Source organism: Phenylobacterium sp. (assembly GCF_022402485.1).
Lineage (GTDB): Bacteria > Pseudomonadota > Alphaproteobacteria > Caulobacterales > Caulobacteraceae > Phenylobacterium.
This window is the reverse complement of the sequence record NZ_JAKRSA010000030.1, coordinates 1-110,154: the sequence shown is the minus strand read 5'-3', so window position 1 is coordinate 110,154 and position 110,154 is coordinate 1. Positions and strand designations below refer to the sequence as shown.

The 110,154-nt window shown below is 66.4% G+C and carries 116 protein-coding genes, 1 tRNA gene, 1 pseudogene and 1 riboswitch; of the genes and pseudogenes, 61 read left to right on the top strand and 57 right to left on the bottom strand.

Going from position 1 to position 110,154, the window contains the following annotated elements; translation table 11 throughout:
- Positions 1 to 127: 127 nt before the first annotated feature.
- Positions 128 to 361, bottom strand: coding sequence for a hypothetical protein (locus MH112_RS13320; protein WP_296568547.1), 234 nt, complete (start codon positions 359 to 361; stop codon positions 128 to 130).
- Positions 362 to 629: 268 nt separating this feature from the next.
- Here MH112_RS13320 and MH112_RS13315 point away from each other — a divergent pair, with 268 nt between their 5' ends.
- Together MH112_RS13315 and MH112_RS13310 are read left to right on the top strand one after the other, a co-directional pair.
- Positions 630 to 806 carry a hypothetical protein gene (locus MH112_RS13315; RefSeq protein WP_296568544.1) on the top strand — a complete coding sequence of 59 codons (177 nt, stop codon included), beginning with the start codon at positions 630 to 632 and terminating at the stop codon, positions 804 to 806.
- The gene (locus MH112_RS13310) at positions 803 to 2,047 is read left to right on the top strand and encodes an aromatic ring-hydroxylating dioxygenase subunit alpha (RefSeq protein ID WP_296568543.1); all 1,245 of its coding nucleotides are present in this window, start codon (positions 803 to 805) and stop codon (positions 2,045 to 2,047) included. Before MH112_RS13315 ends, MH112_RS13310 begins: the two co-directional genes overlap by 4 nt.
- 125 nt (positions 2,048 to 2,172) lie before the next feature.
- Here MH112_RS13310 and MH112_RS13305 read toward each other — a convergent pair.
- Positions 2,173 to 2,257: transfer RNA gene (locus MH112_RS13305), tRNA-Leu, on the bottom strand.
- Between the two features lie 183 nt (positions 2,258 to 2,440).
- Here MH112_RS13305 and MH112_RS13300 point away from each other — a divergent pair.
- Positions 2,441 to 2,779, top strand: a complete 339-nt coding sequence (locus MH112_RS13300; RefSeq protein ID WP_296568541.1) for a FeoA family protein — start codon at positions 2,441 to 2,443, stop codon at positions 2,777 to 2,779.
- Entirely contained in the window at positions 2,776 to 4,656 is a 1,881-nt protein-coding gene (locus MH112_RS13295; protein ID WP_296568539.1) for a ferrous iron transporter B, read from the top strand. Before MH112_RS13300 ends, MH112_RS13295 begins: the two co-directional genes overlap by 4 nt.
- 59 nt (positions 4,657 to 4,715) lie before the next feature.
- Here MH112_RS13295 and MH112_RS13290 read toward each other — a convergent pair whose 3' ends face one another.
- The 6 genes from MH112_RS13290 to hppD are packed head-to-tail and all read right to left on the bottom strand — an operon-like array spanning position 4,716 to position 9,778.
- A complete protein-coding gene (locus MH112_RS13290; protein WP_296568537.1) occupies positions 4,716 to 5,210 on the bottom strand; it encodes a MarR family winged helix-turn-helix transcriptional regulator in 495 nt (164 codons plus the stop codon).
- Positions 5,207 to 6,214: a fumarylacetoacetate hydrolase family protein gene (locus MH112_RS13285; protein WP_296568535.1), complete on the bottom strand. Its 1,008-nt coding sequence runs from the start codon at positions 6,212 to 6,214 to the stop codon at positions 5,207 to 5,209. Before MH112_RS13285 ends, MH112_RS13290 begins: the two co-directional genes overlap by 4 nt.
- A 21-nt stretch (positions 6,215 to 6,235) precedes the next feature.
- Positions 6,236 to 6,511 carry a hypothetical protein gene (locus MH112_RS13280; protein ID WP_296568533.1) on the bottom strand — a complete coding sequence of 92 codons (276 nt, stop codon included), beginning with the start codon at positions 6,509 to 6,511 and terminating at the stop codon, positions 6,236 to 6,238.
- Positions 6,508 to 7,641, bottom strand: a complete 1,134-nt coding sequence (locus MH112_RS13275) for a homogentisate 1,2-dioxygenase (RefSeq protein ID WP_296568531.1) — start codon at positions 7,639 to 7,641, stop codon at positions 6,508 to 6,510. The genes MH112_RS13280 and MH112_RS13275 overlap by 4 nt, the downstream gene beginning before the upstream one ends.
- Positions 7,641 to 8,681, bottom strand: coding sequence for an isoaspartyl peptidase/L-asparaginase (locus MH112_RS13270; protein ID WP_365787309.1), 1,041 nt, complete (start codon positions 8,679 to 8,681; stop codon positions 7,641 to 7,643). The genes MH112_RS13275 and MH112_RS13270 overlap by 1 nt, the downstream gene beginning before the upstream one ends.
- The gene (hppD, locus tag MH112_RS13265; protein ID WP_296568529.1) at positions 8,681 to 9,778 is read right to left on the bottom strand and encodes a 4-hydroxyphenylpyruvate dioxygenase; all 1,098 of its coding nucleotides are present in this window, start codon (positions 9,776 to 9,778) and stop codon (positions 8,681 to 8,683) included. Before hppD ends, MH112_RS13270 begins: the two co-directional genes overlap by 1 nt.
- 141 nt (positions 9,779 to 9,919) lie before the next feature.
- On the opposite strand from hppD, the gene MH112_RS13260 reads away from it, so the two are divergent.
- The 5 genes from MH112_RS13260 (at position 9,920) to MH112_RS13240 (ending at position 14,333) form a co-directional block, all read left to right on the top strand.
- Positions 9,920 to 10,435, top strand: coding sequence for a disulfide bond formation protein B (locus MH112_RS13260; protein WP_296568527.1), 516 nt, complete (start codon positions 9,920 to 9,922; stop codon positions 10,433 to 10,435).
- Positions 10,432 to 10,995 carry a demethoxyubiquinone hydroxylase family protein gene (locus MH112_RS13255; protein WP_296568525.1) on the top strand — a complete coding sequence of 188 codons (564 nt, stop codon included), beginning with the start codon at positions 10,432 to 10,434 and terminating at the stop codon, positions 10,993 to 10,995. Before MH112_RS13260 ends, MH112_RS13255 begins: the two co-directional genes overlap by 4 nt.
- A 115-nt stretch (positions 10,996 to 11,110) precedes the next feature.
- Positions 11,111 to 12,478 (top strand): HWE histidine kinase domain-containing protein, encoded by a 1,368-nt coding sequence (locus MH112_RS13250; RefSeq protein WP_296568523.1) that lies wholly within the window; start codon positions 11,111 to 11,113, stop codon positions 12,476 to 12,478.
- Between the two features lie 149 nt (positions 12,479 to 12,627).
- A complete protein-coding gene (locus MH112_RS13245) occupies positions 12,628 to 13,848 on the top strand; it encodes an MFS transporter (RefSeq protein WP_296568521.1) in 1,221 nt (406 codons plus the stop codon).
- A gap of 101 nt (positions 13,849 to 13,949) precedes the next feature.
- Entirely contained in the window at positions 13,950 to 14,333 is a 384-nt protein-coding gene (locus MH112_RS13240) for a response regulator (protein ID WP_296568519.1), read from the top strand.
- On the opposite strand, the gene MH112_RS13235 is transcribed toward MH112_RS13240, so the two are convergent.
- Entirely contained in the window at positions 14,334 to 14,780 is a 447-nt protein-coding gene (locus MH112_RS13235; protein WP_296568517.1) for a helix-turn-helix domain-containing protein, read from the bottom strand.
- 105 nt (positions 14,781 to 14,885) lie between these two features.
- On the opposite strand from MH112_RS13235, the gene MH112_RS13230 reads away from it, so the two are divergent.
- Positions 14,886 to 15,761, top strand: a complete 876-nt coding sequence (locus MH112_RS13230; RefSeq protein ID WP_296568516.1) for an SDR family oxidoreductase — start codon at positions 14,886 to 14,888, stop codon at positions 15,759 to 15,761.
- Between the two features lie 44 nt (positions 15,762 to 15,805).
- Here the strand turns inward: MH112_RS13230 and MH112_RS13225 are convergent, their stop codons facing one another.
- A complete protein-coding gene (locus tag MH112_RS13225; protein ID WP_296568515.1) occupies positions 15,806 to 16,366 on the bottom strand; it encodes an HNH endonuclease in 561 nt (186 codons plus the stop codon).
- Between the two features lie 472 nt (positions 16,367 to 16,838).
- Between MH112_RS13225 and MH112_RS13220 the strand changes: the two genes are divergently transcribed.
- From MH112_RS13220 to MH112_RS13210, 3 genes are all read left to right on the top strand, one after another.
- Positions 16,839 to 17,462, top strand: a complete 624-nt coding sequence (locus MH112_RS13220) for a TetR/AcrR family transcriptional regulator (protein ID WP_296568514.1) — start codon at positions 16,839 to 16,841, stop codon at positions 17,460 to 17,462.
- 79 nt (positions 17,463 to 17,541) lie between these two features.
- Entirely contained in the window at positions 17,542 to 18,393 is an 852-nt protein-coding gene (gene gluQRS / locus MH112_RS13215; protein ID WP_296568513.1) for a tRNA glutamyl-Q(34) synthetase GluQRS, read from the top strand.
- On the top strand, positions 18,390 to 19,304 hold the full coding sequence (locus tag MH112_RS13210; protein WP_296568511.1) for a DMT family transporter: 915 nt from the start codon (positions 18,390 to 18,392) through the stop codon (positions 19,302 to 19,304). The genes gluQRS and MH112_RS13210 overlap by 4 nt, the downstream gene beginning before the upstream one ends.
- Here MH112_RS13210 and MH112_RS13205 read toward each other — a convergent pair.
- From MH112_RS13205 to bioF, 3 genes are read right to left on the bottom strand one after another with little or no spacing between them, the layout of a single operon-like run.
- A complete protein-coding gene (locus MH112_RS13205) occupies positions 19,301 to 20,722 on the bottom strand; it encodes a protein adenylyltransferase SelO (protein WP_296568510.1) in 1,422 nt (473 codons plus the stop codon). The two genes, MH112_RS13210 and MH112_RS13205, sit on opposite strands and share 4 nt — an antisense overlap.
- A gap of 31 nt (positions 20,723 to 20,753) precedes the next feature.
- Entirely contained in the window at positions 20,754 to 21,416 is a 663-nt protein-coding gene (gene bioD / locus MH112_RS13200) for a dethiobiotin synthase (RefSeq protein WP_296568508.1), read from the bottom strand.
- Positions 21,413 to 22,564 (bottom strand): 8-amino-7-oxononanoate synthase, encoded by a 1,152-nt coding sequence (gene bioF, locus MH112_RS13195; RefSeq protein WP_296568587.1) that lies wholly within the window; start codon positions 22,562 to 22,564, stop codon positions 21,413 to 21,415. Before bioF ends, bioD begins: the two co-directional genes overlap by 4 nt.
- A gap of 67 nt (positions 22,565 to 22,631) precedes the next feature.
- Here bioF and MH112_RS13190 point away from each other — a divergent pair, with 67 nt between their 5' ends.
- Complete coding sequence (locus tag MH112_RS13190; protein ID WP_296568506.1) at positions 22,632 to 23,900, top strand: adenosylmethionine--8-amino-7-oxononanoate transaminase; 1,269 nt, start codon at positions 22,632 to 22,634, stop codon at positions 23,898 to 23,900.
- Positions 23,901 to 23,910: 10 nt separating this feature from the next.
- Positions 23,911 to 24,318, top strand: a complete 408-nt coding sequence (locus MH112_RS13185) for a globin (protein WP_296568504.1) — start codon at positions 23,911 to 23,913, stop codon at positions 24,316 to 24,318.
- A 10-nt stretch (positions 24,319 to 24,328) separates the two neighbouring features.
- Here the strand turns inward: MH112_RS13185 and MH112_RS13180 are convergent, their stop codons facing one another.
- Entirely contained in the window at positions 24,329 to 25,264 is a 936-nt protein-coding gene (locus MH112_RS13180; protein WP_296568502.1) for an alpha/beta hydrolase, read from the bottom strand.
- Between the two features lie 100 nt (positions 25,265 to 25,364).
- A complete protein-coding gene (locus tag MH112_RS13175; RefSeq protein ID WP_296568501.1) occupies positions 25,365 to 26,801 on the bottom strand; it encodes an aldehyde dehydrogenase family protein in 1,437 nt (478 codons plus the stop codon).
- A 363-nt stretch (positions 26,802 to 27,164) separates the two neighbouring features.
- Between MH112_RS13175 and MH112_RS13170 the strand changes: the two genes are divergently transcribed.
- The 5 genes from MH112_RS13170 to MH112_RS13150 all read left to right on the top strand — a co-directional run bounded on the left by MH112_RS13170 (position 27,165) and on the right by MH112_RS13150 (position 30,551).
- Positions 27,165 to 27,899 carry an SDR family oxidoreductase gene (locus MH112_RS13170; protein ID WP_296568499.1) on the top strand — a complete coding sequence of 245 codons (735 nt, stop codon included), beginning with the start codon at positions 27,165 to 27,167 and terminating at the stop codon, positions 27,897 to 27,899.
- Between the two features lie 26 nt (positions 27,900 to 27,925).
- Positions 27,926 to 28,336: a dihydroneopterin aldolase gene (folB, locus tag MH112_RS13165; RefSeq protein ID WP_296568497.1), complete on the top strand. Its 411-nt coding sequence runs from the start codon at positions 27,926 to 27,928 to the stop codon at positions 28,334 to 28,336.
- A 4-nt stretch (positions 28,337 to 28,340) separates the two neighbouring features.
- A complete protein-coding gene (locus MH112_RS13160; RefSeq protein ID WP_296568495.1) occupies positions 28,341 to 28,844 on the top strand; it encodes a hypothetical protein in 504 nt (167 codons plus the stop codon).
- Between the two features lie 58 nt (positions 28,845 to 28,902).
- Positions 28,903 to 29,301, top strand: coding sequence for a hypothetical protein (locus MH112_RS13155; protein WP_296568493.1), 399 nt, complete (start codon positions 28,903 to 28,905; stop codon positions 29,299 to 29,301).
- Between the two features lie 125 nt (positions 29,302 to 29,426).
- Positions 29,427 to 30,551, top strand: a complete 1,125-nt coding sequence (locus MH112_RS13150; RefSeq protein ID WP_296568491.1) for a tetratricopeptide repeat protein — start codon at positions 29,427 to 29,429, stop codon at positions 30,549 to 30,551.
- A gap of 74 nt (positions 30,552 to 30,625) precedes the next feature.
- Here the strand turns inward: MH112_RS13150 and MH112_RS13145 are convergent, their stop codons facing one another.
- Positions 30,626 to 31,513 carry a branched-chain amino acid aminotransferase gene (locus MH112_RS13145; RefSeq protein ID WP_296568489.1) on the bottom strand — a complete coding sequence of 296 codons (888 nt, stop codon included), beginning with the start codon at positions 31,511 to 31,513 and terminating at the stop codon, positions 30,626 to 30,628.
- 142 nt (positions 31,514 to 31,655) lie between these two features.
- On the opposite strand from MH112_RS13145, the gene MH112_RS13140 reads away from it, so the two are divergent.
- Positions 31,656 to 32,366, top strand: coding sequence for a response regulator (locus MH112_RS13140; protein WP_296568487.1), 711 nt, complete (start codon positions 31,656 to 31,658; stop codon positions 32,364 to 32,366).
- Positions 32,366 to 33,712, top strand: coding sequence for an ATP-binding protein (locus MH112_RS13135; protein WP_296568485.1), 1,347 nt, complete (start codon positions 32,366 to 32,368; stop codon positions 33,710 to 33,712). Before MH112_RS13140 ends, MH112_RS13135 begins: the two co-directional genes overlap by 1 nt.
- Positions 33,713 to 33,752: 40 nt before the next feature.
- On the opposite strand, the gene MH112_RS13130 is transcribed toward MH112_RS13135, so the two are convergent.
- Together MH112_RS13130 and MH112_RS13125 are read right to left on the bottom strand one after the other, a co-directional pair.
- Positions 33,753 to 35,585 carry a DUF885 family protein gene (locus MH112_RS13130; protein ID WP_296568483.1) on the bottom strand — a complete coding sequence of 611 codons (1,833 nt, stop codon included), beginning with the start codon at positions 35,583 to 35,585 and terminating at the stop codon, positions 33,753 to 33,755.
- A 125-nt stretch (positions 35,586 to 35,710) separates the two neighbouring features.
- Positions 35,711 to 37,201: a sodium:alanine symporter family protein gene (locus MH112_RS13125; RefSeq protein ID WP_296568481.1), complete on the bottom strand. Its 1,491-nt coding sequence runs from the start codon at positions 37,199 to 37,201 to the stop codon at positions 35,711 to 35,713.
- A 190-nt stretch (positions 37,202 to 37,391) separates the two neighbouring features.
- On the opposite strand from MH112_RS13125, the gene MH112_RS13120 reads away from it, so the two are divergent.
- The 3 genes from MH112_RS13120 to MH112_RS13110 all read left to right on the top strand — a co-directional run bounded on the left by MH112_RS13120 (position 37,392) and on the right by MH112_RS13110 (position 40,266).
- Positions 37,392 to 38,696 (top strand): M20/M25/M40 family metallo-hydrolase, encoded by a 1,305-nt coding sequence (locus tag MH112_RS13120; protein WP_296568479.1) that lies wholly within the window; start codon positions 37,392 to 37,394, stop codon positions 38,694 to 38,696.
- Positions 38,697 to 38,790: 94 nt separating this feature from the next.
- Positions 38,791 to 39,474: a hemolysin III family protein gene (locus tag MH112_RS13115; RefSeq protein ID WP_296568477.1), complete on the top strand. Its 684-nt coding sequence runs from the start codon at positions 38,791 to 38,793 to the stop codon at positions 39,472 to 39,474.
- Positions 39,475 to 39,627: 153 nt separating this feature from the next.
- A complete protein-coding gene (locus MH112_RS13110; RefSeq protein ID WP_296568475.1) occupies positions 39,628 to 40,266 on the top strand; it encodes an exopolysaccharide biosynthesis protein in 639 nt (212 codons plus the stop codon).
- Between the two features lie 37 nt (positions 40,267 to 40,303).
- Here MH112_RS13110 and proC read toward each other — a convergent pair whose 3' ends face one another.
- From proC to MH112_RS13095, 3 genes are all read right to left on the bottom strand, one after another.
- Positions 40,304 to 41,098 (bottom strand): pyrroline-5-carboxylate reductase, encoded by a 795-nt coding sequence (gene proC, locus MH112_RS13105; RefSeq protein WP_296568473.1) that lies wholly within the window; start codon positions 41,096 to 41,098, stop codon positions 40,304 to 40,306.
- A gap of 64 nt (positions 41,099 to 41,162) precedes the next feature.
- Complete coding sequence (locus MH112_RS13100; protein WP_296568471.1) at positions 41,163 to 41,666, bottom strand: YbjN domain-containing protein; 504 nt, start codon at positions 41,664 to 41,666, stop codon at positions 41,163 to 41,165.
- Positions 41,667 to 41,813: 147 nt separating this feature from the next.
- Positions 41,814 to 42,044 carry an accessory factor UbiK family protein gene (locus MH112_RS13095; protein WP_296568470.1) on the bottom strand — a complete coding sequence of 77 codons (231 nt, stop codon included), beginning with the start codon at positions 42,042 to 42,044 and terminating at the stop codon, positions 41,814 to 41,816.
- 115 nt (positions 42,045 to 42,159) lie between these two features.
- Here MH112_RS13095 and lgt point away from each other — a divergent pair.
- From lgt to MH112_RS13045, 10 genes and pseudogenes are all read left to right on the top strand, one after another.
- A pseudogene (gene lgt / locus MH112_RS13090) lies at positions 42,160 to 42,960 on the top strand (prolipoprotein diacylglyceryl transferase); the annotation flags it as partial.
- A gap of 97 nt (positions 42,961 to 43,057) precedes the next feature.
- Complete coding sequence (locus MH112_RS13085) at positions 43,058 to 44,119, top strand: SAM-dependent methyltransferase (RefSeq protein ID WP_296568468.1); 1,062 nt, start codon at positions 43,058 to 43,060, stop codon at positions 44,117 to 44,119.
- A 2-nt stretch (positions 44,120 to 44,121) separates the two neighbouring features.
- Positions 44,122 to 44,901 (top strand): peptidoglycan editing factor PgeF, encoded by a 780-nt coding sequence (gene pgeF / locus MH112_RS13080; RefSeq protein WP_296568465.1) that lies wholly within the window; start codon positions 44,122 to 44,124, stop codon positions 44,899 to 44,901.
- Positions 44,902 to 44,974: 73 nt separating this feature from the next.
- The gene (locus tag MH112_RS13075) at positions 44,975 to 45,910 is read left to right on the top strand and encodes a ribose-phosphate pyrophosphokinase (RefSeq protein WP_296568464.1); all 936 of its coding nucleotides are present in this window, start codon (positions 44,975 to 44,977) and stop codon (positions 45,908 to 45,910) included.
- Between the two features lie 135 nt (positions 45,911 to 46,045).
- Complete coding sequence (locus MH112_RS13070) at positions 46,046 to 47,077, top strand: hypothetical protein (RefSeq protein WP_296568461.1); 1,032 nt, start codon at positions 46,046 to 46,048, stop codon at positions 47,075 to 47,077.
- Between the two features lie 123 nt (positions 47,078 to 47,200).
- A complete protein-coding gene (locus MH112_RS13065) occupies positions 47,201 to 47,800 on the top strand; it encodes a 50S ribosomal protein L25/general stress protein Ctc (protein ID WP_296568460.1) in 600 nt (199 codons plus the stop codon).
- Between the two features lie 39 nt (positions 47,801 to 47,839).
- The gene (pth, locus tag MH112_RS13060; RefSeq protein ID WP_296568459.1) at positions 47,840 to 48,466 is read left to right on the top strand and encodes an aminoacyl-tRNA hydrolase; all 627 of its coding nucleotides are present in this window, start codon (positions 47,840 to 47,842) and stop codon (positions 48,464 to 48,466) included.
- A 71-nt stretch (positions 48,467 to 48,537) separates the two neighbouring features.
- Positions 48,538 to 49,635, top strand: coding sequence for a redox-regulated ATPase YchF (gene ychF, locus MH112_RS13055; protein ID WP_296568457.1), 1,098 nt, complete (start codon positions 48,538 to 48,540; stop codon positions 49,633 to 49,635).
- Between the two features lie 67 nt (positions 49,636 to 49,702).
- Positions 49,703 to 50,374: a dienelactone hydrolase family protein gene (locus MH112_RS13050; RefSeq protein WP_296568455.1), complete on the top strand. Its 672-nt coding sequence runs from the start codon at positions 49,703 to 49,705 to the stop codon at positions 50,372 to 50,374.
- Positions 50,371 to 51,063 (top strand): dienelactone hydrolase family protein, encoded by a 693-nt coding sequence (locus MH112_RS13045; RefSeq protein WP_296568454.1) that lies wholly within the window; start codon positions 50,371 to 50,373, stop codon positions 51,061 to 51,063. The genes MH112_RS13050 and MH112_RS13045 overlap by 4 nt, the downstream gene beginning before the upstream one ends.
- Before the next feature lie 7 nt (positions 51,064 to 51,070).
- Here the strand turns inward: MH112_RS13045 and MH112_RS13040 are convergent, their stop codons facing one another.
- Positions 51,071 to 51,598, bottom strand: coding sequence for an adenine phosphoribosyltransferase (locus MH112_RS13040; protein WP_296568452.1), 528 nt, complete (start codon positions 51,596 to 51,598; stop codon positions 51,071 to 51,073).
- A 78-nt stretch (positions 51,599 to 51,676) separates the two neighbouring features.
- Between MH112_RS13040 and MH112_RS13035 the strand changes: the two genes are divergently transcribed.
- Positions 51,677 to 52,453, top strand: coding sequence for an aspartyl protease family protein (locus MH112_RS13035; protein ID WP_296568450.1), 777 nt, complete (start codon positions 51,677 to 51,679; stop codon positions 52,451 to 52,453).
- Between the two features lie 56 nt (positions 52,454 to 52,509).
- Here the strand turns inward: MH112_RS13035 and MH112_RS13030 are convergent, their stop codons facing one another.
- The 3 genes from MH112_RS13030 to petA are packed head-to-tail and all read right to left on the bottom strand — an operon-like array spanning position 52,510 to position 55,238.
- Positions 52,510 to 53,352 (bottom strand): cytochrome c1, encoded by an 843-nt coding sequence (locus MH112_RS13030; protein ID WP_296568447.1) that lies wholly within the window; start codon positions 53,350 to 53,352, stop codon positions 52,510 to 52,512.
- Positions 53,353 to 53,358: 6 nt separating this feature from the next.
- Positions 53,359 to 54,678 carry a cytochrome b/b6 gene (locus tag MH112_RS13025; RefSeq protein WP_296568445.1) on the bottom strand — a complete coding sequence of 440 codons (1,320 nt, stop codon included), beginning with the start codon at positions 54,676 to 54,678 and terminating at the stop codon, positions 53,359 to 53,361.
- A 5-nt stretch (positions 54,679 to 54,683) separates the two neighbouring features.
- Entirely contained in the window at positions 54,684 to 55,238 is a 555-nt protein-coding gene (gene petA / locus MH112_RS13020) for a ubiquinol-cytochrome c reductase iron-sulfur subunit (RefSeq protein ID WP_296568443.1), read from the bottom strand.
- Between the two features lie 239 nt (positions 55,239 to 55,477).
- Here petA and MH112_RS13015 point away from each other — a divergent pair, with 239 nt between their 5' ends.
- The 3 genes from MH112_RS13015 to MH112_RS13005 are packed head-to-tail and all read left to right on the top strand — an operon-like array spanning position 55,478 to position 57,470.
- Positions 55,478 to 55,948 carry a tRNA (cytidine(34)-2'-O)-methyltransferase gene (locus tag MH112_RS13015; RefSeq protein ID WP_296568441.1) on the top strand — a complete coding sequence of 157 codons (471 nt, stop codon included), beginning with the start codon at positions 55,478 to 55,480 and terminating at the stop codon, positions 55,946 to 55,948.
- Complete coding sequence (gene hemF, locus MH112_RS13010; protein ID WP_296568439.1) at positions 55,945 to 56,820, top strand: oxygen-dependent coproporphyrinogen oxidase; 876 nt, start codon at positions 55,945 to 55,947, stop codon at positions 56,818 to 56,820. Before MH112_RS13015 ends, hemF begins: the two co-directional genes overlap by 4 nt.
- Before the next feature lie 53 nt (positions 56,821 to 56,873).
- On the top strand, positions 56,874 to 57,470 hold the full coding sequence (locus tag MH112_RS13005; protein ID WP_296568437.1) for a hypothetical protein: 597 nt from the start codon (positions 56,874 to 56,876) through the stop codon (positions 57,468 to 57,470).
- An 11-nt stretch (positions 57,471 to 57,481) separates the two neighbouring features.
- Here MH112_RS13005 and MH112_RS13000 read toward each other — a convergent pair whose 3' ends face one another.
- The 6 genes from MH112_RS13000 to MH112_RS12975 are packed head-to-tail and all read right to left on the bottom strand — an operon-like array spanning position 57,482 to position 61,511.
- Positions 57,482 to 58,198: a type 1 glutamine amidotransferase gene (locus tag MH112_RS13000; RefSeq protein WP_296568435.1), complete on the bottom strand. Its 717-nt coding sequence runs from the start codon at positions 58,196 to 58,198 to the stop codon at positions 57,482 to 57,484.
- Positions 58,199 to 58,202: 4 nt separating this feature from the next.
- The gene (locus tag MH112_RS12995; RefSeq protein ID WP_296568433.1) at positions 58,203 to 59,453 is read right to left on the bottom strand and encodes a CCA tRNA nucleotidyltransferase; all 1,251 of its coding nucleotides are present in this window, start codon (positions 59,451 to 59,453) and stop codon (positions 58,203 to 58,205) included.
- Positions 59,450 to 59,728 carry a hypothetical protein gene (locus tag MH112_RS12990; RefSeq protein ID WP_296568430.1) on the bottom strand — a complete coding sequence of 93 codons (279 nt, stop codon included), beginning with the start codon at positions 59,726 to 59,728 and terminating at the stop codon, positions 59,450 to 59,452. Before MH112_RS12990 ends, MH112_RS12995 begins: the two co-directional genes overlap by 4 nt.
- Complete coding sequence (locus MH112_RS12985) at positions 59,721 to 60,365, bottom strand: CoA pyrophosphatase (protein ID WP_296568428.1); 645 nt, start codon at positions 60,363 to 60,365, stop codon at positions 59,721 to 59,723. The genes MH112_RS12990 and MH112_RS12985 overlap by 8 nt, the downstream gene beginning before the upstream one ends.
- The gene (locus tag MH112_RS12980; protein ID WP_296568427.1) at positions 60,362 to 60,940 is read right to left on the bottom strand and encodes a DUF1285 domain-containing protein; all 579 of its coding nucleotides are present in this window, start codon (positions 60,938 to 60,940) and stop codon (positions 60,362 to 60,364) included. Before MH112_RS12980 ends, MH112_RS12985 begins: the two co-directional genes overlap by 4 nt.
- A gap of 31 nt (positions 60,941 to 60,971) precedes the next feature.
- Positions 60,972 to 61,511: an N-acetyltransferase gene (locus MH112_RS12975; protein WP_296568426.1), complete on the bottom strand. Its 540-nt coding sequence runs from the start codon at positions 61,509 to 61,511 to the stop codon at positions 60,972 to 60,974.
- Between the two features lie 243 nt (positions 61,512 to 61,754).
- Between MH112_RS12975 and MH112_RS12970 the strand changes: the two genes are divergently transcribed.
- Positions 61,755 to 63,011 carry an MFS transporter gene (locus MH112_RS12970; RefSeq protein WP_296568425.1) on the top strand — a complete coding sequence of 419 codons (1,257 nt, stop codon included), beginning with the start codon at positions 61,755 to 61,757 and terminating at the stop codon, positions 63,009 to 63,011.
- A gap of 35 nt (positions 63,012 to 63,046) precedes the next feature.
- On the top strand, positions 63,047 to 63,979 hold the full coding sequence (locus tag MH112_RS12965) for an SDR family NAD(P)-dependent oxidoreductase (protein WP_296568424.1): 933 nt from the start codon (positions 63,047 to 63,049) through the stop codon (positions 63,977 to 63,979).
- Positions 63,980 to 64,066: 87 nt separating this feature from the next.
- Here the strand turns inward: MH112_RS12965 and MH112_RS12960 are convergent, their stop codons facing one another.
- The 4 genes from MH112_RS12960 to MH112_RS12945 form a co-directional block, all read right to left on the bottom strand.
- Positions 64,067 to 64,996, bottom strand: coding sequence for an HNH endonuclease (locus MH112_RS12960; protein WP_296568423.1), 930 nt, complete (start codon positions 64,994 to 64,996; stop codon positions 64,067 to 64,069).
- A 73-nt stretch (positions 64,997 to 65,069) separates the two neighbouring features.
- Entirely contained in the window at positions 65,070 to 65,927 is an 858-nt protein-coding gene (locus tag MH112_RS12955) for an NAD(P)-dependent oxidoreductase (protein ID WP_296568420.1), read from the bottom strand.
- Positions 65,924 to 66,874: an oxidoreductase gene (locus tag MH112_RS12950; protein WP_296568418.1), complete on the bottom strand. Its 951-nt coding sequence runs from the start codon at positions 66,872 to 66,874 to the stop codon at positions 65,924 to 65,926. Before MH112_RS12950 ends, MH112_RS12955 begins: the two co-directional genes overlap by 4 nt.
- Positions 66,871 to 67,656 carry an enoyl-CoA hydratase-related protein gene (locus tag MH112_RS12945; protein ID WP_296568417.1) on the bottom strand — a complete coding sequence of 262 codons (786 nt, stop codon included), beginning with the start codon at positions 67,654 to 67,656 and terminating at the stop codon, positions 66,871 to 66,873. Before MH112_RS12945 ends, MH112_RS12950 begins: the two co-directional genes overlap by 4 nt.
- A 288-nt stretch (positions 67,657 to 67,944) precedes the next feature.
- Here MH112_RS12945 and MH112_RS12940 point away from each other — a divergent pair, with 288 nt between their 5' ends.
- Positions 67,945 to 69,276, top strand: a complete 1,332-nt coding sequence (locus tag MH112_RS12940) for a hypothetical protein (RefSeq protein WP_296568415.1) — start codon at positions 67,945 to 67,947, stop codon at positions 69,274 to 69,276.
- Positions 69,277 to 69,361: 85 nt separating this feature from the next.
- On the opposite strand, the gene MH112_RS12935 is transcribed toward MH112_RS12940, so the two are convergent.
- From MH112_RS12935 to MH112_RS12925, 3 genes are all read right to left on the bottom strand, one after another.
- The gene (locus MH112_RS12935) at positions 69,362 to 70,906 is read right to left on the bottom strand and encodes an acetolactate synthase large subunit (RefSeq protein ID WP_296568413.1); all 1,545 of its coding nucleotides are present in this window, start codon (positions 70,904 to 70,906) and stop codon (positions 69,362 to 69,364) included.
- Positions 70,906 to 72,678 (bottom strand): feruloyl-CoA synthase, encoded by a 1,773-nt coding sequence (locus tag MH112_RS12930; protein WP_296568412.1) that lies wholly within the window; start codon positions 72,676 to 72,678, stop codon positions 70,906 to 70,908. Before MH112_RS12930 ends, MH112_RS12935 begins: the two co-directional genes overlap by 1 nt.
- Before the next feature lie 122 nt (positions 72,679 to 72,800).
- Positions 72,801 to 73,790 carry a glycosyltransferase family 9 protein gene (locus tag MH112_RS12925; protein ID WP_296568410.1) on the bottom strand — a complete coding sequence of 330 codons (990 nt, stop codon included), beginning with the start codon at positions 73,788 to 73,790 and terminating at the stop codon, positions 72,801 to 72,803.
- 61 nt (positions 73,791 to 73,851) lie between these two features.
- Here MH112_RS12925 and MH112_RS12920 point away from each other — a divergent pair, with 61 nt between their 5' ends.
- The 4 genes from MH112_RS12920 to MH112_RS12905 all read left to right on the top strand — a co-directional run bounded on the left by MH112_RS12920 (position 73,852) and on the right by MH112_RS12905 (position 77,156).
- Positions 73,852 to 74,676 carry a folate-binding protein gene (locus MH112_RS12920; protein ID WP_296568408.1) on the top strand — a complete coding sequence of 275 codons (825 nt, stop codon included), beginning with the start codon at positions 73,852 to 73,854 and terminating at the stop codon, positions 74,674 to 74,676.
- Positions 74,677 to 74,721: 45 nt separating this feature from the next.
- Positions 74,722 to 75,312 (top strand): DNA-3-methyladenine glycosylase I, encoded by a 591-nt coding sequence (locus tag MH112_RS12915; protein ID WP_296568405.1) that lies wholly within the window; start codon positions 74,722 to 74,724, stop codon positions 75,310 to 75,312.
- The gene (locus tag MH112_RS12910) at positions 75,312 to 75,938 is read left to right on the top strand and encodes a ribonuclease HII (protein WP_296568402.1); all 627 of its coding nucleotides are present in this window, start codon (positions 75,312 to 75,314) and stop codon (positions 75,936 to 75,938) included. The genes MH112_RS12915 and MH112_RS12910 overlap by 1 nt, the downstream gene beginning before the upstream one ends.
- A gap of 129 nt (positions 75,939 to 76,067) precedes the next feature.
- Positions 76,068 to 77,156, top strand: a complete 1,089-nt coding sequence (locus MH112_RS12905; RefSeq protein WP_296568401.1) for a site-specific DNA-methyltransferase — start codon at positions 76,068 to 76,070, stop codon at positions 77,154 to 77,156.
- A gap of 8 nt (positions 77,157 to 77,164) precedes the next feature.
- On the opposite strand, the gene mutY is transcribed toward MH112_RS12905, so the two are convergent.
- A complete protein-coding gene (mutY, locus tag MH112_RS12900; RefSeq protein WP_296568399.1) occupies positions 77,165 to 78,211 on the bottom strand; it encodes an A/G-specific adenine glycosylase in 1,047 nt (348 codons plus the stop codon).
- Between the two features lie 80 nt (positions 78,212 to 78,291).
- Here mutY and MH112_RS12895 point away from each other — a divergent pair, with 80 nt between their 5' ends.
- The 8 genes from MH112_RS12895 to MH112_RS12860 all read left to right on the top strand — a co-directional run bounded on the left by MH112_RS12895 (position 78,292) and on the right by MH112_RS12860 (position 85,868).
- On the top strand, positions 78,292 to 78,852 hold the full coding sequence (locus MH112_RS12895) for a DciA family protein (protein ID WP_296568396.1): 561 nt from the start codon (positions 78,292 to 78,294) through the stop codon (positions 78,850 to 78,852).
- A 109-nt stretch (positions 78,853 to 78,961) separates the two neighbouring features.
- Positions 78,962 to 79,573, top strand: a complete 612-nt coding sequence (locus MH112_RS12890; protein WP_296568394.1) for a DsbA family protein — start codon at positions 78,962 to 78,964, stop codon at positions 79,571 to 79,573.
- A gap of 23 nt (positions 79,574 to 79,596) precedes the next feature.
- Positions 79,597 to 83,040, top strand: coding sequence for a chromosome segregation protein SMC (gene smc / locus MH112_RS12885; protein WP_296568393.1), 3,444 nt, complete (start codon positions 79,597 to 79,599; stop codon positions 83,038 to 83,040).
- 168 nt (positions 83,041 to 83,208) lie between these two features.
- Entirely contained in the window at positions 83,209 to 83,607 is a 399-nt protein-coding gene (locus MH112_RS12880; RefSeq protein ID WP_296568367.1) for an AtpZ/AtpI family protein, read from the top strand.
- 3 nt (positions 83,608 to 83,610) lie between these two features.
- Complete coding sequence (locus MH112_RS12875) at positions 83,611 to 84,363, top strand: F0F1 ATP synthase subunit A (RefSeq protein ID WP_296568364.1); 753 nt, start codon at positions 83,611 to 83,613, stop codon at positions 84,361 to 84,363.
- Positions 84,364 to 84,420: 57 nt separating this feature from the next.
- Positions 84,421 to 84,648 (top strand): F0F1 ATP synthase subunit C, encoded by a 228-nt coding sequence (locus MH112_RS12870; protein WP_293321260.1) that lies wholly within the window; start codon positions 84,421 to 84,423, stop codon positions 84,646 to 84,648.
- Between the two features lie 117 nt (positions 84,649 to 84,765).
- The gene (locus tag MH112_RS12865; RefSeq protein WP_296568361.1) at positions 84,766 to 85,365 is read left to right on the top strand and encodes a hypothetical protein; all 600 of its coding nucleotides are present in this window, start codon (positions 84,766 to 84,768) and stop codon (positions 85,363 to 85,365) included.
- An 11-nt stretch (positions 85,366 to 85,376) separates the two neighbouring features.
- On the top strand, positions 85,377 to 85,868 hold the full coding sequence (locus MH112_RS12860) for an ATP F0F1 synthase subunit B (protein ID WP_296568360.1): 492 nt from the start codon (positions 85,377 to 85,379) through the stop codon (positions 85,866 to 85,868).
- 4 nt (positions 85,869 to 85,872) lie between these two features.
- On the opposite strand, the gene MH112_RS12855 is transcribed toward MH112_RS12860, so the two are convergent.
- From MH112_RS12855 to MH112_RS12825, 7 genes are all read right to left on the bottom strand, one after another.
- Complete coding sequence (locus MH112_RS12855) at positions 85,873 to 86,280, bottom strand: hypothetical protein (RefSeq protein ID WP_296568357.1); 408 nt, start codon at positions 86,278 to 86,280, stop codon at positions 85,873 to 85,875.
- Between the two features lie 130 nt (positions 86,281 to 86,410).
- Positions 86,411 to 87,991 (bottom strand): aminomethyl-transferring glycine dehydrogenase subunit GcvPB, encoded by a 1,581-nt coding sequence (gcvPB, locus tag MH112_RS12850; protein ID WP_296568355.1) that lies wholly within the window; start codon positions 87,989 to 87,991, stop codon positions 86,411 to 86,413.
- Entirely contained in the window at positions 87,988 to 89,334 is a 1,347-nt protein-coding gene (gene gcvPA, locus MH112_RS12845) for an aminomethyl-transferring glycine dehydrogenase subunit GcvPA (RefSeq protein WP_296568354.1), read from the bottom strand. The genes gcvPB and gcvPA overlap by 4 nt, the downstream gene beginning before the upstream one ends.
- A gap of 4 nt (positions 89,335 to 89,338) precedes the next feature.
- Positions 89,339 to 89,704, bottom strand: a complete 366-nt coding sequence (gene gcvH, locus MH112_RS12840) for a glycine cleavage system protein GcvH (RefSeq protein ID WP_296568352.1) — start codon at positions 89,702 to 89,704, stop codon at positions 89,339 to 89,341.
- A gap of 16 nt (positions 89,705 to 89,720) precedes the next feature.
- On the bottom strand, positions 89,721 to 90,830 hold the full coding sequence (gene gcvT / locus MH112_RS12835; protein ID WP_296568350.1) for a glycine cleavage system aminomethyltransferase GcvT: 1,110 nt from the start codon (positions 90,828 to 90,830) through the stop codon (positions 89,721 to 89,723).
- 169 nt (positions 90,831 to 90,999) lie between these two features.
- Positions 91,000 to 91,093: riboswitch (glycine riboswitch) on the bottom strand.
- A gap of 48 nt (positions 91,094 to 91,141) precedes the next feature.
- A complete protein-coding gene (gene argS / locus MH112_RS12830) occupies positions 91,142 to 92,941 on the bottom strand; it encodes an arginine--tRNA ligase (protein WP_296568348.1) in 1,800 nt (599 codons plus the stop codon).
- The gene (locus tag MH112_RS12825; protein WP_296568346.1) at positions 92,938 to 93,621 is read right to left on the bottom strand and encodes a Tat pathway signal sequence domain protein; all 684 of its coding nucleotides are present in this window, start codon (positions 93,619 to 93,621) and stop codon (positions 92,938 to 92,940) included. Before MH112_RS12825 ends, argS begins: the two co-directional genes overlap by 4 nt.
- A 118-nt stretch (positions 93,622 to 93,739) precedes the next feature.
- Here MH112_RS12825 and ispH point away from each other — a divergent pair, with 118 nt between their 5' ends.
- The 3 genes from ispH to rnhA all read left to right on the top strand — a co-directional run bounded on the left by ispH (position 93,740) and on the right by rnhA (position 96,191).
- Positions 93,740 to 94,696, top strand: coding sequence for a 4-hydroxy-3-methylbut-2-enyl diphosphate reductase (gene ispH / locus MH112_RS12820; protein ID WP_296568344.1), 957 nt, complete (start codon positions 93,740 to 93,742; stop codon positions 94,694 to 94,696).
- Between the two features lie 83 nt (positions 94,697 to 94,779).
- A complete protein-coding gene (gene thrB, locus MH112_RS12815; protein ID WP_296568342.1) occupies positions 94,780 to 95,745 on the top strand; it encodes a homoserine kinase in 966 nt (321 codons plus the stop codon).
- Complete coding sequence (gene rnhA / locus MH112_RS12810; RefSeq protein ID WP_296568340.1) at positions 95,742 to 96,191, top strand: ribonuclease HI; 450 nt, start codon at positions 95,742 to 95,744, stop codon at positions 96,189 to 96,191. The genes thrB and rnhA overlap by 4 nt, the downstream gene beginning before the upstream one ends.
- Positions 96,192 to 96,207: 16 nt before the next feature.
- On the opposite strand, the gene MH112_RS12805 is transcribed toward rnhA, so the two are convergent.
- Positions 96,208 to 97,155 carry a calcium/sodium antiporter gene (locus MH112_RS12805; protein WP_296568338.1) on the bottom strand — a complete coding sequence of 316 codons (948 nt, stop codon included), beginning with the start codon at positions 97,153 to 97,155 and terminating at the stop codon, positions 96,208 to 96,210.
- A gap of 244 nt (positions 97,156 to 97,399) precedes the next feature.
- The gene (locus tag MH112_RS12800) at positions 97,400 to 97,852 is read right to left on the bottom strand and encodes a TIGR02301 family protein (RefSeq protein ID WP_296568336.1); all 453 of its coding nucleotides are present in this window, start codon (positions 97,850 to 97,852) and stop codon (positions 97,400 to 97,402) included.
- 120 nt (positions 97,853 to 97,972) lie between these two features.
- Between MH112_RS12800 and MH112_RS12795 the strand changes: the two genes are divergently transcribed.
- A complete protein-coding gene (locus tag MH112_RS12795; RefSeq protein ID WP_296568333.1) occupies positions 97,973 to 98,467 on the top strand; it encodes a YbjN domain-containing protein in 495 nt (164 codons plus the stop codon).
- Positions 98,468 to 98,497: 30 nt separating this feature from the next.
- Here the strand turns inward: MH112_RS12795 and MH112_RS12790 are convergent, their stop codons facing one another.
- From MH112_RS12790 to MH112_RS12780, 3 genes are all read right to left on the bottom strand, one after another.
- Entirely contained in the window at positions 98,498 to 99,475 is a 978-nt protein-coding gene (locus MH112_RS12790; RefSeq protein ID WP_296568331.1) for a nitronate monooxygenase family protein, read from the bottom strand.
- Between the two features lie 211 nt (positions 99,476 to 99,686).
- Positions 99,687 to 100,466 (bottom strand): SDR family oxidoreductase, encoded by a 780-nt coding sequence (locus MH112_RS12785; protein ID WP_296568329.1) that lies wholly within the window; start codon positions 100,464 to 100,466, stop codon positions 99,687 to 99,689.
- A gap of 173 nt (positions 100,467 to 100,639) precedes the next feature.
- Positions 100,640 to 101,170, bottom strand: a complete 531-nt coding sequence (locus tag MH112_RS12780) for a hypothetical protein (protein WP_296568327.1) — start codon at positions 101,168 to 101,170, stop codon at positions 100,640 to 100,642.
- Positions 101,171 to 101,682: 512 nt separating this feature from the next.
- Between MH112_RS12780 and MH112_RS12775 the strand changes: the two genes are divergently transcribed.
- Both MH112_RS12775 and MH112_RS12770 read left to right on the top strand, forming a co-directional pair.
- Positions 101,683 to 102,153, top strand: coding sequence for a DUF4145 domain-containing protein (locus MH112_RS12775; RefSeq protein WP_296568326.1), 471 nt, complete (start codon positions 101,683 to 101,685; stop codon positions 102,151 to 102,153).
- 140 nt (positions 102,154 to 102,293) lie between these two features.
- Positions 102,294 to 103,028 (top strand): hypothetical protein, encoded by a 735-nt coding sequence (locus tag MH112_RS12770; RefSeq protein WP_296568324.1) that lies wholly within the window; start codon positions 102,294 to 102,296, stop codon positions 103,026 to 103,028.
- Positions 103,029 to 103,261: 233 nt separating this feature from the next.
- Here the strand turns inward: MH112_RS12770 and MH112_RS12765 are convergent, their stop codons facing one another.
- Genes MH112_RS12765 through MH112_RS12750 form a run of 4 tightly spaced genes read right to left on the bottom strand, consistent with a single transcriptional unit; the run spans position 103,262 to position 107,284 of the window.
- Positions 103,262 to 104,059, bottom strand: coding sequence for a 3-hydroxybutyrate dehydrogenase (locus tag MH112_RS12765; protein WP_296568322.1), 798 nt, complete (start codon positions 104,057 to 104,059; stop codon positions 103,262 to 103,264).
- A 22-nt stretch (positions 104,060 to 104,081) separates the two neighbouring features.
- Positions 104,082 to 104,867, bottom strand: coding sequence for a peroxide stress protein YaaA (gene yaaA / locus MH112_RS12760; RefSeq protein ID WP_296568320.1), 786 nt, complete (start codon positions 104,865 to 104,867; stop codon positions 104,082 to 104,084).
- Between the two features lie 51 nt (positions 104,868 to 104,918).
- Positions 104,919 to 106,328, bottom strand: coding sequence for an FAD-binding oxidoreductase (locus MH112_RS12755; RefSeq protein ID WP_296568318.1), 1,410 nt, complete (start codon positions 106,326 to 106,328; stop codon positions 104,919 to 104,921).
- A gap of 23 nt (positions 106,329 to 106,351) precedes the next feature.
- Positions 106,352 to 107,284, bottom strand: coding sequence for an L-threonylcarbamoyladenylate synthase (locus tag MH112_RS12750; protein WP_296568316.1), 933 nt, complete (start codon positions 107,282 to 107,284; stop codon positions 106,352 to 106,354).
- 131 nt (positions 107,285 to 107,415) lie between these two features.
- Here MH112_RS12750 and MH112_RS12745 point away from each other — a divergent pair, with 131 nt between their 5' ends.
- Positions 107,416 to 109,164, top strand: coding sequence for an acyl-CoA dehydrogenase (locus MH112_RS12745; protein WP_296568314.1), 1,749 nt, complete (start codon positions 107,416 to 107,418; stop codon positions 109,162 to 109,164).
- On the opposite strand, the gene MH112_RS12740 is transcribed toward MH112_RS12745, so the two are convergent.
- Complete coding sequence (locus MH112_RS12740) at positions 109,161 to 109,793, bottom strand: DUF3299 domain-containing protein (RefSeq protein ID WP_296568312.1); 633 nt, start codon at positions 109,791 to 109,793, stop codon at positions 109,161 to 109,163. The genes MH112_RS12745 and MH112_RS12740 overlap by 4 nt on opposite strands.
- Positions 109,777 to 110,154: MerC domain-containing protein (locus MH112_RS12735; RefSeq protein ID WP_296568310.1), on the bottom strand; the 378-nt coding region annotated here is incomplete at its 5' end. The genes MH112_RS12740 and MH112_RS12735, both read right to left, overlap by 17 nt.

Genomic DNA, 110,154 nt, shown 5'->3' with positions numbered 1-110,154 from the left:
TCAGGCGCTTGAGCGGTTGCCGCGCTCGATAGCGACAGCGCCAGAAAAGCCCCGATGAAACTCCGCCACATCTCAGACCTCATGTTCCGCGCTGGTAGGCGTCGGGCGAAGCCTACATCAAAGCGCCTCAGCGGCGCAGCACCGTCGCGGCAAACAGGTTTTCAAAGGCCCCGTCGGCATCTTCCCACGCCTCTAGCAGCCGCTCCCGGTTGCGGCCCCTCGGGACGGGCTTACCCCTGTCGGGCCATAGGCGCTTTTCCAGCTTGCGGGCGCGGTCCTGAAGGCGGTCAACCTCAGTTTCCGATTGCCATTGATAGGTGAGCCGATGGGCTTGGCGGGAGGCGAATACACCACCGGCCATAGGCATCACCCCGCCGTGTCCAGCTCGCCACCCCAGACGTGGCTGCACCAGACACTTCACGCTGGCCCAACGCAGCGGACGCTGTCGACCACAGATTTGAATGCACAAGATTGGCAACCCGGTCGCTCTCGCACCGCAATTCGCTCACATCTATCTGTTTTATAACGCTTTATTCCCAGTCAACTGGCGGCGTGCCCCCAGAGATGCCCCCAAGGGGGCGTCGTTCGAAACCATTGTTATTCTGAACTGATCGGTCCATAATGGGGGCATGGCCCGCTCCATCGCGTTCGATCGCCCGAAGGCTCTGAATAAAGCGATGGTCCTGGTCTGGGGCCAGGGTGTCCAGGCGACCTCGCCGCCCATGCCGGCCGCCACGTTCGCCTTGGTGCGAAATGCCGTCGCCAACCCGACGGGTTCAGACCTCACAAGAGAGATCACCGCATGAAACACGAACTCCAGGTCGAGATCCTGAAAGAGCTGATGCAGCAGCTCGACGAGGGCCGGAACATCGACGCCGGCGTGCAGTACCGCGTGCCCACCGCAGCCTATGTCTGCCCCGACCAGGCGGCCACGGAGTGGAACACCTTCTTCCGCAACCACCCCCAGCTCATCGGCCTGTCACAGGACCTGCCGGAGCCGGGCACGTTCATGACCCTCGACGATTTCGGCACGCCGCTGCTGGCGACCCGCGACAAGAACGGCGTCTTCCGCGCCTTCCTCAATGCCTGCAGCCACCGCGCCGTGAAGGTGGCCGCCGAGCCGCGCGGCAAGCAGTCGATCTTCATGTGCCCCTTCCACAACTGGAGCTACGCCAACACCGGCGACCTCATCGCCATCCCCAACGAGGATCACTTCGGCGCCATCGACAAGTCGTGCCACGGCCTCATCGCCCTGCCGGCGGTTGAGCGCGACGGCCTGCTCTGGGTGCATCCCCAGGCCGACGGCCATCTGGATGTGGACGACCTGCTGGGTGCCGAGCTCGCGGCCGAGCTGGCCTCCTTTGGCCTGGAGCGGCACGGCTTTGCGGGCGCCACCCCGATCCCCGGCGACCTCAACTGGAAGTTCGCCAACGATACATTCGGCGAGACCTACCACTTCGGAAAGCTGCACAAGGACACGCTGGGCCGGGTGTTCTACGGCAACAATCTCCACTTCAAGGCGTTCGGCCGCCACCACCGGTTTGTCACCGCCAGCCGCGGCATTGACCGCCTGCGCGCCCTGCCAGAGTCGGAGTGGCGGGTCGAAGGCAGCACGTTTGTGCTCTACTACCTGTTCCCCAATATCCAGCTGATCTGCAGCCGCGAGAGCGCCACCCTGATCCGCATCTATCCCGACCCGGCCAACCCGGGGCGCTCGATGACGAAGGTCAGCTTCTACTTCTCCCCCGAGACGGCCGCTGAGGCTGCAGCCCGCGACGCCGCAGGTGTCGACCCCCGCGCCGTCTATGATCCCTCAAACGAACGCAGGGGGCCGAGCCTGCAGAGCGCGTTCGAGGTCTTCAAGAGCACCATCGAGCAGGAAGACTATGTGATGGGCGCGCTCCAGCAGCGCACGGCCGAGACCGGTCAGCTCAAGGAGGTCATCCTCGGCCGCAACGAGCCGGCCCTGCACCACTTCCATCAGAACTATCGCGAGGCCCTGAACCAGCCGCCGCTGGAGCCGGTTCGCGCGGTCGAAAGCGCCTGATCTGAGGGTCTTCGGTCTGACATCGGGGTAGGGATCAAGCGCCTGCGCCTGCGCCTTACCCTGGTGTCGAGACTTCAACCGCCGCAGCTTGCCGGCGGACGGGTCCACCCGCACGAACAGGCCGATGGTGCCCCCGGTCGGACTCGAACCGACACACCTCGCGGTACCGCATTTTGAGTGCGGCGCGTCTACCAATTCCACCACAGGGGCCTGCGGGAGGCGCAATCTAGCCAGACGCGGCGGCGCGTCAACGGCGGGTCTGATCTTGGTCAGGCTGGGGGCGCATCTGGGGGGCTTGCCTCGGGGGCGGGGCAGTCGTAACTGATAATCGTTTGCAATATTGTGCTGTGGGCGCTTATCCTTTCGCCCCCTGCGCCCCTCTGGATCCCGCCCATGGATGTCCCTGCCCCCCTTGCCCCTCCTCACGCCAGCCTCGCGCCAGGGCCTGCGCCCGGTGAGGTCCGGCTGAGCCAGGCGCGGCTGGGGGACCGGGGGATCATCGGGTCGGTGGGCGCGCCGGCGGACCAGGGGCGCGGGGGCCTGGACGCCGATGAGCTGGAGCGGCGGCTGCTGGAGCTGGGGTTTGTGGAGGGCGCGCGGCTAGAGGTCATCCATGAAGGCGCCCTGGGTCACGATCCCATCGCTGTGCGCCTGGACGACATGCGGGTGGCTCTGCGCCGGCGGGACGGTGCCAACATCATCATCGTCCTGACGCCGGAGCCTGTGGCATGACTGCCGCCGCCGTCGCCCGTATCGCCCTGGTGGGCAATCCCAACTCCGGCAAAACGGCCCTGTTCAACGCCCTGACCGGCAGTCACCAGAAGGTGGCCAACTATGCCGGCGTGACAGTGGAAAAGAAGGAAGGGACCATCACCACGGCCAGCGGGCGTGCGGTCGCGGTCCTGGACCTGCCGGGCACCTATTCCTTGCGCGCCCGCAGCCCCGACGAGGCGGTGACCCGGGACGCGGTGCTGGGCCAGCTGAAGGGCGAGACCCCGCCCGATGTGGTGGTCTGTGTGGCCGACGCCACCAATCTGCGCCTGGTGCTGCGGCTGATCCTGGAGCTGCGCCAGGTGGGCCGGCCCATGGTGCTGGCGCTCAACATGTACGACATCGCCCAGCGCCAGGGGCTGCGCATCGATATTAAGGGCCTGTCTGAGGCGATTGGCGCGCCGATCATCACCACGGTGGCCACCCGCAAGCGGGGCATTGAGGATCTGGTGGGCGCCATCGAGGCCAAGGTCGAGGCCCTGGCTGGCGAAGGCGGGCTGGAGCGCCCCAGCACCTGGCATGAGCCGAGTCCGGCCGAGATCCGGCAGGCGCATGCCGAGGCCCAGCGGCTGATGAAAGCCCATGTGCGGCCAGCCGAGCGGCCCGACACCCTGACCGGCAGGATCGATGCCGTGCTGCTGCACCCGGTGGGCGGCCTGGCCATCCTGCTGGCCCTGCTGTTTGTCATGTTCCAGGCGGTGTTCGCCTGGGCCGGGCCCCTGATGGACGGCATCGAGGGGGGGCTGGGCGCCCTTGGGGGACTGGTGGCCACCGTCCTGCCCGTCGGACTGATCCAAAGCCTGATCGTCGATGGTCTGATCGCCGGGGTCGGCAGCGTCCTGGTCTTCCTGCCGCAGATCCTGATCCTGTTCCTGTTCATCATCCTGCTGGAGGACTTTGGCTACATGGCCCGGGCCGCCTTCCTGATGGACAGGATCATGGGCGGGGCCGGCCTGCATGGGCGAGCCTTTATTCCGCTGCTGTCGTCCTTCGCCTGCGCCATTCCCGGGGTGATGGCGACCCGGGTGATCGACTCCCGGCGCGACCGGCTGACCACCATCATGGTGGCGCCGCTGATGACCTGTTCGGCGCGGATTCCCGTCTACACCCTGATCATCGCCGCCTTCATTCCCAACCAGACGGTCTGGGGCTTCGCCAGCCTGCAAGGGCTGGTGATGTTCGGCCTCTATGTGGCCGGGATCGCCAGCGCCCTGGCCATCTCGTTCATCGCAAGGCGGCTGTTCTGGCGCGGTCAGGTGGAGCCGTTCCTCATGGAGCTGCCCACCTACAAGACCCCCGACCCCAAGAGCGTGTTGCGCAATCTGTGGCAGCGGGCGGCGATCTTCCTCAATCGGGCCGGCCGGATCATCCTGCCGCTGATGGTGCTGATCTGGGCCCTGTCCACCTTCCCCTATCCGCCGGAGGGCGCCACGGGACCGGCCATCGACTACAGTTTTGCCGGCCAGCTCGGCCACCTGCTGCATCCCCTGTTCGCCCCCATCGGCTTCAACTGGCAGATGACCGTGGCCCTGATCCCCGGCATGGCGGCGCGGGAAGTGGCCGTGGGGGCGCTCGGCACCGTCTATGCGGTGGCCAATGCTGAAGACCACGTGGGGACCCTGGCCGGCGCCCTGTCGGCGGACTGGTCGCTGGCCATGGGGCTGGCGTTTCTGACCTGGTACGTGTTTGCGCCGCAGTGCGCCCCGACCCTGGCGGTGGTCAAACGCGAGACCAACAGCTGGCTGTGGCCCACGGTGATGTTCGCCTACATGGTCACCCTGGCCTATCTGGCGGCCATGGGGGTCTATCACGGTGCCGTGGCGCTGGGCTGGGGGTAGAGCGCGTTCCGATAGGTGGGCACCGGTTATCGGAAAAAACGCGCGCTAAACTGGAAACTCTAACCTACCTCGCTCCGCTCCCCGGCCAGGACCCCGGCGGCGGACTGCAGGCGCATCAGCAGGCGCTTGAGCAGGGCCACCTCGCTGGGATCGAGGCCGCAGATCAGGGCCGCCTCATAGGCCAGCGCCAAAGGGGCCACCTCGGCGTGCAGGCGCGTCCCTTCCAGGCTCAGTGCCACCACATGGGAGCGGCCATCCTGATCATTCTGGGACCGCTCCAGCAAGTGGCGCTTGGCGAGCCCCTGGGCCGCGCGGCTGACGGTGACCTTGTCCATGCCGGTGCGCGCCACCAGGGCGCTCTGGTTCACCGGCCCGTCCTCGGCCAGGACGCAGATCAACCGCCACTGGGGAATGGTCAGGCCAAATCGGTCCTCATAGGCCCGGGCGATCAGCCGGCTGACCGCGTTGGAGGCCACCGACAGCCGGTAGGGCAGATAGGCGTCCAGCTGGAGGGCCGCAGAGTCGGTCGGCTCTGGCCGGGACTGGGCGGTCATGGGACCTGAACCTCCTGCTCGATGGCACCGAATAGGGAGTGGCGGCGCCCGTCGCGCATTTCAATCCGCACCATGTCGCCTGCCTTGAGGAACGGCGTTGTGGGCGCCCCGTGGGCCAGGGTCTCGACGGTGCGCACCTCCGCCAGGCAGGAATAGCCAACTCCGCCCTCAGCCACCGATTTTCCTGGACCGCCGTCCGGGCCGCGATTCGACACCGTGCCGGAGCCGATGATCGTCCCGGCGCTGAGGCTGCGGGTCTTGGCGGCGTGGGCGATCAGCATCCCGAAATCAAAGGTCATGTCGACACCGGCGTCGGCGCACCCCAGCACCTGACCGTTCAGCTCCACCTCGACAGCGCCATGCAGACGGCCATCCCGCCAGGCTTCGCCAAGCGCGTCCGGCGTCACCGCCACGGGCGAGAAGGCCGAGGCCGGCTTGGACTGAAAGAAACCGAAATTCTTGGCCAGTTCATCGGGGATCAGGTTGCGCAGGGACACGTCGTTCACCAGCAGCACCAGCCGCACATGATCCAGGGCCTCGGCCGCGCTCACCCCCTGCGGCACGTCGCCGGTGATGACCGCCACCTCGGCCTCCAGGTCGCAGCCCCAGCCCTCGTCCGCCAGGGGGATAGGATCACGGGGTGCCAGGAAGCCGTCGGAGCCCCCCTGGTACATCAGGGGATCGGTCCAGAAGCTCTGGGGCAGTTCAGCCCCCCTCGCCCGGCGGACCAGCGCCACATGATTCACATAGGCCGAGCCGTCGGCCCACTGATAGGCCCGCGGCAGGGGGCTCGCGGCATCGTGCTCGTGGAACCGGTCCCTGGGCACGCCCCCATGCTCCAGGCTCTCGGCCAGGGCGCGTAGCATGGGCGCGCAGCGCTCCCAGTCGTCCAGGGCGGCCTGCAAGTTGGGGGCGATGGTGGCCGCATCGGTGCACCAGGCCAGGTCGTTGGAGACCACCACAAGACGGCCATCCCGGCCAGACTTCAGGGAGGCGAGCTTCATCTGGGGATCTCCGCTTTGGGGTCAGGATTGACGTTGCATCAGGGTCTGGACCAGCCGCACGCCGGCCTCGAAGGCTCGGGCCTCATAGACATGGACCTCCACGCGGATGTCGCCGCCGGGCGCATCCTCCCACATGTAGGCTCGCTCGAAACAGACGGGGCGGCCCTGGGGGCTGAAGCCCTCGAAGGTGTCCCCCCAGGGGGTACAGGCCGAGAGCGCCCGCCAGCCCAGGTCACAGGCCTGGACCAGCTCCTCCCGGGCAGCAGCCTCCAGGTCATCATGGATCGCCGCGTTCATCGGGCCTTCCAGCTGTCCACATAGGCGGTGTTCTCCACCGCACCGGCAGCCTCGCCCACCTCCAGCGGATCACGGGTGTCGATCATCACGGCATATTCGTCCGTGGCCGGCTTGGGCTGGGACAGCATGTTCTTCAGCGCCTTGGGGTGGGGCCCATGGGTGAAGCCTGAGGGGTGGAAGGTCATCATGCCGGCATCGATGCCGTCGCGGCTGAAGAAGTCGCCCGCGTGGTAGAACAGCACCTCGTCATAGTCGTCATTGTTGTGGAAGAACGGCACCTTCAGCGCGCCCGGATCGGTCTCGAAGGGCCGGGGCGTAAAGGTGCAGACCACGAACCGGTCGGCCAGGAAGGTGGTGTGGACGCTGGGGGGCAGGTGGTAGCGATGGCTGACCACCGGCCGGATATGGGCCACGTTCAGCCGCACCGGCGCCAGTTCCCCATGCCAGCCCACAGCGTCCAGGGGATTATAGGGATAGGTCACGGTGGAGATCTGGCCGCGCTTCTTGATGGCCACGGTGGTCTGGTGATCCTGGGCCTGATGATCCCGGAAGGCCTCATCCATCACCGGGGTGTCCAGCAGGGCCGGATCGAAGATGGCGTGGGGGCCCAGCAGACCCTTGTCGGGCAGGGTGAAGTGGCTGTTGGTCGCCTGGATGGTCAGGATGGCGCAGGGGGCAGACGGAACCAGCCGCCACATAGTCCCCCGGGGCAGATAGACATAGTCACCTGCCCCAAAGCCGATCCGGCCAAAGTCGCAGAACAGATCGCCCGCGCCCTGGTGGATGAACAGCAACTGGTCGCCATCGGCATTGCGCACGAGGCCCGGCATGGGCTGGTCCAGCTTCCAGAAGCGGATTTCCGTCGCCCCGTTATGCAGCACGATCGGCGCGCTCCAGGGGGAGGCCTCCGGGGCGTTCAGGCGCGCCAGATCAAAGGCTCTCGGCCTCAAGGGGCCCTCAAAGTGGCTCCATCCCGTGGGCGGCCTTGGATGATGCAGGAAGGCGGCGGGGCCAAAGAAGCCTTCCTTGGACATCTCCCGCTCATAGGTGCCGGCGGGCATGTCGGCATGGGCCTGCCGTGAATGGACGCCTTGAGCGCCGCGCACGGGGATCCAGTTGCGGGGTGCCATCAGGGTTCGTCCTTATAGATCCCCACGCTCAGGGGTTCGCCAGCCGCCAGGCGCGCGCGGTACATGCCCGAGGTGTTGTAGCTCCAGGCCATCTGGCCATCAGGAGCGACCGCGATCACGCCGCCGTCTCCCCCCAGGGCGGTGAGCTGGTTCTGAATGACCTGATCGGCGGCGGCCTGCAGCGAGAGGCCCTTGTGTTCCACCAGGGCACAGACCTCCCGGGCCACGGTCAGGCGGATGAAAAACTCGCCGGTCCCGGTGGCCGAGACCGCGCAGGAGGCGTCAGACGCATAGTTGCCAGCCCCGATAATCGGACTGTCCCCCACCCGGCCCCAGCGCTTGCCTGTCGTGCCGCCGGTTGAGGTGCCCGCCGCCACATGGCCGGCCTGGTCCAGGGCCACGACGCCTACGGTGCCGTACTTGCCCTCGTCGTGGGCCAGGGCTGCGGCTTCATCAGCAAGCTTGGCCCCCGCCGGACGCGGCGGGATCGGCAGGTTCTGTTCGGTGAGGAAGTTCTCCAGGGACCGCCAGCGGCGCTCGGTGAAGAAGTAGGCGGGCTCCACCTGCTCGAGACCCTGTTCTCGTGAGAAGGTGTCGGCACCTTGGCCCATGAGCATCACATGCGGCGACTTTTCCATCACCGCCCGCGCCAGGGAGATCGGGTGTCGCGTCCGGGTGACGCCGGCCACAGCGCCAGCCTTGAGCGTCGCCCCATCCATGATCGAGGCGTCGAGCTCATTGCGGCCCTCGGCGGTGAACACCGCCCCACGGCCGGAATTGAACAGGGGATCATCCTCCAACAGGTGAATGGCGACCTCGATGGCGTCGAGGGCCGAGCCGCCGTCCGCCAGCACCTTGCCGCCGGCCTCGGTCACCCGGGTCAGGGCTGTGCGATAGGCGGCCTCCTGGTCAGCGGTGAGATCGGCGCGCTCGATGACGCCAGCTCCCCCATGCACCACGATCGCCCACTTCGGCTGCGCCATCGCACTCCCTGTCATCAAACCCGCCAGCACCACAGCCAAAGCGATCGTCCGCATCATCAATCCTTCTTCGGCAGCACACCGCGGCGGATCTGATCCAGTTCAATGGACTCAAACAGCGCCTTGAAGTTGCCTTCGCCGAACCCTTCGTTGCCCTTGCGCTGGATCATCTCGAAGAAGATCGGTCCGACCATATTCTCTGTGAAGATCTGCAGCAGCAGACCTTGGCCCTGGGTTGGGGCGCCGTCCACCAGGATACGATCGGCGCGAAGGCGCTGGAGGTCCTCGCCATGGCCGGGCACCCGGGCGTCGATCTGGTCGTAATAGGTTTCTGGGGTGTCCTGGAACCTAAGGCCGCGTCCGCGCATGGTCTCCACGGCGGCGTAGATGTCGTCGGTTCCGAGCGCCAGGTGCTGAATGCCTTCTCCCTTGTAGTCCCTGAGGAATTCCTCGATCTGGGAGTGGTCGTCCCGGCTCTCATTGAGGGGGATGCGGATCTTGCCGCAGGGGCTGGTCATGGCCTTGGACAACAGGCCGGTCTGGGCACCTTCGATGTCGAAATAGCGGATCTCACGGAAGTTGAAGATGCGCTCATAAAAGTCCGCCCACTTGGCCATGTTGCCGCGAAACACGTTGTGGGTCAGGTGGTCCAGATAGGTCAGGCCAACCCCGCGCTGGGCCTCCAGTTCGGCCGCGCCGGGAATGGGGACGAAGTCGACGTCATAGATCTCCTGGGCACCGTAGCGGTCCACCAGATAGAGGTTTGACCCGCCGATCCCCTCAATGGCTGGAATATTCAGTTCCATGGGCCCCACCGGTCCCCGTACCGGCTTTGCCCCACGCTCCACCGCCAGGGCCAAGGCCTTGGCGGCATCCCGCACCCGAAACGCCATGGCGTTAGCTGAGGGACCATGGGCGGCGCGGAAGTCCGCAGGTTGGCCCGCAGGCTCCATGTTCAAAAGGAAGTTGATGTCGCCCTGCCGGTAGCGGACCACGTTCTTCGACCGATGCCGCGACACGGCCGTAAAGCCCATGAGTTCGAACAGGCCCCCGAGGCGCTCCGGCTCCGGCGAGGTGAACTCCACAAATTCAAATCCATCGGTGCCCAGCGGGTTCTCAAACAGATCGGCGGAGGTGGTGGTCGCAAGGGCGGTCATGGAAATCTCCCATCGGCGAGATAGTATCATCTGTAACTATCTATCAAAGTCTCCCTGTCGCACAAGCCAGCCAAGGCAATTCCGCAGACTAGGCTGTGAGCCAGTGGCGCAGAGCGCGAAAGTGCGGTTCAATCGAGTTGCATGATCCCTGGCCTCGAACCGATCCTTCACCGCTGGCGCCTGACCGCCCTGCTCGCCTCGGCGGGCATGCTGGCCACCGCCCATGGATTTCAGACCTTTGGCGAGCTGGCACCCTGCGCCCTCTGCCTGCGACAGCGGGAAGTCTATTGGGTCGCCGCCAGCGTCGCCCTGGCGGGAATGATCCTGACCAGACTTCAGGGCGGGGGGCGGTTTCGCCCGGCCTTCAACCTGCTGCTGGGCCTGATCTTCCTCGTGGGCACGGCGGTGGCTGTCTATCACGCAGGTGCCGAGTGGAAGTGGTGGCCAGGTCCCTCGGCCTGCGCCTCAGCCGGCGGCGCAGTCAGCCTGGACGCCATGAGCGGCCTCTTGGCAGGCGAGGCGATCTCAGCCCCAGCCTGCGACACCGCCCCATGGGTCTTCATCGGCCTGTCCATGGCGGGCTGGAACGCCGTCATCTCCCTGATCCTGGCGGGTCTGAGTCTCACGGCCGCCGCCTATGAGCGTGCCAAACGATGAGCGATAAACCTGTCCCGCCCCGCCCAGGTGCTGGAACTCTGGAAGCCCGGCTGGCTGAAATCCTGCGGGTTGATCACGCCGGCGAGTTGGGCGCTGTCCATATCTACCAGGGCCAACGCGCTGTGCTGGGCGCGGCCCGAGGCAAGGAACGACTGGCCGCCCAGCTGGAAGAAATGGAAGGGCATGAGGCGGTTCATCTGGCCCGCTTTGACGCCCTGCTGAACGAACATGGCGTCCGTCCCACCGTCCTGACGCCCCTCTGGCGGTTGGCCGGGTTCGCCCTGGGTGCCGGAACCGCCCTGATGGGAGAGAAGGCCGCCCATGCCTGCACCGAGGCGGTGGAGTCGGTGATTGAAAAACACTACGCCGCCCAGGTGGCCGAACTGGCAGACCGCGAACCGGCGCTTGCCGCCGAACTGGCCAAGTTCCGAGAAGAAGAATTGGCGCACCGCGACCTCGCCGTCGAGGAAGGTGCCCGTGACGCTCCGGGCTACGGTCTGCTCTCCGCCGTGATCCGGGCCGGCTGCCGGACCGCGATCAGGATCAGCGAAAAGGTCTGACTGCGACAACTCGCCTCAGTGTCGGCCCTGTCGGTAATGACACACTCTGGGTTGTATATCTGCTCCTTTCGGCGTCACTGTTACGCCAGCCTCAGTGGCTGGTGAGGAACGGCGAATGGCCGAGCACGGCCCAGATTGGCGCGTCGACGCCCTGCCGCCGACCCTGGCGGCGGTCCTGTTGCAGACACCAAACGTCATGGCTGGGGTTCTGGAGCCGCTGGACGGGGACTATCGCTATCTGAACGCGAATGCGAGCGCCTGCGCCTTTCACCGTCGCCGCCCTGGCGAGCTTGACGGGATGAGCGCACGGAGCCTTGGGGTTCCAGAAAGCCATATCGCCCGTCGCCTGACTGTGCTTCGGCGCTGTCTTGCGCAAAGGTCCTCCGAAGTGGTCGAGGGCGTCCTGCACCTCGAAGGCCAGCCGCCGGGCTGGTTCATGGCGGTTTTTGCGCCGATTCCAGAGACCCCCGGCCAGGTGGGCTTCATTGCCCTGGATATCAGCCAGAACCGGCGGCGGCGGCGGCATGCTGAAGGGGAGGGGCATAGGCTGGCCCTGGCCCTGGACGCCGCACATCTGGGCGTATGGGACTATGACCCCGCAGCTGGCCTGTTGGAGTTGGACACCCGCCTGCGAGAGCTGCTCGATATCGAGGCCGAACAGGCCGTGGACCTCCGTCTTTACCGAGACCGGGTGCATGCGGAGGATTGGCCTCGGGTGAAAACGGCCACCCTTGCGGCCATGTCGTCCCCAGAGGCCCCTGACTATACCCTGGAGCACCGCATCGTCAGGCGAGGTGGAGAGGTCTGCTGGATCCGCAGCGCCGGGCGGGTCTTGTTCGACGGGGCGGGCGTCCCGGAGCGGATTCTCGGCGCGGCCCAAGATATCTCCGAACAGATGCGTGTGCGGGAACGGCAGGACCTGCTGGTCGGAGAGATGAACCACCGGGTGAAGAATAGCCTGGCCAATGTGCACGCCATTGTTGAGCACAGCTGGAGGGCGTCTGGCGGGGAGGCGCAGGCCTTTCGTCAGCGGGTACACCAGCGCCTGGACGCCCTGTCCCGGGCCCATGACGTGATCGCCGCCAATGCCTGGTCCCATACGGAAATGGCCGAGATCGTGGCGGCGGCGATGGCACCGTTTTCCGCCGAGGCCATGGTGATCGCTGGCCCGGTCGAGGGCCTGAAAGTTAAGCCAGAGGCCGGGCTCAGCCTCATCATGACCCTGCACGAACTGGCCACCAATGCCGCCAAATATGGGGCGCTCTCGACAGCCCGCGGTCAGGTGCAGATCAGTTGGCGACTGTTGGATCAGGACATTGAACTGCTTTGGCGGGAGGTCGCCGGGCCCCCTGTGCGCCCGCCGGAACGACAAGGATTTGGTTCGCGCCTGTTGGGGAACGCCCTGCGCGGCCATGGGGGCGGTGCCTGGCTGAACTTCGCCCCAGAGGGCGTAACCTGTCGGCTGACCCTGCCGAGCGCCTGATCAACGGTCTGAGCTGCCCCCGGACACGATGACGGATCTAGGCGGCTGATATCGCTTCCTAATGACACCGCCAGAAAACCTGTGATTGACCGCAGGGACGGCGCACCCCCTGATCAACGATCACGTGACGGCGGAGGGGGAGCTCGGCAATGTCGACGGGGGTCAGTGAAGGGGACGGTAGCCAGGGAGGACCCCAGGCTGACCGGGCACCTGTTTTGAACATCAAGATCTTTGTCCTGGCGCTCTCCACCTTCGCCTTTGGGTCTGGGGCCTTCATCTTTGCGGGACTGCTGGAACCCATGGCCGCTGAACTCGGCGTGTCCGTCGGTGCCGCCGGGCAGCTTCAGACCGTCTATGTCCTGACCTCGGCCCTGCTGGGACCCCCCCTCGCCTTTCTGGTGGGCCGGTTTGAGCGCAAGCGCGTCCTGCTGATCGCCCTGGGGGCGGCGGTCGTCGTCAACCTCGCCTGCCTGATGACCCCGGGCTATGGCGCCTTGCTGTTCCTGCGCGCCCTGCTGGGGGCGATTGGCGCTCTGGCCGGGCCAGCCGCCTCTGCGGCCGCCAGCGCTCTGGTGCCGCCAGAGCGACGGGGCTCGGCCCTGGCCATTGTGATGGGCGGCATGACCGTGGCCTTTCTGATGGGCATTCCTCTCGGCAGCGTGGTGGGGGCGGCCTTCGGCTGGCGGGCGACGTTTCTGCTGTCGGCCGGGCTGAGCGGTTTCGCCCTGGCAGCGATCCTGATTTTTGTTCCCAGGGTTTCGCCTCCGGCGCCGGGCGTTGGCCAGGGACTTCGGGGCGCAGGCGTCATGCCCCTGTTCATCGCCACCTTCCTGGCCTTCGGGGCCAATATGACGATCACCACCTATATCGCGCCGATCCTGCGCCTACAGGTCGAGGTGACGGGGGCCGGTGTTGCCGCCTTCCAGATGCTGGTGGGAGTTGGCAGTTTACTGGGGCTGACCCTGGGCGGCCGGGCAGCCGATCGGGGGGCCGGAAGCCTGAGCGTCACCCTGGGGTTTGTCGGCCTGGCGGCGGCGGCGGCGCTCCACGGGCTGGAACTCGCCCGGGGTGGTGCGCCGGGGCTCCTGGCCTTTGGGACGGTGGGGCTGGCAGTGCTGGTTGGGTCTACCGCCCTGTTCTCGATCCTGCCGGTGATCCAGACCCGTCTGATCGTCAAGGCGCCAGCCTCTGCCCCCTTGGCGCTGGCCTTCAATGGGTCTTCGACATCATTGGGACAGGCCTTTGGGGGGGGCCTTGGGGGTGCGCTGCTCAGCCAGACAGGGGCGCTGTCTGTCACCTTCGCCGCCGGAATCCTGGCCCTGGGCGCTGCGGCCTTCTGGCATGTGACCCAGCCGGGTGCGCCGAACTGATCCAGACGTGCGCAAGGTGCACACTTCGCCTATAGGGCGAGCCCTCATGCGCGCTGAATCAAACACCTCTAGGAACGGCTCATTGTTGGGAGTCGCTTTCTATGAAAACTCGACCTTTGATACTTCTGGTCGATGACGACGTAACACTGTTACAAACTATTGGTACCCAAGTTAGGCTTGCTGGATTTGACGCAGTCCTTTCATCATCAGCGGTAACAGCGATACAGGTCCTGAAAGATCAGCCCATTGATCTCGTGATCATGGATCTATTCATGCCAGACCGTGATGGCATAGAGACCATCACCGACATCCGCATGGACTGGCCAGACCTGCCCATCATCGCCATGTCTGGCGGCTGGCGGACCATCGGCGCCGACACGGTCTTGGACATGGCCTTGGCCATTGGCGCGCAAAGCGCCCTGGCGAAGCCCTTCGACCGGGCGACCCTGGTGGCCGCCATAGAAGCGGCATTGTCCGTCGATTGACTAGTGCTCTGAGGGCGCCGGGGCCGGGGTCTCATGAGCGCTCGTCCCAATAGGAACCATCAGGGCCCTGGCCCTGGCCGCCTGGACCAGGCCGAAGTGGGCCTCAGCCCAGGTGACAAGCCCAAGCAGTGGCGTCGTGAAACTCTCCCCCAGGGGGGTCAGAGAATAGGTCACGCTGGGGGGTACAGTGGGCTGAACATCCCGCAGAACCAGCCCGTCGCCCTCCAGACTGCGCAGGGTCTGAGACAGCATACGCTTGGAGATATCGGGGATCACCCGGGCCAGGGCGCTGAACCGCTTGGGTCCATCGGCCAGGGCGGCCAACAGGAGCATCGACCAGCGGTCACCCAGACGGTCCAGCAGATTGCGCACCGGGCAGCCTGTGGGATCGGGCCCCATGGCCAGCCACTGCGAAAACTTGGCCCCAAGGGCGGTACGCGCGTCCATGTGGTGACTCCGGCGTAACCAGGCGACGGCGCAGTGCCGTCTTACGGTGGCGCTTATCGGTCTCTAAATGAGACCTTGTCAACAACAAGAGACCGATAAACTCCCATGAGCATCCCCTTCCGCGTCGCCGTCACCGGTGCCAATGGCCAGCTTGGCCGTCTCGTCATCGACGCCATGGCCACCCGCCTGGCACCAGGCACCTTGGTCGCCCTGGTGCGTGACCCAGCCCATCTCAGCGCCCCGTTCCCCGACGGTGTCGAGGTCCGGCAAGGCGACTATGAGCGCCCCGAGACCCTGGACATCGCCCTGAAGGATGTGGACCGGCTGCTGCTGATCTCGTCCAACGCCCTGGGCGCGCGCCTCGGCCAGCATCGCAATGTGATCGCGGCTGCCACCCGAGCTGGGGTCAAACGGCTGGCCTATACCAGCGTGCTGCAGGCTGACACCTCGAGCCTGGGCCTGGCGGAGGAGCATCGTCAGACCGAAGCCCTGATCCGCGCCAGTGGCCTTGCCTACACCTTGCTGCGCAATGGCTGGTATACGGAAAACTATGCGGCCTCGATCCCGGCCGCCCTGGCCCATGGCACCTTCCTGGGAAGCGCCGGCGAGGGTCGCATCTCCAGCGCCTCCCGACAGGACTATGCCGAAGCTGCGGCCCGGGCCCTGATCGAGGACACTGGACCGCAGGTGGTGCACGAACTGGCCGGCGACGGGTCCTACACCCTGACGGAGTTCGCCGCCGAGATCGCCCGCCAGACCGGCAAGCCGGTGGCCTATGCCCATCTTGCGGAAGCTGAGTTCCGCAACACCCTCATCGGCGTTGGACTGCCCTCGCCGGTGGCAGAGCTGCTTTCCAATTCTGATGCTGCCGCGGCCAAAGGAGCCCTTTTTGATCGGTCGAGTCAGCTGTCGCGTCTGATCGGTCGGCCCACCACCCCCTTCGCCGCAACGATCGCCGAAAGCCTCGCGGCGGGGGGCTAGGGGCCCGTGAAGGCGCGCCGGGGCCAGCGGGGTGCCTGGCGCGCTCACGCCTCCAACTCAATGTCCCAGTAGAGGTAGTCGAGCCAGCTCTGGTGCAGGAAATTGGGGGGGAAGCGGCGGCCGCGGTCTTGCAGCTCGTAGGCCTGGGGCCGGCGGGGGGGCATCAGGGGGCGCATGCCGGCCTCCTGGGGCGTGCGGCCACCCTTGGCGAGATTACAGGGGGCGCAGGCGGTAACGATGTTCTCCCAGCTGGTGCGCCCGCCCCGGGATCTTGGCACCACATGGTCGAAGGTCAGGTCCTCGCCAGATCGGCAATACTGGCAGGAAAAGCCGTCCCGCAGGAACAGATTGAAACGCGTAAAGGCCGGGGGGCGGTCCTGCGACACATAGCTCTTCAGCGACACAACGCTGGGCAGACGCATGGAGAAGGACGGGGAGCGGATCTCATGGTCATAGGTCGAGACCACATCGACCCGATCCAGGAACACCGCCTTGATCACCTCCTGCCAAGGCCAGATTGACAGGGGATAGTAGCTGAGCGGCCGGTAATCAGCGTTCAGCACCAGGGCTGGCCAGCCTGAAGGGGGCTGCTGGATTACCTGCATTGCTGCACCATCGGCAGCGCGGCCTGTTGAGGCCCTATGACATACGCACTGAGACTGAAGACGCCGATCCTCCCTCCCATATCGCCCCAGGAACAAGTCTTGGGACGGGTGAGCATAGGCGCGATTCTGTGACGGCTCCATGGCGAGTTATGCGGGGCATTGCGCAAAAAAAAGAGGGAGCCGGCAGGCTCCCTCAAGGCGACAGACTAGGAGAAAAACAGGTCGCCGTCAGGCGAAGGCACCCAGGAGCGCGCCGCTGAGGGCGAGGCTAAGGGCGATAAACAAGGCCGGGGTGAGACGGTCGAAAACCCGTTCGACGGCCGAGAGAGACGCGAGAGACATGACACACACCTTTTGAGTTAGGCCCCGGGGAGGGGGCAGGTTCTTATTTTAACAACGCTAAGATAGCGCGCATCTAAGCGTCGTCAAGATGATCTTTACGGCGATCAGATAGAGAATTACAATCGAGGTAATGAGAGAATCTGATCCCCCCGAGTCCCGCCCCTATCATCACGGCGATCTGCGCCGGGCGCTGGTGGAAGCCGCCTGTCGGCTCCTGGAAAGAGAAGGGGCCGCGGCCCTGTCCCTGCGCGCGGTGGCCCGGGAGGCTGGGGTCAGCCCGGCGGCCCCCTATCACCACTTCAAGGATAAGAGCGAACTCCTCGACGCCGTGGCCCATGAGGGCTGGGATAAGCTCGCCATCGCCTTTCAGGCGGCCCGGGAGGCTCATACTTCTGCGCGCGATCGGGTGCGCGAATTGGGGGTCGCCTATGTGGGTTTCGCCAATCGGCATCCGGACCTCTATCGGGTGATGTACGACTGCTCCCGGGACAAGGCCGACATGCCCGCCGATGTGCTTGAGGACGAGAACAGCGCCTATGGCCGGGTCAAGAATGTGCTGATCTCCGCCGGCGCAGATCCCGCAGACGAGATTAGCCTGGAACTGGCCACCATCGCCTGTTGGTGCGCTGCCCACGGACTGGCCGAGATGACCAGCTTCAAGCAGTTTGACCCCCTCAAGGACGCCCTTGGCGGCGAAGAGGCGTTCCTTCGTGGGGTACTGGATCATGTCGCCGTCTTCACCAAAGGCCTCTAGCCCACGGACCCTCAAGACGTTTAGAGCCCATAGCCCTGCGCCTCTTTGAATGCATGCGCTCTTGCGCTAAGGCCATGGGGTGCAAGCGCCCTTCGTCACCCGTTTCGCCCCCTCGCCCACCGGCCGGCTGCACCGGGGGCACGCCTATTCGGCGATGCAGGCGTTTCAGGCGGCCAAGGCGGCAGGCGGCCGCTTCCTGCTCCGGATCGAAGACATTGACGTCACCCGCTGTCGGCCTGAGTTCGAGGCCGCGATCCTCGAGGACCTGGCCTGGCTCGGCCTGTCCTGGGATGGCCCCGTCCGTCGCCAGTCCGAGCATTTGGCCGACTATGAGGCGGCGCTCGCGCAGTTGAGGCGCGAGGGTCTCGTCTATCGCTGCTTTCACACCCGCAAGGAGGTGGCCCAGGCCATGGCCAGTGCCCCGCATGGCGCCATGGAGTCTTTCCGCAGCAAGCCCCTGCCCACGGCCGAGGAAGCCCGCCGTCTGGCCAGGGATGAACCTTTCGCCTGGCGCCTGTCCCTGGACGCCGCAGAGGTGAGGTTGGGGCAACTGAACCGCCTGGCCTTCCACGAAGAGGGCGCAGGTCCCGCTGGGGAGACGGGCGACATCCAGGTGCGACCTGACCTGGGGGGTGATGTCATCCTGGCGCGTAAGGATGTGGGGGTGGCCTATCACCTGGCGGTGGTGGTCGATGACGCCCTGCAAGGTGTGACCCATGTGATCCGGGGCTGCGACCTTTTCGAGGCCACACATGTGCAGCGCGTCTTGCAGGCGCTGCTTGGCCTCCCGGCCCCCATCTACCGGCACCACCGCCTGCTGGTGGGGCCGGACGGAAAGCGCTACGCCAAGCGTGACAGGGCGGAGACCTTGCACGCCCTTCGGGAGGCGGGCGTCTCGCCGCAGGACCTTCGCCAGGAGATGGGCATTTGAGCACGGCAGAGGTGCCCCGGGTCGGGGACGGACGCGCCCTGGCGGTGCTGATCTTCGGGGCGGTGGTCATTGGCTTCGTGCCAATCCTTGTTCGGCTCTCCGACACAGGCTCAGCGGCCGCGGGCTTCTGGCGCCTGGCCTTCGCCCTGCCGCTCCTGGCTCTGATGAGCATGCGTGGCGGCACCGGCATCGACGGCGGCCCCTCGCGACTGGCGCTGCTGGCCGGCGTGATGTTCGCCCTGGATCTTGGATTCTGGCACTACGGCATTGCCCTGACCTCGGTGGCGAACGCCACGGTTCTCACCAACCTGACCCCCGTGGTGGTGACGGCGGTCGCCTGGATCTTCCTGCGTCAGACCCCGCGCAAACTGTTCCTGCTGGCCGTGGCCCTGGCCCTGGCTGGGGCCTTCACCATGGCGGCGGCCAAGGGGGGTGCCCATGGTCCTGCGCCTGGCCTTGGCAATGCTGCGGCCGCCCTGACCGCACTCTGGTACGCCTTCTACTTCCTGGCGGTGAGCGCGGCGCGCCAAACTCAGAGCGCCCTGAGGATCATGTTCTGGTCGAGCCTGACCGGCGCACCCCTGCTGCTGATCGCCGCCCTGCTCCTGGGGGAACCGATCATTCCGGCCAGCCTGGGGGGCTGGGCCGCCTGTGCGGGCCTGGGCGTGCTGCATGTGGCGGGCCAGGGTGCCATCGCCTGGGCCCTGGGCCGATTGCCGGCCGCCACCGCCTCTGTGGTCGTGTTGATCCAGCCCGTGGTGGCGGCCTGCGCCGGCTGGATGTTGTTCGCCGAGTATCTGGGGCCCGTTCAGGCGCTCGGTGCCGCGGTCACCCTGGCCGGCGTCGCCCTTGCCCAGTGGTCGGCCCGGCCGCGCCCCAGCCCCGACCCGCCGGCCCTGAAACCAGCCTAGTCATCGCTCAGGCCATAGGCCTCGCGGGCGGCCTCAATGGCAACCAGCTTGGCCTCGAACAGGCTCCAGTCGTCCTGCTGATCGATCTGCGCCCAGATCGCCTCGATCGCGTCATAGATCAGTTCCTGAGGGTCTTCCCCGGCGAAGTAGGGATGGCTCAGACCTGCGGGGTTGACCGGGCGATAGGCGGCCAGAAGCTCCCGGAACGCGGCAAAGGGCTCCTCCCGGTACAGCGACCCCCGGGGGCCTGCCAGCGCCCTGCCCTCATCCCCGCCGAACCAGTCGAAGAAGAACGGCTCCCAGCGCAGAAGGTCGCCGCCCGCCGCCAGGGCCTGGAAGGCCGCCTGGACCAGCTCAGCGTCGGCATCGACGCCCCGGCTCTCCACTCCCAATCTCGCCCGCATGGCCCGAGCCAGCTCTGTGCGGTAGACGCCTGCGAACAGATTGAGCGCCTCAACCAGGGGCTCAGGCGGGCTGACTAGGCTGAAACAGCCCCCCAGCTGGCGCAGGTTCCAGAAAACTGCCTCGGCCTGGCGGCCAAAGCTGTAGAGCCCCCCATGGTCGAAATAGGCCGCGACGAAATTGGGGTCGTTCCGGGGCAGAAACCGGTAGGGGCCATAGTCAAAGCTCTCCCCGGTGATGTTCATGTTGTCGGTGTTCAGCACCCCATGCACGAAGCCCGCCGCCATCCAGGCCCCGGTCAGCCGCGCCATTCGACCGATCACCGCTTCCAGAAGGGCGACGGGGCGATCTTGGGCGGCCTCCAGGCCGGGATAGTAGTTGGCAATCACATGGTCGATCAGGGCCGTGATGCGATCTGGGCGCTCTTCGAAGGCGTGGCGCTGGAAGGTCCCGAAGCGGATATGGCTGTGCGACAGCCGGGTCAGCACCGCACCCCGGGTGGGGCTGGGCTCATCATTGCGGTCCAGGGCCTCGCCGGTTTCCACCAGGGAAAAGGACCGGGAGGTCGGTACGCCCAGCGCCTCCAGCAGGCTGGTGGCCAGGACCTCACGCACGCCACCCTTCAGGGTCAGACGCCCATCCCCGGACCGCGACCAGGGGGTCTGGCCCGACCCCTTGGTCCCCAAATCCAAAAGCCGGCCCCGCCCGGCCTCTCGCACCTGGGCGAACAGAAAGCCCCGTCCATCGCCGAGGTCGGGGTTGTAAGAGCGGAACTGATGGCCGTGATAGCGCATGGCCACCGGCGGATTGATGTTGTCGGGCAGCGGCAGGAACCGCCCGAAGTGCCCAAGCCAGGCCTCATCGGTAAGGCTGGCCAGTCCTATGGTCCTGGCGGCCCGGTCATTTCGATACCGCAGTCTGGTCTGCGGGAAGTCGGACGGAGAGACCGGATCAAAGAACCCCTCCCCCAGGACGGTGAACTGGGGATCAGGCTGATAGGCCGGCGAGATCGGCATGGTCGGAGGACTCCTCAGCCCGGTGGTACACTCAGATCAGGGGCTCGGCCCAGGCCTGTCCATGACGAGGGGCGGGAATCACCCGAACGCCTGGCAGAAAGTGCGCCACATCGGCCAGGGTTTCGGCAAAATCCGGCGCGGCGGGATCGGCGTCCTGGCTCAGCACCACCGCCACCAGCTCCAGCCCCCGGGCCTGGATGACGCTGGCCGCGGTCAGGGTGTGACTGATCGACCCCAGGTAAGACCCGCCCACCAGCAGGACCGGCAGGCCAAGGGACGCCATCAGATCCAGATTGGTGGCGTCCTCACAGAGCGGCGACATCACCCCGCCGGCCCCTTCGATCAGCATCAGATCCGCCGTGGCCTCGCTCAGGGCGGCCGCGCACAGGTCGACCATGGCCTCAAGCCGCAGATCCTGGCCCTCCCGGCGGGCCGCCATGGGCGGCGACAGGGCGGCCTTGAAGCGCAGGGGCGACATGGCCTGCAGGGTCTCAGGGCTGAGGGGGCGACCCAGGGCAGCCAGCAGACGGCCAGGGTCGCTATCGGCCCAGTCTTCGGGATCCAAGCCGCTGACCGCAGGCTTGAAGGCCTCGACCGAGCGCCCTTTCGCCCGGGCCGCAGTGATCAGACCGCAAGCCACAAAGGTCTTGCCCACATCGGTGTGGGCGCCGGCGATGAACCATCGCGTCATCATTCCGTCTCCATCAGGGGGGCCACCGCCGTAGCCAGCCGGTCAATATCGGCGTCATCATGACCAGCCGTGAAGGCAAGCCGCAGGCGGGCGGTTCCTAATGGCACCGTGGGCGGGCGGATGGCCACCGCCAGGAAGCCTTGCGCCTCCAAGGCCCGCATGGCGCCTAAGGTGCGGGCGGCATCCCCCAGGACCACCGGCACGATGGGGCTTTGCGCCTCAGCCAGCCCCAGGGCCGAGGTGAACCGGCGGGCCTTAGCCAGGGGACGGGCGGCCAGGTCAGGCTGACTGGCAATGATCTCTAACGCCGCCAGGGCCGCGCCAGCGCTGGCCGGCGGCAGCCCCGTGGAATAGACAAAGGTCCTGGCCCGGGTGCGCAGCAAGTCGATGACCGGCCCTGAGGCGCAGACATAGGCACCGTATCCGCCGATGGCCTTAGAGAAGGTTCCCATCGCCAGGTCAACCTGAGCTTGCGGGAACAAGGCCGCGGTTCCCTTGCCTTGGCCCAGCACCCCCAGCCCATGGGCGTCGTCCACCAGCAACCAGGCCTCATGCGCCTGCGCCAGGGCGCTGATCCTGTCCAGGGGGGCGATATCCCCGTCCATGGAGAAGACCCCATCGGTGGCGATCATGGCGTGCCGCAGAACAGGGCGTTCGGCCCTCAGACGATCTGCAAGCTGGGTCAGGTCGTTGTGGGCAAAGGGGATGATCCTGGCCCCGGACAACTGCGCCCCAGCCCAGATACAGGCATGGGCCAGCTCATCGACAAAGACCCCATCGCCGGGGCCGATCAGCGTGGGGATCAGCCCGGCATTGGCCAGGTAGCCAGATCCGAAAACACACGCCGCCTCAGTGCCCTTGAAAGCGGCCAGACGCGCCTCAAGGGTGCTCAACAGGGGATGATCGCCGGTCACCAGCCGAGAGGCCCCGGCCCCGGCACCATAGGCCCGGGCCGCCGACGCCGCGGCCTCGATCACAACCGGATGGTGTGACAGGTTCAGATAGTCATTGCAGGAAAACGACAGCAGGCGCCGCCCCTCTCGCTCCACCCAGAGGCCATCCAGGCGGTGGGTTGGCGTCAGGCGACGGCGAAGATGAGCGGTCTCCAGGTCCTGGAGCTTGGCGGCGGCAAAGGTGGAGAGGCTGTTGATCACAGGGCGCGGTATGCACGAGGCTGCGCCCGCGTTAAAGGCGGCATCCTTGCTCATGGAGCCTGAAATGACCAACTGGCTGGCGCGCGGCGCTCCGCATGTGTGGCGACCCTATTGTCAGATGAAGACCGCGCCAGCGCCCCTGGCCGTCGCCCGGACGGCGGGGGCGCGCATCATCCTGGAGGATGGCCGCGAACTGGTGGACGGGATCGCCAGCTGGTGGACGGCTTGCCATGGCTACAATCATCCGCACATCGCCAGGGCGGTATCAGAACAACTAGCCCGTGCGCCACATGTGATGTTTGGCGGCCTGGCCCACGCACCGGCCTATGAACTGGCCAGCCGCCTGGCCGCCCTCCTGCCCGGGGACCTCGACCACGTCTTCTTCGCCGAAAGCGGCTCGGTGTCGGTGGAGATCGCCATGAAAATGGCGATCCAGTTCTGGATCAATCGGGGCGTCCAGGGGCGCAACCGGTTCGTCAGCTTCCTCGGCGGCTATCATGGGGACACCCTGGCCACCATGACCATCTGTGACCCCGACGAAGGGATGCACAGCCTGTTTTCCGGGGTCATGCCCAGCCAGCATGTGACCGCCCTGCCCCGGGACTCCGCCAGCGAGGAAGCCCTCGACGCCCTCCTCGGCGAGAAGAGGCACGAGATCGCCGCCCTGATCGTCGAGCCCCGCATCCAGGGGGCCGGCGGCATGCTGATCCATGAGGATGAGGTTTTGCGACGGCTGCGGGTCCTGGCCGATCGCCACGATGTGCTGCTGATCTTCGATGAGATCTTCACCGGTTTTGGCCGAACCGGCGATCTCTTTGCCTGCCAGGGCGCGGGGGTTACCCCCGACATCATCACCCTTTCAAAGGCCCTGACCGGCGGCACCCTGCCCCTGTCAGCCGCTGTGGCCCGCCGGCGAATTTTCGAGGCCTTCTGGTCCGATGACGCCGGTGCCGCCCTGATGCACGGACCCACCTACATGGCCAACCCCCTGGCTTGTGCTGCAGCGGGGGCGTCACTCGATCTCTTCGAGGCCGGCGCCTGGAAGACTGACGTGGCGCGCATCGAGGCCGCCCTGCGGTCTGGCCTCGAGCCCTGCCGGCAGGCGGCGGGCGTGGTGGATGTCCGCACCCTGGGGGCCATCGGGGTGGTGGAGTTCGAGGCCCCCGTCGACGCCGGGGCCCTGTGCCAGCGGTTCGCAGAACTGGGCTGCTGGATCCGACCCATGGGCAAGGTGGTCTATCTGACCCCGCCCTTTGTCACGACGGACGCCGAACTGGGGCAGCTGACCGGGGCGATCCGAAAGGTGCTGGGCGTTGCAGAGGCGCAGGGCTAGGCTCCAGGACATGGACGCCCAAGCCATCATCGACAGCCTTGAAGAGGTCGCCGAGCGCAGCGACGACCCGGCGCCGCAGGTCTATGAGCGCCTGTTTGCCCGCTATCCCGAGACCGAGGCCCTGTTCATCGGCGACACCCGCGGGGCCGCCCGGGGCCAGATGCTGCGCCAAGCGGTGGAGACCCTGATGGACTATCTGGGTCCAAACATCTACGCGGCCAACTTCCTGCGGGCTGAGCTGCGCAATCACGATGACATTGGCGTGCCCGGCGAGATCTTCCCGCGCTTCTACCACGCCATGGCCGAGGCCTTTGCGGAGATCGCCGGCGATGCCTGGACCCCGGCCATGCAGGCCGCCTGGGAGGATCTCACCGGTCAGATCGAACAGATCGTCCAGGTGCCAGCCCGGACGATCTGAACGTAAGGTCTCAGGCCAGGGCGGCCTTCAGGGACGCCGCGGTGGCCGCGACCGCCTCGCCCACGACCGGCGAAACATCGGCCATGATGTAGAAGTCGTGGATCAGGGTCGGATATTCCACATGCTCCGCCACCACACCGGCCGCCCTTAGGCGCAGAGCATGATCACGGCCTTCGTCCTTCAGCGGATCAAAGCCTGCCGTGACCACCAAAGCCGGGGGCAGCCCCGCACACTCCACCTTGCCCAGCATGGCCCGGTGAGCCTGGGGATGGCCCATGGCACCGAGGGATTTGTCGAACCAGGCGATGGCCTGCTTGGTCAGCAGCGGCCCGTCCAGAGCCTTGCGGGATTCAGTTTCCTGTTCGGGCCAGATGCCGGGATAGAGCAGCAGCTGGAAAGCGATCTGGCGCTTGGGATCTGACTTGAGGTCGGCGGCCACCGAGGCAGCGAGATTGCCCCCGGCGGAGTCGCCGCCGACGGCGATGCGAGCCGGATCAACGCCGATCTCAGCGGCATGGTCGAAGGCCCAACGGGTCGCCGCCAGGGCATCGTCATGGCCTGCGGGAAAGGGGTTTTCCGGGGCCAGACGGTAGTCCACCGAGAGGACCCGAACCCCTGCCAGGTCCGCCAACCTGCGGCAGTGGCCATCGTGGCTTTCGAGGTCGCCGATCACGAAGCCGCCGCCGTGAAAATAGACCAGCCCGCCGGTGACCGCCGCAGCGCCGGAAGGGGTATAGAGCCTTGCTGGAATCTCGCCAGCTCCACCGGCCACCTTCAGGTCGCGGGCCGCCACGGACTTCGGCGCGTTCTGGTCCGCCGCCTGACGCTGCATGCGGTAGCCCATGCGGACCATCTCCGGCGGCAAGGCGTCCAGGGGCGGCGGGGTCTGGCCCTCGGCGGCCTTGGCCTGGGCGGCCAGCATGGCCTGAAAGTGCGGGTCCATCATCGGCGTCTTCCTCGTGTGCAGGGTCGCGCTCTTGCCGGCGCAATCATGAAAACGGCCCCCGACGGATCGCCGGGGGCCGCAGATGGTTCAGCCGATAGCCTTACTCGGCCGCGGCCTTGGGCGCGTAACCCATGACCGCCTTGACCTCGAGGAACTCGTGGAAGGCGAAATCGCCCCACTCGCGCCCATTGCCGCTCATCTTGAAGCCGCCGAAGGGCGCCGTCATGTCCGAGGCCCCGTTGATCGACACCTGACCGGCGCGGAGCTTGGAGGCCACTTCCCGAGCCTTGGCCAGATCAGCGCCGTTCACATAGGCGGCCAGGCCGTACTCGGTGTCATTGCCGATGGCGATGGCCTGATCGACGTCCTCATAGCCCAGGATCGACAGGACCGGACCAAAGATCTCCTCACGGGAGATGGTCATGTCCGGGGTCACATTGGCGAAGACGGTGGGCTGGACGTAGTAGCCCTTGTCCAGGCCTTCCGGACGGCCCGGACCGCCGGCCACCAGGGTGGCGCCCTCGTCGATGCCCTTCTGAATCAGGCCCTGGATCTTGTCCCACTGGGTCTTGGAGACCACCGGGCCCAGCATGGCGTTGCCGGTGGGATCACCCACCGTCACCTGGGCGGCGGCTTCCTTGGCCGCAGCGATCGCCTCGCCCATCCGCTTGGCCGGGACCAGCATCCGGGTCGGCGCGTTACAGGACTGGCCGGAATTGGTCATCACCTGACGCACGCCACCGGCCACGCTCTTGGCGAAGACCTCGTCGTCGAGGACGATGTTCGGGCTCTTACCGCCCAGTTCCTGGTGCACGCGCTTGACCGTCGGGGCAGCGTTCTTGGCGACCTCGATGCCGGCCCGGGTGGAGCCGGTGAAGGAGACCATGTCCACTTCCGGATGGGTCGAAAGCGGTACGCCGACGCCCAGGCCATCGCCATGAACCAGGTTGAACACGCCAGCCGGGACGCCGGCCTCATGCATGATTTCGGCGAAGATCTGGCCGGTGAAGGGCGCGACCTCGGAGGGCTTCAGCACCATGGTGCAGCCCGTCGCCAGGGCCGGGGCGACCTTGCACATGATCTGGTTGAGCGGCCAGTTCCAGGGGGTGATGAAGCTGCACACACCGATCGGCTCTTTGACGATCATCGTCGAACCGCGGTCTTCCTCGAACTTGAAGTCCTTGAGGATGCCAATGGCCGTGGCCATGTGGCCCATGCCCGACGGAACCTGCGCCCGCTGGGCCAAGGAGGCCGGGGCCCCCATTTCCTCGGTAACGGCCGTAGCCAGGTCGCCGAAGCGCTTCTGATATTCCGCCAGCACCCGCTGCATGACATCCAGGCGCTCTTCGCGGCTGGTCTGCGACCAGGTGGCGAAGGCCTTGCGGGCGGCCTTCACGGCTTTGTCCACATCAGCTTCACCGCCGAGGGCGATCTTGCCGACCACCGCCTCGGTGGCGGGATTGATCACGTCGAGGGTCTTGAGGGCCACCGGCTCCACCCACTGACCGTCGATATAGAACTTCAGATATTCGCGCATGCCGTCCTCCTGGACCCTAGATTTCTTGGCGCCGGCTCCACGGCCCGCGCAGTTTCAAACAGGCATTTTAGTTATCGACGTTCACCAAGGGAACATCAATCCGGTCGGCACGGGGGCCGCGCCATTTCCCGTCGCAAGGTGACCCGCCCAGGCCCGCCCCGCAACCGGTGCCGTGCGGATTTGCGCAGACCGCCGAACTCTGGCTCGCCTTGCAGCCCAGCCCGTGGCTCGCTAAAGCCATGAGACCTGTGTTTCTGGAGAGCCCAATGACCGCCGTCTATACCGTCCTGGTGTTCATCGTCGTGATCTTCGCCATCAACATCTACGAGTTCGGGCGGCCGGACTGAAACGAGGCCTGTGCCCGTGAGTGAGCTTTCACGTGGGACAGCCTTGGTCACCGGAGCCGCGCGGCGTATCGGCCGGGTGCTGGCGCTCAGCTGCGCGGAAGCCGGCTTTGATGTGGCCCTGCATTGTCGCGCGGTGGACAACGACGCGGAGTCAGTCGCGGCGGAAATTCGTGCCATGGGCCGACGCGCGGCCCTGTTCACCCGGGACCTGCGCAAGGAATCCGAAACGGCCCCCCTGGTGGGTGAGGCTGAGGCCGAACTGGGCCCTGTGACCTTGCTGGTCAACAGCGCCTCGGTGTTCGAAGACGACGCCTTTGCTTCCATGAACCGCCAGTCGTGGGACCTGCATATGGAGACCAATCTCCGCGGTCCCCTGGTCCTGGCCCAGGCCTTCGCGCGGCGGATCACCGGTGAGCAGCGGGGCCTGATCGTCAACATTCTTGACCAGCGGGTCCTGCGCACCCAGCCGGCGTTTTTCTCCTATTCCCTGAGCAAGGCCGCCCTCTGGGAGGCGACCCGGATGATGGCCCTGGATCTGGCGCCACGGGTTCGGGTGAACGGGATAGGACCGGGGCCGGTTCTGCCCTCGATCCACCAGACTGCCGCTGATTTCGCACAGGAAGCCGCCAGCACCCCCCTGGCACGGGCCGTTGACCCCCGGGAGATCGCCCAGGCCCTTCGCTACCTCATTGACGCTCCGTCGGTGACGGGCCAGATGATCGCCATCGATTCTGGTCAGCATCTGGCCTGATCTCCGCGAGCCTGGAGGGCGCGACCTTGGCCCTGTCCCCCGTCGCCGAAGAGGCGCAATCCCCGGAAGCCCCCGGCTGCCGCGTGGTGGCCAGCAAGATTTTTGTCTCAGCCCTGCGGGTGGACGCCCATGTGGGCATCTATGCCCATGAGCGGGGGCGCAGCCAGCCTCTGGTGATCGACGTAGAGCTGGACGCCGCCGTGGCAGGTGCAGAGCAGCTTTCCGAAACGGTCAATTACGAGCTGGTCGCTGAGGCCGCCCGGTCCTTGGCGACTTCAGGCCACATCGGCCTGGTCGAGACCTTCGCCGAGATGCTGGCCCGCGCCTGTCTCGCCGATCCCCGTGTGAGCCGCGCCCGTGTGCGGGTCGACAAGCCCCAGGCGCTGGCCCCCCACGCTGCGAGCGCCGGGGTCGAGGTGATCCTCGTCCGGACCTGACCCCATGGCCACGGTGCATCAGGCGCGCATCTCGCCCCTTCTGCCGACCACATCGTGGACCCTGGAGCACGGAACCCTGGTGGAACAGCGCGGGGGCAAGGTTCGCCGGTTCCCCCTGGCCGAGCTGCGTCGACTGTCCTTGACCGAGGGGCTGATCCGCGCCGATTTCGCCAAAGGTCGGGTGCGCATTCCTGCCCGCAGCTTCAGCGCCACCGGCCGTCTCGAAGACCGTCGAGAGAGTTTCTCTCCCCTGGCTGAGGCCCTGGCCGCCGAGGGTGCTGTCCACGCGCCCCAGCTGAGCCTGGGTCAGGCATCACCCCAAGGGGCCGAGATGGTCATCTGGACCATCGCCCTGTGCGGGGCTGGGGCTGTGGCGGTGATGGCGGCGGCGGCGATGATCGGGGCCTGGTCGCTGGGACTGGCCCTGGCCGCCCGGCTGGTTTTCGTACTGATTCTGGCCCTAGCGGCCCTGCCGTGGATCGGGCGAGGCCGGCTAACAGCGAATTAAGGTGCCGGGAAGCTCGGAGCGCGGCAATATCGGCTCAGATCCCTTGAGGAACATGTCCATGACCGACACCCTTACCCCCGCGACACCAGACGAAGACCGCACCATGCCGGCGGTGGTTTATGGGCTCTACTTGCTGGCCCTAGTCAGTCTGGTGACCGTGTTCATTGGTCTGATCATCGCCTATGCCAACCGCAGCGGTGCCGGGCCTATTTTGGCCAGCCACTACACCTTTCAGATCCGCACCTTCTGGCTGTCCATTGGCTGGTTTCTGATTGGCTCGCTGCTCTTGGTGTTCGGTATCCCGCTGTCCTTTGTTCTGATCGGGATCCCCGCCGTGATCCTCGGCGTCTTCATCATGGGGGTGATCTGGATCTGGTTCGCCGTCCGCTGCGTGGTGGGCGTGATTTACCTGGCCCGAGGAGAAGCCTATCCCCGGCCTTTGAACTGGCTGATTTAGAGGCAGTTTGCTCAATTGCGGGGCGGTGAGAAGGCCGCTCCGTCCCCTGGGGGTTGCATCCCCTTGAGGCCGCGCGCCGTAGCTCACCTAGCTTTGTATACAAGGCGGACAAGGGGGACTTTGGCATGCTGGGGCGGATTATCGGACTGCTTCTGGGGGTAGGACTGGGCGGCCTCGCCTATGTCATCCTGTATCCCGGCGGGCTGCAGGGACAGATTCCCACCCTCAACCTCGGGGCTTTCGAGGGCGTTCGCCTTGGCGTCGCCATGGCTTCGGGCATCATGGGCGCGGCTCTGGTGATTGCCGCCCTGGTGCGCGCGCCGACGCGTCGGAAAGCCGCGCGCAGCCAACCCCTTGCGGGGTTCAAATTTGCTGACGATCCTGTGGACGCAAAGGAGGCGGCGCTCCCGGAAGAGCCCCGTCCCTTTCCAGAGCTAACTCCTCTCCAGGCCCTGGAGGCTGCGCCGTTCCCTGAACCCGCACCATTCCCGGCAGACGTGACGCACGCCCAGACCGAGACCCAACTGGCAGCACCCCTGGCCGCCATCACGGCGGCAACACCGCTGGAGGCGCTGGGCGACACCGCCCCCGAGAACGCGCCACCGGAGATGGCTCAGCCTGAGCCGCACCCGCTAGAGCCTGCCCCTGTCGCCGCTGCTCCAGTCGAACCGTCGGTGGTGGCCGATGACTTCGACGCCGCGCGTACCGAATTGCGCACCCATGCCCGGGCCGAGGCCTGGGGGCCGGCGGCCCTGGCGCTGCAGCGCGTCAAGGCCTTGGCCAGTTCCGATCGTCAGCAGATGCTGGCGGCTCAGGACGCCGGGGACTTCGCTCGCGCCCAGGGCCGGTCCGATGACGCCATCGAGGCCTATGACCTGGCCCTGGCCTATGCCCGGCAGGCCGGGGAACCCGACCTCATGGCCGACGCCCTCTTGAATGTGGGCGACATGGCCTATGAAGAGCACCGGCTGGACTCCGCTGTGGAGTCCTACGAGTCCGCCCTCGACCTGCGTCGGAAGATCGCCGGAACAGATCATACGCCCAGTGCCCGGCGTGCCCTGTCCATCGCCCTGGAGCGCCTCGCTGATGCACGGGAAGATAGGGGTCATCGCACCCGCGCGCTGGATCTCTATCGAGAAAGCGAGGCGATCACCGCCGATCTCGCCGCCTCCGATGAGGCCAAGTATGGCCCCGACCTCGCCACCACCCGGGAGCGTCTGCAAGAGCTTGAGGCCCGGGTCCTGGCTTGAATGAAAACCCCCTCCGCCGGGGGCGGAGGGGGTGAGACTTTCAATCCTGAACCGAAGACCTTCCAGGTCTGTGGTCAGGCTGGCTGCAGCTGACGGCGGACCATCTTGGCGTAGTCGTCCATCAGGCTCAGCGAGATATTGCCAGGTGTGAACGTGTACTCCCCGATCTGCGAGACCGGCGTCACTTCAGCAGCCGTGCCAACCACAAAGCACTCGGTGAAATCCGCCAGTTCCTCAGGCTTGATGTGGCGCTCGATCACCTCGAAACCCTTGGCCTGGGCCAGGGCGATCACAGACTGACGGGTGATGCCGTTCAAGAAGCAATCGGGGGTGGGGGTGTGCAGCGCCCCGTCCTTGACGAAGAACACGTTGGAGCCGGTGCTTTCAGCCACATACCCCCGGTAGTCGAGCATCATGGCGTCTGTGTAGCCGGCCTTCTCCGCCGCATGCTTGGAGATGGTGCAGATCATGTAGAGGCCGGTCGCCTTGGCGTGGACCGGCTCGGTCTCTGGGGAGGGGCGCTTGTACTTGGCCCAGCACATGCGGATGCCCTTAGCCCGCTCCTCCGGCGAGAAGTAGCTCGGCCATTCCCACACCGCGATGGCGACGTGGATCTTGGTGTCCTGGGCCGAAACCCCGATCATCTCTGAGCCGCGCCAGGCGATGGGACGCACATAGGCGTCGGTCAGGCCGTTGCGCGCGCAGGTCTCCTTGCAGGCCTGATCGATCTCGGCCACCGTGAAGGGGATCTCGAAGTCGAGGATCTCCGCCGATTTGAACAGGCGCTCGGTATGTTCGGTGAGCTTGTAGATCTCACCGCCATACATCCGCTCGCCCTCAAACACCGCCGAGGCGTAATGGAGGCCGTGCGTCAATACGTGCACCTTCGCCTCGCGCCAGGCCACGAACTGGCCATCCAGCCAGATCCATCCATCGCGATCGTCAAAGGGAACGAGAGCCATCGGCGTAGAGCCTCCTTTCAATGCGCTCCCCTTACAACGCTCCGCGAAGCGCGCGTCAAACGAAATGGCCAAGCCAATGCATGGCCGAAGGCTCAAGAGCGGCCTATCCTGTCGTCCTGCGCCAAGGGGAGCCGCCAGACGCATGAGCCTCGGTGAAGTTACAGGACCGCTTGCCCGTCATCTCCTGGTGGTGGACGACGATGATCGCATCCGTGAACTGCTGAAGGCTTTTCTCAGCCGGGAAGGCTTTCGCGTCACGACCGCCCCCGGCGGAGCAACCGCTCGGCGGCTGCTGGAAAGCCTGGATTTCGACCTGGCGGTGTTCGATGTGATGATGCCCGGCGAGGATGGTGTTTCCCTGACCCGCTGGCTGAGGGCGCGCAGCGGCGCAGCTGGTCGCACACCCGTGCTGATGTTGACTGCCCGGAGCGAGCCCGACCACAGGATCGAGGGCTTGCAGGTCGGGGCCGATGACTACCTCGGCAAGCCCTTTGAGCCCCAGGAACTCTTGCTGCGTATCGAAGCCATTCTGCGCCGCACCACCCAAAGGGCCCCGGCTGCGGGACGATTCTCCCTCGGTCACTGCACGTTCGATCTCGCCCGGGGCGAACTGTCGCGGGAAGGTGCCCCGGTTCGGCTGACCGAAGGGGAAGCGGTGTTGCTGCGCCGGCTCGCCCAGTCGCCGCATGAGCCGGTAGACCGGCTGGAGCTGGCCCGCGACACGGTCGATCCCTCTGGCCGGGCCGTGGACGTTCAGGTCACCCGCCTGCGCCGCAAGATCGAGACAGACCCAAAGATGCCGCGCTATCTCCAGACCGTCCGCGGGGTCGGCTATATGCTGGCACCCGACTGATGCGCCTGCGATTGCCGCCTCGCTATCTAGGCCGGATGATCAAGCGCCGGCTGCCCACCAGCCTGTTTGGCCGATCCCTGCTGATCATCGTCCTACCGGTGGCCCTGATGCAGGTGGCCGTGACCTGGATCTTCTTCGACGCCCACTGGGAGACGGTCACCAGCCGGCTCTCCGATGGTCTCGCCGGCGAGGTGGCCTGGGCCGTGGCTGGATACGAAGACGACAAGAGCCCGGAGGCCTTCGCCATCCTGGCCGCCCGGGCCGAAGAATCGCTCAGCCTGTCCATCGCCCTGCAGGACGGACGCCCCCTGCCGCAGAACCGCCGCTACTCCTTCTTCGCCCCGGTGGACCGCTCTCTCCAGCGGGCGCTTTCAGAGCGCCTGGACGCCCCCTTCTGGTTCGACACCACCCGCTACCCCGCCTATGTAGACATCCGCGTTCAGGTGGATGAGGGCGTTCTGCGGATCCTCGCCCCCCGGGACCGGGCCTTCGCCACCCAAGGGCACATCTTCATTCTCTGGCTGACGGTGGCGACCCTGCTGCTGACCGCTGTTGCCATCCTGTTCATCCGCAATCAGACCCGCGCCATTGAACGTCTGGCCGCCGCCGCCGACGCCTTTGGCCGGGGAGAGGACGATCAGGGCTTCAAGCCCCATGGCGCCCGCGAAGTACGGCAGGCCGCCCACGCCTTCCTGGCCATGAAGTCCCGAATCCAGCGCCACATCGAACAGCGCACGGCGCTGTTGGCCTCGGTGAGTCATGATCTGCGCACGCCCCTGACCCGGCTGAAGCTCGAGCTCGCGCTCGCCCCGCCGTCATCGCGCACCGCCGACATGAAGCGCGATCTGGCCGAGATGGAGCACATGATCGACGAATATCTGGCCTTCGCCCGGGGCGAGGGCGGCGAAAGCGTCGAAGACACGCCCTTGCGGCCCCTGCTGGACGAGGTGGGTGAGGGCGCGGCCCGGGCTGGTGCCAAGGTGCGGGTTGAGGCCCCAGACGGTCTGGCCGTCCGGGTGCGCCCCAACGCCCTGCGCCGGGCGGTATCGAACCTGGTGATGAACGCCGCCGTCCATGGGGAGACCATCGAGGTGGTGGCCAGACGCCTCCCCTCCGGGGGGGTGGAAATCGCCGTCGACGACGATGGACCGGGCATCCCTGCCGCCCAATATGAAGATGCCTTCAAGGCGTTCAACCGCCTCGACGAAGCCCGCAATCAGAACATCAAGGGGGTCGGGCTTGGGCTGGCCATCGCCCGGGACGTGGCCCGCGGCCATGGGGGCGAGGTGCTCCTGGACCGATCGCCCCTGGGCGGTCTGCGTGCGGTGATCCGCCTGCCAGCCTGACCCACCGGAGCGCTCGCTCCGGGGGTCCTGGCCTGTCGAATCAGGCCGCTCGGCGGGCGGCAATGTGATTGTCGATCACGGCTTCCAGCACGGTCAGGGGCACCGCGCCCGACAAAAGCCCCGCATCGTGGAAGGCCCGTAGGTCGAACCGGTCCCCCAGGGCCATACGCGCCTTTTCCCGCAGTCGCAGCCAGACCAGTTTGCCAACCATGTAGCTGCAGGCCTGGGCTGGCCAGACGGCATAACGTTCAATCTCAGTGGACGAGGAGGAGGTCGGCGAGCCATCGATGGAGGACATGGTCTCGATGGCCTGTTCCCGGCTCCAGCGCTTGGCGTGGATGCCCGTATCGACCACCAGGCGGGCGGCGCGGAACAGGGCGGCCTGCAGGTAGCCGACCTCGGCCAGGGGGTTATCCTCATAGACCCCCATCTCCTTGGCCAGTTCCTCGGCATAGAGCGCCCAGCCCTCCCCGTAGGCCGACAGGAAGGTGGCCCGGCGGATCATGGGCAGGTCAGCCTCCTGCTGCAGGGCCAGCTGCATGTGATGGCCCGGGGCGGCCTCGTGATAGGTCAGGGTCGGCAAGGTCCAGGTAGGGTTTTCCGCCGTATCCCGGAGATTGATCCAGAAGATGCCCGGCCGAGAGCCATCCAGGGTCGGTTGGTTGTAATAGCCCCCGGGCGCCCCGGCCTCGATGAACTTGGGCACCCGCCGGACTTCCACAGGTGCCTTGGGCAGGGTCCCGAAGTATTCGGGGAGTCGCTTGTACATGGCCTCGGTCATGACATTGAGCGACTCGATCAGTTCCTCCTTACCGGCGTCGGTGTTGGGGAAGTGGTACTTCGGCTCCTTGAACAGGGCTGCGATCCGCTCCCCCACCGTCCCTTGGGTATAACCCTCGGCCTTGAGGATCACATCGGCCCGGGCCGACAGCTCCCGGGCCTGCTCCAGGCCCATCTGGTGGACTTCATCAGCGCTCAGGGTCGTGGTGGTCGATGCGCGCAGGGCATGTTCGTAATAGGCTTCCCCGTCGGGGAGACGCCAGACGCCGGCGTCATGGACCGCCTGCGGTGCCAGTTCGCTCATCAGATCGATCTGACGCTGCAGGGCCGGTGCCACCTTATCGACATAGATAGCTGTCGCCTGGCCGGCATAATCCCCAGCGATTCCCCGGGCGGCGGCACGGTCGGCCACCGAGGTGACCAGGGGCGATGACGCAGGGTCGGTCAGCAGGCCGCGCATCTGGGTCAAGGTGCGCTCGATGACAAAGTCTGGCGGCGTACAACCCAGGCCCACGTCCCGACGCATCCGCAGGACTTCCTCATCCATCACCGTGGCGAAGGCTTCCAGTCGGGCAAGATAGGCGTCCGCATCACCCTGGGTCTCGATGACATGCTGAGACCCCAGGAAGTCCGGCACGTAGCGGTAGGCACCCGAGAGCTGGGAGATCACATAGGGCTGGCCAGCGCCCTCCGACCCATAGACAAACCGGCGGTTGGCCGCGTGGTTGGTCTCCAGGGAGAACTTCATGGCGTCGTAATTGATCGCGTCCATGCCCGAGAGCTCAGCCCGGGGCAGGACCATCAGCCGGGCTAGCTGGCTCGTGGTCTTGGCCCGGTCGGCGTCCAGGGCGGCAATGGAGGCAGAGCTCAACTGACGCTTGGCGCCGGCCCTCGCCCCTGAATCCAGGCCCAGCCGGGTGACCAGTTCGGGAACATCGTCCAGGGCCTCCTGGTAGAAGGCCTCCAGAACGGTGTCGAGTTGGTCGCTGGCGGACGAAGCGCCCTGCGCCCAGGCGCGGGTATTGGGGACCATGGTCCCGGCCAAGGCCACAGCGCCGGCGGCGCCAAAGAGCATCTGACGACGGGTCTGCAAGTCGGGACTCCTCTCGGGGTACTGTTACGTCTGTTACGGGCCACGCTAAGCGCCGCAGCCTGAGAGGAAAACCCGAAAGGCGGGATCGGCGCCGGAATTCCAGCACCGATCCTGCCTACGCAGCCCTAGTCGTGGTCGGGACCAGCCTTCCGATCCCCCTTGGCCAGCTTGAAGACCACCCCCGAGAGCAAGGCCAAGGCCAGGAGATTGGGCAAGGCCATGCTGGCGTTGGCGATGTCTCCCAGACGCCAGACGAAGGTGATTTCCTGAAACGAACCGACGAAAATCATCACGACCCAAAGCAGGCGGAACGGGATGGCCATCTTGTCCCCAAACAGATGGGTGACTGCCCGCTCCCCGTAATAGCTCCAGGTCAGCAAGGTGGTGAACACGAACAGGATCAGGGCCACCGACGCCACCAGGGCCCCGATGGAGAAGCCGAACACCTCCAGGGGGAAGGCCGTGGCAAAGGCCGCCTCGGTCATGGCGAAGCCATTGAGGTCAGAACTCCAGACCGCAGATTGCATCACTGTGACGCCATCGGCACCCGTGGCCGGGAAGGCCCCCTGGACGGTGAGCAACACAAGACCGGTGGCGGTGCAAATCACCAAGGTGTCGATGAAGGTGCCCATCATGGCGAAGCGACCCTGACGGGCCGGATCGTTGGTTTGGGCGACCGCGTGGGCAATGGGGGTCGAACCCTGGCCGGCCTCATTGGAGAACAGACCCCGGGCGACGCCGAACCGGATGGCCATGATCATACCTGCACCGAGAAACCCACCGGTGGCGGCGTGTCCGGTGAACGCACTTTCAAAAATGGTGGCGAAGGCACCAGGCAGCGCCTCGATGTTCAGAGCCACGGCGATGATCGCCATGGTGAAATAGGCCAGGGCCATGGTGGGCACGACCTTCTCGGCGATGGAGCCGATCGATTTGATACCGCCGATGATCACCGCGAACACGGCGGCAGCGACGATCAGACCGGCCACCCATTCCGGGGCCCCCGTCAGGCCATGGATCGAGTCGGCCACGGAATTGGCCTGGATCATGTTGCCGGTGGTCACCGACGAGAACAGGGTGCCGATGCAGAACAGGACGGCCAGCCAGCCCCACTTCTTGCCAAGGCCGCGGCGGATATAGGTCATGGGGCCGCCACGATAGGTACCGTCTGCGCTTTGTTCCCGATAACGAATGGCCAGCGAGCCCTCGGCGAAGGCCAGGGCCATGCCGATCAGCGCGGTGATCCACATCCAGAAGAGCGCCCCAGGTCCCCCCAACGTGATGGCGGTAGCCACCCCGGCCAGGTTGCCGGTGCCAACCTGGCCCGACAGCGCTGTCGAGAGGGCTGCAAAGGGTGAGATCTCTCCCTTTTTGCCATCCCCTTCGGCGTCAGCGTCCTTTTCACTTTTGAACAGGCCTGCAAAGGCCTTGCCCAGGTGGGTGATGGGATAGAACCGAAGGCCGAACATCATCCATAGGCCAACCCCTAAAAGGGCAATGACCATGGGCGGGAAAGGTAGGACCGACACCCCATTCCAAGTGCCCACCCAGATGAAGTCGCTGACATTTATCACCTGGTCGTAGAAGGCCTGAACGGCGCTGTTGTCTTCCGACATGAAGGTCCCCCTCACCCGCGCCCGACGCGCGAAGGGCCGAACCTAGCTCCCCCAGCGCGGATTTGACCAGCGCCGTCGCATCAACGGCGCAGACCACTCGCCTGTGACGAAAGGTATGTGCGCTGTCAGAGCGATATGCGCATCATGGTGCCTGCCCAGCAGACATGGTTGCCGAACAAGGACTTTATGAATGACGATTCGCCCCCGCCCTGCCCCCCTGGCCCGCCTGTCAGCCGCCGTGACCCTGGCCGCGACCTTGGTTTTTGGCGGCCCCGCCTTGGCCGCCGAGACGCGAACGACGGCGATCGCAGACAGTCCGGTTTTCGCCAAGGCAAAGGCACACCTGGCCAAGGACTTCGAGCGGACCGTCGGCGAGATCATCACCCTCACGGAAATCCCCGCGCCGCCATTCCAGGAGGCCGAACGGGCCAAGGCCTACCTCACCATGCTCGAGGCCCACGGTCTGACCGAGACCGCCATGGACGCCGAGGGCAATGTCATGGGGCTGCGTCGCGGATCTGGCCCGGCGGGCGGGCCCCTGGTGGTGGTGTCTGCCCATCTGGATACAGTGTTTCCCGCCGGAACCGACGTGACTGTGCGGCGGGAGGGCACGAGGCTGATGGCACCGGGCGTCGGCGACGACACCCGCTCCCTGGCAGCCATCCTGGCCTTCATCCGGGCCATGGACGCCGCAGGCGTAGTCACCGAGAAGGATATCCTGTTCCTCGGTACGGTTGGGGAAGAGGGCCAGGGAGATCTGCGCGGAGTGCGCTACTTCTTCACCCGAGGGGCCTACCGCGACAGGGTCAGCGCCTTTTTCTCCTTCGATGGGTCTGATCCCACCCGGGTCGTCACCGGGGCCGTGGGCTCCAAACGCTACCGCACCTTCTTCCGGGGCCCAGGCGGGCACTCCTATGGGGCCTTTGGTTTGGTCAACCCCATGGCGGCCATGGCCCGGGCAACGGCCAAACTCTATGAGATCGAGCCGCCCCTGTCGCCGCGCACCACCTATTCTGCCAGCGTCACCGGCGGTGGGGTCTCGGTCAACTCCATCCCGGCCGAGGTCTACACCGAATACGACATGCGCTCGGAGAGCCCCGAGGCCCTGGCCCAGCTCGAAGCCCAACTGCTGGCCATCTTCCAGGAGGCCGCTCAGGCGGAAAACGCCGCCCGCTCTACCGTTCAGGGCCCGATCACGGTGGAGCCCCTGGTGATCGGCGATCGCCCGGCTGGGGCCACGGACCCCAATTCGGACCTGGTGCGCAGCGTGGTGGCGGCCATCACCCACGCCGGCTACAGCGCCAGCCTTTCAGCCTCATCCACCGACTCCAACATCCCCATGAGCCTGGGCATCCCAGCGGTCACCATGGGCTCGGGCGGAACCGGGGGCCGTGCCCATGCCCTTGATGAGTGGATTGACGTGGAGCCGGTTGAGAATGTGCGCGGCATGGCCGTCGGCCTGCTCGCCATCCTGTCAGTGGCTGGCGTCGAGTGAGGCGCCGGGGCCGCAGTCGCAGCATTCCTGACGGCGCGCGGCCCCCCTGGCCTAGGCGCCCGCCACTGGCGGAGCGTACAAGGCGGTCACAAATATGAGCATTCCTGCAGTCCAGACCCTGAAGCCTCCCCGCCACTATCCGACTCCGTCGGCCAAGTGCGCGGACCTCTGCGTTCATGTCATCGGCCTGACAGCGGCCTTGATCGGCGGCGGCGTGCTGATCGGCCTGTCAATCTGGCGGGGTTCACCTGTGCTGACCACGGCGGTGGTGATCTATTCCGCCGGCCTGCTGCTGATGCTCGGCTGTTCCACCGCCTACAATTTCGCCCCGGCCCGTCACCGCCCCCTGCTGCGGCGTCTCGATCATGCGGGGATCTTCATCATGATCGCCGGCTCCTACACCCCCTTCACGGTGGCCGGGCTGAGCGGCGTGTGGGCCATCGCCATGACGGCGGCGATCTGGGGCGTGGCGGCGTTAGGTGTGGCCGGAAAGCTGTTTCTCAGCGGTCTCGATCGCAAGGTGTGGGTGGTGATCTACCTGGCGCTGGGCTGGGCGGTGGTTGTGGCGCTACGGCCCCTCATGGCCGCACTGCCGGGAACAGCCATGCTGCTATTGGCCATTGGTGGGGCGGTCTACAGCATCGGGGTGATCTTTTACATGATGCGCCGCCTGCCCTTCCGCCGCGCCATCTGGCATGGCCACGTGTTGGGCGGGGCCGGCGTCCACTATGCAGCCGTTTTGGTTGGCGTCGTTTTCGGACAACAGGCCGCCGCCTGAGGCCATCCAAATTTTGGGTAGGGCCTACCGTCGTGGACGCCAAGCCACAAGAGCGCCCCTTTCGACCATAAGATGTGTTTGAGGGGGTGCAATTTTTCCCCGGCGCGTCCATGTGAACGCCACAGCCGAAACCCCAAGCCCGCAGGTCCGACCGTGGTCGACGACGTCCACCGTTTCTCCGATATTCTCGCCGGTCTCGCCGATCGCCCGAACCCGAAGGTGACGGTGGCCGACGTGCTTGAGGCGTTCGGAGACCGGGCCTTTGGTGCCGTCTTGGCGGTATTTGCAGCCCCCCTGGCCCTGCCTATGCCGCCGGGGGTCTCGGCGATTCTCGGTGCGCCCCTGATCTTCATCGCCTTTCAGCTGATGATTGGTCGCCCGACCCTCTGGCTGCCCAAGGCGTTGATGAGCCGCTCCATGCAAAGGGCGGAGTTCCAGACCATGGCCGTTCGCCTGGCACCCCATCTGCAACGACTGGAACGCCATTTGCGGCCCCGCTGGCGCTTTCTCTATGGACGGGTAGCAGATCGTTTCATTGGGGCGGTCTGCGTACTTCTGGCGGTGATCGTCTTTCTGCCCATTCCCTTTGGGAACATGCTGCCCTCCTTCGCCATCGCAGCCTTCGGGTTCGGGCTTCTGGAGCGCGATGGTGTGGCGGGTCTGGTGGGCGCCGTGGCGGCCGCTCTCAGCGTGATCATTCTCGCCCTGATCTGGAACGCCCTGATCTTGGCGGCGATCACCTTCGTGAACGCCCTGGGCGACTCCTTCGATAGCGTGATCCGGCTGTTCTAAATTCGAGCGGCCTTGGGTTCGGGACCAACAGGCAGAGTCAGAGCGCCAGCGCCCTGGACCTAGCGGCCGCTGCAGCCACAGCGTCTTTCAGCAGAGGCTCAAATCCCCCTGGGCCCATCAACACCTCCAGCGCCGCCTGGGTCGTCCCCCCCGGCGAGGTCACCTGCTGGCGCAGCGCAGCGGGGTCGACGCCGCTTTGCGCCATAAGTGCTGCGGCACCTGAAATGGTCGCTCGGGCCAGGGTCTGGGCGGCCTCGGGGGTCAGTCCCGCCGTGACCCCGGCGGTCTCCAGGGCTTCCACAAAGGCGTAGAGATAGGCCGGTGCTGATCCTGAGACCGCCGTGGCCGCATGCATCAGGGTCTCATCCTCCAGGTCGACTACCGTGCCTACGGCGGTGAAGAGGGTCCGGGCGATCTCAGATGCTCTTGGATCGGGGGCAAACAGGCTGGCCGTACCCTGGCCGATGGCTGCAGCCGTGGTAGGCATGACCCTGGCTACGGGCCGCCCGCCAAAGGCCTCGGAGATGTCGGCGGCGCGGACCCCGGCAGCAACCGAGACAATGACCGCCTCAGGTGCCAAGCAGCCAGACACCGCCGCAGCGGCCTCGCGCCAGAGTTGGGGCTTCACCGCCAGGAGAACACAGGCGGCCTTCCCCATGCCGGCCGCGTCCGGATCATGACGGGCCCCTTCGCTGATCGCCGCCAGGGCCTCCTCGCCGGGATGGGGATCGGTGATCATGAGGTCGCTGGGCGCCAACAGCCCTGCCCTGCGCCATCCGGAAATCAGGGCCCCGCCCATGCGACCGGCACCCAGCATCAGCAATGGCCCCATAGGTGTCTCCCCGCCTGTCATGACCCGCAGGTTCTAATCAAGCTCGGGGCCTGGGGCGAGACCTTCAGGCCTCGCCGACCGTCTCGAACATGCAGGCGGCCATGGCCTCAGCCGGCGTCTTGGCACCGCGGACCATGAAATCAAAGGCCGGGAAGAAGCGGTCTGCCCCTTCCACCGCAATGTCGATCATGGCGGCCGCCTGGGAGAGGCTCGGTCGCTCCGCGCTGGTCAGGGCCATGGCGTGGCGGAAGACGATTTCCCCGTCATCCCAAAGCTCAAAGTGGCCCAGCCACAGGCGTTGGTTGACGAGGCCCACAAGCTCATGAGCCGGGATCCGGGCCTCAGGCGCGACGGTGTGGCCAAGCGCCAGGCAAAGCTGCAGGCAATCGGCCTCAGGTCGCCAGGCAAACCAGAGCTCATAGTCCTTCCACTCCCCGGCCAGGGTGAAAGCCAGGTCGCCGTCTTCAGTACGGTCAAACTCGAGGTTCTCGGCCGTGAGCACGTGTTCGACGACGTCCAGGGGATCAAGGCCGAGGACGACGTCTTCGTCAGGCTGGGGCATATCCATGGAACCCACGGTCCTTTCGCTGCGGTGGATCAGGCGCAAGGCCCGAACGACTCACCGGCAGTCGTGAAACTAATCTGCTTCGCAGGGGACCTGTCACCGGCTTCTTCCGGAGAGCGAGCCCCCTTCGCGTATTCGTGAACGCGGGGGTCAGTCGCTGGAGGGTTGATCTCGGAGGGCCTGAATGTCGGCTCTCAGAGCGGCCACCTCGGCCTTGAGGGCTTCGAACTCCTCGCGCCGGATGAGGTCCAGCTCCGCCGCCGCCCGGTCGGCCTGGGCCCGGAAGGCGGACTTCGCCTCTTCGCTGGCGGCCTGAGCCATACCCATGGCCGCAGTGGTCAGCTTGGCGATTTCGTCGAGGAAGGGGTTCTGGGTCTGCATAGGAGGCTCAAGAGGCGCGGAACCGAGCGCCGCGCTTCATCAATATGGGGCGCCGGGGGATGAATGCGAAGGCCTTGTCGGCTAAACAGGGGTGAATAGGCTGGAGAACGCGCCGGTGCCCTTCCCTGATTTCGAACCGATCCTGATCCAGATCGGGCCCTTTGCTATCCGCTGGTACGCCCTGGCCTATGTGGCCGGAATCCTGATCGGCTGGCGCTATGTGGTGAACCTGGTCCGCAATCCCGGCTTGGCACCCGTGCGGGGCCCGGCAGCCAATCCGGCGCAGATCGATGACCTGATCCTCTGGGTAACCCTGGGCATCATCCTGGGCGGTCGGCTCGGTTACGTCCTGTTCTATACCCCGGCAACCATCTGGACGAACCCCCTGGAGATCCTGCAGGTCTGGCAGGGCGGCATGAGCTTCCACGGGGGTGCCCTGGGGGTCGCCATCGCTGTCGCGGCTTTCGCGCGGTCCAATGGTATCGATCTTCTGCGCCTTGGAGACCTTGTCGCCGCCTGTGTGCCCATCGGCCTGCTGTTTGGGCGGATCGCCAATTTCATCAATGGCGAACTGTGGGGTCGCCCCACCGAACTGCCCTGGGGGGTGATCTTCCCCGGCGCCGGGCCCTATCCCCGCCATCCCAGCCAGCTCTACGAGGCCATTCTTGAGGGGCTGGTGCTGTTCATCATCCTGCGCCTCGCCACCCACAGGGGCTTCTGGCTGGAACGTCGCGGCGTGGTGGCCGGGCTGTTCCTGGTCGGCTATGCGGTGTTCCGCACCCTGGTGGAGCAGGTGCGCGAGCCTGATTCCTACCTGCCGGACTTCCCGCTTGGCCTGACCATGGGGATGATGCTCAGCCTGCCCATGCTGCTCGGGGGTGCCTTCCTGATCTGGCGGGGCCTGCGCGAGCCGGTTCCGGCCCCAGTGGCAGCATCGGCACCGCCGCCGTCCGAAGCCCCGCCCAATGCAACAGCTGAGGACCCCTTCCGCATCCGCTCGGCCCCGGGGTCCGATGGCCCTGCGTGAGCGGCTGGCTGGCCAGATCGCGGCCACAGGCCCCTTAAGCCTCGCCCAGTACATGACGATCTGCCTGCATGATCCGCAGGAGGGTTATTACGCCACGCGCCCAGGCCTTGGGGATCGGGGGGATTTCATCACCGCCCCGCTGGTCAGCCAGATGTTCGGCGAGCTCATCGGCCTGTGGGCTGTGGCCTGCTGGCAGGCCATGGACAGGCCCTCCAGGTTCCGGCTGGTGGAGATGGGCCCCGGGGATGGAACCCTCATGCTCGACCTGCTCCGGGCTGGCCAGACTGCGCCCGAGTTCATCGAGGCCGCCGATCTCTGGCTGGTGGAGGTGTCGGGGCCTCTGAAGGCCGTCCAGGGCGCGCGCCTGGCCTCAGCGACGCCTCAATGGGCCGACACCCTCGACGCCGTCCCTGACGGTGTGCCGCTGATCCTGGTGGCCAATGAGCTGCTGGACTGCCTGCCAGCTCAGCAGTTCGTCCGCACCGAAAGGGGCTGGGCCGAACGGATGATTGGCCTGGATGATGAGGGCAACCTGACCTTTGGCCTGTCGGCGACCTTGCCCCCTGAGGCTTGGCCTGGACCTGTTGGTGCCATCGTGGAGACCTCGCCGGCCCAGGCCGCCCTTGGGTCGCAGATCGGTGCCCGCCTGGCCACCTGTGGCGGCGCCGCCCTGTTGATCGACTATGGACCTGCCCAGGATGACGCAGGCGGTGATACGTTCCAGGCGCTGAAGGGCCACAGAAAGGTTGATCCCCTGGCCTTTCCCGGTGAAGCCGACCTGACCGTCCATGCGGACTTCAAGGCGGTTGCCAGGGCCGCTGAGGCAGAAGGCGCGCAGGCAAGGCCGCTTCTGACCCAGGCCCAGTTCCTGCAGCGACTGGGGATCGAGACCAGAGCCTCCCGGCTGGCCCAGGCAAGGCCTGACCTGGCCGACAAGATCGGGCGGCAGTTCGACCGCCTGACCGCCCACGATCAGATGGGAACTCTGTTCAAGGTCCTGGCCCTGCACGGGCCAGGCTTCACCCCGCCCGCCTTCGAGACGGACTGACCATGACCAAGGCCGCCGCCCTGCCTGTAATCACATCCCCGCTGCTCTCAAAGGCAGGCTTGCGCCACGCCTTCTTCACCCGAGCCGGAGGGGTGTCCAGCGGGCTCTATGCCAGCCTGAACGTGGGGTCGGGGTCAGCCGATGCCCCTGAGGATGTGCGCGAAAATCGCCGCCGGGCTGCGGCCCATTTTGGCTTGTCTGCAGAGGCTCTGAACACTTGCCATCAGGTTCACTCCGCTCGGGCCGAAATCGCCACCCGGCCCTGGGGGCCAGACCGGCCTGAGGCCGACGGGGTGGTGACCGCCACCCCTGGCCTGATCTGTGGGGCCCTGGCTGCTGATTGCGCGCCGATCCTGCTGGCAGATCCTGAAGCTGGGGTGGTGGCGGCGGCCCATGCCGGGTGGAAGGGCGCGCTCACCGGGGTCGTCGAGGACACTGTGGCCAAGATGGTGAGCCTGGGGGCGCGGCGGGACCGCCTGCTGGCGGCGGTGGGGCCGTGCATCGGCCAGGCCTCCTATGAGGTCGGTCTGGAATTCCTGGAACGGTTCATTGCAGCCGACAGCGCCAGCATGGCGTTTTTCAGCCCAGGCGCTGCGTCAGACAAGCGGCAGTTCGACCTTCCAGCCTTCGTGCTGGCGAGGCTGGCCGCCGCTGGGGTCGAGCATGCGGAGTGGGTTGGTCGGGATACCTGTGCGGAGTCCGAGCACTTTTTCTCCAACCGCCGGGCGTTTCAACACGGTGAAGCTGACTATGGGCGGCTGCTCTCGGCCATTGTCCTCTAGGTGAGGGTTGCCCGGACTCGCCCCCCTGCATTAAAGCCCCGCTGACGGATGCGGATCGACCCTGGGGAATCTCATGAAGCTGCTGGCGGGCAATTCTAATCAGGCTCTCGCCCAGGCCGTCTCCGACCATCTCGACATCCCGTTGACCCGGGCGCAGGTCAAGCGCTTCGCCGACAACGAGGTCTGGGTGACCATCGACGAGAACGTCCGCGGCGAGGATGTGTTTGTCATCCAGTCCACCAGCTACCCGACCAACGACAACCTGATGGAGCTGTTGATCTGCATCGACGCGCTCAAACGCGCCTCGGCCCGTCGGATCACCGCGGTGATGCCCTATTTCGGCTATGCCCGGCAGGATCGGAAGACCGGCGGCCGTACGCCCATCTCGGCCAAGCTCGTATCCAACCTGATCACCCGGGCCGGTGCCGACCGGGTCCTGACCATGGACCTGCACTCAGGGCAGATTCAGGGCTTCTTCGATATCCCCACCGACAACCTGTTGTCAGCGCCCCTGTTGGCCAATGACATCAAGGCTCATTATCCCAAGCCCGACGAACTCATGATCGTCTCCCCCGATGTGGGCGGCGTGGTCCGCGCCCTTTCAGTGGCCAGCCGCCTGAACGCCGAACTGGCGATTGTCGACAAGCGGCGCTCAGGCCCTGGCAAGAGCGAAGTCGCCAACATCATCGGGGATGTGGAGGGCCGGCGGTGTGTGCTGTTCGACGACATCATCGACGGCGGCGGCACCCTTTGCAACGCAGCCCAAGCCCTGGTGGACGGTGGTGCCTCTGAGGTGTCGGCCTATGTGACCCATGGCGTTCTGTCGGGCGCGGCCATCGAGCGGGTGGAAGCCTCTGTGCTGAAAGAGCTGGTGATGACCGACTCCATCAGTGCGCCAGAGCGTGCGGCTTCCACACCGAAGATCCGCTATGTCAGCTGCGCGGCCCTGATCGGCGAGGCCGTTCGACGCATCGCGAACGAAGAATCGGTCTCCAAACTCTTCGACTAAGACCTGTTGGGCCACACCCCACGGGTGAGCCCGCTGGCTAAGCTTGGTGAACAATAGTTTACGATCTACCGGCCATGATCTCGCCGGGCGGAACATGTTATGTTCGCTGGCGTACCTTTAGGGGAAGACTGACCCATGAGCTCGGCTATTGGTTTTCAAAGGGCTTTAACGGCGCTGGCCTTGATTGGTGCTGCGGTGCTCGCCGGGTGCGCGCCCGAGCCCAAGCCCGAACCGCCGCCGCCGCCGCCGCCAGCCGTGGCCCTGGCGCCCTACCTGATCGAACAGGCCAGCGCCTATCGCTTCTACATTTCGCGCTCCTCGGCCATTTCGCCGGTCTTCGGCGATGGGGCGGCGATCGCTGAATCCCTGCGCACAGCCGCAGCCTATGAGCCGGTGCAACTCCTGAAGGGTGCTGTGGCCTATGGCGCCATAGCGGCTTTGCAGGACCCAGACTTTGTCGCAGCGGTCCGCCGCTATTCCGTCAATCCTGAGACCCGCGCGCAGATGATGGCGGAGCTGGTGGCCAATCCCACCTATGCGGCCAATTTGCCGGGCGCCCGCAGCGCAGCAGGCCTGGTTGTCGCCGCCTATGGGGCGGAGGGCCAGCAGCTGTTCCGCACGGGCGCGGCGGTCAAGCAGGCGGCCTATGACGTGCAGAGGGCGCGCTGGTCCCGGGCTGACGTGGAAAACCGCGCCCTGCGCCTGTCTCAGGCCAAGGCCCTGTCGGCGACGCCGATTGTCGGCGATGTTGAGGAGACCGCGCGTCTGCAGCAGGCCGCCATGGGCGCAGCCGTCCTGAACCTGTCATCCAGCCCCGTCGATCCGCCCTACAGCCGCATGGTCTCCCGTAGCCTGGCTGTCGCGGCTCTGGCGGTCCTCGGGGAGGCCGGCGAGAATCGCGCCGATCTCCTGACGGCCGTCATGGTGGAACCCACCTCCGCCTCCTGCCTGAACATGGCCAAGCTAAATCTCTACCAGTGCCTGGCCGTCTCCAAGCCGCACTATGAGGATGTGTTCTGCCTGGGGCAGCACGCGCTGATGGACACCGGACAATGCCTGGCCAAGGGCGCTGGTCTGGCCGATCCGGCCAAGATTACCCCGGTTCAGGTGGCTGAAACTGTGGCCGTGTCCGAGGCTGGGGCCTTCAGCCCGGCTAAAACGCGCTGAAGTCAGCGGGCGCCGTTGCCAGAGGGTCAACTTCTGTGTAATGACGCCGACCTTCCGATCCCCCATGGGATCGCGACCCACGCCGCGCGGGTTCGCGCGGCGGTTTCGTTTTGAGGCAGGGCGATGGCCGATATCGTATTGAACGTGGAAGTGCGTGAGCAGACTGGCACCGGCGCTGCGCGCAGTGTGCGCCGCAGCGGCAAGGTCCCAGGCGTGCTTTATGGCGGCGCCAAGGATCCGGTGGCGATTGCCGTGCCGGCCAACGAGTTCCGCAAGGCGCTCTACACGGGCAAGCTGCTGGGCCACCTGGTGACCCTGAAGTATGGCGACGAGACCCAGCCGGTCATCGCCAAGGCCATCGACATGCATCCGGTGACCGATGAGCCGTGGCATTTCGACCTCTATCGGGTTGACGAGCATCAGCAGATCAAGATTTCGGTGCCTGTGCACTTCATCAACCAGGAAGAGTCCCCGGGCCTGAAGCGCGGCGGCACCCTCAATGTGGTGCGTCATGACGTCGAGCTGTCCTGCCCCGCCGATGCCATCCCCGAAGAACTCGTCTTCGACCTGACCGGTCTGGACATTGGCGACACCATCCGCATCTCGGGCTTCAAGCTGCCCAAGGGTGTGACCCCCACTGTCGACCGCGACTTCGTCATCGCCACCCTGGCCGGCAGCTCGGCTCAGGCGGCACAAGACGCCGCGGCTGACGGCGAGGCCTAAAGCCTCTCCGCTAAGGACAGGCCCAAACCGGAAGGTCGCATGCTGATCCTGGCCGGTTTGGGCAATCCTGGACCTCGCTTTGCCGGCAATCGGCACAATGTGGGGTGCATGGCCGTCGACCAGATTGCGCGCCGCTGGGGCTTTGGCCCGGAGCGATCGCGCTTTCAGGGATTGGCCCGTGAAGGCGTGATCGAGACGCCGCAGGGCGCCATCAAGGCGCTGATCCTGAAGCCCCAGACCTATTACAACGACAGCGGCAATGCCGTGGGCGAGGCGCTGAAGTTCTATAAGCTCTCACCAGCTGACCTCGTGGTGTTCCATGATGAGATCGATCTCGCGCCGGGTCGCTTCCGCATGAAGGCCGGCGGCGGGGCCGCTGGCAATAACGGCATTCGCTCGATCACTGGCCAGGTCGGGCCAGACTTCCGCCGGGCCCGTCTGGGGGTCGGCCACCCGGGCCACAAGGACCTGGTTCAAGGCCACGTGCTGTCGGACTTCCACAAGGTCGAGCAGGCCTGGTTGAACGACCTGCTTTTGGCCTGCGCCGACGCAGCCCCCTTGCTGGCGGCCGGTGAGGACGAAAAGTATCAGGCCGAGGTCATGCGCCTGGCCCCAGCCGAGAAGGCCGACACCCGGCAGCTGCGTCAGGACCGCGAGACCCCCTGAGCGCCCGCCGCTGACGACATTTCCGACCGGCTCAGCTAAGACGACGCCGGTTCCATTTCTCCGAGGACTCCATGGCTCTCAAAGTCGCCATCGTCGGCCTGCCCAATGTCGGCAAGTCCACCCTGTTCAACGCCCTGACCCAGACGGCGGCGGCCCAGGCGGCCAACTATCCATTCTGCACCATCGAGCCGAACGTCGGGGATGTGGCGGTGCCCGAACCGCGTCTTGAGGCCCTGGCCAAGATTGCCGGCTCCAAGGAAATCATCCCGGCCCGTATCAATTTCGTCGATGTGGCCGGCTTGGTCCGGGGCGCCTCCAAGGGCGAGGGTCTCGGCAACCAGTTCCTGGCCAATATACGCGACTGTGATGCCGTGGCCTTTGTTGCCCGGTGCTTCGAGAACGACGACATCACCCACGTCGAGGGCCGCATCGATCCCATCGCCGACCTGGAGATCATCGAGACCGAGCTGATGCTGGCCGATCTGGAGAGCCTGGAGAAGCGCGTCGCCAATCTCGATAAGCGCGCCAAGACGGGGGACAAGGACAGCGCCAACACCTTGCGTCTGGTGAAGCTGGCCCTCGAAGAGCTCAATGCCGGCCGGCCGGCCCGCACCGCCAAGATCGCCGAGGAAGACGAAAAGGCCTGGCGGATGCTGCAGCTCCTGACCTCCAAGCCGACCCTCTATGTTTGCAATGTGGACGAAGGTGACGCGGGAACCGGCAATGCCATGTCGGTCGCTGTGGCCGAGCGGGCCAAGCGGGATGACGCCGAGAGCGTGGTCATCTCTGCCCAGATCGAGAGCGAGATCGCCATGCTGGACGCCGCCGAGCGGGCGGAGTTCCTGGAGACCCTGGGTCTGGAAGAGCCGGGCCTGAACCGGATGATCCGCGAGGCCTTCAAGCTGCTCGGCCTGCAGAGCTATTTTACCTGTGGCCCCAAGGAGACCCGCGCCTGGACCATCCCTGTGGGTGCCACCGCCCCCCAGTCGGCCGGGGTCATCCATACCGATTTCGAAAAGGGCTTCATCCGGGCCGAAACCATCGCCTTTGATGACTACATCAAGTTCAACGGTGAAGCCGGTGCCCGCGACGCCGGCAAGCTGCGCCAGGAAGGCAAGGAGTACGTCGTCCAGGACGGCGACGTGATGAACTTCAGATTCAACGTCTAGGCCTCGTCCAGGGGACGTGACAGGTGCCCGTCTGTGGTCCTAGGCTTCGCGCCAAGGGAGACCAGCCATGGGCGAGACCATTACACTGAAGAGCAGCGCCGACGGCTATGAGCTGTCGGCCTATCACGAGGTACCGTTCACCCCGCGCAAGGGCGGGGTCATCGTGCTGCAGGAGATCTTCGGCATCGACCAGTATGTCCGGGCCGATGTGGAGCGCTGGGCCAAGGCTGGCTACGAGGCCATTGCGCCGTCCTTGTTTGACCGCCGAGAGCGAGGCTTCACCGCCGGCCACGACGCAGACGGCATGGCCGCCGGCATTGCACACGCCCGTGCCACGCCGATGGAGCAGGCCCTGGCCGACATCGCCGCAGCCCGGGACTTCCTGTCGTCCCGGGGCAAGGTCTGCGTGGTGGGCTACTGCTATGGCGGCTCGCTGGCCTGGATCAGTGCGTCCAAGGTCGAGGGGATCGCAGCGGCTTCCAGCTATTATGGCAGCATGGTCAAGGCCAATGCCGATCTGCCGCTGGCCTGCCCGATCATCGTCCACCTCGGCCACACCGATCCAGGGATCAAGGCCGACGAGGTGGAAGCCGCCGTCAAGGCCGCTCACCCCGACGTCCCCGTCTATGTCTATGAGGGCGCGGGCCACGGTTTCAACAATCAGAGCCCTGAGCGCTATCACGAGGAGGCCGCCGACCTCGCCCGCCTGCGGACCCGCGAACTGTTCGAAAGCGTATGAGCCGGGCCGGGGAGACCATCCGTCTGGAGAGCCGGGCCGACGGGTTTTCCTTTGACGCCTACCATGTGAAGCCCGGCGACGCCCGGCGGGGTGGTCTGGTGCTGATCCAGGAGATCTTCGGCGTCACCGACCATATCTGCGAGGTGGCCGACAGCTTCGCCGAGGATGGCTATGAGGTGATCGCGCCGGCCTTCTTCGACCGGCAGCAGCGGGGCTTTGAGGCAAGCTACGACCCCGACGACATGGCCAGGGCCGTGGCCCTGTCCCAGGCCGCGCCCTGGGACCAGGTCGCAGGCGATGCCCAGAGCGCCATAGACGCCCTTCAGGGGCCGGTCTTTGTCGCCGGCTTCTGTTGGGGCGGGGCGGCCAGCTGGGCGGTGGCGGCGCGCTGTGAGGGCGTGTCAGGGGCATCCTGCTTCTATGGGCGGCGGATCAGCGAGCTGCTGGATGAGGTGCCCCGCTGTCCGACCATCCTGCACTTCGGCAAGACCGACGCCTCGATTCCGCTGGAGAAGGTCGAGGAGATTCGCACCCGCTATCCCGACCTGCCCGTGCACCTCTATGACGCCGGCCACGGGTTTGCCTCGGACCGGCGCAAGGACTTCCACCCCGACGCCGCACGTCTTGCCCGCCTGCGCACCCTGCAGCTGTTCGCCCGCAGCAGCGGCGGTCGCGGCGAGGGGGCCTGAGGAGGGCTCAGTGGCCGGAAAACTCAATCAGGGTTGAGACCGGCACGCCGGCAGCCGCCAGCCTAGCTGCGCCACCCAGGTCTGGCAGATCCACCACAAAGCCGGCGGCGACGATCTCGGCACCGCCCTGCCGCAGCAGGTCGATCGCCGCCAGGGCCGTACCGCCGGTGGCGATCAGATCATCCACCAGCATGATCCGCTCACCCGCCTGGAAGGCGTCCAGATGGATCTCCAGGGCATCAGAACCGTATTCCAGGGCGTATTCCACCGAGCGGGTCCTGTGCGGCAGCTTGCCCTTTTTGCGCAGGGGCACAAACCCCGCCGAGAGCTGATGGGCCACCGCGCCGCCGAGGATGAAGCCTCGGGCCTCGATACCCGCCACCTTGTCGATCTTCAGACCGGCAAAGGGCTGCACCAATTCATCCACCGCCTGGCGGAAAGCCCGGGCGTCGGCGAGCAGGGTGGTGATGTCGCGGAACTGGATCCCAGGCTTAGGATAGTCCGGAATCGTACGAATAGCGGCGCGCAGGTCCATGGCCCCTCCCCTCTCTGACGGGCCTCTGTTATGGCCGAAGGGGTGCGGCCCTGGCTATGGCCGCGATGGGATTAGACCATGGTTGCGCGCGCCGCCCTGCTGGCCTGCGGCCTGGCCGCCTGGAGCGGCGAGGCCCTGGGCGCTGAGATCGCCTGCTGGCTGGATCGTGGGGTTCTGGTGGCACCCGCCACAGCCGCCGGCGTGAGCGGCGATTTCATCATCGACACCGGCACCAAGCACAGCGTGGTGCACAACACCCGGGCCCAGGCCGCCGGCATCGAGGGCGACTCCTTGGCCGGGGAGGTTCGTCTGGCCGGCATCCAGGTGGCTGAGCGAGACCTGGCGATCGAAGACCTGGACGCCCGGACCTGGGCCTTTCCCACGCCGATCGCCGGGGTCATCGGGGCCGACATCCTGAGAGACTTCGTGGTCGAGCTGGACACGACCCCCTGTCGTCTGACCCTGGCTTCAGCCGGCGTTCTGCCCTCGCCCGGCGGTGCCAGCCTGCCGATCAGCTGGCGCGGCACCCTGCCTGTGGTGCCTGGGGCGCTCAGTGACGGCCCCACAGCGCGGGCTGTGGGGCTTATCCCGGCGACCGGCCTGGACGCCGCAGTCCGCCTCTCGCCTACCTTGGCTGTGGTTCCAGGGGGCGACCCTAAGACCATGGCCCCCTATGGGCAGGGTCGGGCCGAGCTGCGAGCCCTGTCCCTGGGTAACCGGCTCTTTGAAAACCTGCAGGCGGGCCTGAGCGATGGGCAGGTGGACGCTGAGGGCGCGGTGGGGCTGCAGGTGCTTGGCCGCTGGCGGCTGCGGTTCGACTTCCCGGCGGGACGGCTGCATCTGGTCGAAGAGTAAAAAAAAACCCGCCGGATTGCCCCGGCGGGTTCCTTCATTCTGATCTGACAAGACCCCTAGTGGGCGACGTTGCGCCAGATGCGGCGATAGCTCGCATAGAGCAGGCCAGCGAAGATCACGAGATAGATCATGGCGCCGAAGCCGAAGGCCTTGCGCTCCTCCATCTTGGGCTCTGCGGCCCAGTAGAGGAAGGCCGCCACGTCCTTGGCCTGCTGGTCGATGGTGGACGGGGTGCCGTCGTCGAAGGTCACCTTATCGGCAGCCAGCTGGGGGGGCATGGCGATGAAGCCCCCCTTGGGCGCATGGCCTTCACCGGTCCAGAACGGGGTCGTGTCCCCCGCCATATAGGGGTTGTAATACTGGCCCGGCGTGACCTGCAGTCCCGCCGGCGGGTCGACATAGCCGGCCATCAGCGCGTGGATGTAATCCGGACCGTATTTACGGGCCTTGGCCATCACCGACAGGTCTGGCGGCATAGCGCCGCCATTGCCCGCCCGCGCCGCCGCCTCGTTGGGATAGGGGTTGGGGAAGGCGTCGGCCGAGGTGCCCGGACGCTGGATTACGTCACCGGTTTCGGAGTCGATGTCGTTGATCTGGTACTCCGCCGCGATGGTCTTCACGTACGGATTATCGTTCGGGTTCGGATAGGCCGGATCGTAGAACGGCCCGCCCTTCTGACCCAGGTTGCGGAACGACAGCAGGTCCATGCCGTGGCAGGCCGCGCAGACCTCCCGATAGACCTTGTAGCCCCGCTGCAACTGGCCCTGATCGAACCTGCCGAACGGGCCCTTGAAGCTGAAATCCACCGGCTCAGGGCTCTTTGCGGACCCTGCGGCCAGGGCCGGACCCGCCACCAGGGCCAGACCCAGCGCAGCCAGAGCGATACCTTTACGCAGCATCTGGGCTCAACCCTTCTTTTCAGGCGCAGCGACAGCGCCGGCCGGCAGGCCTGCCGGGTGTGACAGGACGGGCGTGGATATCGATTCCGGCTGAGCTGTTGGCGTCTCGGTTAGGCCGAGGATCGGCAGGACCACCAGGAAGTAGGCGAAGTAGTAGAGGGTGGCCAGACGTGACAGCCAGACGAAGCTGTTGAGGTCAGCATCGATCAGGATGAAGGTCGACAGACCCGGGATCACCTTGTCGTCGGGAAGCTGACCGCCGCAATAGCCGAGCACGATGCAGGCCAGGGCGAAGATCAGGAAATAGAGCTTGCCCGTCGGACGGTAGCGCATGGACCGGACCTTGGAGGTGTCGAGCCAGGGCAGGACGAACAGCACCGCGATGGCACCGAACATCAACAGCACGCCGCCCAGCTTGTCCGGCACCGCCCGCAGGATCGCGTAGAACGGCAGGAAGTACCATTCGGGCACGATGTGAGCGGGGGTCACCAGGGGGTTCGCCGGGATGTAGTTGTCCGGATGGCCCAGGGCGTTCGGATTGAAGAACAGGAAGGTGGCGAACAGGATCAGGAACAGCACGATCGCGAAGCCGTCCTTCACCGTATAGTACGGGTGGAAGGGGACGGTGTCGGCCTTGGACTTCACGTTCACGCCGATGGGGTTGTTGTTCCCCGGCACATGCAGAGCCCAGATGTGCAGGCCAACGACGCCGGCAATCATGAACGGCAGCAGGAAGTGCAGGGAGAAGAAGCGGTTCAGGGTGGCGTTATCCACCGCAAACCCGCCCCACAGCCAGGTGGTGATGGCCTCGCCAACCAGCGGCAGGGCGCCGAACAGGTTGGTGATCACGACCGCGCCGTGGAAGCTCATCTGGCCCCAGGGCAGCACATAGCCCATGAAGGCCGTCGCCATCATCAGCAGATAGATGATGAAGCCGAGGATCCAGAGCACCTCGCGGGGTGCCTTGTAGGACCCGTAATAGAGACCGCGGAACATGTGGATGTAGACGGCGATGAAGAACATCGACGCGCCGTTGGAGTGCATGTAGCGCACCAGCCAACCGTAGTTCACGTCGCGCATGATCCGCTCGACCGACGAAAAGGCGTAGTCGACGTGCGGCACATAATGCATGGCCAGCACGATGCCTGTGGCGATCTGGATCACCAGGCAGACGGCGAGGATGCCCCCGAAGGTCCACCAGTAGTTCAGGTTCTTCGGCGTCGGATAATCGACAATGCTGTCCCAGCCCAGCCGGACGATCGGCAGGCGGGTGTCGAGCCAGCGCTCAAAGCCCGTCTTGGGTTCGTAAGTGGAATGTCCGCTCATCGCTGTCAGCCCACCTTGACCTTGGTGTCGGAGAGGAACTCGTAGTCCGGCACCGGCAGATTGGTGGGCGCAGGGCCCCTGCGGATCCGGCCTGAGGTGTCATAGTGCGAGCCGTGGCAGGGGCAGAACCAGCCGCCATAGTCACCGCCAGCGAAGGTCGGCACGCAGCCCAGATGGGTGCAGGCACCGATCAGGATCATCCACTCGGCCTTGCCCGGCTTATGGCGGGCCTCGTCGGCCTGGGGATCGGGCATGCTGGCCGTATCGTCAGCGACCGCCGCAGCGATTTCCTTATCGGTGCGCTTTCGAATGAACAGGGGCTTGCCCCGCCATTTGATGGTCACCTGTTGGCCCAGGGCGACCTTGGACAGGTCAAACTCCACCGAGGCCAGGGCCAGGGTGTCGGCCGACGGGTTCATCTGATCGATGAACGGCCAGGCCATAACGCCCACGGCACCCACCGCCGCAGCCCCTGCGGCGATATGGATGAAGTCGCGCCGGTTCGGGTCTTCGCCCGCGGCATGCGGATCGGGATTTTCGCCCACGACGGTGTCAGCCACCTTTAAGCTACCCTTCGGTTTTGGCGTCGGCCCAAAATAGAACCTCTGCCCGTTCGGACGCTCACGATGAGGACCGCGACGCCCCGTCTGTCGGCCTGATCAGAAGCTCTGTCACAGGCCTGCTCTGGAACCCATATAGGGCCGCAGGAAATGTCGCACTAGCCATGCCACACAAGTGCGGCGACAAGCCTCGCGATTCGTCCCACGCCCCAGCTAATTCCGTCGGTGGTTCGCTTAGAATGCGTTTGGCCCTTTTTCAACCGGACATTCCGCAAAACGTCGGTGCTGCCCTCCGGCTGGCCGCCTGTCTGGACGTCGAATTCGAGGTGATAGAGCCCTGCGGCTTCCCGCTATCCGATAAGGCGGTCAAGCGCGCAGCCCTGGATTATGGCCGTCTGGCCCGGTGGACGCGGCGCGACAGCTTCGAGTCCTTTCTGGCTGCCCCGGAGCGACAGGAAGGCCGGCTGGTGCTGTTCACCACCCGCGCAGCCCAGCCCCTGCACAGCTTTACCTTCCAGCCTGGCGACACCTTGCTCTTTGGCCGAGAGAGTTCTGGGGTCCCGCCCGAGGTGCATGCCGCAGCCCAGGCGCGCCTCTTGATCCCCCTGGCGCCGGAGGCCCGCTCGCTGAATCTCACCGTTTCGGCCGCCATTGGTCTTTCGGAGGCGTTGCGCCAGACCGATGGATTCCCTAAGCCCCTTGTCCCATGACAGACGCCGCCACCCTCGATGACCGCAACCGCCGGGCCCGGGCCTGGTTTGACGCCCTCCGCGACCAGATTGTCGCCGCCTTTGAGGCCCTGGAGGATGAGGCACCCGCCGATCTCTATCCCGGCGACCCAGGGCGCTTTGAACTGACCCCCTGGGACCGACCGGCTGGCGGCGGCGGCGTGATGGGCTTCATGCGGGGGGGCCGCTTCTTTGAGAAGTGCGGTGTCCATATCAGCCTGGTGCACGGGACGTTCACCCCGGAAATGGCCGCCACCATGCCTGGTGCCGATGAGGACCCTTCATTCACCGCCACTGGAATCAGCCTGATCGCCCACATGCGCAATCCGCATGTCCCGGCGGTGCACATGAACACCCGCTTCCTGGCCACCCGGAAGAGCTGGTTTGGGGGCGGTGCAGACCTGACCCCGACCCAGGACTATCAGCGCACGCAGGAAAACCCCGACGCCGTGGCTTTCCATGCCGCCATGCAGGGCGCCTGCGACGCCCATGACCCGGCCTGGTACGGCCCCTACAAGGCCCGCTGCGACGAGTATTTCTTCCTGCCCCATCGCAATGAGCCCCGGGGGATCGGCGGCATCTTCTATGATCACCACAATTCCGGCGACTGGGAGCGGGACTTCGCCTTCACCCAGGACGTGGGCAAGGCCTTTGCCCAGGTCTATCCCGCCATCGCCAGGGGTCGGATGGCCACACCCTGGACCGAAGCCGACCGCCAGGAGCAGATGGTCCGCCGGGGTCGCTATGTGGAGTTCAACCTCCTCTATGACCGGGGCACCATGTTCGGCCTGAAGACCGGCGGCAACATCACCTCGATCCTCTCCTCCATGCCCCCGATGGTCAGCTGGCCCTGAGCGCCGGCCCATTGGATTTGCCTCCGACGGCTTGGCTATGCGAGGGTCGGGTGATGCGAGCCCTTTTGAGTATCGCCGCAGTCGGCCTCTTTCTGGTGGCCTGCGGCCCGCAGACACCCGGGTCTGTCGAGCCGGCCCCTGAGGCTGGCCCAGAACCAGCCCAGAGCCGGGCGGTGGTGGGACCGATCCTGATCACCTTCAACGAGATGGGTGCGGGCGAGATCAACGGCGCCACACCCCTGACCGTAGACCGCATCAAGGGCCATTTTCCCAATGCCGAGGTGCAGCGGGAGCGGAATGGCGAGCCCGACATCATCACCATTCGCCGCCCCGATGGCTTGAGGGTCGACCTTCACCCGGGAATTGATCCCAAGCGCGTTGGCCGCATCCTGGGACGAGGCGGGCCGGTGGTGGGGCCCCTTGGGGAAGAGCTGGGCACCGGATGGATCGCGGCCGGCTTTACCCCAGACCTCTGCGTCCGTGGGCAGGAGGGCTCAGCCCTGACCCTGGTCTGCTACCGGCCAGGTGAGCCGAGGCTGGGATACATCTTCGTGCTCCCAGACTTCGAGGGCCCCGCCGATTCGGTCCTTAGCGAGGCGCTCCTCGAAAAGGGCGCCAGACTGAGTGCATTCGTCTGGACCGCCGATTGAGGCCTTAAGCCTCACACGGACCTGTTGGCTGGCAGACCGTTGAGAAAGGCCGTGATCCAGCCCCCGAGGGCCGCCCGGTCGTCGGGTGCCTGATAGCTAGCCACCGCCTGATCGGCTTGCAGATCACTGTATCGCGCACCACGTCTGGCCTCGATCAGGGCCTTGGCATAGGCCGGCTCGAACTCAGGATGCAGCTGGATGGAAATGGCCGATTGATCCCCATAGGCCAGCATGCCGAACGGGGTGAAGGCGCTGGACGCCAGCACCCTGGCCCCCGGAGGGGGAACCACCACCTGATCCTGATGGGACGCCGCCGCCGCCAGGGCGCTAAGCCCTGCAAGCCCTGGAACCGGCTCGTGCAGGTCGTAGGTGTGCAGTCCCACCCCCCAGCCCTTGGGGGACTTGATGACCTGGCCGCCAAAGGCCTCGGCCATGACCTGGTGGCCAAAACAGACCCCTACCAGTCCCGCCTTCCCCCGGGCAGACCGCAAAAAGGCGATCAGCTCAGCGATCCAGGGGTGGGTGTCGTATACCCCCGCCGAGGAGCCTGTGATCAGATAGGCGTCACAGGCGTCCGGAGCCGGCGGCAGGACGCCGGATGAGGCATCGAACTCCACATAGTCATGGGCCCGCTCGCCCAGCAGACGCCGCAACATGTCGGGATAGCCGCCGAACTGAGTTTCAAGGGGCTCCGGCGGTGCCCCAGTCTTCAGAATTCCGACTCTCATCGCCCTAGTAGGCCAGCCCCTGAGCCACGGCCTTGAGCTTTTCGATGGCCGAGAACTTGTCCTGGAGAAAATCGTGGTCGATCCACCAGTCCTCGACCTCCTGCAGGACCTGGCCGACCATTGGGCCCTTGGGCACCCCGGCATGGACCACTTCCTCGCCGCTCAGCGGGAAGGCCGGCGGCGTCCAGCTGTCACAGAGGGCCAGCAGGCCCCGCCACTGAGCAGCGGTGGCGGTGCGGTTGGATTTGGCCCAGGCGAGCTTGATCCGGTCATGGAAGGTCGGTGCCGACAGAGCATAGATCGCCCGGCGGGTCTCCCTGGGGCTCATCCAGCTAGTGATGCGCGGGCCATGCCCCTTGGCGGCGACCAGACGGTCGCGCTCTGCACCGGATAGCCGCAGGCGTTCTGCCGCCTGAGCCACGGAGATCTGGTCGGCCGGCAACAGGGTCGCCAGTCGCAGGATCGGATCACACTCGAACAGCATCTCGCTTTCGATCTCCACCAGGGCCTCGAAATCGTGGAGATCGTCCATCGGAGGCAAGATCACCTGGAGAATGCCGGCGGCGGCCATCTGGCGGACGCTGGCCCTGGGATCATCGGCGGCGAGCAGCTTCAGAAATTCCTTGGAGATCCGCTCCCCTGGACGCTCAGCCAGGGTGTCGCGCAGGGCCTCGCAGGCGGCCAGGGCCTCCGGATCGGCCGGCCCGCGGCCATACCAGGCCTGGAAACGGAAGAACCGCAGAATTCGCAGATAGTCCTCGGCGATGCGGGTGCGCGCCTCGCCCACAAACACGACCCGGCGCGCCCTGGCGTCAGCCAGGCCCGTGCCCAAGGGATCATGCACGGTCCCGTCACGGTCGGCATAGAGGGTGTTGAGGGTGAAGTCCCGGCGCTGGGCGTCTTCGGTCCAGTCGGTGGTGTAGGCGACCACGGCGCGGCGACCGTCGGTCTCCACATCCCGGCGCAGGGTGGTGATCTCGAAGCTCCGTCCATGGGCGAGCGCCGTCACCGTGCCGTGATCGACACCTGTGGGAATGGCCTTGAGACCTGCATCGACCAGGGCGGCGGTGACCTCCTCCGGCGTCAGGGTCGTGGCGATGTCGATATCGTCCACGGGCGCGCCTATCACGGTGTTGCGCACCGCGCCCCCGACCACCCGGGCGCAGCCTGGCCCACCCTTGGCCTCCAGGGCATCGAACACCGCGACCGTCGCCGGTGCGTTCAACCAGGGGCGGGGACCAAGACGCTCGCTCATGGGGCGGGGGTTTCCTTTTCCTCGAAGTGGCCCGGGATGACCCGACCGTCTTCTCTGACTTCCGCCGGAACATAGACGTCGCCGCGGTTGTCCGATTGGAACACGCCCGTCGCCACCAGCGAAAGGCCAAACAGCACCGCCGAGGCGGTGATCAACCAGGCCCAGGGGGTGGCACCCATGGGCCGCCCCGTTCGCTTGGACCACTCAGCCCAGATGAACCAGGCAATGAAGGGCAGCGCGATGAGCACCGCGCGGACGAGGATGATCCTAAGCAACTGCGCCTCCATAGAGCCGGTCGTACAGGGACCGGAGCATTCCGGCCGTAGCGCCCCATATGAACCTGTTCTCGTGGGTCATGGCGTAGAACCGTCGCAACTGGCCTGAGAATTCCCGCTCATGCTCCTCATGGTTGGTGGGATCCATGAGAAAGCCGAACGGCGTCTCGAACACGTCGGCGACCTCGGCGGGGTTGGGGGTCACAGTGAACTCCGGGGCGATGAAGCCCACTACCGGCGTCACCAGAAAGCCGGTGCCGGTCCGGTAGGGGGTCGAAAGGCCCCCCAGGGTCACCAGCTGACGGGGGATCCCGACCTCCTCCTCGGTCTCCCGCAGGGCGGTTTCCCAGATGGTTTCGCCTGGATCACGCCGGCCGCCGGGAAAGGCGATCTGCCCCGTATGCCGGCGCAGGGTATCGGCCCGCCGGGTCAGCAGCACGGAATAGCCATGCTCCCGCTCCACCAGCCCGACCAGCACCGCGGCCGGGGTCAGGGGCGCTGGCTCGACGGCGGGATCGGCGCTGGGTGGCCCAAAGTCGGATTCCACGGGGCCCTCGGCGGGCGCTCGGTCTTCCAGGGGATCCAGGCGCTGGGTGATCCAGTCGCGCAGGGCGCCCACGGGCGATGTGGGGCTCACGAGACCGGGGCCTCCACCGGACCGATGGGAAAACGCACGCCCCCCGACTCCACGCTGAGCATGCCGTCCTGCTCGTCGGCCATAGCCGCCAGCTCATAGAACACCGGGCGACTCACCAGGGCCTCCAGACCCCGCCGGACATGCACATAGGGCCTGGGCTCCTGGGTGACGGGGTCGATCTCCACCCGCAGGGCGTTGTCGGGGCCCGCCTCGACCACGTCGCCCACATTGGTGGTAAACCGCAGGACAGGGCGGCCGGCCTCGTCGTGGTCCTGATCCAGGGCGATGGCGATGAAGGGGGCGTCATCGACGGTGATCTTCATCTTCTCGGCCGGCGTCACCAGCCAATAACCGTCGGGGTCTTTCCGAAGCACGGTGGAGAACAGCCGCACCAGGGGTGCCCGGTTGATCGCCGCCCCCTCATGGATCCAGCGGCCATCGGCGGTGATCACGATGTCGATCTCGCCGGAATGGGCCGGGTTCCACAGGTGAACCGGCGGCAACCCCCGCCCAGGTGCCTGCTTGGCCGCTGCGATCACCCCGTCCAGGCCGGGTTTGGGTTCAACCTCTGTCATGGCCAGAAGGTAAGCGTGGGGGCGGGAGGCCTCAAGGTGCCGTGACCGCGCCCTGGAAAACGACCCCGGCATCCTGATCCTCTGGACCCAGCCGCCGCAGCATCAGGCGGCGAGGATCGACCGGGCCAGGCATGACGATCTGGCCGGTGGCCTGGGCTGAAAAGCCAAGCCGCTCGAAGTACGTCGGAGCCCCCACCAGCAGCACCTGGCCAAAGCCCGCCTGGGCCGCCGCCGCACAGGCCGCCTCCACCAGCGCGCCCCCAGTCCCAAGGCGCCGCGCCTGGGCGTCCACCGCCAGGGGACCCAGAAAGATCATCCGGTGGCCGCCCACAGCGATCTCCGATTGACGCACCACCCCCACCAGCCGACCCGCCTCAAAGGCACAGAAGGACAGATCACGGCGCAAAGGGGCGATTTCCCGAACCCGTTCGGAGACCTTGGCGAAACGGCCAGGTCCAAAGGCGTGGTCCAGCAACACCTCAATGGCGGCGCTGTCCTGGGGGGCCTCGGGGCGAATGTCTGGGGCAGAAGCCGAAACAGGCTCCGCAACGGGGGAGATGGCGGTGGTCATGGGGCAACTTTGCAGGCTACGGGACAGACGAACCCGGCCCGCAGGTCAGCGGGGCCAGGGAGCTCTAGAGGGCGCGGATCACGCGCCCGGTTCGTCGCAGCGCGCACATGAGCGCCCCTCGCAGTCAGCCTCGACGAACAGGTCGTCGGTGACCGGGCGGATAAGGCTCCAGGTCTCGAAGGTCAATGGAAACCCGAAACGGGCGTTGCCGCCCCACCCGACGCGGGCCAAGTTGCCCCGTCCATGACCCACGCCCCCGACTCAGAACCGCTCCCATCCGCCCGCGCTCTATTGAGCCAGCGGCCCTATCTGCTGTTCTGGGGCTCGCGTTGGGCAGGATCGCTCGCGGTGCAGATCCAGAGCGTGGCGCTGGGCTGGCACATCTATGAGCTGGCCCGCCAGACCATGAGCGTCGCCGAGGCGGCCTTTGTGGTCGGCATGGTGGGGCTGGTCACCTTCATTCCGGTCTTCCTGCTGACCCTGCCGGCCGGGGAGGCCGTCGACCGCTATGACCGGCGCAAGATCCTGCTGATCTGCTACGCGGTGGAGATGACCAGCGCCGGCGTGCTGGCCGTGGCCACCTGGCAGGGCTTTGCCTCGGTGCCCCTGCTGCTTTGCGTCGCCGCCGTGTTCGGGGCCGGACGGGCCTTCATGTCGCCAGCGGGCACGGCCTTAGGCCCCATGCTGGTGCCCCGCAGCCTGCTGCCCCGGGCCATCGCCTGGAATTCGCTAGCCTGGCAGACCGCCTCGATCATTGGCCCGGCCATTGGCGGGCTGCTGCTGGCCCGCTCCACGGCGCTCGCTTACGAGACGGCGTTCTGCCTCTATCTGGCGGGTGCCGTCCTGACGTTCTTCATCAGCGGTCGCACCAAGCCCGATCTCCAGCCCGGCTCGCGCCTGGCCCTGATCAAGGAGGGCCTGGTTTATGTGTGGCGTCAGAAGATCGTCTTCGGGGCCATCTCGCTGGACCTGTTCGCCGTGCTGCTGGGCGGGGCCACGGCCCTGCTGCCGGTGTTTGCCCGGGACATCCTGCATGTGGGCGAGGAGGGCTTTGGCCTGCTGCGCGCCGCCCCAGCCATAGGGGCCACCATCGTTGCCCTGGTGCTGGCCGCCCGGCCGATCCGCTCGAACGCCGGGATCACCATGTTCGCCGGCGTGGCGGTGTTTGGCCTGGCCACCATCGTGTTTGGCGTCTCCCAGTCCCTTTGGCTGTCGGTGGCGGCCCTGGTCATCCTCGGCGGGGCCGACATGCTCAGCGTCTATGTGCGCCAGACCCTGATCCAGCTGGTCATTCCCGACCATATGCGCGGCCGGGTGGCGGCGGTCTCGACCCTGTTCATCGGCGCCTCCAACGAACTGGGGGAATTCCGGGCCGGGGTCTTCGCCCGCTTCATGGGGGTGGTGGCAGCCGCCGTGGTGGGCGGCGTAGGCACGTTGATCGTGACCGGCCTTTGGGCCAAGCTCTTTCCCGACTTGCGCAAGGCTGACCGCCTCGAATAACAATCCGCGCAATATTCTTTTAGGGAGATAGATCCATGGGCGTATTAGACGGCAAGGTTGTCCTCGTCACCGGCGGCGGCAACGGTATTGGACGGGAATGCGCGCTGATTGCCGCGCAGCAGGGCGCCAAGGTTCTGGTCAATGACCTGGGCGGTGGCCTGAAGGGTGAAGACGAAGGCTCTGCCGGTCCTGCCGAACAGGTGGCCCAGGAAATCCGCGCCGCCGGCGGCGAAGCGGCGTCGAACTCCGAGAGCGTCACCAGCTACAAGGCGGTGGAAGGCATGGTCGAGCAGGCCATGGACACCTTTGGCGGCCTGCATGCGGTGATCAATCCGGCCGGGATCCTGCGTGACGTGATGTTCCACAAGATGTCGGAAGACGACTGGGACAAGGTCATCGACGTGCACATGCGCGGCTCGTTCAATGTGGCCCGCGCCACCATCGAGCTGTTCCGCAATCAGAACGACGGTGCCTACATGTTCTTCACCTCGACCTCGGGCCTGATCGGCAACATCGGCCAGGCCAATTACGGCGCGGCCAAGATGGGGATCGCTGGCCTGTCGCGGATCATCGCCATGGAGGGCGAACGCAATAACGTCCGCGCCAACTGCCTGGCCCCCGTCGCCTGGACCCGCATGACCCAGTCGGTCCCGGTGAAGGACGAAGCCGCCGCCAAGCGCCGCGAGGCCATGGCCCAGGCCATCCGTCCCGACCAGCCGGCCCGCCTGTCGGTGGCCCTGGTCTCGCCCTCGGCCGCGCACATCTCGGGCCAGGTGTTCGGTGCTTCGGGTGAGAACATCATCCTCTACTCGCAGCCCCGTCCGATCGCCACCCAGACCAAGGACACCGGCTGGAGCGTCGACACCATCCTCTCCGAAGCCATGCCGGCCATGAGCGACAAGTTCCTGCCGCTCTCGCGCGGTCCCCTCGCCAGCCAGGGCGCCGCCCCGGCCCCGGCCAGCACCTAAGCGTCAGCCGGTCACACGACCAAACATAGAGGCCCCGGTTCGCAGGAACCGGGGCCTTTTCATTGGGGGGCATAGGGGTCATCAGGCCTAAGCAGCTATGAAGCGTTCCCTATGTCGTTCAAGATAGGTGGGGTGAGGCCAAAGTCGCTCGTCATGCGGCAGATGAATTCGGTTCATCTGGCTAGCAAATAGGCCCCTCAATTCAGCCGGAACTTTGTTGTGAGACACAAGCAACTCGAACCTGTCGGTCAGCGAAATCAGGTGGCGATCAAATAGCCAATGGACTGTTCCTGACAGTGCCAGGCCGTTCTGGACAACGTCAGGTCCTCCATCGGCGACGCTCCAGATATGCGCCGCCTGCACCTCAGAACGCCCTCCGCCATTTATGATCCTCAGGCCGGTAACGGCGCAGCGATCATCGTAAGCCTCGCAAATCTGGCGGCGAAAACTGGCGTCCCGGATCTTTCGGCTAACAAGAATCTCCTCGACCTGTCGCACATGGCCGAGACCGGGTACGGCGCCATCGTCGAAGTGTGCTGCAATTTCCCCAAGGCCGGGAACAGGGACATCCGTCAGGCCTAGCCTGATGGCGTTCTCTGGAGCCAAGGTCTTTTCCAGACCAGCGGCAACAATGGCGCCGAAGTCTTGGTCTGAAAGTGGGCGCACCGACTTGCCGTGGACACTTCGACCGACAGCGCGTCGGTCTACGGCGCGCACAGGGGCTTCCCAGTACCGTCCCCCAACTTCGAACGGAATCACCCTGTCGAACGGCAAATAGTCAGACACATAAGCGTACATGTGGGCAGGGCGCGCCAGATCGGCTTCAAGGTGGGTTACCCGCGCTACCGCGAAATAGCCCGGCTGCCCCCCTCTCCGGGTTCCTCGGTAGACGATCCAGTCCCCAACGGCCGCTTCTGCAGATGCAAGATAGTCTTCGCCTCTGGTCGGGAAGTGATAACGGCGCACGATTTCGTCGTCATAGCCGGAGTTCGGCTTTGCATCGAAGACGGCCTTCAACCGGTGCGCTCCCTTTGCTCGCTTGCCTGAGGCCAACATGCCCCGGTCGGCAAGGCGCTCATGGCCTGGTGCCCTAACCGATCTTCACGCCGGGCGGCGGAACGGAGTCCTCCGGCACGAAGAAGTCGGGCATCAGGGGGGCGGTGGGATCGACCCGGTACTTGTCGAAGTCCCGCTCGCCCTCGCCATAGAGGAAGGTGTCGTCGATCAGGAAATTGCCGGTGAAGTCCCGCGCGGGCTTGTTGAAGATGGCGTAGGCCGCATCAGCCATGATGTCGGTGGTGCGGCAGCTCTTCATGCCTTCCTCGCCGGCCAGGGCGAACTGAATGGCGGCCGTGGCGATGCCGGTGCGGGGCCACAGCGCATTGAAGGCGATCCCGTCCTCGCGGAACTCCTCGGCCATGCCCAGCACGCACATGCTCATGCCGAACTTGGCCATGGTGTAGGCCACATGGCCCTTGAACCAGCGGGGGTTCATGTCGAGCGGCGGCGACAGCATCAGGACGTGGGGATTGGCGCTGCGCTTCAGGTGCGGAATGCAGGCCTTGGACGTCAGATAGGTCCCGCGGGCATTGACCTGGTTCATCAGGTCATAGCGCTTCATGTCGGTCGCAAGGGTGCCGGTCAGCTGGATGGCCGAGGCGTTGTTCACGCAGATATCGATGCCGCCAAACTTGGCCGCGGCCTGCTCGACGGCCTCCAGGACATTGGCCTCGTCGCGGACGTCGACGATCAGCGGCAGGGCCTTGCCGCCGGCCTTCTCGATCTCTTCGGCGGCCGAATAGATGGTGCCGGGCAGGTGCTTGTGGGCCTCTGCGGTCTTGGCGGCGATGGCCACATTGGCGCCGTCCCGGGCGGCGCGGAGGGCGATGGCCAGGCCAATGCCGCGGCTGGCGCCGGTGACGAACAGGGTCTTGCCTTGCAGGCTCATAGGGTCGCTCCCACGGTTTCTTCTGACAGGATCCACAGCCGTTCAGCGGCTTCCGGGTCCTGGGCGTGGTCCATCACGCCATGATTGGGTTTGTCCTTGGTCCAGGGCATGGCCACCGAGCAGTCCTCCAGATAGAGGCCGCCTTCGCCTTCCAGCTCCTCGGCCACGGCGGCCCAGACGCTGGTGGAGGCACCCTGTTCCGGCGTCTTGAAGCCCTCCACCGGCTTGCCGTCCTCGTCCAGCCAGCCCATGGCCGCCATCTCCTCGTGAGAGAGGAAGCGCTGAAGCGGGGTCATGATGCCCCCGGGCATGACCGCGTTAGCGTTGATCCCGTGCTCGGCGAAGCGCTCATCAAAGGCCAGGGCGAACAGGGCGTTGGCGGTCTTTGACTGCCCATAGGCCTCCCACTTGTCGTAGGGGCGCTGGCGATAGTGGATGTCGTCGAAATGGATCGGGCTGCGGCGGTGACCGATGGAGGACAGGGCCACCACCCGGGCGGCGCGGTCCTCGTCGGCGGCGTTCATCAGCGCCCGGGCGAGGCCCACGCTGAGCAGGAAGTGGCCGAAGTGGTTGACCCCGATCTGCATCTCCAGCTCGTCGGAGGTATAGGCCTGCGGACAGGCCATGACCCCGGCATTGTTGATCAGCACGTCCAGGGGTTCGTCACCCCAGGCGTCGACGAAGGAACTGACTGAGGACAGGCTGGCCAGATCGAGGGTCCCGGCCACCACCTTGTCGGCGCCGATGCTTTCATTGATCTGAACCGCCGCCCGTTCCCCGGCCGAGCGGTCCCGGACCGCTAGCATGACGTCGGCCCCGGCGCCGGCCAGCGCCCGGGCGGTCTCCAGGCCGATGCCACTGGCGCCGCCAGTGACGATGATGTTGCGGCCATTGAGGTCATGCTCGCCCGCGACAATGCGGGCCGGGGTAAAGGCGCCGAACTTCACCGGCCACCGACCTTGGCGAAGTCCGGTGCCCGCTTTTCGGCGAAGGCGGCGAAGGCCTCCTTGGCTTCCGGCGACTTCAGCTGATCGGAGAAGTGCACGCCCTCCCGGTCCATGCGTTCGGCGAGCGCCACAGGGTCGCGCATCAGGGCCTTGGTGATGATGACGGCGGCTGGCGGACGGGCGGCGACGGCCATAGCCGCAGCCCGGGCACGGGCGCGGAGCTCTGAGCGGGGCAGGACTTCATTGGCGATGCCCCAGGCCAGGGCCTTCTGGGCGTCTACGGCTTCACCCAGCACGAACATGGAAAAGGCCCGGGCGTGGCCGATTCGGTCAGGCAGGGTCAGGCTGGAAGCCGCTTCCGGCACCAGGGCCAGATTGACGAAGGGCGTGGTCAGAACCGAGTCCTCGGTGAGATAGACCAGGTCGCAGTGCAGTAGCATGGTGACGCCGACGCCGACGGCGCGGCCATTGACCGCAGCTACCAGGGGGGTCTTGGCCCGGGCCAGGGCCGCCAGCAGGGGGTTGCCATCCCGACGGGCGTCGTTGGCCGCGCCTTCGCCGGCATTGACCGCGGCGAAGTCGGCCAGATCGTTGCCGGCGGTGAACATGTCGCCCTCGGCCTGGATCAGCACGCAGCGGACGTCCTTGTCGAACTCCGCCCCGTCGATGGCGTCGCCCAGGGCCTGATACATGGCCCGGGTCAGGGCATTTTTCTTTTCCGGGCGGTTCAGGGTCAGGGTCAGGACCCCGTCAGACGTTTCGGCGATGACATGGGCGTTCATGTCGGTCCTCTCATTTTATCTTACTGGGTAAACTCTAGGCGGGCGCAGGGCGAGCGTCGACGGCGTTCTGGCGCCGAAGGCTTGCTCAGCCCCGTCAGCCCCCGTTCATCGTCCCCGCTGCAGGATCTGAAAACCCCGAAAGGCCGGCGAACGCTATCGAAAGGCGCCGGTTCAAGGGGCAAAAGACGGGCGCCACAGTTTGGTCGTCGCAAGACGCCACCTTGACCCCAATCGTTCGCGGAGTCTTATCTCCGCCCAGAGGAACCACCCCCAGGAGATGAGCTTATCATGAGGCGCAAGACAATCGGGCTCGCCGCAGCCCTGGCCCTGGTCGCCCTGGCGCCGGCCGCTGTGATGTCGCAGTCCCGCGACGCCGGTGTCACTGAGAAGGCCCGCACCCAGGGCATGGCCGAGGCCCCCGCCGTGGTGGCGGCCGCCGGCTTGAACTGTCAGGTCGTTGATGCCCGCCTGATCGGCAAGAACGAGAACCGCCGGGCCAAGACCTCCACCTCCTATTACGAGGTCGACTGCCAGGAGGGCATGGGCTTTGCGATCGAGGCCGTGGCTGGCGGCGCCACCAGCGCCTATACCTGTCTTGAAGCGTCGGCCCCCACCGAAGACGGCAAGCCTTCAGCCCTGGCCTGCCAGCTGCCCGGCAACCAGAACCCCCAGGCCGAACTGGCCAAGCTCGCCGCCAAGGACGGGGTCACCTGCCCCATCATCAACAGCCGCTTCATTGGCCGCAGCGCGACCAACAGCTTCTTCGAAGTCGCCTGCGAGGGCGGTGCTTCGGGCTACATCCTGAACACCAGCAATCCGGCCACCCCCGACGCTACGGTCGATGCCACCAACTGCCTGATCTACGACCAGGCTGACACCAACATCCGTTGCGAACTGGGCGATGCGGCCTCGCGGTTGCAAGTCGTCGACCAGATGGCTGCGGCTGACGCCAAGAGCTGCGCGATCACCCAACGCCGCTTTGTGGGCGCCACCACTGATGGCAGCACCTATTTCGAAGCCGCCTGTGAGGACGGCAAGGGTTACATCTACAAGGTCAGCACCGCAGGTCAGCTGGCGGACTCCTGGGACTGCGCCCGCGCCCTGGGCGTCCTCGGCGGTTGCACCCTGACCGACGCCCGTGAAGCGGCCACCGAGCAGGCCGCGCTCTACACCCGCCTGTCCAAGGCCGCTGGCTTCGACTGCGACGTTGAAAAGTACGCAGTGTTCCCGGCTCAGGGCGCCAAGGACGTGGTGGAACTGGTCTGCCAAGGCGGCAAGCCGGGCGGCGTTGGTGTCTTTGAACTCAATAAGAGCACCATCCACAACTGCGCCTATGCGCCGATTGTCGGTTATCGCTGCGGCCTGAACCCCGAAAGCAGCGCCTATCTCACCCTGACCGCTGACCTGAAGAAGCACGGCCGCGACAGCTGCGTGGTCTCGGCTCAGCGGTACCTGGGCAAGACCGCCGACGGATCGGCCTATATCGAGGTCGCCTGCGCCGACGGTCTGGCTGGCTACATGATCCAGTACAAGCAAGACCCCATCAGCTCGGTGGAAGCCATTGGCTGCGCCTTCGCCAAGGGGATCGCCGGCGGCTGCAAGCTGCCCGGAAACAGCTGATCGGTTAGACCCGACCTAAGAAAGAGGGCCCGCAGCACAAGCTGCGGGCCCTTTGCATTGCGGGAGCGTGAAACGGCCTGAACGGTCAGCCGATCGCCGCCTCGATGAACATGGGACCGGTCTGGCGCATGGCGGCGGCGAACGCGGTCTCGAAGGACTCGGCGGTCTCGCACCGCACCGCCGGCAGGCCCATGGCCTTGGCCATGGACACCCAGTCGATGCGGGGATCGCCCAGGTCCAGCAGCTTGGCCGCCGAGGGCCCCGCCTCGCCCGCGCCGGTGCGGGTCAGCTCGATGCCCAAGATCCGGTAAGCGTGGTTGGCGAACACCACCACGGTCACGTCCAGGTTCTCCCGGGCGATCGTCCACAGTCCCTGGACGGTGTACATCGCCGCCCCGTCGCCGTTCAGAGACAGCACCTTTCGATCAGGACAGGCCACGGCAGCGCCAATCGACAGCGGGATCGCTTGGCCGATGGCCCCACCGGTCAGGGCCAGGACCTCATGGGGGGCGGCCGTGCCGGCTTGGCTGGCCGCCCCGCCGCCCGAGGTCACCGAGTCGTCGCAGATGATGGCACCTTCCGGCAGGTGCCGGGCGATGGAAACGCCGGCAGCCTGGGGGGTCATGGGTCCGGTGGGGGCGGCTTCCGGCCGTTTCAGGGGCTGGGCTGGCCCGGAAGCTGGAGCGCCTAGGGCGTCTGCCAGGGCCTTAAGGCCCGCCGCAGCGTCCTCGCCCCGGCTGGCCAGGGTCATCAGGGAACAGCCATCCGGCACCAGCAGGCTCGGGCGGTCCGGATAGGCGAAGAAGGCCACCGGCTGGCTGGTCCCGGCCAGCAGCATGAGGTCGGTTCCGGCCAGATCGGCAAGGGCCGCTTCGCCGAAATACTGCATCCGCCCCGGCTGGAAGTGACCCGCCCCCCGGACCTGCCGGGCAACGAAGGTGTCAGCCAGAACCCGTACACCATAGGCCGAAAGCCGGGCGGCCTGGACCATGGCCTCGGCCCGGCAGGCCTGGCCGCCGATCAGCAGGACGGTCTTTTTGGCGGCGCGCACCGCCCGGGCCGCAGCCTCGATGGCCTCACCGGTGGGGGGAAGCCGTTCAGGCTTGCGCGCCTTTACCGCCCCGACGGTCGTCTCGGTCCAGGCGGAGTCGGCGGGCAGGATCAGGCTGACGGGACCACCAGGGGGCCCGAAGCTGGCGGCAACCGCCTCGGCTGCGACAGCCGACACGTCATCGGCGGCGTCAGCCGACTTCACCCACAGGGAGTTTGGCCCCACCAAAGTCGGAATGTCGGAATTGAGCGGCGCGTCATATTGCCGGTGATAGGTGGCGTGGTCGCCGATCACATTGACCAGGGGCGTGAAGGCCCGCCGGGCATTGTGCAGATTGGCCAGGCCATTGCCGTAGCCAGGCCCCAGATGCAGCAGGGTGCAGGCGGGTCGATCGGCCATCCGGCCAAAGCCGTCGGCGGCACCCGTGGCCACGCCCTCGAACAGGCAGAGCACCGGCCGCATCTTCGGCTGGCCGTCCAGGGCGGCCACGAACTGCATCTCGCTGGTGCCAGGATTGGCGAAGCACGCGTCGACCTCATTGGCCAACAGGGTCTCGATCAGGGCGTCGGCGCCGTTCATCAGTCAAACACCATCACATCAGCGGGCGGGGGATCAGCGAAGAGACGCGACAGCGCCTCGGCGCGGCGGGTGCGGGCGAGCGCCTGGGCGATATAGCCCTTGTCGGTGATTTCCCCTGAGGCACCGTCCGGCCCATCGGCCAGCACCAGGGCCCGGGCGATCCGCCCACCGCCACGGGCCTGGGCATTGTAGGCGACCAGCCCTTGGGCGACGGCAGCCTCGATCTCGGCGCGGGCCCGGCGGGGGTCGGGATAGAACATCAGGCCAAGCGCCGCCTGACCCTCGCCGCAGACCACCGCATCGGAGACCGCCCCGCCGATGGCCGACAGGGCGGCGATCCGCACCTCTCCCACAGGGACAAAGGTGCCACTGGCCAGCTTGAAGTTCTCCGAAATCCGGCCGTCGAAGGACAGGCCAAGCTCCGGGCGTTCGGGATCAACCAGCTTTGCGGCGTCCCCCAGGATGTAGAAGCCGTCCTCATCAAAGGCCTGGGCCGAAAGCTCAGGGCGCCCCAGATAGCCTGGGCTCACCTGCGGCCCCTTGACCCGGAATTCCAGCTTGCCGGCCACCGGGACCAGCTTCACCGCCGTGCCGGGGATCGGCAGGCCGATGAGGCCCATGCGGTCATTGGGCCAGTGGACGTTGCAGGCCGTGGGTCCAGTCTCGGTGGCGCCATAGCCGCTGGCGAAGCTGATCTTTTCGCCCACGGTGCGCACCGCCACGGCCTGGATGCGGTCGCTGATGTCCTGGCCAAGGCTGGCGCCGCCATACTGCATGAGGCGAAGGCGGGAAAAGAAGGTGCGGGCCAGGGCCTCGTCCTTCTCCAGCTCATCCACCAGCAGCATCCAGCCGGCCGGGACCATGTTGTGATAGGTGGGCGCAATCTCCCGCAGGTTGCGCACCGTCTCGGCAAACCGCGCCGCCGTCGGCTGTCCAGCGTCGATATAGACGCTGCCGCCCCGGGTGGCGCCCATGTGCAGGATCGAATTGGCACCCAGGCTGTGACTCCAGGGGGCGGAATTGACCATCACCGGCGGCTCGTCATCCTCGAAACAGGCGGCGATCTGGGCCGAGTTCAGGGCGAGCGCCTGCTGGGTGATGATCACCGCCTTGGGCAGGCCGGTGGAGCCCGAGGTCAGCAGGTACTTGGCATGGTGGTCCGGGCGGGCCGTGGGGGCCACAGGGGCCCCATAGAGATCGCTGAAGTCGACGTGGCCGTCCGCGCCATTACGGACCGACACCACTGGCAGGCCAGCCAGGATCTCCGCTGACAAGCCCGTGGCAAACAGCTTGGCGTCCTCGGTGAATACGGCTGCGGGCCGCAGCACCTCGCAGGCGTGGGTCAGCCGCGCCAGATTGGCGCCCGCCAGGCCATATTGCGGCGACACCGGTGCCACAGGCGTACCCTGGCTCATGGCCGCATACATCAGCAGGGCGTGATCGATGCCGTTGTGGGCCAGGATCAGGATCGGTCGGGGCCCGGTCAGGCCTCGGGCCGCCAGCCCCCCGGCCAGCTGAGTCACCGCCTGCCAGGCCTGGCCATAGGTCAGGGTCCGCCATCCCTTACCCTCACGCTCGGCCAGCCAGACACGATCGGGCGCGGCCTGACTCCAGTGCCGCAGGGCTTCATGCGGGGTCTGAAGGGCCTGGGAAAAAGGGGTCGGATTGGCGAGCACCAGGCTCCCGTCGGGCCGACGCTCCACCTCCAGTCGCCGCGGCGCATAGCGCGGGTCACGGAAAGGGGCGGTTTCGATGCGAAGCTCTGCGTCCATGCGACTTTATGGACGCGGGCGGCGGTGCCTGGAAAGGGGGTGAACGCGTCGGCTGGCCCTTGTCGGCCAGACGGTGCTCGTCCGGGGTGCGGAACGCCGCCTGCCCTCCGCGTTAGGCGAGATCACACGACGCGTTTATGGGTTTGCTCAGTCTCTTTGAGCAACTGATCTGCGCACCCAGCGACATGATCGACACTCAGATCCATCATGTGACAGAAACTCTGATTCAGCTCCGGATCCTGCGCTCGAATCTGCTCGAAGGTTCGCCCGCCCCGCACGACCTGGGTGAAGGATCCCCAGGGGCCGTAGAGCGTTTCATCGGAGGGGCCAAACAGTCCCAGGGTCGGGACGCCAGCAGCGGCGGCCAGATGCATCAGCCCCGTGTCATTGCCGACGAACAGCCTGGCCTGCCGGAGGGCGCCATAGCTGGTCAGCAGGTCGGCCTTGCCCACCAGATCGATGAACCTCGCCTTGGGGACCACATGGCGCAGGGAGGCAACGACCCCAGCGTCCTCCTGGCCGCCCAGCACCATCAGCCGCGCCCCTTGCAGCGCGCCGCCTTCGCCCAGCAGTCGAATGGCCAGTTGAGCAAACCGCTCCAGGGGCCAGGTCTTGCCCACCCAGTTCGCCGCCGGGGCCACCGCCAGGATCGGTCCCTCGCCTTCGGTCAGGGATAGCGCCGCGGCCTCCGTCTCGGGGGAGAGAAAGATATGCGGGGCGGGGGGATCATCCTCCAGCTTCAGCAAACGCGCGGCTTCGATGACCTTATGCACTGCAGGCCCGGCCTGGGGTTTCAGGATCGCCCGACGTCGGGTGCGCACGAAGCTGGCCATGGCCGAGCCCCGCAGGTCGACCACCAGCCCCCACCGGCGGCGTCGGACCCGGCGCCACAGGGAAAGCCAGTGGGCGGGGCGGTCCGGGTTCGGCAGGGTGAGGATCTCATCGAGCCCAGGCACATCGGCAAACAGCGGCGCGCTCGCCGGGCCCGCGACAATGGTGAAGCGCGCATGGGGGATCTCGTCGCGCAGCTTGGCCATCAGCCCCGAGGACAGCACCGCATCCCCGATCCGGGGCGTGGTGATGAACAGAATGGGAAACGACCCTTGCGTCATGGACTTGTTATAGATGTCCCTTGGCTGGCGCGCGAGCCGCCTCGATCCTAAGTGGAGCGACATGGTCCAGACCCTGAGCTACGCCCGGCTGGAAAGCCGCGCCCTTATCGCCCTGGGCGGGGCCGACTGGCGGGACTTTCTGCACAATCTGATCAGCCAGAACGTCGAGACCCTGGCCGAAGGGGAGATTCGCTTCGGCGCGCTGCTCACCCCCCAGGGCAAGGTGCTCTACGACCTGTTCGTGATCGGCACGGCGGAGGGCTGCTGGCTGGATGTGGCCGCCCAGCACCGGGACGTGATTGTGCAGCGGCTGATGATTTATCGCCTGCGGGCCAAGGTGACGATTACCGCCATTGAGCCTGGGGTCGCAGCCCTGTTCGGCGAGGACCTCGCCCCAGGCGATGGCTGCCTGGCTGATCCCCGCCTGCCGGCCCTGGGCTGGAGGGGCTATGGTTTGGCATCTCCAAACGGCGCGTCCGAAGTACCTGAAGCGGATTATGTCGCCTTCGCCCACGCCCTGGGTGTGCCGGTCGCCGCCGACTGGGGGGTGGAGAAGACCTATCCCATTGAGGCCAATTTCGACCTGCTGAACGGGATCGACTTCAAGAAGGGCTGCTTTGTCGGCCAGGAAACCACCTCGCGCATGAAGCGACGGGGCACGGTGAAGACGCGGTTTCTTCCGATCACCTTTGAGGGCGAGATGCCGCCCCCGGGTGCCGAGGTGCTGGCGGGCGAGTTGCGAGCCGGCGAGGTACTGAGCGGCGCAAAGGGCCTGGCCATGGCCTCCCTGCGCCTGGACCGGATCGCAGGTGCTGAGCTGACGGTGGACGGACGCCCCGTGCGGGTCGTGCGGCCAGACTGGTTTGAGCGGGCGCTCGAACCCTAGGCGGTGAGCTTGCCCCAGGGGGCTGCGGCCGCAAAACTGCAGCCCATGAGCAGCGACCTGATTCGATGCGGCTGGCGGGGCATGGCGGGGGACCCGCTGTATGAGGCCTATCACGACACCGACTGGGGCGTGCCGGAATACGACGCCCGCGCGCTGTGGGAAAAGCTGGTGCTGGACGGCTTCCAGGCCGGACTCTCCTGGATCACCATCCTGCGCAAGCGCGAGGCGTTCCGCGAGGCCTTTGCGGGCTTTGATCCTGAGATCGTCGCCCGCTTCGGCGAGGTTGATCGCGCCCGGCTGATGGCTGACGCCGGCATTGTCCGGTCCAACGCGAAGATCGATGCGGCGATCGCCAGCGCGCGGATCTATCTGGACATGCGCAAGAAGGGTCAGGACCTGTCGAGCTTTCTCTGGACCTTCACCGACGGCAAACCGATCCAGAACCAGTGGACCGAGATCGGTCAGGTCCCGGCCCAGACGCCGCTCGCGGTGGAGGTGTCCAAGGCGCTGAAAGCCCAGGGCTACAAGTTCGTCGGTCCGGTGATCGTCTATGCCTTCATGCAGGCGGTGGGCATGGTCAATGACCACCTCACCGGCTGCTTCCGGCATGACGAAGTCGCGGCGATGAGCGCCTGATGGCCCGCAAGACGGCTGCCCTCAGAGCCCCGGACCTCCTGCTGGAATCTGCCTGCCCCGCGCCGGTCTGTGGCGTGGATGAGGCTGGCCGCGGCCCATGGGCGGGACCTGTGAGCGCCGGGGCCGTGATCCTCGACCCCGCGCGTATTCCGCATGGTCTGAACGACTCCAAGAAGCTGACCGCCAGGGCCCGGGAGGGTCTGGAAATCGAGATCAAGACCTCAGCCATTGCCTGGGGAGTCGGGTTCGCCTCGGTGGACGAAATCAGCGAACTCAACATTCTGCATGCCGCAGGTCTGGCCATGCGCCGCGCCGTCGAGAGCCTTGGGGTGTCCCCAGCCTTCGCCCTGGTGGACGGCAACTATCCTTTCCAACTGCCCTGCCCGGTCAGGACAGTGGTGGGCGGGGACGGCAAGTCCCTGTCCATCGCCGCAGCCTCGATCCTGGCCAAGGTGGCCCGCGACCGGCTGATGATCGAGATGGACGCCCGCTACCCTGGCTATGGCTTTGCCGGCCACAAGGGCTATGGCGCTCCAGCCCATATCAGCGCCCTGGCGCGCCTGGGTCCCTGCGAGATTCACCGCACCACCTGGGCGCCGGTGCAGAAGGCGCTGCGGGGCGAATGAGCCCCGAAGGGCCAGGTTCACCGGGCTCAATGGGACGCGCTTGGCTTAATTCCTCGTTCACCACGTTTCGAAACGGCCCCTTCACTACGATAGGGGAGGATTCCCTTCTGTGAGATCCGAGGGGCGTCCATGAGCTTTCCCGCCGAAACCATTATCCAGGGCGATTGCATCGAGGAGCTGAAGAAGCTCCCGACCGGATCTGTGGACCTGGTCTTCGCTGATCCGCCCTACAATCTGCAGCTGGGAGGCGACCTGCTGCGGCCGGACAATTCCAAGGTCGACGCCGTCGACGACGAGTGGGATCAGTTCGAGAGCTTCGCGGCCTATGACGCCTTCACCAAGGCCTGGATGGCCGAGTGCCGCCGGGTGCTGAAGGATGACGGTGCCCTGTGGGTGATCGGCAGCTACCACAACATCTTCCGGGTCGGCGCGACCCTTCAGGACCTGGGTTTCTGGATCCTGAACGACGTGGTCTGGCGCAAGTCCAACCCCATGCCGAACTTCAAGGGCACCCGCTTCACCAACGCCCATGAGACGCTGATCTGGGCGGCCAAGTCCCGGGGCGCGCGGCGCTATACCTTCAATTACGACGCCATGAAGATGGCCAATGACGAGCTGCAGATGCGCTCCGACTGGACCTTCCCTTTGTGCACAGGCGAGGAGCGGATCAAGGACGCCACCGGCGCCAAGGCCCATCCGACCCAGAAGCCAGAAGCCCTGCTGCACCGGCTGATTCTGGCCTCCACCAAGCCCGGGGATCTGATCCTGGACCCGTTCTTCGGCTCGGGCACCACCGGTGCGGCCGCCAAGCGTCTGGGCCGGCGGTTCATCGGCCTGGAGCGGGAAGACGAGTATGTGGCGGTGGCCAAGACCCGCATCTCCAAGGTGATCCCCGTTTCCCCCGAGGACCTTCTGGTCACCGGCTCCAAGCGCGCCGAGCCCCGGGTGCCGTTTGGCCAGATCGTTGAGGCGGGTCTCCTGCGCCCCGGCGACGTGCTCTATTGTCCCAAGGGCGAGCGAGCCGCTCAGGTCCGGGCCGACGGCAGCCTGGCGATCGGCGACATGACCGGTTCAATCCACAAGGTCGGGGCCATGGTGCAGTCGGCACCGGCCTGCAACGGCTGGACCTACTGGCACTTCAAGACCGACGCTGGCCTTGCCCCCATCGACGTCCTGCGGATCAAGATGCGCAAGGACGCCCCGGCGGTGGCGGCATAAGGCACCCCCTAAAGCAGGTTCGACAGCCCGGCGCGGGCGGCTTTCAGGAATAGGCTGGGCAGGGCCTCCAGATCGCGCCTATCGGTCCAGATCACACCGTCCGCCGACCCTTCAGCCCTCAGCAGTCGGAGGGTGAGGGAGAAGTGCGTGAAGACGTGCTCCACCTCTCCAGCGCTGCGCCAGTCGGCCTGTACCGGTGCCGCCGACCTCGCCTCGGCATCTGACCAGGGTGCTGCCCGCCAGTCGCTGGTGGGCAGCCCAAGCATGCCCCCCAACAAGCCCTTGGGTGGCCGGCGCACCAGGGCCACCGTTTCGGCGCGGGTCAGGATGTAGGCCACCCCATGTCGGTGCGGCCTGGAAGCCTTGGCCGTCTTGCGCGGATAGGTTTCCGGAGCCCCCGTGGCGTGCCCAGCACAGGCCTCCGTCACAGGACAGCGATCACATAGCGGCGACTTGGGCCGGCAGATTGTAGCCCCCAGGTCCATCAGCGCCTGGGCCCAGTCGCCCGGTCGATCCTCACGCACAAGGTCTCCGGCCAAGGCTTTCAGCTCCGGCTTTGCGGCCGGCAGCGGCGTCTCCACGGCAAACAGCCGGGCCATGACCCGCTCGACATTGCCATCGACCACATTGGTCGCCTCATCGAAGGCAATCGCCGCCACAGCTGCGGCTGTGTAAGGGCCAAGACCTGGCAAGGCGCGCAGGGCCGCTTCCGTGCCAGGAAACACCCCCCCATGGTCGCGGGCCACCGCCCTGGCGCAGGCTAACAGGTTACGGGCCCGGGCGTAGTAGCCAAGCCCGGCCCAGGCGGCCATCACCTCGTCATCGGGGGCTGCCGCAAGATCCGAAACGGTGGGCCATCGGGCGGTGAACTTCAGGAAGTAAGGGGCCGCGTGGGGGACGGTGGTCTGCTGCAGCATCACCTCCGAGAGCCAGACTCGGTAGGGATCAGAGCGCAGCCCGCCCTGGCCCGCAGCCGGCGGGACACGCCACGGCAGGTCCCGGGCATGGGCGTCATACCAGGCAAGAAGTCGGCGGCGGATCTGTTCAGGGCTCACGCCTACAGACTTAAGGCCTCAAACCGTTCCTGGGCAGGGGGACTCTGACTTGCGAGGCGCTCGGTGTAATCTGACCCACCATGGCCCCCCGCCCGCTCCCTGACCTGGAAGAGACTCGCCAGATTCTGGCGCGCCGTCGCACGCGCCCGGCGCCACGGCCACCGCCGCCGGCGGGGCGCGGCCTGACCAAGCTGATCCGCGACCTCGACGCCCGGTTTGGCCAGGGCCCCGGTGCCCTGCAGGCCCGCTGGCGGGAGATCGTCGGCGAACAGATCGCCCGGCGAACCGAGCCGGTAAAGCTTGTCAAGGGCCGCAACGGGGCCGGGGCGGCCCTGGAAATCCGGGTGGCCGGACCGGCGGCGTCGCTGATTCAGCATCAGGCCCCTGAGATCCTCGCCCGGGTGAACCTTTTTCTCGGTTCCGGGGCGGTGGAACGCCTGCGGATCGTCCAAGGACCCCTTCGACCGGCGGCGGTGAGCCCGGCCCAGGGGCCAAAGCGCCGGGAGGCCCCGCTCGACGCCGCCCAGGAGGCCGAGCTGACCCAGGGCCTGGCCCTGGCGCCGGACGGCCCCCTCAAGGCCGCGCTGCTGGCCCTGGGGCGTGGGGTACTGCGAAACGCCCAACGGACCCAGCGCCGTTGACATTGATCCGCCGGGGCGGTTCTTGCCATCCAGAGGCGCCATGGGCCAGGCCCAGAGAATCGCGCTTTAACTTGTCTTCCGGACTCTCATGACCAAAGGGCCGACCTTCATGCCGAACCTCAGCCGCCGCCTTATGATGGCCGTCGCCGCCGCGACCCTCTTTCTGGGGGCCTGCTCGGGTCAATCGTCCGCCGCCGCCGATGGCGACATGACCATGGGCGACCCCAATGCGCCGGTGAAGATGGTCGAATACGCCTCCCTAAGCTGCGTCCACTGCGCCAGCTTCCACAAGGATGTGTTCCCGGGGGTGAAGGAAAAATATATCGACACCGGCAAGGTGCACTACACCTTCAAGGAGTTCCTGACCCCGCCCGCCGAGGTGGCCGCAGCCGGTTTCCTGCTGGCCCGCTGCGCCGGCGAGGACAAGTACTTTAACGTCATCGACTCCATCTTCCACAGCCAGCAGGACATGTTCGCCACAGGCGATGTCCGCGGCACCCTGCTGCGGGTCGCGCGCTCGGCCGGCCTTACCGAACAGCAGTTCCAGACCTGTATCTCCAATGAAGAGGGCCTGCGCGCGCTCAACGCCCGGATCGAGAAGACCCAGCGTGACGCTCGTATCACCTCGACCCCGACGATCATGATCAATGGCAAGGTGGCCAAGGAAGGCGCCATGACCATGGCCGAGATCGACGCCGCCATCGCCGCAGCCCAGAAATAGGCCTGAGGGGGACCTAGGCGCCCGTGCGCTTTCAGCGGCTTCGGCTGACCGGCTTCAAGTCCTTCGTCGATCCGACGGAGTTCCGGATCGAGCCGGGGCTGACCGGGATCGTCGGGCCGAACGGCTGCGGCAAGTCGAACCTGCTGGAAGCCCTGCGCTGGGTCATGGGTGCCAATTCGGCCAAGGCCATGCGGGCCGGCGGCATGGACGATGTGATCTTCGCCGGCTCCGGCAAGCGTCCATCCCGCAACCATGCCGATGTCACCCTGACCATCGACAATGCCGAACGCCGGGCGCCTGCGGCCTATAACGACCACCCGGTGCTGGAGGTGGTGCGCAGGATCGATCGCGGGGCTGGCTCTACCTACCGCATCAACGGCAAAGAGGTCCGCGCCCGGGACGTCCAGCTGCTGTTTGCAGACGCCTCCACCGGCTCCAATTCTCCGGCTCTGGTCCGCCAGGGACAGATCTCCGAGCTTATCGCCGCCAAACCGCAGAACCGACGTCTGATCCTGGAAGAAGCCGCCGGGGTCTCAGGCCTGCACTCCAGGCGCCATGAAGCTGAGCTTCGGCTGAGGGCGGCTGAGGCCAATCTGGCGCGCCTGGACGACGTGGCCCAGGAACTTGTGGGGGGGCTCGCCCGCCTGCGCCGCGAAGCCCGTCAGGCCGAGCGTTATCGCCGGCTGTCGGCGGAGATTCGCACCCTGCAGGGGGCAGTGCTCCTGGCCCGCTGGAGCCAGGCCCAACAGGCCGCTGAACAGCTGAAGGCCGAAGCCGCCGCCGCCGCCCGGGAGGTGGAGGCCAGCGCCCGAACCGCAGCGACGTCGGCCACCACGGCGGCTGCGGCTGACGCTGCCCTGGCACCCCTGCGGGACGCCGAGACCATCGCCGCCGCCGTCCTGGGTAAGCTGGCCATCGACCGGGACCGGATTGAGCGGGAGGCCGAGGCCCTGGCCGCTGAGGTCAGCCGCAGCGAGGCTGAGATCGCCCGCATCGACGCCGATCGCGGCCGTGAGAGCCAGATGGCCGAGGACGCTCAAGCCGCCCTCGCCCGCCTGTTGGATGACATCGCTATCCTTGAGGCGGAAGTGTCTGCCGCCCCAGAACGCATCCCCGAACTGGAGGCCGCCTTGGCCCTGGCTGAAGCAGCCCGGGCAAGCACCGACACCGAGGTCGAGCGGCTGGCCGCCGCGGTCGCCGCTGAAGACGCCCAGTGGCGCGCGGCCACAGCCCGAATCAGCGAAGCCGAAACCCGGGTCGCCCGTAGCCGCAGGACCCTGGAACAGACCCGCACCGAGCGCGCCGCCCTGGGTCCCCTGGAAAGCCCGCAGATGGCCGAGGCCAGGGGTCAGTTCGAGCAGGCCCTGGCGGCCCTGACCGTTGCCCGCCAGGGCCAGACCGCCGCTGAGGAGGCCCAGGCTGCGGCTCAGGCGGCCGAGGCTGCAGCTCGGGAAGCCGCCCGGCGCCAGGACGAACAGGTTTCGCGCCTCACCGCCGAGGCCAGGGCCCTGGCCCAGATCGTCGCCCCCCAGCTGCGCGGTGGCTTCGCCCCGGCCCTGGATGCCATAGCCCCCGCACGGGGCTATGAAATGGCCCTGGCGGCCGCCCTGGGGGATGATCTTGAGGCCGCCCTGGACCCCAAGGCGCCGGCCCATTGGGCTGGAGGAACCGCCCAAGCTCCCGTCTGGCCCCCTGGGGTCTCACCCCTGGCAGACCATGTGCAGGCACCGCCGCAGCTGGCCGCCCGGCTGGCCTATGTGGCCCTGGTGGACCGGTCGCATGGCGCGGCCCTGGCGCAACGGATTTCGCCGGGCTGTCGGCTGGTGTCGCGGGAGGGCGACCTCTGGCGCTGGGATGGCTTCACCGCCCGGGCGGAGGCCAAGAAGCCTGCCGCCGTGCGCCTGGAACAGAAGTCTCGCCTGGCCGAGGTGGAGGCCGAGCTCGAAGCCCTGGCGCCAGTCGCCCAGCTGGCCAGAGACGCCCTGACCGCCGCCCGTGGGGCGCTGGCTGACGCAGAGGCTGCTCAGAAGGCCGCCCGTCGCGAGCCCCCCGCCTGCGAACAACGCCTGGGCCAGGCCCGAAGCGTTCTAGAGCGTCTGGAGCGGGAGGACGCCCGGCGGGAGGCCCAGGCCCAGTCCCTTGACGATATGATCGGGCGGTTCACCGCCGAATTGGCGGAAGCCGAATCTCAGCAGGCCTTGGTGCTGGCCGAGGTGGACACAGGCGGTGCCGGCCAGGATCTGAGCGCTGCGCTCATAGAGGCCCGCCATCGCGCTGGCCCGGCCCGGGAAGCCGCAGCCGCGGCCCGTTCGGCCCTGGATGTGGAGACCCGAGAGAAGGATGGTCGAGCCCGCCGCCTGGCGACTCTGACCCGCGAAAGAGACGACTGGGCCCGTCGGGCTGAGGGTGCCGCCCAGCGGCTGGCGGTCCTGGAGGCCGATCGGGTTCGCGCCCTGGGCGTCCTGGATTTAGCGCGGCAGGCGCCCCAGCAGCTCGAGAGCCGCCGCATAGCCTTGCTCGATGCGTTCGCCGCCGCCGAAACCCGCCGGAGCCAGACCCATGATGCCCTGCAGGCCGGAGAGGCCGCCCGCAGCGAGGCCGAGCGTGCGCTGAGGGCCGCTGACGCCGCCGCCGCCCAGGCGCGGGAGAGCCGCGTCGCCTTGGACGCCCGCCTCGAAGCCGCACTTCAGCGACTAGGGGAACTGGCCGACCAGATTCTTGAGACCACCCGGCTGGACCCGGACGCCCTGGCCCGACGCCTGGCCGACGAGGCCGTGGCCATTCCCGCAGACGCCGGCGGCCTGGAGGCGCATCTCTCGGCGCTCGAACGCCAGAGAGAATCGATTGGCCCCGTCAATCTGCGAGCCGAGGACGAGGCCCGCGAGAGTGCTGCCCGGCTTGAGACCATGCAGACCGAGCGCGCCGATCTGACCGGTGCCATCGCCCGCCTGCGTCAGGGCATTGATGAGCTGAACAGCGAGGGCCGTGAACGCCTGGTCGCCGCCTTTGACGTGATCAACGGCCACTTCAAGACCCTGTTTCAGACCCTGTTCGAAGGGGGCCAGGCGGAGCTTCGCCTGGTGGAGTCCGAGGACCCTCTGGAGGCAGGCTTGGAGATCTACGCCTGCCCGCCGGGCAAACGCATGGCCACCATGAGCCTGATGAGCGGCGGCGAGCAGGCCCTGACAGCTGCCGCCCTGATCTTCGCGGTCTTCCTGGCCAACCCTGCGCCGATCTGTGTCCTTGATGAGGTCGACGCGCCCCTGGACGACGCCAATGTCGACCGGTTCTGCAATATGCTCGACGAGATGCGCAGCCGCACAGAGACCCGGTTCATCGCCATCACCCACAATCCTGTGACCATGGCCCGCATGGACCGGCTGTTTGGGGTGACCATGGCCGAGCGCGGGGTGTCGCAACTGGTCTCGGTGGACCTTCGTCAGGCCGAGGCCCTGGCCGCCGAGTAGGCCCGTCGGGGGGCGAATCGGCAGACACGCGCGATACTCAATACAAATCAAAGAATTAGACGCAGGCGCCAGCGCCTTGACGCTGTACCCTCGCCCCTTTAGGTTCCGCCGCGATCGAACCAGGGGTGCCGGCTGGCCGCCCAGGCCCCGGGAAGGCGTCAACGGCTTATGTCGCAACCGACCGATCCGCACCAAGAGGCGCTAAAACGCCTCGAAGCTCAACTGGACGCCGTCAATGTCCAGCGCGCGGCGCGGGACCGTAGGGGTAAGTTCGACACGGGGGCGATTGGGGCTGGCTACAAGTTGGTGGCCGAACTGATCGGGGGCGTACTCGGGGGGCTCGGCCTAGGCTGGCTCTTCGATCAATGGGCCGGGACCTCACCCTGGGGCTTGCTCCTGGGCGTGCTAGTGGGTACCGCCCTGGCGATGTTCTTGATCTCGCGCTCGGCGGGACGCATGAGCGCGCAGGCGACGACGAAGGCCGGACCAGCCACATCGGTCCCCTTCGACGATGAAGACGACGACGACGGCTGGCCCGCAGGGCCTGGCCAGAGCAAAAGGGACTGACGCGTGGCCGATCCGATGAAGCAGTTCGAGATCAAGCAGGTTCTCGAACTTCCTGCCGTCGCGGGCTTCGATCTTTCGATCACCAATTCGGCCCTGTGGATGATCATTTCCGCAGCCACCGTGACTCTGTTCTTTGCCGCAGCGTCGGCCAAGGCAGCGGTGGTCCCGGGCCGACTGCAGTCGGTGGGCGAGATGCTCTATGAGCTGATCCACAACCTCACAGACTCGATCATCGGCCACGAGGGCAAGAAGTACTTCCCCTTCGTGTTCACCCTGTTTGCCTTCATTCTGTGCATGAATATGCTCGGGCTGATCCCCTACTTCTTCACCTCGACCTCGCAGCTGGCGGTGACCGCCACCCTGGGTTTGCTGGTGATCAGTGTGGTCATCGGTGTGGGCTTTGCCCGCAACGGCCTTGGTTTCTTCAAGCTTTTTGTCCCCTCAGGCGTGCCCATCTTCGTCCTGCCCCTGGTGGTGGTGATTGAGGTCATTTCCTTCCTGGTCCGTCCGGTGACGCTCGCCCTGCGTCTGTTCGGCAACATGGTTGGCGGACACGTCGTCCTGAAGGTCTTCGGCGGCTTCGTCGTGTCCCTCGGCGCCCTGGGCGTCATGGGGGTCGCGGGTGCCCTGGTGACCCTGACGGGCATCGTGGCCATCACCGCCCTTGAGTTCATGGTCGCGTTCCTGCAGGCGTTCGTCTTCGCCGTGCTGGCCTGCGTCTATCTGAACGACGTCGTGAACCTGCACAGCCACTGATCACGACCGTCTATTCACCCCGTTTCCCGACCCCATCGCTTTCACGGAGCACTTTCGATGGATCCCCTTGCAGCTAAGTACATCGGCGCCGGCCTGGCGATGCTGGGCATGATCGGAGCCGGTATCGGCCTCGGCACCATGTTCGGCCAGTATCTCAACGGCGCCCTGCGCAACCCGTCGGCCTCGGCCGGCGAGCGTCCGATGCTCTTCCTGGGCATGGCTCTGACCGAAGCCCTCGGCATCTTCGCCTTCGTGGTCGCGCTGCTGATCCTGTTCGCCGCCTAAGGCGAGACTATCCGTGCGTTGGGGGGCGGGCTGTCGATCAGCCCGCCTTTCGCATGGCATGCCCTGCGGACAACCAACCTGCCGCATGGACCTGAGCAGACTGAACGGAGCGCCTTGATGGCCCAGACCACACCAGAGCTCGATCCGGGCGCGGCGCCCGTCGACACCCCCTATGGGACCCCGAGCCAGGACACCTACGCGACCACGACTGAGGCTGATCAGGGCTCATCGGGCTTGCCGCAGTTCGAGTTCGGCTACTGGCCCGGCCAGATCTTCTGGCTGCTCATCGTTTTTGTGATTCTCTACGTCATTCTGTCCAAGCTGTTCCTGCCCCGGGTGGGCGGGGTCATCGAGGCGCGGGCCGCGAAGATCGAGGGCGACCTCGCTGACGCGCGCACGGCACGGGATGAGGCCGAGCGTCAGTCCTCCGAAGCCGCAGCCGAACTGGCCCAGGCGCGCGCCAGGGCGCAGAAGACCGCCGCGGATGCCAAGGCCGCCGCCAAGGCCGAGGCTGAGACCCGCAATGCTGCAGAGGAAGCCAAGCTGCACGAACGCCTGGCCGCCGCTGAAGCCAGCATCCAGGCCGGGCGTGAGCAGGCCATGGCCAATGTGCGCAATCTGGCCGCCGAGACGGCCGAAGCCATTGTCGAGAAGCTGAGCGGCAAGGCCCCCACGCGGGCTGAAGTTGACTCTGCGCTTTCCCGTAACGCGGCCTGAGGAGAGACCCGATGTCCCTATTCGCGACACCCGAGTTCTGGATCCTATCCGCCGTTGTGATCTTCCTGGGCCTGCTGGCCTATTTCAAGGTCCCCGCCGCCATCGCCGGGGCGCTGGATGCGCGCGCAGAGCGTATCCAGGCGGAACTTGATGAAGCCCAGAACCTGCGCACCGAGGCTGAACGTCTGCTCGCTCAGATCAAGGTCCAGCGGGAAGAGACTGAACGTCTGGCTGCCGACATGCTGGCCCAGGCCAAGGACGACGCCGAGCGGATGCGCAAGGACGCCGCCATCAAGCTCGAAGAACAGATTGTTCGCCGGACGGAAATGGCGGAACGGAAAATCGCCACCGCCGAGGCTCAGGCCATGGCGGACGTGAAGTCAGCCGCCGCTGAACTGGCGGCTGAAGCGGCCCGCACCGTTCTGGCTGGCCGCCTCGCCGCTGCCAGCTCCGATCCCCTGGTGGACAAGGCCATCAGCCAGATGGCCGCTAAACTGCAATAGGCCTTCAGGTCCTGCGGCGGCGCCGGAACAGGTGCCGCCCCTGGATCGCCACGCGATAGCGCTTCGGGATCAGCAGGCGCTCAGAGCGAAGCACGAGCTGCCAGAACACGGGCAAGACTTCAGGGCGGCGCCTCAGTAGCCGTCTCACCGGATAGAGCGTCCTAGGATGGGCGCGCTGGAACCGGACAAAGGCCCGGCGGGCCATATATGAATTCCGCAGGATCAGGATCAGCCCCACCGTCGCCACGGGCAAACCCATGGGCCCTGGCAAGGGGGCGATCAGAATGCCCACCAGCACGATCGCGCCCCCAAGCAGCATCATCCCAAACCGAGCGAGCCGGCGAGACAGCCGGCCGATCCCGTCGGTCGAGGCGGTGCGGACCTGGGGCCGCGCGAAGGGTGCGAAGGACACGCTGAAAGACCTGGAGTGACGCGCGGGCCGGCCCGTCCGGGGAGTCGGAGGTCCCGCGCGTCAGACTCATATGTGCACCAACAGCGTGAAAGTAAGGCGAACGTCGGGCGCTTTGGTGGCCCCGCCGGCGCTATTCTGCCGCGAGCGGCGCCGGCGCCACACCCTGATCCGGCTTCCAAGTGAGTCGCGGCTTGCGGGCGGCCAGGGTTTCGTCCAGCCGTCGCATGGGCGCGAGAAAGGGTGCCCCCTTGAACCGCTCCACGTCTCCGGCCTTGGCAGCCTCAGCCAGGGCCAGCAGGGCCTCACAGAAGCGGTCCAGTTCCTGCTTTGACTCGGTCTCGGTCGGCTCGATCAGCATCGCCCCATGTACCACCAGCGGGAAGTACATGGTCATCGGGTGGAAGCCCTCGTCGATCATCGCCTTTGCGAAATCGAGGGTGGTGACGCCCGTGCCTTCCAGCCAGGAGTCATCGAACAGGGCTTCATGCATGCACGGCCCTTCCGGGAAGGCCGGGGTCATGGAACCAGACAGTCTGGCCTTCACATAGTTGGCGTTGAGCACCGCATCCTCGGCCACCTGCCGCAGACCATCGGCACCATGGCTGCGCATATAGGCATAGGCGCGAACGAACATGCCCATCTGGCCATGGAAGGCGCTCATGCGGCCAAAGGCCTGGGCGGCGGCGTCCACCGTCTCCTCCACCAGGGTCAGACCGTCGGCCCCGTGCACCACCCAAGGCGCCGGCGCGAAGGGCGCCAGGGCCGCAGACAGCACCACAGGGCCAGAGCCCGGCCCGCCGCCGCCATGGGGCGTCGAGAACGTCTTGTGCAGGTTGATATGCATGGCATCGACGCCCAGGTCGCCGGGACGCACCCGACCGACGATGGCGTTGAAATTGGCGCCGTCGCAATAGAAGTACGCCCCCGCCTCATGGGTCAGCCGAGCGATCTCAATGATGTCGCGCTCGAACAGGCCGCAAGTATTGGGATTGGTGACCATGATGGCCGCCACGTCTGGGCCGAGCTTGGCGGCGAGATCGGCAAGGTCCACCCGGCCGTCGTCCGTTTGGGCGATCTCGGTCACCGAATAGCCCACGAAGGCGGCTGTGGCCGGGTTGGTCCCGTGGGCCGAGGTGGGCACCAGCACCCGCCGGCGGGGATCGCCCTTGGCTTCATGGGCCGCCCGGATCGCCAGCAGGCCACACAGCTCCCCATGGGCACCAGCCTTGGGCGACAGGGCGACCGCGGGCATGCCGGTCAGGGTCTTCAGCCAATGGGACAGCCGGTCCATCAGGGTCAGGGCCCCCTGAGCCGTGGACAGGGGGGCAAGGGGGTGAAGGTCGGCGAAGCCGGCCAACCGCGCCATCTTCTCGTTGAGGCGCGGATTGTGCTTCATGGTGCACGAGCCCAGCGGGTAGAGCGCCAGGTCGATGGCATGGTTCTTCTGGGACAGGCGCACATAGTGGCGCATGGCCTCGGGCTCCGAGAGGCCGGGCAGGCCAATCGGGCTCCTGCGCACCAGCTCACCCAGATCATCTGCAGGGGCATCGACCTTGGGCAGATCGACGCCAGTCTTGCCCCAGCCGTCCCGCTCGAAGATCAGGGCCTCATCCTGCAACAGCCCACGGCCACCGGTCAGAGAGGTGAACCCCGCGTCCAGAGACTGAGTCTCCTCAGGCCGGGTGGGCCGGCCAACATTCTGCATGGTCATCGGGCGATCCTCCGGGCCAGGGCCTGAGCAAAGGCGTCAATATCGGCGTCCAGGGTGGTTTCGGTGGCTGCGCAAAGCAGCACATCGTCCAGGCCTGCCGTCGGGTCGAGCCGGGAGAAGGGCACGCCGGCGACGATCCCATCCTCCAGCAACGCCTCCACCATCTGGCTGGCGTCGCCGGGTAAGCGCACGGCGATCTCATTGAAATAGCGCGGGGTCAGCACCTCGACGCCCGGTACGGCGCTCAGCGCCTTGGCTAGCCGCCGGGCCTTGTCGTGATTGATCTCGGCCAGTTGGCGCAGCCCGGTCTCCCCCAGCAGGGAGAGATGCACCGTGAACGCCAGGGCGCAGAGGCCCGAATTGGTGCAGATGTTGGAGGTCGCCTTGTCCCGGCGGATATGCTGCTCGCGGGTGGACAGGGTCAGGACAAACCCCCGACGGCCCTGGGCATCAACGGTCTCGCCACAAAGGCGGCCAGGCATCTGGCGGACCAGCTTCTCCCGGCAGGTGAACAGGCCGATATAGGGACCGCCGAAGTTGAGGGCATTGCCGATGGACTGGCCTTCAGCCACGGCGATGTCAGCGCCCATCTCGCCAGGCGACTTGAGCAAGCCAAAGGACACCGCCTCGGTCGTCACCACGATCAGCAGGGCACCCGCTGCATGGGCGGCTTCGGCAATCGCGGTGACATCAGTGGCGACACCGAACACATTGGGGGTCTGAACCACGACGCAGGCGGTCTCGGAGTCGATCGCCGCGATCACGGCCGCCTCGGCGTCGATGGCCACGGTCTGACGGACGATGTCCATCCCCTCAGCATGGGCGATGGTCTGGGTGGTGGCGGCATAGTGCGGATGCAAACCGCCCGACAGCACGGCGCGTTTGCGGCGGGTCACCCGCCTGGCCATCATCACCGCTTCAGCGCAGGCCGTGGAGCCGTCGTACATCGAGGCGTTGGCCACATCGAGACCGGTCAGGGCGGCGACCTGGGTCTGGAACTCGAACAGAACCTGCAAGGTCCCCTGGGCGATCTCCGGCTGGTAGGGGGTGTAGCTGGTCAGGAACTCCGAGCGCTGGATGATATGATCCACCGTGGCCGGCACGTGGTGACGATAGGCGCCCGCCCCGCAGAAGAAAGGCCCCGCCCCCGCCGCGCGGTTCATCGCAGCAAGCCCAGAGAGCTCGCGCTCTACCTCCAGTTCGCCCGCATGATAGGGCAGATCGAAGGGCTCGGACTTCCGGGCGGCGACAGGAACGTCTGCAAACAGATCGTCAATGGAGGCGGCGCCAATCACCCCCAGCATCTGGGCGCGGTCATCGGGCGTAAGCGGCAGGTAGCGCATGGGCTTACAGGGTCTCCAGATAGGCGTCGTAGGCGGCGCGATCCATCAGCGCCTCATAGGTCGACGGATCAGCGATCTTGACCTTGGCGAACCAGCCGTCGGCCTCCGGCGCCTGGTTGACGGTTTCCGGAGCCTCAGCCAGGGCGCTATTGGCCTCCAGCACCTCGCCGGACACCGGGGCGTAGACATCGGAGGCGGCCTTGACGCTCTCGACCACAGCCAGGCCCTCACCGGCGGCAAAGCTCTTGCCCACCTCAGGGGTTTCTACGAACACCACGTCCCCCAGTTGCTCGGCGGCATAGGCGGTGATGCCAATGGTGGCCACGTCCCCGTCCAGGGAAACCCACTCATGATCCTTGGTGAAACGCATTGGGGAGCTTCCTTCTCTAGACCTTGCGCACATAGCGATGGGGAACGAACGGGGTGGGGACCACCTGGGCAGTCTGGGCCTTGCCCCGGACGATGACCTTGAGGACCGTGCCTGCAACAGCCAGGGCTGGCGGCACGAAACCCAGGGCGATGGGATAGCCAAGGCTGGGAGAAAAGCCGCCGGAAGTGACCACACCGACCACGGTACCGTCCGCATCGGCGATCTCGGCGCCTTCCCGGGCCGGCGCGCCCTCGACCTTCAGGCCAACCGCCTTGCGGCTCAGCTCGCCGCCAAGCTCGGCGGCGATCCGGCTGGCGCCGGGGAAGTCCCTGGCGTCACGGCGTTTCTTAGACACCGCAAAGGCCAGTCCGGCCTCGATGGGAGACACGGTCTCATCCAGGTCGTGGCCATAGAGGGGAAGTCCGGCCTCCAGACGCAGGCTGTCGCGGGCGCCCAGACCTATGGGCTTGACCCGCGCGTCCGCCAGCAGGGTGTTCCAGATGCGCATCGCCGCCTCGCCCGGCACGGAGATCTCGTAGCCGTCCTCGCCGGTGTAGCCCGACCTGGAGATGATGGCGTCGACGCCGAAGGCCTGGAGGGCGGCGGTCTCCATGAAGGCCAGTTTTGCAGCGTCGGGCGCATGATTGGCCAGCACTTCGGCGGCCTTTGGCCCCTGAAGGGCCAGGAGAGCCCGGTCCTCCAGGCGGTCAATCCGCACCTGGCCGGCCAGTTCAGCATCGATGATCTTGAAGTCGTTGTCCTTGCAGGCCCCGTTGACCACCACAAACAGCCCGTCTTCGTCGGGGCGGCCGGCCATCAGGTCGTCAATGATCCCACCCTTCTTGTTCAGCAGGACCGAATAGCGTTGCTTGCCGGGCTTGAGGCCAATGAAATCCCCCGGTGTGACCTCCTCGAAGGCCGAAAGGGGAGAGACGCCCCGCAGGCGCGCCTGGCCCATGTGCGACACATCAAACAGACCCGCGCTCTCACGGGTCCAGATGTGCTCCTTGAGCACGCCGTCCTTGTACTGCACCGGCATGGAATAGCCGGCAAAGGGCACCATCCGGGCACCGGCCTCAAGATGGGCGGCATGAAGCGGGGTGAGTTTAAGCGTCTCGTCCGACAAGGAAGCGCCTCCGGCTGATGTTACGACGCGCCGGGGGCTTGGTCGCCCAGTCCCCTTACGCGCCCCCGCTGTCCCTGAGCCTGAGAGATTTAGAGGCGGGCGGTGAGGCCCGCGCCCATTGCTCCTTCGGCGAGCCCTACCTTTCGGCGGACTGCTTTCCAGCGTTCATCAGCTCTTCGCGGTCCGTTTGCCTGAGCGTTTCCGGGGCGGTTGCGCCTTCGGCGCCGACCCCTTGAAGGGCCGGTCTCTCCCGCGAGGAGAAGCCCCGAAACTCTGCGATCACCTGGCGGGAGTCAACGCGCAAGTTGCGTCTACATCCGTTCGGGGATGGCGATGCCCAGCAGGTCGAGGGCCAGCTCAAGCTGGCGAAGGGTGACCGCCGCCAGGGCCAGGCGGGAGCCCTTAGTCGGCGGCTCGGCGATTAGGATCGGACAGGCCGCATAGAAGCGCGAGAACGATTGCGCCAGCTTGTAGGCATGGTCGGCTATGAAATTGGGCGCCTTGCGCTCATAGGCCTCGGCCAGGGCCTGGTCGAAGGCGTCCAGCAACAGGGCCAGCTCCCGTTCGGCCGGCTCAGCGACGACGATCTCGCCAGCCAGAGCGCCCTCGTCGGCGGCCTTGCGCAGGACCGACTTCACCCGCACCGCCTGGTAGAGCAGGTAGGGGCCGGTCTTGCCCTCGAAGCTGGTGAAGCGATCGAGATCAAAAACGTAGGACGTGCCGCGGAAATTCTGCAGATCAGCGAACTTCAGGGCCGCGACCGCGACCTTGTGGGCGGTGTCTTCAAAAGCCTCGGCGTCAAGGCTTGCCCCGAGGTCGGCTTCCTTCAGGCGCTCACGAGCCTTGTCCCGAGTCATCTCGATCAGGTCATGCAGCTTGAGCACGCCGCCTTCGCGGGTCTTGAACGGCTTGCCGTCGGTCCCGTTCATGGTGCCAAAGCCGATATGCTCCAGGCTGCCCTCCTGGGCATAGCCCGCCAGATAGGCGGCCCGGAACACGATCTCGAAATGGTCGGCCTGGCGCTGGTCGACCACATAGAGAATCTGGTGGGGATCGAAACTCTGCCGGCGGTCGACAATGGTGGCGAGGTCTGTGGTGCCATACATGGCCGAGCCCTCGGAGGAGACCACCAGCAAGGGAGGCAGCTCGCGCTTATCCCCCTGGCGGTTCACCCGAATGATCCGCGCACCCTGATCGTCGACCAGGAGGGCCTTGGCCTCAAGGTCCGAGACCATGCCGGGGATCAGGGGATCGGCGTCGCTCTCCCCCTTCCAGAGGTCGAAATCCACGCCGATAGCATGGAAGTCCCGGGCCAGGGCCACCTGGGTCACCTTGGCAAAATGTCGCCAGAGGAGATGATAGCCCCGGTTGTGGGCCTGCAGGTCAGCCGTCAGCTTGCGGGCCCGGTCACGGTAATCCGGGTCCTCCTTGCCCTTGGCCGCTGCCAATGGATAGAGCCGGTCAAGGTCAGCCAGGCTGATCCGCTCAGCCAGGGCGGTGAAGGCCTGGACCTCGTCCTCGGGGGTCAGGGGGGCGGACCGGGCGTTGACCTGTTCCACCAGCTTGGCGACGAAGGCATCTTCGTCGCAGACCGCCCCAATGAGCAGGCCCATCTGGTAGCCCCAGTCGCCGAAATGGGCGTCGCCCACCACCTCGTCCCCCCGGAACCGGTAGAGTCGCTTGATGGCCTCCCCGATGATCGACGAGCGCAGATGGCCCACATGCATGGGCTTGGCCACATTGGGGCCGCCATAGTCCACCAGAACCCGGCGCGATGTCTCTACCGCCCCTGCCCCCAGGCGCGGATCGGCGGCAATCTCATTGGCCCGGGCTGAGAGGGCTTCGGGGGCGACGCGCATATTGATGAAGCCGAGCCCGGCGATCTCCACCGAGGCCAGGCGCGGATCCTTGGCCAGAACCGCCACCACGCCAGCGGCGATCTCCCGGGGATCGCGGCGGGCCTGCTTGGCCGCCGCAAGGGCCCCATTGCACTGGAAATCCGCCAGATCGGGCCGGTCTGACGGGGTCACACGGCCCAGTTCAGCCGACAGACCCGCAGAGGCGAAAGCGGCCGAAACCGCCTCCCCAAGACCCCGCTTGAGATCACTCATGGGTTGGCTTGAGAGGTCCCAGTGGCGACACCGGTTCCGACATCAATACGGAACCGCTTACCAGCACGGTTGAACTCGGCCATTTCCGGCGTGACATCGAAACCCACCAGGACTTCGAAATTGGCACCGCTGGTGGTCAGCTGGGCGCGCGGGATCACGATGCCCTCGATCATCTGCCGGGCATAGGTGCGGTCCTGGCCCGGAGCGAACGACACCGGCAGGTCGAAGTACTCCTTGGCGATGACCGCGTCATTGCGCTTGGTCACGGCGACCCAGTAGCGATAGGTCTTCTGCGCCCCCTGGGCGGCCGGGCCCCGGCCCAGCTCGAAGAGCACTTCCATGGCCACCTTGATCGGCTCGTCATCCTCGTAGGAACAGCCGGCCGAAATCCCCTGGATCTCACCGGCATAGCCCACGGCGGCCGAGGCTTCGCGCCCGCCTTCGAACTCCACATAGCGGCCGGCGTCATAGAGCACCTTGGCGAAGGGGCAGGGGCCAGCATTGCGCAATTGCGGCAAAGGTGCCTGGCGATCGCCCCATTCGGACTCCCGGCGGCGGCGGTCGGAGGCGTCCTCCTGACCTTCGGCCTCCTGGCCACGTCGGTTTTGGGCCGCGCTTTCCAGCGGAAACGAAGTGACGGCAAGCGCAAGGGCGATGACCGATAGCAGGGAACGGCGCATAAAACGTCCAACTCTGTCGGCGCGGCGAGACCGCGCATGAGGAGCCTCTACTAATGGTTCTCGATTGAGGCCGCAACGCGGCTGGCGGCGAGGCGGCATAACCCCTAGATTTCTCCCCATGAACACCCCTGCCCCTCGCCCGCCCCTGACCATCCTGCTGGCCGCCCCCCGGGGGTTCTGCGCCGGCGTCGACCGGGCCATTCAGATCGTCGAGCGGACCCTCGAGAAATTCGGGGCGCCGGTCTATGTGCGCCATGAAATCGTCCACAACCGACACGTGGTCGACCGGCTCCGGGCCCTGGGCGCAGTGTTTGTCGAAGAGCTCGATGAATGCCCCGATGATCGGCCGGTGGTGTTTTCCGCCCACGGGGTGCCCAAGTCTGTGCCGGCCGAAGCCGGACGCCGCCAGATGATCTATCTGGACGCCACCTGCCCCCTGGTCTCCAAGGTGCATGTGGAGGCTCAACGCCACCATGACTCCGGTAAGGAGATTGTCCTCATCGGTCATGCCGGACATCCCGAGGTCATCGGCACCATCGGTCAGCTGCCCGACGGGGCCGTCACCCTGATCGAGACCGTCGAGGACGCCCTGGCCTTCACACCCAAGGACCCGGCCAACCTCGCCTTCGCAACCCAGACGACCCTGTCGGTGGACGACACCGCCGATATCGTCTCAGCCCTGCGAAACCGGTTCCCGCTGATGGCCGCACCCCACAAGGAAGACATCTGCTACGCCACCACCAATCGCCAGGAAGCGGTCAAATCGGTGTCGGCCAGGGCTGACCTTCTGCTGGTGATCGGGTCGGCCAATTCCTCGAACTCGGTGCGACTGGCCGAGGTCGGTGCCCGGGCCGGATGCCCCGCCCATCTGATCGATGACGCCGAGGCCCTGGACTTTGCCTGGCTGTCGGGGGTTCGAACCGTCGGCGTCACCGCTGGCGCCTCTGCCCCTGAGGACCTGGTCCAGGGGCTCCTGGACAAGCTGGCCGAGCGGTTCGACCTGACCATCGAAATGGACGAAGCTGCCCGCGAGGCCGTCACCTTCAAACTGCCCAGGCTGCTGACCGAGGCCTAGGCGGCTCGGATATCGACCTGAAAAAGTGGGCCCTGCCGTTTCGCCGTCTTGACCGCGCCGACGGCCTCGCCCATGCCCCCGCAATGGCCGTCTATACCGACATTTCCGATGAGGAGCTCGCCGAGCTGCTCGCCCGCTATGACCTTGGCGTGGCGCAGACCTTCAAAGGCATCGCCGAGGGGGTGGAGAACTCCAACTTCCTGCTGGAGACCGACCGGGGCCGCTTCATCCTGACCATCTATGAGCGGCGGGTGCGCCCGGAGGACCTGCCGTTCTTCCTCGGCCTCATGCATTGGCTGGCCGACCATGACTACCCTTGCGCCACCCCGATGCCGGGACGGGACGGGGCCCTGATCCAGTCGGTGCGGGGCAAGCCTGCGGCCATTGTCGGCTTCATGCCAGGCCTGTCGGTTCGCCGCCCCTCGGCCACCCACTGCCGGGAAGCCGGCGAAGGCCTGGCGCGGCTGCATCTGGCGGCCGAGGGCTTTGGGATGGGCCGCGACAACGACCTTGGCCAGGGGGCATGGGCACCCCTGTTCTCAGGGCTCACCGAAGCGGCCGAGGGGCTGAAGCCTGGCCTTGCGGCCACCATCGAGGCCGATCTGGCCCATCTGGCCGCCAACTGGCCCAAGGGCCTCCCGAGCGGGGTCATCCACGCCGATTATTTCCCGGACAATGTGTTCTTCCAGGGCGACCGGTTCGCCGCCGCCATCGACTTCTATTTCGCCTGTGTGGACGCGCTCGCCTATGACATCGCGGTGGCGCTGAACGCCTGGTGCTTCGAGGCCGACGGCAGCTTCAACATTACCAGCGCCCGGGCCATGCTGGCCGGCTATGAGCGCCATCGCCCCCTGAGCGAGGCTGAGCGCGCCGCCCTGCCGATCCTGGCCCATGGGGCGGCCATGCGGTTCTTCCTGACGCGGCTGAATGACTGGGGTGCCACACCGGCGGGTGCCCTGGTGCGGCCGAAGGACCCGCTGGAATACGAGCGAAAGCTCGCCGTTCATCGCAGCGCTGCCGACCTCGTCCTGTTCGGGGACCCGTCTTGACCCCCAAGGTGACGATCTTCACCGACGGGGCCTGCAGCGGCAATCCAGGGCCCGGCGGCTGGGGCGCGATCCTGATCTACGGCGAGCGGGAAAAGGAGATCTGCGGCGGGGAGCCTGCAACCACCAACAACCGCATGGAGATGATGGCCGCCATCCAGGCCCTGGAGACCCTGAACCGTCCCTGCCAGGTCGAACTGCACACCGATAGCCAGTATGTCATGAAAGGCATCACCGAGTGGCTCCCCGGCTGGAGGGCCCGAGGCTGGAAGACCGCCGCCAAGGCGCCAGTGAAGAATGCCGACCTCTGGCAGCGTCTGGATGAGGCGAGGCTCCGGCACCAGGTGGACTGGCGCTGGGTCAAAGGCCATGCCGGTCACCCTTTGAACGAGCGGGCCGACGCCCTGGCTGGTCAGGGCCTGCGAGAGGCCCAGGCCGCAGGGGTCTGATCGGACCGTTTCACCCTCACCCCAAGGCCAGATAACCGACATAGGCCGCGTAGGCGATCAGGAAGGCGACCCCTTCCAGGCGTTGCAGACCACCGCCTGTGCGCAGGAACACCGCAAACAGACCCGTGGCGGCCACCAGCACCCAGATGTCCAGGCTGGCGATCTCAGGGGGAATGCGGATGGGCGACACCATGGCGGTGACCCCAAGCACACCGAAGACATTGTAGATATTTGAGCCGATCACATTGCCCACGGCCACTTCAGGATGGCGACGCAGCGCGGCGACGACACAGGCCACCAGTTCAGGCAGCGAGGTGCCCACGGCCACGATGGTCAGCCCGATGATGGTCTGGGAGACGCCGAACCCCTCGGCCAGATCAATCGCACCGCCGACCAGCAGGCGGGCACCAAATATGGTCAGGGCGATCCCACCGATCGCCATGAGCAGGAACTTGCCCAGTACCATGGGCTCGACCTTCGCACGCTCACCCTCAGCGGCGGCCTCCTCGGCCGCCATCCGGTTGCGCTCCCGGATATAGGCATAGGCCACATAGGCAATCAGCGTCACCACAAGTAACCCGCCAAACCACCGATCAATGAAGCCCGCAAGCACAGCCAGAAGGGCGGCACCCGATGACAGGCCAAGAACCAGCATGTCCCGCTGGATCGCTGAAGGCCGGATCAGGATCGGGGTGATGACCGCCGTGACGCCGAGAATCAGCAGGATGTTGGCGATGTTGGACCCCATCACATTGCCCACCGCGATGCCCGGCGCGTTCTGCATCGCGGCAATCAGGCTGGTGACCAATTCTGGAGTCGAGGTGCCGAAGCCAACGATGACCAGGCCGCTCAACAGTGGGGAGACCCCCAGGGTACGGGCGACGCCCACGGCCCCCCGGACAAGGGACTCGCCGCCCACGGCGAGCAGGATCAATCCACCTAGAATGAGCAGGGCGGTCATCATCGTAATTCGAAATCTCCAGGGGGACCGGCCAGGTCCATGGCAAGCGCAGCACTGACGACAAGGCGGCGCACACGACCTTCAAACGCACAATCTGGCAGGATCGGTCCGAGCCCAGTCATCGAGCACCCTCGATGCGGTCCGACATCACAGTCACCACGACTGTCAGAGGGGCCCGGCCCGCTGAGTCAAAGTGGTGAGACGAGCCTGTCTGTCAAGGGCGCTCACCTGCGGGGTGGGGCCGACCTCAAGGACGCAGGGAGAGGTCGGTCTCCATCTGCTCCATCTGTTCGGCCTGTCGCCGGGCCTCGGCTTCCCGAGGATCGACCTGGTGTCGGACGGCGGCGAGACGTGAGGCCAGCGCCTGACCCCGGCGGGCCGCAGCGGCCTCGGCGATACGGCTGGCGCGGCTGCACTCAGGGAACTCCGCACGCCGGCTGGCGAAGCCCGAGTTGAAAGCCTCCTTCAGCCGCCGATCCAGGGCCGCGTCAGGCGTCTCGGCATCGGTCAGCCCCATCATCCGGTCACGCCAGTACTGATCATAGGCCCCCTCGCAAGCCTGACGCAGGGCGTGGCTCTCGCCGAGCACATAGGCGATGTCCGCCAGGGTCTGACGCTGGGCAGGGGTGCGCTCCTGCGCCTGGGCCGGCAGGGCCAGGACCAGCAGAGAGGCAGCAAAGAGGACGGCGGCAGATCTCATGGGAGGCAGGTTAGAGGGCCAAGCCCTAGCTTGTCACGACCTCGCGCCTCTCGGGCGAATGCTCGCGCCGGACCGCAAGTTCTGGTAGCCGCTGGGACGGGCAGACGAGGGAGCGCGTTCATGGGGTCAGTTCAATTCGCCAGGACCCTGGTCCTTGGCCTTACCCTCGCCCTGGCCGCAGGTACCGCCCAGGCGCAGGGCCCGGCCAGAGACCCCAGCACCCTGATCGCCGTCCTGGCCGGCATGGGCGCCCGGGGCGAGATGGTGAGCCGGGAGGGCGGCCTGGTGCGCCTCAATGTCATCACGCCTGGGGGCATCTTCGGCGCGGAGTTCATCGGCTGCGATGAGGCCGGTCGGGCCTGCCGGGCGCTGGGCCTTCTGGCCAACGTCGAGAAGCGCGCCATGACCCTGGAGCACCTCAACGCCTTCAACAGCCGCGATATCCTTTGCCGGGCGATCGCCAGGGCTGAGCAGGTCGAAATCCGCTACGGCCTGCTGCTGGCCGACAGCCAGACCGAGGGCGACCTGCGAGACCAGGTCGCCGTCTGGCAACGCTGCCTGGGGTCCTTCGCTAGCCTCGCCAACGACCCCGATGGCTTCCTGGGCGCGCCCTGAGCCCCGGCCTGATGGCGCTCTGACAGGGCCTCAGGCCCGAACCAGACCCCGCAGCCGGGCAACCCGGTCGATGGCGGCCTCAGCCTCAGTCACCATCTCGGCGACGATCTGGGCGGCGGGCTTGATGTCATGGATGCCCCCGGCCGACTGGCCCATGGCAAAGCAGGAGCGGTCAGGATCGAGTCCCTCGATCTGGCCGCCGATCCCCCCCATCACCCCGGTCTGGGTGGACAGCATGGCCTGCATGGGGAAGGGCTGGATCTCCTGGGGCCGGCTTTCCCAGTCAGCCACATAGGGGTTGCTCATCACCCGCATGGGCTTGCCCGAATAGCAACGGGTGCGCACCGTATCCACGTCCTGGGCCGCCACCACCGCCTCGCGATAGGCCTGGCCCGCATGGGCCTCGGTCGAGGCGATGAACCGGGTGCCGATCCAGACTCCCTGGGCGCCCAGCGCCAGCGCCGCCGCCAGACCCCGGCCATCGGAAATGCCGCCCGCCGCCACCACAGGGATCTTCACCGCCTCAACCGCCTGGGAGACCAGGGGCAATGTGCCGACCAGGCCCGTATGCCCGCCGCCCTCCCCGCCCTGGCAGATGACGGCGTCGCAGCCGGCCTGCTCGGCCTTGACCGCGTGCTTCACAGCCCCGCAGACCACCATCACCAGCAGGCCAGCAGCCTTCAGCTTTTCCATGATCGGCATGGGCACGCCCAAGCCCGCGATGAACGACGAGGCCCCCTCCTCGATGATGATCTCCACCGACGCGGTCAGGCTCTCGGGCGAGGCGGCCAGCAGGTCGACGCCGAAGGGCTTGTCGGTGAGCTTGCGGACCTTGCGCATCTCCTCGCGGATAAAGTCCGGCGACCGGCCGGCCATGCCCAGCACCCCATAGCCGCCGGCCTCACAGACCGCAGCCACCAGCTCGGCATAGGCCACCCCGCCCATGCCGGCCTGCATGATCGGGTGCTTGACCTTCAACAGGTCGCAGAGGGGCGTGTGCAGGGTCATGGCGTCGTCTCCCGTGGTGTTCTCTTTGTCCCCACCATGGCGCCGACCGCCGCCGCCGCAAACACTGACCCTGCGTCAGGGGGCGAAGCCCGAATCTTGAACCACGAAGAGCACAAAGAACACGAAGGGCTGGAAGCCCTTTCGATCCCTTCGTGTCCTTTGTGAGCTTCGTGGTCGAAAACGGTTGCGCCTGCGGCGCGAGGCATCGGGGTCAGAAGATTCCGTAGCCGCCGTCGATCAGGAAGGAGTCGCCGGTGTGGAACCGCGAGGCGTCCGAAGCCAGATAGACCGCCATGCCGCCGAAATCCGCCGGATCGCCCCAGCGGCGCATGGGCACCCGCTTGATGACGTTCTCATTGAACTTGTCGTTGTCCTGGGCCGCCGCCGTCATGTCGGTGGCGATCCAGCCTGGCAGGATCACATTGGCCCGGACCCCGTATCGCGCATGCTCCACGGCGATGGCCCGGACCATGGGGATCAGGGCCCCCTTGGTCGCCGCATAGGCCTGGTTGCGCGCCGCCCCGTCCAGGGCCGACAGGGACGAGATCGCCACCAGCGAGCCCCCCTGCCCGTCCCCGCCCCGGGCGACCATGTGCTTGCACGCCTCGCGGAAGGTGAAAAACACCCCGTCCAGATTGACCGACAGCACCTTGCGATAGGTCTCGGTGGGAAACTCCGAAAACGACCGCGCTCCGCCGCCGATCCCGGCGTTGGCCACCACCGTATGGACCGCGCCCATCTTGGCCACGGCGGCCTTCATGCCTTCAGCCACCGCGGTCTCGTCGGCCACATTGACCACCTGGGTCAGCACCCGCACGCCGGTGGGTTTCAGCCTCTCTTCGGCCGCCCGGTTCTTGTCGGGATTGGAGCCCCAGATGACGATGTCGGCGCCGGCCTGCGCCATCGCCTCGACCATGCCAAAGCCGATCCCGCCATTACCGCCGGTGACCAGGGCCACCTTTCCAGTCAGGTCGAAGGGTTTATAGGCCACGGCGTCCTCCTCATTTTCAAACACGTGTTGGGCGTGAAGAGAGGCGCGGCGAAGGCGGGAGGTCAAGGGCGAGGGTGGGGGTGGGGATGGCGGGGCGTCGGAGATGGGCTCATAGGTGCTTCGAACGCTCGATTTGTGCCCTGCGGAGAACATGTACTCCTTGCGGCTATGCTTCAATGCCCCCCGCTCTTCCGCCGCGGAGTTGCTCGAGTTCGGTCTAGTTGGTGCCGGACCAATTCATCGTAGAAGCTAGCACAGATTATCAGGAACTGACGGTGCGCCGGAAAGGCGGGCGCGAAGTAAGCTGCCCAGTCGGCCACCGGATAGTGCCACATACGTCCGAGCAGGTCGGTAACTTCCGGCGCATCAAAACTCAGCGCCTCAATCGTGTGCGCGAATGCATTGCGAATATCCCGGATGCGATTGAGCTCCACCGCTTGCTCAGCGCTCACCACCCCGAGCGCACGCGCCATCGTGATACGGCTTGCGAAGTTTCCTAGCGGCTGCCGAAAGAGGCTTGCACGTTCGCCTTCTGTAAGATCGGCTGCCAAGTGGCGCTCGATCGCCAATTTGAGAGCATGTTCGACAGCACCGCTGGCAACGATAGCGATGTACCGGTCGCGTGACGCGATGCTGTGCGCAGGGTCCTCAATTCCATCAAGCAGCGCGCGAAAGTCCGTTCCGTCTGGGACGCGCTTCGCCAACCGCTTTAGCTCTGCCCCGCCACCCGACTGACCTCGAACCATTCGCTCTCTAAACCCCGTTGCACGGCCAGGCTTGACCAGAACAAAAAGCGTACTCAAAACAAGCTCAGGTACCAAGGCTGGGATTCGGAGAATGGGATTTAGGCTGTTGAGACGCTTCACCGCAGCGATTGGTATAATGTCCTGTCCCCGAGATCCGGGAGCCCTGATGGCATCTTCTCCTTCGACACGATGAACCGCTACGTTCATTCGCCCGATTTCGCGCCCTCGCCGATTCATCTATCTCCGCTTTGGGATCAAGTTTCGCAGCTTGTCGTCATTTGCCTCAATGCGTTAGCGAAGAGATTGCGCGGATGAATCCTACTGACCTTCAACTGAAAGCATCCACCTCGGAGAAGGCAATGGATCTGCTCCAGTGGTCTTCGTCGATCGTCCATTCTCTCGCGTGGCCGGTCGCGATTGTTATTGTCGCATTGATGTTTCGATCTTAACTGCGAGGCTTGCTCGGAAAGGTGAGTAAGCTGACATGGGGGGACAAGACCTTAGACTTCGCCGCCAAACTCGACAAACTCGAAGTTGCGTCCCGGCGGGACAACGTGCAGTCTACAAGAGAATATACCTCGCCCGGCGAGAGTCGCTTCGAAAATCTGCTGGCCATCTCTCCGGACGCTGCGATCCTCGATTCGTGGGGGCCAATTGAGATGATGCTCGATGAACTGAATGACGAGCACTACGTCAATCAAGACCGACCCCGCACATTGTCGAAAACTATAGAAGGACTCAAACAAAAGGAAATATTGAGTAAAGAGGTTGCATATATGCTTGGGGAGCTAAGAAAGCTACGCAATATTGCCGCGCACCAAGGCGGCCTAACTCCTGCAGATGCCTACCGGTTCAGGCATCTGGTCGACGCCATGACTGATGCGTTGGAGCAGCATCTGGAAAGCCGCCCGCCGAGCCATCCCGCGGGTCGCTCCCCATGAGTGCTGAGACAAGATTAGGGGGAGTCTCCACCGCGCCGCGATGTTCGGTGCGGTCATCTACGACAAGCGCGCCGCGCTGGTCCGCGCTGGCACCTCCCCTTTCAGCGTAGCCGCGACCAGAAATTCCAGGAGCGTGAGGTGTGACTGAATCGAGGGCGAACAGTGACCGGCTCGACGAAGAGTGGCGCGATAAGTTAGTCGCCATCGGCAAGGGCATAGCTGGCTCGATCCCGGTAGCCGGCGGTCTCGTCGGCGAAGTCGTCGGATCGGTTATCCCGGGCCAGCGCGCCGACCGCATTGCCGCCTACTTGCGCGCCCTGGCTGCCCGCGTCGACCTGCTCAGCTTGGAGGTGAGAGATGGGTTGGCGGCAAACGTGGAGAAGATTGATCTAATCGAAGAGGGAGGCTTCCAGTCTGCACGAGCGACTTCCAAGGAGCGCATTGACCATATCGTGGAGGCCGTGAACCGGGGGTTGAGCGAAGATGACGCGGACGTCATTCGGAGGAAGCGGCTCCTATTGATTCTAGGACAGTTGGACGACGATGAGGTGAACCTGCTCAACGCGTATGGACGGGCGTATGCTGGGGCAGACCGACAGGCGTTCGAACGCATCAATCGCCCGGAGCCTCTGCACATGGGGTCGCTGCCTTCAGCTGTCGATCAGAGTCATCTCTACGAGGCTGGCAAGGACCACCTCCTCCGCCTGGATTTACTAAAAAAGAACTACAGCCAGCCGCGGAAGGGCGAGACCCCTGAGTTCGACGCTCGGAAGGGGGACTTCAAGCACACAGTCGAGGTGTCCTATCTCGGACGGATGCTGCTGCGGGAGATTGGGATGGAAACTCCATTTGACTCGCAGCAGGGGGGACGGTGATCCGCGTGGGCTGAGCTTAGCGCTCGAAATCGGTTGATCTCGGCAGCCTCAGTCGCCTCCGGACTGCCGGTGCCCTCCATAGAGGGGACATTCCCCACCCACGCACCAAGGTCCGCATCTGGTATCGAGCCCAACGGCCGCTCCAGCCGCCAACCAGAACCTCCGTCCTGCGGACTGGCAGGCCACCCCGGCGCGCGTCTCCCCGGCTCCCAAGGCCAACGCGCCCTCTAACCTCAGGTCGCCGTCCAGCCGCCATCCACCGACAGCGCCGCCCCTGTCGCTGAGGCGCCCATGTCGGAGACAAGGTAGAGTAGCATACCGGCCAGGTGGTCGTATTCGACGAAGGCCTTGTTGGGCTGGGCGGCCAGGATCACCTCGTCCACCACCCGGTCTTCGGAAATGCCCCGCGAGCGGGCCTGGTCGCCGATCTGGGCCTCCACCAGGGGGGTCTTCACATAGCCCGGGCAGATGGCGTTGCAGGTGACGCCGGTGCGGGCCAGCTCCACGCCCACGGCCTTGGTCAGGCCCACCACCCCGAACTTGGCCGCCACATAGGCCGACTTGAAGGGCGAGGCCACCAGGCCGTGGGCCGAGGCGATGTTGACGATCCGGCCGCGCCCTTGGGCCTTCATGATCGGCACGGCTGCCCGGGTGGCGTGGAAGGCTGAGGACAGGATGATGGCGATCAGGGCGTCCCACTTTTCGGGCGGGAAGTCCTCGATGGGGGAGACGTGCTGGATGCCGGCATTGTTGACCAGGATGTCGAGGCGGCCGAACTCCCGGCGGGCATAGTCCACCAGGTCGGCGATCTCGTCGGGCCTCGTCATGTCCGCACCGTGATAGCGGATCGAGGCGTTGGTGCGGGCCTGCAGCTCCCGGCGGTCGGTCTCGATCCTGGCGGGGTCGCCCAGGCCATTGAGGATCACATGGACCCCCTGTTCGGCCAGGGCCGAGGCCATGGCAAAGCCGATGCCGCTGGTGGAGCCGGTGACGATCGCCACATGCCCGGCGATGCCATAATCTGCCGCCATTACCGTCTCTCCGTGGGGTGTCTCAGGCCGCCGAGGCGGCGGTCGGTTGCGGGCGGGTGAAGGTCCACTCACCCGGCTGGGACTGAAGGGCTGCGAACCTGTAGCCCTCCAGGTCGAAGGCCTTCAGATCATCGACCCGGCTGATGCGGTTGTCGATGGCCCAGCGGGCCATGAGGCCGCGGGCCTTCTTGGCGTAGAAGCTGACGATCTTGGCATGACCGTCCTTTTCCTCGAGGAACCTGACCCCGAGCACGGGCAGCTTGAGCGCCCGGGCGTCCACGGCGCCGAAGTATTCCTGGCTGGCCAGATTCACCAGGGTGGGATCGGCGTGATCCTTGGCCGCCGCGTTCAGGGCCAGGGCGATCCGGTCGGCCCAGAAGTCGTAGAGGGTCGCCCCGCGCGGGGTTTTCAGCCGCGTCCCCATTTCCAGGCGATAGGGCTGAATCACGTCCAGGGGCCGCAGGAGCCCATAGAGCCCTGAGAGAATCCGCAGGTGATCCTGGGCCCAGTCCAGATCCGCCTTGCTCATCTGCCGGGCGCGCAGGCCGGAATAGACGTCGCCATTAAAGGCCAGGGCCGCCTGCAGCCCCTCCTCGCTCTCGGGATCAAAGGCCTGGAACCGGGCGCGGTTCAACTCGGCGAGCTTGTCCGACAGGGACATCAGCCGCTTGAGGTCGGCGACGCTGAGCTTGCGGGTGGTCTTGGACAGTTCGGCCACGTCCTGGTCGAACTGCGGGGCGGTCATGCCCAGGCGGCTTTCAGGGGCGGAGAAGTCCAGCGCCTTGGCTGGTGAAAGGACGAACAGCATAGGGCGGTCCTTTGACGGGTCTTCGTGACAAAGCCAAGGCGCCGGGGCGGTTTAGAAGTGCACGCGGGGGTTCATGATGCGCTGGGGGTCAAGGGCTGCGCGGATCGCACGCAGGGCGTTGACCTCGACGGGGGCCTTATAGCGCATGGCCTCCTGGGTCTTCATCGATCCCAGGCCGTGCTCGGCGGAGATCGAGCCGTGCAGGGCGGCAACAATGTCGTGAACCCGGCGCGATCCCTCGTCCCGGGCCGCCGAATGGGCCGCATCGTCCCCGCCATCTGGCCGCAGCACATCATAGTGGATGTTGCCGTCCCCCACATGCCCGAAGGCACAGATCCGGCAGCCCGGGGCAAAGGCGCTCATGGCCGCCCCGGCCTGGTCGAGAAACTCGGCCACCGCACTCACTGGCACCGAGACGTCGTGCTTCCAGGTGGCCCCCTCGGGCTTCTGGGCCGGGGACTGGTTCTCCCGCAGGGACCAGAGCGCCCGGGCCTGGGTTTCGGTCTGGGCCACCGCCGCGTCGGCGATCAGGCCCGTCTCCAGGGCTTGGCCCAACAGCCGCTCCAGGGCTCGTTCGGCGGAGCCAAGCTCCCCGGAGGCCAGCTCGATCAGCACGTACCAGGGATGAATCTTCTCCAGGGGATCGCGCTGGCCGGCAATGTTCTTGAGGGCGAAATCCACCCCCACCCGGCTCATCAGCTCAAAGGCTTCAACCCCGCCGCCGGCGCTTTCCTTGGCCCGGGCCAGCAGGTCCAGGGCCGCCCTCGGACTGGCCAGGCCGACCATGGCCACCGCCCGGGACGGCAGGATGGGAAACAGCTTCAGACTGGCGGCCGTCACGACCCCAAGGGTGCCTTCGGCGCCGATCAGCAACTGCTTCAGATCATAGCCGGTATTGTCCTTGCGCAGCCGCTTCAGGCCATTCCAGACCTCGCCATTGGGCAGGACCGCCTCCAGGCCCAGCACCAGGTCGCGGGTGGTGCCGTAGCGCAGCACCGCAGTGCCGCCAGCATTGGTGGAGATCACCCCGCCGATGGTGGCGGTCCCTTGCGAGGCGAGGTCCAGGGGGAAGCGGCGGTTCTGGGCCAGGGCCGCCTCATGGGCGCCGGCCAGGGTGACGCCGGCCTCCACCACCAGGACATCGTCCAGGGCGTCCACGTCGCGGACAGCGGTCAGGCGCTCGGTGGACAGCAGGATCTCGCCCATGGGGATCTGACCGCCCACGAGACCTGTATTGCCCCCCTGAGGGGTGATCGGAACCCCGGCCTCGAAACAGATGCCAACCACGGCGGCCACATCCTCGGTCGAGCCCGGCAGGGCCAGGAACGGCGTCTGACCGCTCCAGCGGTCGCGCCATTCCAGCAGCTTGGGGGCGAGACGCTCAGGGTCCTGGCTCCAGCCCCGCTCGCCAAGCACGGCCTTCAGGCGGGACAGGACATCGGCGGGCACGGAAATGGTCATGTGATAAATCTAGCGCCTTCAGCCTATCCGACAAAGCCCGCCGCGCGGCGCAGGCGATCGGTGATGGCTTCACCGAGCCCGTGGGCCGGGATCGGGGCCACAGCGATAGCCCGGGGTGCGGTTCGGTCAGCGGCCCGCAGATAGGCAAACAGATGGGCGGCGGCCTCGGCAAGGTCGCCGGTCGGGCTGAGATTGAACACCTGCGGGCCCTCAGGCGCGCCCGGACCAAAGGCGAGATAAGCCTCGTCCGGTTCCGGCGCGATCACGTCCAGGCGAACCGGCGCCTGCGGTGCATAGTGCCGGGCTAGGCGGCCGGGGGATCTCTTGGCATCGTCCTCAGCCTCGGCCAGGGGACCGATCACCGCCTCGATCTGCGCCCGGGTCACCGCACCGGGCCGCAGCAGGCGCGGGGCGTCCAGCAGGGCCACCACGGTGGACTCCAGGCCCACGGCGCAGGGCCCGCCGTCCAGGGCGGCCAAGGCGAAGGCCCCGGTCTCTTCCAGGGCGTCCGCGTAGGTGGTGGGGCTAGGCCGGCCCGAGCGATTGGCCGAGGGGGCCACCACGGGGCGGCCCAAGGCTGCGATCACCCCTTTAGCCAAGGGATGGGCCGGGGCCCGCACCGCCACGCTGTCCAGGCCGGCCCGGGCCAGATCGCAGACCGCCGCCGCGTCGGTCACCGGCAGGACCAGGGTCAAAGGGCCCGGCCAGAAGGCCTTGGCCAGGGCGCGGGCCCGGTCATCAAACCCGGCGAAGGTCTCGGCCATGGCCAGGCCCGTCACATGGGCGATCAGCGGATTGAACCGGGGCCTGCCCTTGGCCTCGAACAGGGCGGCGACGGCCCGAGGCTCGGCAGCGTCGGCGGCCAGGCCGTAGACGGTTTCGGTGGGCAGGATCACCAGGGCGCCGCCGGCCAGGGCGCGGGCGGCCTGTTCGACCGTCGGATCGGCATGCGTCATGGTGTCTGTCCCATCCTGAAGGCCGCCGGGTGATACCCGCAAAGGACGCGGCTTGTCGCCACCCCCGCGCTCAAGCCTTGGTGACGCAACGTCATCGGGCCTACATAGGCGCGACCCAAGAGGAGCCTCCCATGACCTTCCGCGCCCCTGTCCGCGACATCGCCTTTGCCCTGAACGTCGCCGGCCATGGGGACCTTGTGGAGACGAGCTTCCCCGACCTGGACGCCGACACCGTCACCGCCGTGCTGGAGGCCGCCGGTGCCTTCACCACCGGGGTGCTTGCCCCGCTCAACTGGACCGGGGACCAGGAAGGGGCCCGGCATGCGGACAACAAGGTCACCGCCGCGCCAGGCTTTGCCGACGCCTATCGCGCCTTTGCCCAGCAGGGCTGGAACAGCCTGGCCGCCGAGCCCGAACACGGGGGTCAGGGGCTGCCCAAGGCCATGGAGCTGGCGGTGTTCGAAATGGTCCATGCGGCCAATATGGCCTTTGGCCTCTGCCCCATGCTCACCCAGGCGGCCATCGAGGCCCTGACCCTGCACGGGACCGAGCGCCAGAAGCGACTGGTGCTGCCGAGGCTGGTGTCGGGGGAATGGACCGGGACCATGAACCTCACCGAGCCCCAGGCCGGCTCGGACCTGGCCGCGCTGACCACCCGGGCCGAGCCCGACGGAAACGGTGGCTACAGGCTCTATGGCCAGAAGATCTTCATCACCTGGGGCGACCACGATGCGGCGGACAATATCTGCCATCTGGTGCTGGCGAGGCTGCCCAACGCCCCGCCCGGGGTGAAGGGCATTTCCCTGTTCCTGGCCACCAAGCGGGCGGTCCTGGACGATGGCGCACTGGGCGAGGCCAACGGGCTCTGGGCGGCCTCCATCGAGCACAAGCTGGGCATCCATGCCTCGCCCACCTGCGTGATGATGTTCGAAGGCGCCAAGGCCGAACTGGTCGGCGAGCTGAACCAGGGCCTGGCCCACATGTTCGTCATGATGAACGCTGCCCGCCTGCAGGTGGGCGTCGAAGGGGTCGGCATCGCTGAGCGGGCCTTCCAGCAGGCCCTGGCCTATGCCCAGGACCGCACGCAAGGCAAGTCGGCCTGGGGCGGGGCTTCTCCCGCCCCGATCTATGACCATCCCGACGTCCGCCGCACCCTGATGCTGATGAAGGCCAAGATCGAGGCGGCCCGGGGGATCTGTTTCATGACCGGGGTGCTGGCCGATCAGGCCCGGCTGGCCCCCGACCCCGCCGCCCGGGCCAGCGCCAAGGCCCGCCAGGAACTGCTGACCCCCATCGCCAAGGCCTGGTCCACCGATGTGGGGGTCGAGGTGGCCTCCCTGGGCGTGCAGGTCCACGGGGGCATGGGCTTCATCGAGGAGACCGGGGCGGCCCAGCACTATCGGGACGCCCGGATCGGCCCGATCTATGAGGGCACCAACGGCATCCAGGCCCTGGACCTGGCGGGGCGCAAGCTGGGCATGGCCGAGGGCGCGGTGATGGACGCCCTTTGCGCCGAGATGGCCATGACCGCCGAGACCCTGGCCGCCCGCCAAGACCTCGCCGAGGCCGGCCAGCGGCTGGCCGAGGGCGTGCGCGCCCTGGAGGCCGCCACCGACTGGCTGCTCAACAATCGCGGGACACCCTCGGCCGCCGGCGCGACCCCCTATCTGAAACTGGCCGGAGATGTGATCGGCGGCTTCGTGCTGGGCCGGCAGGCCTTGGCCGCCTCTGGCTCCGACGATCCCTGGATGCAGGCCCGCCTGCCCCTGGCGCGGCTCTATGCGGGACAGGTTCTGGCCGGCGCGCCGGGGCTGGTGGCGGCGGTGACCCAGGGCGCTGCGGACCTGGAGGCGGTGAGCGCTGCGGCCCTGGCCGGCTAGAGCTCTCCGTCCACCTCCTGGACGATCCGGGCCGCGCCTTTGTGGATCTGGAAGAACAGACCCTTTTCGCCATTGTCGGTGAGGGTCAGGACACCTTCGACCTCAACGAGGTGGTAACCGGCCCGGATGGGCCGATCGAGATAGACCTCGATCACCTCATTAGGCTCGGCCGGCGGGTGATAGAAACAGACCGGCGTATAGGGCGAGAGCAGGAAGCGCGTCGTCCGCTCAGCCATCTCCAGGGGAAGCATGAAGCCCTGGATCTTGAACGCCTTGCCCGCCAGGGCCCTCACCTCGGCGGGATGGCGGGCGCGGAACAGCTGGGTCGGCTCGTCGATCCAGACCTCGGTCTTGCGCAGCTTGGCCCACTGGGGGCCGTCCGCAGTAGGCAAGGTGAGCTGCAGGGCGCGCTCATCGGCCAGCTCGTCGATGATCGGCATGCGGCCAGATTCAAACTCCGCCCACATGTCGGCGTCCCCCGTCGGGGCGGGGGTTGTTTCCAGGGTGGAAGCGTCCACGGGCGGTTCAGCCGCCTGTAGGGCGCTCGGCGGCGCCTCAGAGGGCTTTTCCCCGCAGGCGGCCAGGACCAGCAGAGCCAGTCCGAGGCCGAGCCTAGGCCGCATGGGCATGGGGCGGCAGGGCGCGACCCCGCCAGTTCACCAGATGGCCTGTGGCCAGGGTCAGCCCCCCGGCCACAGTCATCAAGGTCTCGGCCTCATGGAAGAACAGGGCCGCGATCAGCAGGCCAAGCCCCGTGGCGGCCAGGGCGATCGCCGCGGGCCTGCGGGGTCTGGCCAGGACCAGAGCACCGGCCGAGATGGGGGCCGCCAGGGCGACAAAAGCCAAATGAACCCACTCCGCCTCGCTCCAGACGCCGAGCAGCGGGGCAAATCCTGCGGCCACCGGCAGGGCCAGGCAGTGCAGGAGGCAGAGGCCGGACAGGCCGATGGCGGACCCGTCCAGCAGGCGGGGGGAAGTCAGTTTCATGGG

Bases quoted from the DNA above. Each gene is read 5' to 3' on its own strand.
- gcvPA (WP_296568354.1), bottom strand. From the start codon at position 89,334: ATGCGCTACCTGCCGCTTACGCCCGATGACCGCGCCCAGATGCTGGGG.
- MH112_RS12745 (WP_296568314.1), top strand. From the start codon at position 107,416: ATGACCTTCCGCGCCCCTGTCCGCGACATCGCCTTTGCCCTGAACGTC.
- MH112_RS12895 (WP_296568396.1), top strand. From the start codon at position 78,292: ATGGCCCCCCGCCCGCTCCCTGACCTGGAAGAGACTCGCCAGATTCTG.
- MH112_RS12905 (WP_296568401.1), top strand. From the start codon at position 76,068: ATGAGCTTTCCCGCCGAAACCATTATCCAGGGCGATTGCATCGAGGAG.
- MH112_RS12765 (WP_296568322.1), bottom strand. From the start codon at position 104,059: ATGGCGGCAGATTATGGCATCGCCGGGCATGTGGCGATCGTCACCGGC.
- MH112_RS13000 (WP_296568435.1), bottom strand. From the start codon at position 58,198: ATGAGAGTCGGAATTCTGAAGACTGGGGCACCGCCGGAGCCCCTTGAA.
- MH112_RS13220 (WP_296568514.1), top strand. From the start codon at position 16,839: ATGAGAGAATCTGATCCCCCCGAGTCCCGCCCCTATCATCACGGCGAT.
- MH112_RS13320 (WP_296568547.1), bottom strand. From the start codon at position 361: ATGGCCGGTGGTGTATTCGCCTCCCGCCAAGCCCATCGGCTCACCTAT.
- MH112_RS13230 (WP_296568516.1), top strand. From the start codon at position 14,886: ATGAGCATCCCCTTCCGCGTCGCCGTCACCGGTGCCAATGGCCAGCTT.
- gcvH (WP_296568352.1), bottom strand. From the start codon at position 89,704: ATGCGTTTCACCAAGGATCATGAGTGGGTTTCCCTGGACGGGGACGTG.
- hemF (WP_296568439.1), top strand. From the start codon at position 55,945: ATGACAGACGCCGCCACCCTCGATGACCGCAACCGCCGGGCCCGGGCC.
- MH112_RS13115 (WP_296568477.1), top strand. From the start codon at position 38,791: ATGAGCATTCCTGCAGTCCAGACCCTGAAGCCTCCCCGCCACTATCCG.
- MH112_RS13065 (WP_296568460.1), top strand. From the start codon at position 47,201: ATGGCCGATATCGTATTGAACGTGGAAGTGCGTGAGCAGACTGGCACC.
- MH112_RS12825 (WP_296568346.1), bottom strand. From the start codon at position 93,621: ATGCGCCGTTCCCTGCTATCGGTCATCGCCCTTGCGCTTGCCGTCACT.
- MH112_RS13125 (WP_296568481.1), bottom strand. From the start codon at position 37,201: ATGTCGGAAGACAACAGCGCCGTTCAGGCCTTCTACGACCAGGTGATA.
- MH112_RS13040 (WP_296568452.1), bottom strand. From the start codon at position 51,598: ATGGACCTGCGCGCCGCTATTCGTACGATTCCGGACTATCCTAAGCCT.
- MH112_RS12750 (WP_296568316.1), bottom strand. From the start codon at position 107,284: ATGACGCATGCCGATCCGACGGTCGAACAGGCCGCCCGCGCCCTGGCC.
- MH112_RS12880 (WP_296568367.1), top strand. From the start codon at position 83,209: ATGTCGCAACCGACCGATCCGCACCAAGAGGCGCTAAAACGCCTCGAA.
- MH112_RS12790 (WP_296568331.1), bottom strand. From the start codon at position 99,475: ATGACCCTGCACACGCCCCTCTGCGACCTGTTGAAGGTCAAGCACCCG.
- MH112_RS12870 (WP_293321260.1), top strand. From the start codon at position 84,421: ATGGATCCCCTTGCAGCTAAGTACATCGGCGCCGGCCTGGCGATGCTG.
- MH112_RS13240 (WP_296568519.1), top strand. From the start codon at position 13,950: ATGAAAACTCGACCTTTGATACTTCTGGTCGATGACGACGTAACACTG.
- MH112_RS13050 (WP_296568455.1), top strand. From the start codon at position 49,703: ATGGGCGAGACCATTACACTGAAGAGCAGCGCCGACGGCTATGAGCTG.
- thrB (WP_296568342.1), top strand. From the start codon at position 94,780: ATGGCCGTCTATACCGACATTTCCGATGAGGAGCTCGCCGAGCTGCTC.
- MH112_RS13160 (WP_296568495.1), top strand. From the start codon at position 28,341: ATGGCCACGGTGCATCAGGCGCGCATCTCGCCCCTTCTGCCGACCACA.
- MH112_RS12920 (WP_296568408.1), top strand. From the start codon at position 73,852: ATGGTCCAGACCCTGAGCTACGCCCGGCTGGAAAGCCGCGCCCTTATC.
- MH112_RS12975 (WP_296568426.1), bottom strand. From the start codon at position 61,511: ATGACCACCGCCATCTCCCCCGTTGCGGAGCCTGTTTCGGCTTCTGCC.
- MH112_RS13155 (WP_296568493.1), top strand. From the start codon at position 28,903: ATGACCGACACCCTTACCCCCGCGACACCAGACGAAGACCGCACCATG.
- MH112_RS13225 (WP_296568515.1), bottom strand. From the start codon at position 16,366: ATGCAGGTAATCCAGCAGCCCCCTTCAGGCTGGCCAGCCCTGGTGCTG.
- MH112_RS12805 (WP_296568338.1), bottom strand. From the start codon at position 97,155: ATGATGACCGCCCTGCTCATTCTAGGTGGATTGATCCTGCTCGCCGTG.
- MH112_RS12940 (WP_296568415.1), top strand. From the start codon at position 67,945: ATGAGGCGCAAGACAATCGGGCTCGCCGCAGCCCTGGCCCTGGTCGCC.
- MH112_RS12965 (WP_296568424.1), top strand. From the start codon at position 63,047: ATGGGCGTATTAGACGGCAAGGTTGTCCTCGTCACCGGCGGCGGCAAC.
- MH112_RS13235 (WP_296568517.1), bottom strand. From the start codon at position 14,780: ATGGACGCGCGTACCGCCCTTGGGGCCAAGTTTTCGCAGTGGCTGGCC.
- MH112_RS13290 (WP_296568537.1), bottom strand. From the start codon at position 5,210: ATGACCGCCCAGTCCCGGCCAGAGCCGACCGACTCTGCGGCCCTCCAG.
- MH112_RS13300 (WP_296568541.1), top strand. From the start codon at position 2,441: ATGGATGTCCCTGCCCCCCTTGCCCCTCCTCACGCCAGCCTCGCGCCA.
- MH112_RS13185 (WP_296568504.1), top strand. From the start codon at position 23,911: ATGGACGCCCAAGCCATCATCGACAGCCTTGAAGAGGTCGCCGAGCGC.
- MH112_RS12945 (WP_296568417.1), bottom strand. From the start codon at position 67,656: ATGAACGCCCATGTCATCGCCGAAACGTCTGACGGGGTCCTGACCCTG.
- MH112_RS12930 (WP_296568412.1), bottom strand. From the start codon at position 72,678: ATGGACGCAGAGCTTCGCATCGAAACCGCCCCTTTCCGTGACCCGCGC.
- MH112_RS13295 (WP_296568539.1), top strand. From the start codon at position 2,776: ATGACTGCCGCCGCCGTCGCCCGTATCGCCCTGGTGGGCAATCCCAAC.
- MH112_RS13095 (WP_296568470.1), bottom strand. From the start codon at position 42,044: ATGCAGACCCAGAACCCCTTCCTCGACGAAATCGCCAAGCTGACCACT.
- gcvPB (WP_296568355.1), bottom strand. From the start codon at position 87,991: ATGACCATGCAGAATGTTGGCCGGCCCACCCGGCCTGAGGAGACTCAG.
- MH112_RS13260 (WP_296568527.1), top strand. From the start codon at position 9,920: ATGATCCCTGGCCTCGAACCGATCCTTCACCGCTGGCGCCTGACCGCC.
- MH112_RS12970 (WP_296568425.1), top strand. From the start codon at position 61,755: ATGACCCACGCCCCCGACTCAGAACCGCTCCCATCCGCCCGCGCTCTA.
- MH112_RS13150 (WP_296568491.1), top strand. From the start codon at position 29,427: ATGCTGGGGCGGATTATCGGACTGCTTCTGGGGGTAGGACTGGGCGGC.
- pth (WP_296568459.1), top strand. From the start codon at position 47,840: ATGCTGATCCTGGCCGGTTTGGGCAATCCTGGACCTCGCTTTGCCGGC.
- MH112_RS12955 (WP_296568420.1), bottom strand. From the start codon at position 65,927: ATGAGCCTGCAAGGCAAGACCCTGTTCGTCACCGGCGCCAGCCGCGGC.
- MH112_RS12980 (WP_296568427.1), bottom strand. From the start codon at position 60,940: ATGACAGAGGTTGAACCCAAACCCGGCCTGGACGGGGTGATCGCAGCG.
- MH112_RS13285 (WP_296568535.1), bottom strand. From the start codon at position 6,214: ATGAAGCTCGCCTCCCTGAAGTCTGGCCGGGATGGCCGTCTTGTGGTG.
- MH112_RS13180 (WP_296568502.1), bottom strand. From the start codon at position 25,264: ATGATGGACCCGCACTTTCAGGCCATGCTGGCCGCCCAGGCCAAGGCC.
- MH112_RS13045 (WP_296568454.1), top strand. From the start codon at position 50,371: ATGAGCCGGGCCGGGGAGACCATCCGTCTGGAGAGCCGGGCCGACGGG.
- pgeF (WP_296568465.1), top strand. From the start codon at position 44,122: ATGACCAAGGCCGCCGCCCTGCCTGTAATCACATCCCCGCTGCTCTCA.
- MH112_RS13035 (WP_296568450.1), top strand. From the start codon at position 51,677: ATGGTTGCGCGCGCCGCCCTGCTGGCCTGCGGCCTGGCCGCCTGGAGC.
- MH112_RS13100 (WP_296568471.1), bottom strand. From the start codon at position 41,666: ATGGATATGCCCCAGCCTGACGAAGACGTCGTCCTCGGCCTTGATCCC.
- MH112_RS13175 (WP_296568501.1), bottom strand. From the start codon at position 26,801: ATGCGCGAATATCTGAAGTTCTATATCGACGGTCAGTGGGTGGAGCCG.
- MH112_RS13025 (WP_296568445.1), bottom strand. From the start codon at position 54,678: ATGAGCGGACATTCCACTTACGAACCCAAGACGGGCTTTGAGCGCTGG.
- yaaA (WP_296568320.1), bottom strand. From the start codon at position 104,867: ATGCTGTTCGTCCTTTCACCAGCCAAGGCGCTGGACTTCTCCGCCCCT.
- argS (WP_296568348.1), bottom strand. From the start codon at position 92,941: ATGAGTGATCTCAAGCGGGGTCTTGGGGAGGCGGTTTCGGCCGCTTTC.
- MH112_RS13310 (WP_296568543.1), top strand. From the start codon at position 803: ATGAAACACGAACTCCAGGTCGAGATCCTGAAAGAGCTGATGCAGCAG.
- MH112_RS13205 (WP_296568510.1), bottom strand. From the start codon at position 20,722: ATGCCGATCTCGCCGGCCTATCAGCCTGATCCCCAGTTCACCGTCCTG.
- MH112_RS13315 (WP_296568544.1), top strand. From the start codon at position 630: ATGGCCCGCTCCATCGCGTTCGATCGCCCGAAGGCTCTGAATAAAGCG.
- MH112_RS12910 (WP_296568402.1), top strand. From the start codon at position 75,312: ATGGCCCGCAAGACGGCTGCCCTCAGAGCCCCGGACCTCCTGCTGGAA.
- MH112_RS13145 (WP_296568489.1), bottom strand. From the start codon at position 31,513: ATGGCTCTCGTTCCCTTTGACGATCGCGATGGATGGATCTGGCTGGAT.
- MH112_RS13275 (WP_296568531.1), bottom strand. From the start codon at position 7,641: ATGGCACCCCGCAACTGGATCCCCGTGCGCGGCGCTCAAGGCGTCCAT.
- MH112_RS12800 (WP_296568336.1), bottom strand. From the start codon at position 97,852: ATGAGATCTGCCGCCGTCCTCTTTGCTGCCTCTCTGCTGGTCCTGGCC.
- MH112_RS13005 (WP_296568437.1), top strand. From the start codon at position 56,874: ATGCGAGCCCTTTTGAGTATCGCCGCAGTCGGCCTCTTTCTGGTGGCC.
- MH112_RS12740 (WP_296568312.1), bottom strand. From the start codon at position 109,793: ATGCCCATGCGGCCTAGGCTCGGCCTCGGACTGGCTCTGCTGGTCCTG.
- MH112_RS12925 (WP_296568410.1), bottom strand. From the start codon at position 73,790: ATGACGCAAGGGTCGTTTCCCATTCTGTTCATCACCACGCCCCGGATC.
- MH112_RS12915 (WP_296568405.1), top strand. From the start codon at position 74,722: ATGAGCAGCGACCTGATTCGATGCGGCTGGCGGGGCATGGCGGGGGAC.
- MH112_RS13135 (WP_296568485.1), top strand. From the start codon at position 32,366: ATGCGCCTGCGATTGCCGCCTCGCTATCTAGGCCGGATGATCAAGCGC.
- MH112_RS12755 (WP_296568318.1), bottom strand. From the start codon at position 106,328: ATGACCATTTCCGTGCCCGCCGATGTCCTGTCCCGCCTGAAGGCCGTG.
- MH112_RS13270 (WP_365787309.1), bottom strand. From the start codon at position 8,681: ATGATGCGGACGATCGCTTTGGCTGTGGTGCTGGCGGGTTTGATGACA.
- MH112_RS13030 (WP_296568447.1), bottom strand. From the start codon at position 53,352: ATGCTGCGTAAAGGTATCGCTCTGGCTGCGCTGGGTCTGGCCCTGGTG.
- MH112_RS12890 (WP_296568394.1), top strand. From the start codon at position 78,962: ATGCCGAACCTCAGCCGCCGCCTTATGATGGCCGTCGCCGCCGCGACC.
- ychF (WP_296568457.1), top strand. From the start codon at position 48,538: ATGGCTCTCAAAGTCGCCATCGTCGGCCTGCCCAATGTCGGCAAGTCC.
- MH112_RS13085 (WP_296568468.1), top strand. From the start codon at position 43,058: ATGGCCCTGCGTGAGCGGCTGGCTGGCCAGATCGCGGCCACAGGCCCC.
- ispH (WP_296568344.1), top strand. From the start codon at position 93,740: ATGAACACCCCTGCCCCTCGCCCGCCCCTGACCATCCTGCTGGCCGCC.
- MH112_RS13015 (WP_296568441.1), top strand. From the start codon at position 55,478: ATGCGTTTGGCCCTTTTTCAACCGGACATTCCGCAAAACGTCGGTGCT.
- MH112_RS13070 (WP_296568461.1), top strand. From the start codon at position 46,046: ATGAGCTCGGCTATTGGTTTTCAAAGGGCTTTAACGGCGCTGGCCTTG.
- MH112_RS13280 (WP_296568533.1), bottom strand. From the start codon at position 6,511: ATGAACGCGGCGATCCATGATGACCTGGAGGCTGCTGCCCGGGAGGAG.
- hppD (WP_296568529.1), bottom strand. From the start codon at position 9,778: ATGACCGCCCTTGCGACCACCACCTCCGCCGATCTGTTTGAGAACCCG.
- MH112_RS13190 (WP_296568506.1), top strand. From the start codon at position 22,632: ATGACCAACTGGCTGGCGCGCGGCGCTCCGCATGTGTGGCGACCCTAT.
- MH112_RS13140 (WP_296568487.1), top strand. From the start codon at position 31,656: ATGAGCCTCGGTGAAGTTACAGGACCGCTTGCCCGTCATCTCCTGGTG.
- MH112_RS13245 (WP_296568521.1), top strand. From the start codon at position 12,628: ATGTCGACGGGGGTCAGTGAAGGGGACGGTAGCCAGGGAGGACCCCAG.
- proC (WP_296568473.1), bottom strand. From the start codon at position 41,098: ATGGGGCCATTGCTGATGCTGGGTGCCGGTCGCATGGGCGGGGCCCTG.
- MH112_RS12860 (WP_296568360.1), top strand. From the start codon at position 85,377: ATGTCCCTATTCGCGACACCCGAGTTCTGGATCCTATCCGCCGTTGTG.
- MH112_RS12995 (WP_296568433.1), bottom strand. From the start codon at position 59,453: ATGAGCGAGCGTCTTGGTCCCCGCCCCTGGTTGAACGCACCGGCGACG.
- MH112_RS12935 (WP_296568413.1), bottom strand. From the start codon at position 70,906: ATGAACGGCGCCGACGCCCTGATCGAGACCCTGTTGGCCAATGAGGTC.
- MH112_RS12865 (WP_296568361.1), top strand. From the start codon at position 84,766: ATGGCCCAGACCACACCAGAGCTCGATCCGGGCGCGGCGCCCGTCGAC.
- bioD (WP_296568508.1), bottom strand. From the start codon at position 21,416: ATGATGACGCGATGGTTCATCGCCGGCGCCCACACCGATGTGGGCAAG.
- MH112_RS13120 (WP_296568479.1), top strand. From the start codon at position 37,392: ATGACGATTCGCCCCCGCCCTGCCCCCCTGGCCCGCCTGTCAGCCGCC.
- MH112_RS13255 (WP_296568525.1), top strand. From the start codon at position 10,432: ATGAGCGATAAACCTGTCCCGCCCCGCCCAGGTGCTGGAACTCTGGAA.
- MH112_RS12795 (WP_296568333.1), top strand. From the start codon at position 97,973: ATGGGGTCAGTTCAATTCGCCAGGACCCTGGTCCTTGGCCTTACCCTC.
- MH112_RS13075 (WP_296568464.1), top strand. From the start codon at position 44,975: ATGAAGCTGCTGGCGGGCAATTCTAATCAGGCTCTCGCCCAGGCCGTC.
- MH112_RS13250 (WP_296568523.1), top strand. From the start codon at position 11,111: ATGGCCGAGCACGGCCCAGATTGGCGCGTCGACGCCCTGCCGCCGACC.